General features: G+C 63.9%; 91 protein-coding genes and 4 tRNA genes (2 of these 95 only partly in view). 61 read left to right on the top strand and 34 right to left on the bottom strand.

Annotation, left to right across the window (positions count from 1 at the left end):
- Positions 1–3,132 carry the 3' portion of an FAD/NAD(P)-binding protein gene (locus tag O3297_RS11870; RefSeq protein WP_305048792.1) on the top strand. 6 nt of this gene lie to the left of the window's left edge, so only the last 3,132 of its 3,138 coding nucleotides appear in the window; its start codon lies off the left edge, out of view; it ends in the stop codon at positions 3,130–3,132.
- Between the two features lie 46 nt (positions 3,133–3,178).
- Positions 3,179–4,090 carry an alpha/beta hydrolase gene (locus tag O3297_RS11865; protein WP_305048791.1) on the top strand — a complete coding sequence of 304 codons (912 nt, stop codon included), beginning with the start codon at positions 3,179–3,181 and terminating at the stop codon, positions 4,088–4,090.
- Here O3297_RS11865 and O3297_RS11860 read toward each other — a convergent pair.
- Positions 4,075–7,125 carry a hybrid sensor histidine kinase/response regulator gene (locus O3297_RS11860; RefSeq protein WP_305048790.1) on the bottom strand — a complete coding sequence of 1,017 codons (3,051 nt, stop codon included), beginning with the start codon at positions 7,123–7,125 and terminating at the stop codon, positions 4,075–4,077. The genes O3297_RS11865 and O3297_RS11860 overlap by 16 nt on opposite strands.
- Between O3297_RS11860 and O3297_RS11855 the strand changes: the two genes are divergently transcribed.
- Positions 7,124–7,753, top strand: coding sequence for a LysE family translocator (locus tag O3297_RS11855; RefSeq protein ID WP_151096411.1), 630 nt, complete (start codon positions 7,124–7,126; stop codon positions 7,751–7,753). The genes O3297_RS11860 and O3297_RS11855 overlap by 2 nt on opposite strands.
- Here O3297_RS11855 and O3297_RS11850 read toward each other — a convergent pair.
- Entirely contained in the window at positions 7,716–8,453 is a 738-nt protein-coding gene (locus tag O3297_RS11850) for a YceI family protein (protein ID WP_305048789.1), read from the bottom strand. The two genes, O3297_RS11855 and O3297_RS11850, sit on opposite strands and share 38 nt — an antisense overlap.
- 588 nt (positions 8,454–9,041) lie before the next feature.
- On the opposite strand from O3297_RS11850, the gene O3297_RS11845 reads away from it, so the two are divergent.
- The 3 genes from O3297_RS11845 to O3297_RS11835 are packed head-to-tail and all read left to right on the top strand — an operon-like array spanning position 9,042 to position 25,127.
- Entirely contained in the window at positions 9,042–20,675 is an 11,634-nt protein-coding gene (locus tag O3297_RS11845; RefSeq protein ID WP_305048788.1) for a hypothetical protein, read from the top strand.
- 52 nt (positions 20,676–20,727) lie between these two features.
- Entirely contained in the window at positions 20,728–24,033 is a 3,306-nt protein-coding gene (locus tag O3297_RS11840; protein ID WP_305048787.1) for a hypothetical protein, read from the top strand.
- 53 nt (positions 24,034–24,086) lie between these two features.
- Positions 24,087–25,127 (top strand): OmpA family protein, encoded by a 1,041-nt coding sequence (locus O3297_RS11835; protein ID WP_305048786.1) that lies wholly within the window; start codon positions 24,087–24,089, stop codon positions 25,125–25,127.
- A 479-nt stretch (positions 25,128–25,606) separates the two neighbouring features.
- On the opposite strand, the gene O3297_RS11830 is transcribed toward O3297_RS11835, so the two are convergent.
- Positions 25,607–28,324: a M1 family metallopeptidase gene (locus O3297_RS11830; RefSeq protein WP_305048785.1), complete on the bottom strand. Its 2,718-nt coding sequence runs from the start codon at positions 28,322–28,324 to the stop codon at positions 25,607–25,609.
- Positions 28,325–28,586: 262 nt separating this feature from the next.
- Here O3297_RS11830 and O3297_RS11825 point away from each other — a divergent pair, with 262 nt between their 5' ends.
- Positions 28,587–29,210 (top strand): glutathione S-transferase family protein, encoded by a 624-nt coding sequence (locus tag O3297_RS11825; RefSeq protein ID WP_305048784.1) that lies wholly within the window; start codon positions 28,587–28,589, stop codon positions 29,208–29,210.
- A 66-nt stretch (positions 29,211–29,276) separates the two neighbouring features.
- Here the strand turns inward: O3297_RS11825 and O3297_RS11820 are convergent, their stop codons facing one another.
- The 4 genes from O3297_RS11820 to O3297_RS11805 form a co-directional block, all read right to left on the bottom strand.
- Positions 29,277–31,382: a prolyl oligopeptidase family protein gene (locus tag O3297_RS11820; protein ID WP_305048783.1), complete on the bottom strand. Its 2,106-nt coding sequence runs from the start codon at positions 31,380–31,382 to the stop codon at positions 29,277–29,279.
- A 182-nt stretch (positions 31,383–31,564) separates the two neighbouring features.
- A complete protein-coding gene (locus O3297_RS11815) occupies positions 31,565–32,224 on the bottom strand; it encodes a hypothetical protein (protein WP_305048782.1) in 660 nt (219 codons plus the stop codon).
- Between the two features lie 3 nt (positions 32,225–32,227).
- Entirely contained in the window at positions 32,228–32,872 is a 645-nt protein-coding gene (locus tag O3297_RS11810) for a DUF4304 domain-containing protein (RefSeq protein WP_305048781.1), read from the bottom strand.
- A gap of 129 nt (positions 32,873–33,001) precedes the next feature.
- Positions 33,002–33,430, bottom strand: coding sequence for a RidA family protein (locus O3297_RS11805; RefSeq protein ID WP_099394675.1), 429 nt, complete (start codon positions 33,428–33,430; stop codon positions 33,002–33,004).
- A 128-nt stretch (positions 33,431–33,558) separates the two neighbouring features.
- Between O3297_RS11805 and O3297_RS11800 the strand changes: the two genes are divergently transcribed.
- On the top strand, positions 33,559–34,497 hold the full coding sequence (locus O3297_RS11800) for a LysR family transcriptional regulator (RefSeq protein WP_305048780.1): 939 nt from the start codon (positions 33,559–33,561) through the stop codon (positions 34,495–34,497).
- Here O3297_RS11800 and O3297_RS11795 read toward each other — a convergent pair.
- Complete coding sequence (locus tag O3297_RS11795) at positions 34,481–36,169, bottom strand: CehA/McbA family metallohydrolase (RefSeq protein ID WP_305048779.1); 1,689 nt, start codon at positions 36,167–36,169, stop codon at positions 34,481–34,483. The two genes, O3297_RS11800 and O3297_RS11795, sit on opposite strands and share 17 nt — an antisense overlap.
- A 324-nt stretch (positions 36,170–36,493) precedes the next feature.
- On the opposite strand from O3297_RS11795, the gene O3297_RS11790 reads away from it, so the two are divergent.
- The 7 genes from O3297_RS11790 to O3297_RS11760 are packed head-to-tail and all read left to right on the top strand — an operon-like array spanning position 36,494 to position 47,247.
- Positions 36,494–37,789: an MFS transporter gene (locus O3297_RS11790; RefSeq protein WP_034779126.1), complete on the top strand. Its 1,296-nt coding sequence runs from the start codon at positions 36,494–36,496 to the stop codon at positions 37,787–37,789.
- 10 nt (positions 37,790–37,799) lie between these two features.
- On the top strand, positions 37,800–40,352 hold the full coding sequence (nirB, locus tag O3297_RS11785; RefSeq protein WP_305048778.1) for a nitrite reductase large subunit NirB: 2,553 nt from the start codon (positions 37,800–37,802) through the stop codon (positions 40,350–40,352).
- Positions 40,353–40,364: 12 nt separating this feature from the next.
- Positions 40,365–40,718 carry a nitrite reductase small subunit NirD gene (gene nirD / locus O3297_RS11780; RefSeq protein WP_070256593.1) on the top strand — a complete coding sequence of 118 codons (354 nt, stop codon included), beginning with the start codon at positions 40,365–40,367 and terminating at the stop codon, positions 40,716–40,718.
- Positions 40,715–41,941, top strand: coding sequence for an NAD(P)/FAD-dependent oxidoreductase (locus O3297_RS11775; protein ID WP_071653678.1), 1,227 nt, complete (start codon positions 40,715–40,717; stop codon positions 41,939–41,941). The genes nirD and O3297_RS11775 overlap by 4 nt, the downstream gene beginning before the upstream one ends.
- Positions 41,942–41,963: 22 nt before the next feature.
- A complete protein-coding gene (locus O3297_RS11770) occupies positions 41,964–44,633 on the top strand; it encodes a nitrate reductase (protein WP_305048777.1) in 2,670 nt (889 codons plus the stop codon).
- 24 nt (positions 44,634–44,657) lie between these two features.
- On the top strand, positions 44,658–45,227 hold the full coding sequence (gene cysC / locus O3297_RS11765) for an adenylyl-sulfate kinase (protein WP_370385400.1): 570 nt from the start codon (positions 44,658–44,660) through the stop codon (positions 45,225–45,227).
- 4 nt (positions 45,228–45,231) lie between these two features.
- Entirely contained in the window at positions 45,232–47,247 is a 2,016-nt protein-coding gene (locus tag O3297_RS11760) for a diguanylate cyclase domain-containing protein (RefSeq protein ID WP_305048775.1), read from the top strand.
- A gap of 3 nt (positions 47,248–47,250) precedes the next feature.
- Here O3297_RS11760 and O3297_RS11755 read toward each other — a convergent pair whose 3' ends face one another.
- The 3 genes from O3297_RS11755 to O3297_RS11745 all read right to left on the bottom strand — a co-directional run bounded on the left by O3297_RS11755 (position 47,251) and on the right by O3297_RS11745 (position 49,872).
- A complete protein-coding gene (locus O3297_RS11755) occupies positions 47,251–48,168 on the bottom strand; it encodes a pyridoxal-phosphate dependent enzyme (protein ID WP_305048774.1) in 918 nt (305 codons plus the stop codon).
- Positions 48,169–48,253: 85 nt separating this feature from the next.
- Entirely contained in the window at positions 48,254–48,757 is a 504-nt protein-coding gene (locus tag O3297_RS11750) for a MarR family winged helix-turn-helix transcriptional regulator (RefSeq protein WP_052139937.1), read from the bottom strand.
- 356 nt (positions 48,758–49,113) lie between these two features.
- A complete protein-coding gene (locus O3297_RS11745) occupies positions 49,114–49,872 on the bottom strand; it encodes a DeoR/GlpR family DNA-binding transcription regulator (RefSeq protein ID WP_170846299.1) in 759 nt (252 codons plus the stop codon).
- 192 nt (positions 49,873–50,064) lie between these two features.
- Here O3297_RS11745 and glpD point away from each other — a divergent pair, with 192 nt between their 5' ends.
- From glpD to glpK, 8 genes are all read left to right on the top strand, one after another.
- On the top strand, positions 50,065–51,633 hold the full coding sequence (gene glpD / locus O3297_RS11740) for a glycerol-3-phosphate dehydrogenase (RefSeq protein ID WP_305048773.1): 1,569 nt from the start codon (positions 50,065–50,067) through the stop codon (positions 51,631–51,633).
- A gap of 74 nt (positions 51,634–51,707) precedes the next feature.
- The gene (locus tag O3297_RS11735; protein WP_305048772.1) at positions 51,708–52,796 is read left to right on the top strand and encodes an ABC transporter ATP-binding protein; all 1,089 of its coding nucleotides are present in this window, start codon (positions 51,708–51,710) and stop codon (positions 52,794–52,796) included.
- Position 52,797: 1 nt separating this feature from the next.
- On the top strand, positions 52,798–53,898 hold the full coding sequence (locus O3297_RS11730; RefSeq protein WP_305048771.1) for an ABC transporter ATP-binding protein: 1,101 nt from the start codon (positions 52,798–52,800) through the stop codon (positions 53,896–53,898).
- Positions 53,898–54,782 (top strand): carbohydrate ABC transporter permease, encoded by an 885-nt coding sequence (locus O3297_RS11725; RefSeq protein ID WP_034754965.1) that lies wholly within the window; start codon positions 53,898–53,900, stop codon positions 54,780–54,782. Before O3297_RS11730 ends, O3297_RS11725 begins: the two co-directional genes overlap by 1 nt.
- Positions 54,779–55,585 (top strand): carbohydrate ABC transporter permease, encoded by an 807-nt coding sequence (locus O3297_RS11720; protein ID WP_099400550.1) that lies wholly within the window; start codon positions 54,779–54,781, stop codon positions 55,583–55,585. Before O3297_RS11725 ends, O3297_RS11720 begins: the two co-directional genes overlap by 4 nt.
- A 28-nt stretch (positions 55,586–55,613) precedes the next feature.
- Entirely contained in the window at positions 55,614–55,889 is a 276-nt protein-coding gene (locus O3297_RS11715) for a DUF2160 domain-containing protein (RefSeq protein ID WP_034779613.1), read from the top strand.
- Positions 55,890–55,961: 72 nt separating this feature from the next.
- Positions 55,962–57,689 (top strand): ABC transporter substrate-binding protein, encoded by a 1,728-nt coding sequence (locus O3297_RS11710; protein ID WP_034779106.1) that lies wholly within the window; start codon positions 55,962–55,964, stop codon positions 57,687–57,689.
- A gap of 77 nt (positions 57,690–57,766) precedes the next feature.
- A complete protein-coding gene (gene glpK / locus O3297_RS11705; protein ID WP_305048770.1) occupies positions 57,767–59,260 on the top strand; it encodes a glycerol kinase GlpK in 1,494 nt (497 codons plus the stop codon).
- 4 nt (positions 59,261–59,264) lie between these two features.
- Here the strand turns inward: glpK and O3297_RS11700 are convergent, their stop codons facing one another.
- Genes O3297_RS11700 through O3297_RS11690 form a run of 3 tightly spaced genes read right to left on the bottom strand, consistent with a single transcriptional unit; the run spans position 59,265 to position 60,907 of the window.
- Positions 59,265–59,645 (bottom strand): hypothetical protein, encoded by a 381-nt coding sequence (locus O3297_RS11700; protein ID WP_305048769.1) that lies wholly within the window; start codon positions 59,643–59,645, stop codon positions 59,265–59,267.
- Between the two features lie 2 nt (positions 59,646–59,647).
- Positions 59,648–60,208, bottom strand: coding sequence for a YdcF family protein (locus O3297_RS11695; protein ID WP_305048768.1), 561 nt, complete (start codon positions 60,206–60,208; stop codon positions 59,648–59,650).
- Positions 60,209–60,262: 54 nt separating this feature from the next.
- Positions 60,263–60,907, bottom strand: coding sequence for a cysteine hydrolase family protein (locus O3297_RS11690; RefSeq protein WP_305048767.1), 645 nt, complete (start codon positions 60,905–60,907; stop codon positions 60,263–60,265).
- A 113-nt stretch (positions 60,908–61,020) separates the two neighbouring features.
- On the opposite strand from O3297_RS11690, the gene O3297_RS11685 reads away from it, so the two are divergent.
- Positions 61,021–62,019: a GlxA family transcriptional regulator gene (locus tag O3297_RS11685; protein ID WP_305048766.1), complete on the top strand. Its 999-nt coding sequence runs from the start codon at positions 61,021–61,023 to the stop codon at positions 62,017–62,019.
- Here the strand turns inward: O3297_RS11685 and O3297_RS11680 are convergent.
- The 3 genes from O3297_RS11680 to O3297_RS11670 form a co-directional block, all read right to left on the bottom strand.
- Positions 61,996–62,856 (bottom strand): tetratricopeptide repeat protein, encoded by an 861-nt coding sequence (locus O3297_RS11680; RefSeq protein WP_305048765.1) that lies wholly within the window; start codon positions 62,854–62,856, stop codon positions 61,996–61,998. The two genes, O3297_RS11685 and O3297_RS11680, sit on opposite strands and share 24 nt — an antisense overlap.
- A gap of 100 nt (positions 62,857–62,956) precedes the next feature.
- On the bottom strand, positions 62,957–63,601 hold the full coding sequence (locus O3297_RS11675) for a response regulator transcription factor (protein WP_305048764.1): 645 nt from the start codon (positions 63,599–63,601) through the stop codon (positions 62,957–62,959).
- The gene (locus tag O3297_RS11670; RefSeq protein WP_305048763.1) at positions 63,594–65,696 is read right to left on the bottom strand and encodes a sensor histidine kinase; all 2,103 of its coding nucleotides are present in this window, start codon (positions 65,694–65,696) and stop codon (positions 63,594–63,596) included. The genes O3297_RS11675 and O3297_RS11670 overlap by 8 nt, the downstream gene beginning before the upstream one ends.
- A 173-nt stretch (positions 65,697–65,869) precedes the next feature.
- Here O3297_RS11670 and O3297_RS11665 point away from each other — a divergent pair, with 173 nt between their 5' ends.
- A complete protein-coding gene (locus O3297_RS11665; protein ID WP_305048762.1) occupies positions 65,870–66,946 on the top strand; it encodes a GGDEF domain-containing protein in 1,077 nt (358 codons plus the stop codon).
- A gap of 86 nt (positions 66,947–67,032) precedes the next feature.
- Positions 67,033–68,685 carry a methyl-accepting chemotaxis protein gene (locus O3297_RS11660; protein ID WP_305048761.1) on the top strand — a complete coding sequence of 551 codons (1,653 nt, stop codon included), beginning with the start codon at positions 67,033–67,035 and terminating at the stop codon, positions 68,683–68,685.
- Positions 68,686–68,710: 25 nt separating this feature from the next.
- Here O3297_RS11660 and O3297_RS11655 read toward each other — a convergent pair whose 3' ends face one another.
- Positions 68,711–69,058: a hypothetical protein gene (locus tag O3297_RS11655; RefSeq protein ID WP_305048760.1), complete on the bottom strand. Its 348-nt coding sequence runs from the start codon at positions 69,056–69,058 to the stop codon at positions 68,711–68,713.
- A gap of 148 nt (positions 69,059–69,206) precedes the next feature.
- On the bottom strand, positions 69,207–69,707 hold the full coding sequence (locus tag O3297_RS11650) for an Lrp/AsnC ligand binding domain-containing protein (protein WP_070222192.1): 501 nt from the start codon (positions 69,705–69,707) through the stop codon (positions 69,207–69,209).
- A 105-nt stretch (positions 69,708–69,812) separates the two neighbouring features.
- Between O3297_RS11650 and O3297_RS11645 the strand changes: the two genes are divergently transcribed.
- From O3297_RS11645 to O3297_RS11585, 13 genes are all read left to right on the top strand, one after another.
- Positions 69,813–71,102 carry a D-amino acid dehydrogenase gene (locus O3297_RS11645; protein ID WP_305048759.1) on the top strand — a complete coding sequence of 430 codons (1,290 nt, stop codon included), beginning with the start codon at positions 69,813–69,815 and terminating at the stop codon, positions 71,100–71,102.
- Positions 71,103–71,115: 13 nt separating this feature from the next.
- A complete protein-coding gene (gene alr / locus O3297_RS11640; protein ID WP_305048758.1) occupies positions 71,116–72,234 on the top strand; it encodes an alanine racemase in 1,119 nt (372 codons plus the stop codon).
- A gap of 88 nt (positions 72,235–72,322) precedes the next feature.
- Entirely contained in the window at positions 72,323–72,880 is a 558-nt protein-coding gene (locus O3297_RS11635) for an NADPH-dependent FMN reductase (RefSeq protein WP_305048757.1), read from the top strand.
- A 166-nt stretch (positions 72,881–73,046) separates the two neighbouring features.
- A complete protein-coding gene (locus tag O3297_RS11630) occupies positions 73,047–74,597 on the top strand; it encodes a sensor domain-containing diguanylate cyclase (RefSeq protein WP_244965258.1) in 1,551 nt (516 codons plus the stop codon).
- Between the two features lie 135 nt (positions 74,598–74,732).
- Complete coding sequence (locus tag O3297_RS11625) at positions 74,733–75,269, top strand: hypothetical protein (protein WP_305048756.1); 537 nt, start codon at positions 74,733–74,735, stop codon at positions 75,267–75,269.
- 41 nt (positions 75,270–75,310) lie between these two features.
- Positions 75,311–75,736 carry a hypothetical protein gene (locus O3297_RS11620; RefSeq protein WP_305048755.1) on the top strand — a complete coding sequence of 142 codons (426 nt, stop codon included), beginning with the start codon at positions 75,311–75,313 and terminating at the stop codon, positions 75,734–75,736.
- 120 nt (positions 75,737–75,856) lie between these two features.
- The gene (locus O3297_RS11615) at positions 75,857–76,198 is read left to right on the top strand and encodes a hypothetical protein (protein ID WP_070280286.1); all 342 of its coding nucleotides are present in this window, start codon (positions 75,857–75,859) and stop codon (positions 76,196–76,198) included.
- Position 76,199: 1 nt separating this feature from the next.
- Positions 76,200–77,558: a TolC family protein gene (locus O3297_RS11610; RefSeq protein ID WP_305048754.1), complete on the top strand. Its 1,359-nt coding sequence runs from the start codon at positions 76,200–76,202 to the stop codon at positions 77,556–77,558.
- A 2-nt stretch (positions 77,559–77,560) separates the two neighbouring features.
- Complete coding sequence (locus tag O3297_RS11605; RefSeq protein ID WP_305048753.1) at positions 77,561–78,943, top strand: multicopper oxidase family protein; 1,383 nt, start codon at positions 77,561–77,563, stop codon at positions 78,941–78,943.
- Between the two features lie 183 nt (positions 78,944–79,126).
- The gene (locus tag O3297_RS11600; protein ID WP_305048752.1) at positions 79,127–80,782 is read left to right on the top strand and encodes a methyl-accepting chemotaxis protein; all 1,656 of its coding nucleotides are present in this window, start codon (positions 79,127–79,129) and stop codon (positions 80,780–80,782) included.
- 77 nt (positions 80,783–80,859) lie between these two features.
- Positions 80,860–81,627 (top strand): transporter, encoded by a 768-nt coding sequence (locus O3297_RS11595; protein WP_305048751.1) that lies wholly within the window; start codon positions 80,860–80,862, stop codon positions 81,625–81,627.
- 92 nt (positions 81,628–81,719) lie between these two features.
- Positions 81,720–82,223, top strand: a complete 504-nt coding sequence (locus tag O3297_RS11590; protein WP_176376052.1) for a hypothetical protein — start codon at positions 81,720–81,722, stop codon at positions 82,221–82,223.
- A 15-nt stretch (positions 82,224–82,238) separates the two neighbouring features.
- The gene (locus O3297_RS11585; protein WP_305048750.1) at positions 82,239–83,537 is read left to right on the top strand and encodes an NAD(P)/FAD-dependent oxidoreductase; all 1,299 of its coding nucleotides are present in this window, start codon (positions 82,239–82,241) and stop codon (positions 83,535–83,537) included.
- A 41-nt stretch (positions 83,538–83,578) separates the two neighbouring features.
- On the opposite strand, the gene O3297_RS11580 is transcribed toward O3297_RS11585, so the two are convergent.
- Complete coding sequence (locus tag O3297_RS11580) at positions 83,579–84,094, bottom strand: DUF6265 family protein (RefSeq protein WP_305048749.1); 516 nt, start codon at positions 84,092–84,094, stop codon at positions 83,579–83,581.
- Between the two features lie 147 nt (positions 84,095–84,241).
- Here O3297_RS11580 and O3297_RS11575 point away from each other — a divergent pair, with 147 nt between their 5' ends.
- Positions 84,242–84,841, top strand: a complete 600-nt coding sequence (locus O3297_RS11575; RefSeq protein ID WP_305048748.1) for a hypothetical protein — start codon at positions 84,242–84,244, stop codon at positions 84,839–84,841.
- A 27-nt stretch (positions 84,842–84,868) separates the two neighbouring features.
- On the opposite strand, the gene O3297_RS11570 is transcribed toward O3297_RS11575, so the two are convergent.
- Positions 84,869–85,582, bottom strand: a complete 714-nt coding sequence (locus tag O3297_RS11570; RefSeq protein WP_034783087.1) for a sensor histidine kinase — start codon at positions 85,580–85,582, stop codon at positions 84,869–84,871.
- 309 nt (positions 85,583–85,891) lie between these two features.
- Between O3297_RS11570 and O3297_RS11565 the strand changes: the two genes are divergently transcribed.
- Positions 85,892–86,287, top strand: coding sequence for a hypothetical protein (locus O3297_RS11565; RefSeq protein ID WP_034783088.1), 396 nt, complete (start codon positions 85,892–85,894; stop codon positions 86,285–86,287).
- A gap of 89 nt (positions 86,288–86,376) precedes the next feature.
- On the opposite strand, the gene O3297_RS11560 is transcribed toward O3297_RS11565, so the two are convergent.
- Entirely contained in the window at positions 86,377–87,360 is a 984-nt protein-coding gene (locus O3297_RS11560; RefSeq protein ID WP_070256637.1) for a diguanylate cyclase domain-containing protein, read from the bottom strand.
- A gap of 350 nt (positions 87,361–87,710) precedes the next feature.
- Positions 87,711–90,194 carry an ATP-binding protein gene (locus O3297_RS11555; protein WP_305048747.1) on the bottom strand — a complete coding sequence of 828 codons (2,484 nt, stop codon included), beginning with the start codon at positions 90,192–90,194 and terminating at the stop codon, positions 87,711–87,713.
- 427 nt (positions 90,195–90,621) lie between these two features.
- On the opposite strand from O3297_RS11555, the gene O3297_RS11550 reads away from it, so the two are divergent.
- The 4 genes from O3297_RS11550 (at position 90,622) to O3297_RS11535 (ending at position 91,251) form a co-directional block, all read left to right on the top strand.
- A tRNA-Arg gene (locus O3297_RS11550) sits at positions 90,622–90,698 on the top strand.
- Between the two features lie 82 nt (positions 90,699–90,780).
- Positions 90,781–90,857, top strand: a tRNA-Arg gene (locus O3297_RS11545).
- Between the two features lie 78 nt (positions 90,858–90,935).
- Positions 90,936–91,012 (top strand) — tRNA-Arg (locus tag O3297_RS11540).
- Positions 91,013–91,174: 162 nt separating this feature from the next.
- Positions 91,175–91,251, top strand: a tRNA-Arg gene (locus tag O3297_RS11535).
- Positions 91,252–91,306: 55 nt separating this feature from the next.
- On the opposite strand, the gene O3297_RS11530 is transcribed toward O3297_RS11535, so the two are convergent.
- Positions 91,307–92,179, bottom strand: coding sequence for an AraC family transcriptional regulator (locus O3297_RS11530; RefSeq protein ID WP_099394119.1), 873 nt, complete (start codon positions 92,177–92,179; stop codon positions 91,307–91,309).
- A gap of 115 nt (positions 92,180–92,294) precedes the next feature.
- On the opposite strand from O3297_RS11530, the gene O3297_RS11525 reads away from it, so the two are divergent.
- Together O3297_RS11525 and O3297_RS11520 are read left to right on the top strand one after the other, a co-directional pair.
- Complete coding sequence (locus O3297_RS11525; RefSeq protein ID WP_230521099.1) at positions 92,295–93,254, top strand: phytanoyl-CoA dioxygenase family protein; 960 nt, start codon at positions 92,295–92,297, stop codon at positions 93,252–93,254.
- A gap of 94 nt (positions 93,255–93,348) precedes the next feature.
- Positions 93,349–94,494 (top strand): alpha-hydroxy acid oxidase, encoded by a 1,146-nt coding sequence (locus O3297_RS11520; protein ID WP_211550535.1) that lies wholly within the window; start codon positions 93,349–93,351, stop codon positions 94,492–94,494.
- Here O3297_RS11520 and O3297_RS11515 read toward each other — a convergent pair.
- From O3297_RS11515 to O3297_RS11500, 4 genes are all read right to left on the bottom strand, one after another.
- The gene (locus tag O3297_RS11515; RefSeq protein ID WP_305048746.1) at positions 94,491–94,997 is read right to left on the bottom strand and encodes an ATP-binding protein; all 507 of its coding nucleotides are present in this window, start codon (positions 94,995–94,997) and stop codon (positions 94,491–94,493) included. The genes O3297_RS11520 and O3297_RS11515 overlap by 4 nt on opposite strands.
- 208 nt (positions 94,998–95,205) lie before the next feature.
- On the bottom strand, positions 95,206–96,003 hold the full coding sequence (locus O3297_RS11510; RefSeq protein ID WP_305048745.1) for a DUF6624 domain-containing protein: 798 nt from the start codon (positions 96,001–96,003) through the stop codon (positions 95,206–95,208).
- Positions 96,004–96,013: 10 nt separating this feature from the next.
- Entirely contained in the window at positions 96,014–96,679 is a 666-nt protein-coding gene (locus tag O3297_RS11505; protein WP_305048744.1) for a hypothetical protein, read from the bottom strand.
- Positions 96,680–96,722: 43 nt separating this feature from the next.
- Positions 96,723–97,490 (bottom strand): CPBP family intramembrane glutamic endopeptidase, encoded by a 768-nt coding sequence (locus O3297_RS11500; protein WP_305048743.1) that lies wholly within the window; start codon positions 97,488–97,490, stop codon positions 96,723–96,725.
- A 178-nt stretch (positions 97,491–97,668) separates the two neighbouring features.
- Between O3297_RS11500 and O3297_RS11495 the strand changes: the two genes are divergently transcribed.
- The 8 genes from O3297_RS11495 (at position 97,669) to O3297_RS11460 (ending at position 103,347) form a co-directional block, all read left to right on the top strand.
- Positions 97,669–98,232 (top strand): GNAT family N-acetyltransferase, encoded by a 564-nt coding sequence (locus O3297_RS11495; RefSeq protein WP_305048742.1) that lies wholly within the window; start codon positions 97,669–97,671, stop codon positions 98,230–98,232.
- A 264-nt stretch (positions 98,233–98,496) separates the two neighbouring features.
- The gene (locus O3297_RS11490; protein ID WP_305048741.1) at positions 98,497–98,850 is read left to right on the top strand and encodes an SMI1/KNR4 family protein; all 354 of its coding nucleotides are present in this window, start codon (positions 98,497–98,499) and stop codon (positions 98,848–98,850) included.
- A 15-nt stretch (positions 98,851–98,865) separates the two neighbouring features.
- Positions 98,866–99,405, top strand: a complete 540-nt coding sequence (locus O3297_RS11485; protein ID WP_305048740.1) for a GNAT family N-acetyltransferase — start codon at positions 98,866–98,868, stop codon at positions 99,403–99,405.
- Between the two features lie 11 nt (positions 99,406–99,416).
- Positions 99,417–100,112: a response regulator transcription factor gene (locus tag O3297_RS11480; protein WP_305048739.1), complete on the top strand. Its 696-nt coding sequence runs from the start codon at positions 99,417–99,419 to the stop codon at positions 100,110–100,112.
- Positions 100,109–101,332: a HAMP domain-containing sensor histidine kinase gene (locus O3297_RS11475; RefSeq protein WP_305048738.1), complete on the top strand. Its 1,224-nt coding sequence runs from the start codon at positions 100,109–100,111 to the stop codon at positions 101,330–101,332. The genes O3297_RS11480 and O3297_RS11475 overlap by 4 nt, the downstream gene beginning before the upstream one ends.
- Positions 101,333–101,408: 76 nt before the next feature.
- Positions 101,409–102,284, top strand: a complete 876-nt coding sequence (locus O3297_RS11470; protein ID WP_305048737.1) for a PHB depolymerase family esterase — start codon at positions 101,409–101,411, stop codon at positions 102,282–102,284.
- A gap of 65 nt (positions 102,285–102,349) precedes the next feature.
- Complete coding sequence (locus tag O3297_RS11465; RefSeq protein ID WP_305048736.1) at positions 102,350–102,838, top strand: hypothetical protein; 489 nt, start codon at positions 102,350–102,352, stop codon at positions 102,836–102,838.
- The gene (locus O3297_RS11460) at positions 102,835–103,347 is read left to right on the top strand and encodes a DUF1993 domain-containing protein (protein ID WP_305048735.1); all 513 of its coding nucleotides are present in this window, start codon (positions 102,835–102,837) and stop codon (positions 103,345–103,347) included. The genes O3297_RS11465 and O3297_RS11460 overlap by 4 nt, the downstream gene beginning before the upstream one ends.
- A gap of 3 nt (positions 103,348–103,350) precedes the next feature.
- On the opposite strand, the gene O3297_RS11455 is transcribed toward O3297_RS11460, so the two are convergent.
- From O3297_RS11455 to O3297_RS11445, 3 genes are read right to left on the bottom strand one after another with little or no spacing between them, the layout of a single operon-like run.
- The gene (locus tag O3297_RS11455) at positions 103,351–103,809 is read right to left on the bottom strand and encodes a hypothetical protein (RefSeq protein WP_305048734.1); all 459 of its coding nucleotides are present in this window, start codon (positions 103,807–103,809) and stop codon (positions 103,351–103,353) included.
- Positions 103,806–104,783: a D-2-hydroxyacid dehydrogenase gene (locus tag O3297_RS11450; RefSeq protein WP_305048733.1), complete on the bottom strand. Its 978-nt coding sequence runs from the start codon at positions 104,781–104,783 to the stop codon at positions 103,806–103,808. The genes O3297_RS11455 and O3297_RS11450 overlap by 4 nt, the downstream gene beginning before the upstream one ends.
- Positions 104,780–105,742 carry a LysR family transcriptional regulator gene (locus tag O3297_RS11445; RefSeq protein WP_034783117.1) on the bottom strand — a complete coding sequence of 321 codons (963 nt, stop codon included), beginning with the start codon at positions 105,740–105,742 and terminating at the stop codon, positions 104,780–104,782. The genes O3297_RS11450 and O3297_RS11445 overlap by 4 nt, the downstream gene beginning before the upstream one ends.
- A gap of 189 nt (positions 105,743–105,931) precedes the next feature.
- Between O3297_RS11445 and O3297_RS11440 the strand changes: the two genes are divergently transcribed.
- The 6 genes from O3297_RS11440 to O3297_RS11415 all read left to right on the top strand — a co-directional run bounded on the left by O3297_RS11440 (position 105,932) and on the right by O3297_RS11415 (position 113,901).
- On the top strand, positions 105,932–106,102 hold the full coding sequence (locus O3297_RS11440) for a hypothetical protein (RefSeq protein ID WP_305048732.1): 171 nt from the start codon (positions 105,932–105,934) through the stop codon (positions 106,100–106,102).
- Positions 106,099–106,959 carry an alpha/beta hydrolase gene (locus O3297_RS11435; RefSeq protein ID WP_052140188.1) on the top strand — a complete coding sequence of 287 codons (861 nt, stop codon included), beginning with the start codon at positions 106,099–106,101 and terminating at the stop codon, positions 106,957–106,959. Before O3297_RS11440 ends, O3297_RS11435 begins: the two co-directional genes overlap by 4 nt.
- Before the next feature lie 271 nt (positions 106,960–107,230).
- Positions 107,231–108,475 (top strand): efflux RND transporter periplasmic adaptor subunit, encoded by a 1,245-nt coding sequence (locus tag O3297_RS11430; RefSeq protein ID WP_070258022.1) that lies wholly within the window; start codon positions 107,231–107,233, stop codon positions 108,473–108,475.
- Between the two features lie 2 nt (positions 108,476–108,477).
- Positions 108,478–111,678 (top strand): efflux RND transporter permease subunit, encoded by a 3,201-nt coding sequence (locus O3297_RS11425; protein ID WP_034783119.1) that lies wholly within the window; start codon positions 108,478–108,480, stop codon positions 111,676–111,678.
- Positions 111,679–111,722: 44 nt separating this feature from the next.
- Positions 111,723–113,168 (top strand): efflux transporter outer membrane subunit, encoded by a 1,446-nt coding sequence (locus O3297_RS11420; RefSeq protein ID WP_305049661.1) that lies wholly within the window; start codon positions 111,723–111,725, stop codon positions 113,166–113,168.
- Positions 113,169–113,343: 175 nt separating this feature from the next.
- Complete coding sequence (locus O3297_RS11415) at positions 113,344–113,901, top strand: fasciclin domain-containing protein (protein ID WP_370385399.1); 558 nt, start codon at positions 113,344–113,346, stop codon at positions 113,899–113,901.
- 67 nt (positions 113,902–113,968) lie between these two features.
- On the opposite strand, the gene O3297_RS11410 is transcribed toward O3297_RS11415, so the two are convergent.
- The 3 genes from O3297_RS11410 to O3297_RS11400 form a co-directional block, all read right to left on the bottom strand.
- Positions 113,969–114,232 carry a hypothetical protein gene (locus O3297_RS11410; protein ID WP_211550511.1) on the bottom strand — a complete coding sequence of 88 codons (264 nt, stop codon included), beginning with the start codon at positions 114,230–114,232 and terminating at the stop codon, positions 113,969–113,971.
- 42 nt (positions 114,233–114,274) lie between these two features.
- A complete protein-coding gene (locus tag O3297_RS11405) occupies positions 114,275–114,613 on the bottom strand; it encodes a hypothetical protein (RefSeq protein ID WP_070258028.1) in 339 nt (112 codons plus the stop codon).
- A 115-nt stretch (positions 114,614–114,728) separates the two neighbouring features.
- Positions 114,729–115,343: the 3' portion of a serine hydrolase gene (locus O3297_RS11400; protein WP_305048730.1), read on the bottom strand. 405 nt of this gene lie beyond the right edge of the window; the window shows 615 of its 1,020 coding nt (coding positions 406–1,020); its start codon lies beyond the right edge, outside the window — the gene reads right to left on this strand; its stop codon occupies positions 114,729–114,731.

Below are 115,343 nucleotides of genomic sequence, written 5' to 3'. Positions count from 1 at the left end.
GCGACACCTTCGGCAAGACCTTCGTATATCTATCAGGGCGGTTCGGTGATGATGCACTCGCCGCTGCAATTGAAACAGTCGGAAATGTACGGTTATTTCGTCAGGGGCGAACTGGCGAAACTGCAAGCGACCGTGAATACCACCCTGAACCAGGTGGCGGGCAGCAAGATGACCCTGAAAGCCCTGTCGCCGTATGTCATGCTGACGTTTACGCGCGTCAACCATGCGGACTCCGCCAACCCCGTCGACCAGGCCAAGGGCTGGATCACGGAAGTCGACATCGTCACCTGGATCATGGTGGGCCAGATGGATGCCCAGGGCAAGCTTGCGCATATCTACTGGTATCCGTGCCACATTTTCGTCGATGACGCGATGGCCCTGATCAACGGGCGCGAGCTGTTCGGCTATCCGAAATACCTGTGCGACTACGAGATTCCCGCCGCCGGCAGCGAGCCGCTGCGCTGTTCCGTGGCTGCCAAGGGCTTCCAGCATTTTTTGCCGGAAACGAAACTGGCCCTGCATCCGTTGCTGGAAGTCAACGCCACCGTGCAGACAGGGCAGCACAAGAGCGTCAACAGTTTCCTGGAACTCATCGAGCAGGCGTTCCAGATTTTCCTCTCCATCCCCGATTTCTTCGACATGGACCAGGCCGGCTGGGCCGATATCTTGTCCTTGCTGCGCAACCCCCGCATCGACCAGATATTCCTCAAGCAATTCCCCGACAGCGCGGGCGTGAAAGCCGTGTACCAGGCCCTGGTGGCCGCGCCCGCCGAGATCAACCGCCTGCACAGCGCGCGCCTGCTCGGCTATGAGTATGAATGCACGCTGCACGCGTTCGACAGCTTCCCGCTGGACCAGACCCTGGGTCTCAAACTGGGGCCGCAGGCGGCGATATTGCCGTTCCAGGTGAATTTCGATTTCACGGCCATGCCGGGCGAGGAGCTGGTCGACAATTCCCGCATCGCGCCGGAAAAGATCGCCATCCTCGGTGGCGGCGTGGCGGCCATGACCACGGCGTATTATCTGACGAACCAGCCGGGCTGGCAAAACCGGCATGCCATCACCGTCTACCAGCTGGGCTGGCGCCTGGGCGGCAAGGGGGCCAGCGGGCGAAATGCACAGGTGGGCCAGCGCATCGAGGAACACGGCCTTCACATCTGGTTCGGCTTCTACGCGAATGCCTTCAAGATGATCAAGGAAGCGTACGCGAGCCTGGAGCGTCCGCCCGGCGCGCCGCTGGCCACCTGGCGCGACGCTTTCAAACAGCACGATTACGTGGCCCTGTCGGAAGACGTCAAGGGCAAGTGGCGCAACTGGTCCATCGTCTTTCCCACCTTGCCGGGCGAACCGGGCGAGGGCGGTGAAGACATCACCCTGTGGCAGATGGCCATCGCCATGGTGGGCTGGATCGAGCAGTGGATCCGCCAGATCCGGCAAGTGGCAGACGCCGACGCGCGCATCGTGCGCGCCAGCGCGTCGCAAGGCGAAGGCGTGTGGCCGGGCTGGCTGCGCCGGCTGGCCGACGAAGTGGTGGGGCAGGCCGATGAACTGGGCCTGGACGTGGGCCTGTCCGTGGGCGCGCTGGTGGCGCTGGTAGCCGACCTGGCGCCCGATTCCACGCGCCACGACCAGGCGCGCCACCAGCTGCTGGCCAGTACCCTGAACGGCATCCGCGCGTGGCTGCGCCTGCGCTACCGCGCCCTGATCGATGGCGACGATGAATTGCGCCGCCTGTTCATTTGCCTGGACCTGGGCATAACGGTCATGAAGGGCATGTTCGAGGATGGCGTGTTCAAGAACGGCTTCGACGTCATCAACGATATCGACTTCCGCGCCTGGCTGAAAAAACATGGCGGCGACGAGCAGTTCAGCGTCAATTCGGCGCCCGTGCGCGGCTTCTATGACCTGGTGTTCGCCTACGAGGGCGGCGATTTTGCGAAGCCGAATATCGAGGCGGGAACGCTCTTGCGGGCGATGGCGCGCATCGGCCTGGCCTACAAGGGCGGCATCATGTTCAAGATGCAGGCCGGCATGGGCGACACGATTTTCACGCCGCTGTACGAAGTGCTGCGCAAGCGCGGCGTGGAATTCAAATTCTTCCAGCGCGTGGAAGAGCTGGTGCCGGGCGCGGGCGACATCGACAGCATCCGCATCACGCAGCAGGTGCAATTGAAGGACCCCGCCGCCGGCTACGCGCCGCTGGTGGACGTCAAGGGACTGGCTTGCTGGCCCAGCGCGCCCGATTATGCGCAGCTTGATCCAGCGCAAGCGGCCCTGCTGCAAGCGCAGGAAGTCAACCTGGAGTCGTACTGGAGCGACTGGCCGCAGCAGTACCAGCAAGCGTTCGGCCGGCAGCTGCCCGCCACGGTATTGAAGAAGGGCGTCGACTTCGACAAGGTGGTGTTCGGCATTTCCATCGGTTCGCTGCAGGCCCTGTGCCCGCAACTGCTGGCGCAAAGCCCGGCCCTGCAACTGGCGGCCGACAAGGTACAAACCGTGGCCACGCAGGCCTATCAGGTGTGGCTCAACAAGGATTTGCGTCAGATGGGCTGGACCACGCAGCCGAAAGGCCAGCAGCCGGTGCTGTCGGCCTTCACGGAGCCGTACGACACATGGGCGCCGATGGATCAATTATTGGCGCACGAAGACTGGCCGGCGGGGCATGAACCGAAAAATGTCTCGTATTTTTGCAGCGCCTTCCCCGTCGACAGCTACCCGCCCGTCACCGACACGGATTTCCCGGCCCGCTGCGCGGCCAGGGCGAAGCAGGGCGCGCTGCATCAGCTGGAGCGCGAGATCGGCGCGCTGTGGCCCGAAGCGGGCGGGCCGGGCGCGTTTCCGTGGCAATGGCTGGTCGATGCGAAGGAGGGGGCGGGGCCGGCGCGCTTCGACAGCCAGTACTGGCGCGCGAATGTCGACCCGTCCGAGCGCTACGTGATGTCGGTGGTGGGCAGCACGCAGTACCGGCTGGCCACCGACCAGTCGGGCTTCAGCAACCTGTTCCTCACGGGCGACTGGATCAAGACGGGCCTCAATGCGGGCTGCGTGGAGGCGGCCGTGATGGCCGGCATGCAGACCTCGCGTGCCATGACGGGCTATCCGGCCGTGATCCAGGGGGAGACGGATTTTTAGTTATTTCGCTATGATGGCGTTTCATTGTTCCCTGCGCGAGCGAGCCATGCAACGCCTGATGCTGTTGAGTCTTTTCCTTGTCCACCTGCACGCGGGCGCCGCGCCGCCCGGCGCGATTGTGCTATGGCCCGGCGCGCCGCCCGGCGGAGCGGCGCCGGGCCCGCAGCGCGACAGCGCCAAGGGCTCCATCACGCAGGTCGAACAACCGTATCTGATCGCGCACCGCCCGGCGCAGCCGAACGGCATGGCCATCCTGCTGGTCAGCGGCGGCGGCTATGCGCATATCGAGGCGGGCAAGGAGAGCGGCCCGGCCGCCAACTGGCTGCAGGCGCAGGGCATCACGGCGTTTGAGCTTGTGTACCGCTTGCCACGCGAAGGCGGTGGGGTGGCCGCGCCATTCCAGGATGGCCAGCGCGCCATGCGCGTGATCCGCGCGCGGGCGGCCGAGTGGGGCATCGATCCGGCGCGCATCGGCATGCTCGGTTTTTCCGCCGGCGCGCACCTGGCCGGCATGACGGCCGTGCAGCCTGACGCTTCCCGCTACGCGCCCGTCGACGCCATGGATGGCGTCTCCGCGCGGCCCGACTTTGCCGTGCTGATGTACCCCGTGCTGACCATGCAAGCGCCATTCGACACGACGCACGCGAAGAAACAGTTGCTGGGCGCCCATCCCACGCAGGCGGCGCGCGACGCCTTGTCGGTGGAACTGCAGATCGATGCGCGTACGCGGCCCGCTTTCATCGCGCAGGCGCTGGACGATCCCATTTCCCCGCCCGAGAACAGCCGGCTGATGGCAGCAGCCCTGCGCCGCGCAGGCGTGCCCGTCGAGCTGCATTTGTTCCAGCACGGCGGCCATGGCTGGGGCCTGGGCAAGCCGGGCAGCGAGCCAGCCGCCTGGCCGCAGCTGCTGCTGGCGTGGCTGCGGGCGCATGGCTGGATGGCTCAGCCGGCAGGCTGAGCTTCCAGGTCGCGCCGCGCCGCATCCAGCGCAGCCTGGAGCTGCGGCAGGAACTGCTCCACGTTATCGAGCTGGCCGTTCGATGCCAGGGTTTCCATCTGGTGGCACAGGCCGTGCAGGGTGGGGCGGCTCAGGTAGCCGGCGCTGCCCTTCAAGGCGTGGAAGGCGGCAGCGGCAGCGCTGGCGTTGCCGTCGCGCACGGCGTGGCAGGCCAGGTCCAGGCGCCGCGGCGCCTCCGTCAGGAACGCTTGCGCGATGCGCTGCAAGTGCTGCGGCGACAGGCCTGCCAGCGGCAGGATGTGTACGGGCGCCGTCATGGGATCGGCAGGCACGGGTGGCTCGTCGGCGGCGCCTTCCAGGCCGAACTGGCGCGCCAGGGCGTCGTCTTCGGTGGGCGTGGCAGGCGGCAGCGCGTGGCCGCGCGCCAGCAGCAGGTCGATGATGGCGTCGATTTTCTCGAACAGCAGCGCTTCGTCGACCGGCTTGCTGAGGAAGTCGTCCATGCCGGCGGCCAGGTAGCGTTGCCGGTCATGTTCGCTGGCGTTGGCCGTCAGCGCGAGGATGGGAATGTGCGCGTCGGGAATGGGGAATTGGGCGTTGCCGCCGTCGCGGATCAGGCGCGCGGCCTGTTCGCCATCCATCTGCGGCATGCGGCCATCCATCAGCACGCAATCGTAGGCGCCGGATCCCAGCGCGCGCAGCGCCTGCTCGCCGTTTTCCACGATGGTCACGTCATGTCCCATGCCTTCCAGAAGGGTGCCGATGATGATCTGGTTGGTGCGCACGTCTTCGGCGCACAGGATGCGCAGGCGGCAGGCGTGGCGCGCGTGGCGTGCGGGCCGGCGCGCGTCGGCCGCCGGCGCGCTGCCGTCTTGCAGCGGCAAGGTGAAATGGAAGCGCGAGCCGATGCCGACGCGGCTTTCCACGCCGATCGTGCCCCCCATCAGTTCAACCAGTTCCTTGCAGATGGCCAGGCCCAGGCCCGTGCCGCCGTAGCGGCGCGTGGTGGAATGGTCGGCCTGCTCGAATTTCTGGAACAAGCGCGGCAAGGTGTCCGCGTCGATGCCGGGACCCGTATCGCTGATGATGAATTCGATGGCGCTGCGGCCATCGTGGCGCGGCGGCGTGCGGGCGCGCCGCACTTCCAGCAGCACTTCGCCATTGGCCGTGAATTTCAGCGCGTTCCCCAGCAGGTTGATGAGGATTTGCCGCAGGCGCGTGGGGTCCGCGCGCACGTAGCGCGGCAGGTCCAGCGCCAGTTCGCGGCGCAGCAGCAGGCTCTTGGCGTCGGCCTGGCCCTGCACGATGCCGGCCGCGTCGCTGATCAGAGCCAGCAGGTCGAAGTCCACGGTTTCCAGGGTCAGCTTGCCCGCGTCGATCTTCGAGAAATCGAGGATGTCGTTGAGGATGGTCAGCAGCGATACGCCATTGTGCAGGCCGATGCGCAGGTATTCCTGCGTACGGCCACGTACAGACTGGTCGCGCAGGGCGAATTTCAGCATGCCGATGACCCCGGCCAGCGGCGTGCGGATGTCGTGGCTCATGGCGGACAGAAAATCGATGCGGTGGCGGCTGACCACTTCCGCGTGTTCCTTGGCCTTCAGCAGGGCGTCGTTGCTGAGGGTGAGCGCCAAAGTCCGTTCCTGCACGCGCTGTTCCAGGTTGTTGCGCAGCAGGCGGATCTGGTCGGCCAGGGCAAACGCCAGCAGCAAGCCGTCGAAAGTGCCGCCGAGCAGGGTCACCAGCTGGGCGTTGGCCACCATGGCGGGCATCAGGCCCAGGTTGGCCGGCAGGATCAGAAAGCCGGGCAGCATCAGGGCGACGAAGGCCAGCACGAAGAAGCGCGCCGGCTGGTAGCCGCGGCACCAGACGACGATGCCGCAGATGAGCGCCATCAGCATCCAGATGCTGATGGTGATGGTGGCCAGGGTGTGGGCATACGACAGGGCGAAGAAGCAGCTGGGCAAGAGCAGCAAGGGCAGCACCAGGTTGACCTTGCTGATCCGGTACAGCAGGGGCGAGTAGTCGCGCAGGCGCAGGAAATGCGTGTAGAACAAGGTGCTGAAGACGGGCAGCAGGAAAAACGGCACGTAATGCAGCTGCAGCATGTGCCAGTCGAACAGGTCGGCAAAGACGTGGAAGGTCATGGCCCAGGCCAGGCCATAGGTCAGCACGTACAGCGCGTAATAGGCCGAGGCTTTTTCCAGGGTGATGGAAAAGATGAAGAAATTGAACAGGCCCAGCGCCAGCAGGGCGCCGATGGACGCCACCATCAGGAAGTTTTCCTTGCCCACCAGCTTGCGGTAATCCTGCTGCGTCTTCACGCCGAACATGGGCGCGCGCGCATAATAGGGGCTGGAAAAGCGGATCAGGATGTCATATGTGGCGCCCGGCGCCAGCTGCACGTTCCTGCCGTAGTGCAGCAGATATTCGTGCGGACGCTGGTAGCCCGTCAGCAGGGTCTGCGGCGCCGTCTGTGGCCCGGGGCCATACACGTGCAGATCGACCAGGTCGATCAGGGTATCGTTCGGGTCGATGACCCAGGCCGCTACGCTGCTGTCGTTGCGCACTTGCGCATGCAGCCAGTAGGCGCCGCCGAACAGGTCGACCTGTTCGGCCGGGCGCTGGCGCGCCAGCCAGGCGGGCAGGGCGGCCGCATCGGCAGGTGCGGCCTCACTTCCGGCGAGAAACAGTTGCCCACCGTTGCCCAGGTGCTGGATGCCTTGTTTGTTCAGGGGCAAGGGTGTCGCCTGCGCCGCACCCGCCAGGCCCAGCAGGCTGATCAGCAAGCTGAACAGAAGCGGCCAGCCGCATAGCCAGGCGCTGACGCGGGAGCTGGAAGCGCGGTGGCTGGATGGGGGCGGGTGGGCTGGCATCGATGGGTTTGGTGATGGTCGCGCGGGAAATGGCGGCAAAGCCGTTTGCTGTGGAGTACCCATTTTAATCGACTCTCGGTGGCACACGGGCAATTTCATGTCCTGCCGGCATGGCGAGCGCTCCGGTATCATGGCGCCTTTTGCTTGCGAGATATTCATGCTCAGTCCTGACCAGTTCCTGGCCTTCCTGGCCGCCGCCGTCGTCATTACCGCCAGTCCCGGCCCCGACAACCTGATGGTGCTGGGCGTGGGCATGTCGCGCGGGCGCCGCCAGGGCATGGCGTTCGGCCTCGGTTGCGCCCTCGGCTGCCTCACGCACACCGTGCTGGCGACCATCGGCGTGTCGGCCCTGCTGGCCGCCTCGCCCACCGCATTTACCCTGCTGAAAGTGGCTGGCGGCCTGTACCTGGTGTGGCTGGGCATCGGCGCCTTGCGCAGCCGTGGCGGCGCAAAGGTCGATGGCGCGGCGGCCTTGCCCGACGAGTCCTTGCTGCGCCTGTTCGGCAAGGGATTGTTTGCCAACAGTATCAATCCGAAAGTCGTGCTGTTTTTCCTCTCGTTCCTGCCGCAGTTCATCGTTGCTGGCCAGGGCAATGCCAGCTGGCAGACGGCGCAGCTGGGCCTGGTCTTCACGGCGCAGGCTTGCGTGCTGTTCGGCCTGCTCGGCTATTTTTCCGGCGCCGTCGGCAAGTGGCTCAACCGCCGCCCGCGCGCCGGCCTGTGGCTGGACCGCGTGGCCGGCACCATCTTCATCGGCCTGGGCTTGCGCCTGATCCTGGCGCGCTGATTTCCTGCCGGGCGGTGATGCGGAACGCCAGTTCCATCTGATCCTGCACGGCCATGGCCCCGCCCAGGACGGCGAAGGGCACGATGCCGAAGTCGCTCTGTTTCAGCAGCAGGCTGCCGCTGGCCTGCAGGCGGCGTCCATCGGCCGCTTGTTCGATCCGTACCGGCAGCTGCAGCGTGCGCGTCACGCCATGCAGGGTGATGTCGGCCTCGAGCACTTCCTTGTTGCCCGTGCGCCGGGCGTCGATGCGCACCCACGGATAGCGTTCCGCCTCGAGCACGCGCACCAGCATGTTGTGGCGCGTGCCGGCGATGGCGTCGGCCGACGGCGTCGTCGTCAAGCCGGCCGCCTGGCGCAGGCTTTCTTCATCCACACTCATCTCGTCTAGCCGGAACTGAAAGGCGGCGCGTCCCGGCGCGGGCGCCACCACGCCCTGCAGGTTGCGGCTGGCGATCACGTGGTCATGTCCGAGCCGCGCCAGCGCGCCGCCGCGGCGCACGGTGATGGTCAGCAGGGATTCTTGCGGGACGATGTGCAGCACCTGCACGCCCCGCTGTTGCCACGCTGGCGCTTGCATGGCTGGTGCCGGAACTGGCGCGGCTGGCAGCGAGGCGGCGGGCGGCGGCGCGAACGGGGTGCAGGCCGCGAGCAAGGCGCAGGCGCAGGCCAGCAGCGTGCGGCGGTAGGCATGTGGCGTCAATGAGGACTCCTGGCAGTGGATGGCAACGGTGTGGCGCAGGGCGCAATGGGGCGATAGTAAGCGATCCGGGCATCGGCGGGATAGTCGGTTCGCGAGCGCGCCCGTTTTTGCAAGACCAATTCGGCCTGCCGGATGTCCTGTTTCACAGGGCGGCATGCGTGAATAAAATGAAATTGGTATTAAAGCAGGTGTTTGAGAATGAATGGGAAACAGTGCAGGATCGAATTATGGGCGCTTGGCCGCGGAAGGAAAATACGCATTGAAATAATTGGTGATAATTGGCATTAATAATTTCTTTTGAAAAACAAACTATGCATTTGATAGTTTCACATGATTATGTAAATGATAATTTAAATATTATGTCGAGCTAATCAGTATGGGGTAGAAAATACAATCCCAGTATTACTACATGATTAATTTGATGATTGTGTTGCGAAATATCAACGAGATAATTTAATTTCTTTGTTGAAAACAAAAAAGTCACTGTTGTCGTACGCTTGAACTGTTACTTGTTCATATAATCATGACAATTAAATGTCATTTTTATATGCATCTGTGCTTGCCGCAGTACACTTCTTAGCGAACAACATGATCAAAACATCACAGGAAACGGCAGGCCGTTCCGGTCGCCATGCAGCTTTTTCGTCCTCCGGGCGCTACACGGGGATGCTGGCCGCGATAGTCCGCCGCACCCGCTTGCCCCAGTTTTCCAAGTGTCATGTCGTTCCGCTGGCCCTGGCTTCCCTGCTGCTGGGTGCCGCCGCGCCCGCCAGTGCGCAAGTGCTGTGGGAGGATTACCGGGGCATCGAGCGGGTGCCGGCCAATCCGCTCGCGCCCAATTACAACAATGGCTTCAACGCGGGCAGCGCTGGCCGGCTCGCCAGTCTGGCGGCGCTGGCCACCAATCCTCCCGCCAACGCGGCGCGCATGGGCACCTCGCCGCAGCTGGACTGGGCCAATGGCACGGCCGGCAATCCTGCGCAGTTATGCAACCTCGACACGCAGCAAACGTCGGCTGCCTGCCGGGCCTGGATCATGGGCCGGGTGATGTACACGCTGGTGGTCTTTCCACAGGCAGGAAATTACAAATTCAGCGTTGCGCATGATGATGACGTGAAAGTCGATTTCTCGACCCAGTATTCGACGAATTACCGCAATACCGTGTACAACGTGCCCGTGGGCAGCGTGGCCGAATATTCGAATAATGAAACGGATTTCCAGAATTTGGCCGGCAATTTCAATAGCGCCACGCCGGGCGGCTGTTATCTGGCTCGCGTCCTGTGGAATAACGTGGGCGGCATCAATTATTTGCACATGCGTTGGACGCGTCCTGACAATGTGACGGAAATTATTCCCGCAGCGCAATTGCGCGATCCCAGCCTGGCCAGTTCCTATGCCAATTGCACCAATAGCAAGACCGACCTGGCCGTCGGCAAGGTGGGCCCGGCGCAGTTCTCTGTCGGCAAGCCCTTGAGCTATACCGTGAAAATCTGGAACCGCGGCCCGGCCCTTAGCACGGGCGCTGCCTTCAACGATATATTGCCAGCCAGCTTGAGCAATGTCAGCTGGACTTGCGCCGCCAGCGGCAGCGCTTCCTGCGGCACGAAAACCTCGGGTTCGGGCAGCAACAGCGTCGGTATTACCTTGGGTAATTTGCCCGTGAATGCGGCCGTCAGCGACCCCACCACGGGTTCTTATCTGACCGTGACGATCACGGCCACGCCGGGCGACGCCGCCAGCATCGTGAATACGGCCAATGTGATCGTCTCGCCCAATGAAACGGATAGCGATCTCAGCAACAACAGCAGCAGCACCACGGCCACGGTCAGGACGAATACCTTGACGGTGCTCAAGGTGCTGGCGCCCGCCGGCGACAGCGGCCTGTTCATCATGAATGCCAACGGCACGGCTGGCGCGCAGGGCGGCAACGGCGCCACGGCCAGCGCCGTAGTGCGAGTAGGCAACCTCGCGACGTTCGCGGAAAGCGCGGGCACGGCCACCATCCTGGCCCAGTACCAGAGCAGCTACAGCTGCGCGCGCACGGATACGGCCGCCATCATTTCCAGCGGCGCGGCTAGCGCGGGCAACCTCACCATGCCGGAAGCCCCCGTCACGTGTACCATCAGCAATCGCCGCCTGCAGGCGGACATGCAGGCGGTCACCACCGTGCCGCCCGGCCCCTACAATGCGGGCAGCGCCATCACCGTCACGGGCGTGTGCACGAATAACGGCCCCGACAACGCGGCCGCGCCCACCTGCGTGATGAGCGGCTTGCCGGCCGGCGCCACGCCCAGCTGCAGCGCGCCCGTGTCGCCCTTCATTCCCGGCTCGCGCATCAATTGCAGTTCGACCTTCAACCTGCCCGCCAGCGGCAGCCTGACTATCACCACGACGGCCGGCTCGACTACGCTGGACCCGATCCCAGCGAATAACGTCGACAGCGAGCCGCTGGGCGTCGTCAGCCCGCTCGTGCGCGTGCAGAAAACCGTCGACAAGGCGGCCGCCACGGTGGGCGACACCGTGCAGTGGACCTTGAGCGCCGCTAACACGGGCACGGGCGCCACCACGGCGGCCCTGACCCTTGCCGATACCCTGCCGGCCAACCTGGCCAGCATCGTCGTCACGCCCACGGCGCCCACCACCTGCGCGGCGCTGGCCGGCAACACGCTCACCTGCACGGTGCCGTCCGGCCTGGCGCCGGGCGCCAGCGCCCAGGTGATCGTCAGCGCCAGCCCCACGGCGGCTGGCAATTTCATCAACAGCGTGCTGCCGTCGGGAGGCAACGGCGCCGGCTGCGTCACGCCGGCCGCCTGCCAGACGACGACCGTCGTCAGCAAGCCGCTGGTCGACGTGACCACGACACTGAACGGTTTCCCCGGCACCTCGAACGCGGGCGATGTCATCGCTGGCGTCGTGACCTATGCCAACCTGGGACCGGGCGCGGCCGAAGGCGTGACGTACAGCCTGCAACTGGCCACAGGCCTGGCCGGCGTGTCGGTCACTGGCGTGAGCGGCACGTATGACGCGGGCACCGGCCTGATCACGTTCACGGGCTTGCCCGCGACCCTGGCGCCGGGACAGAGCGTCAGTTTCAACCTGTCGTACACCCAGCCGGGCAGCAATATTTCCTCGGTAACCAGCATCATCGCCACCACTTCCACCGAGGTGGCGAACGATTATCCGAACACGGCCACGGTGACGGTGCCGGGACCGAACGTGCGCGTCACCAAGACGGCCGACAAGGCCACGGCCAACGTGGGTGAGAATATCGTCTGGACGATCACGGCCAGCAATACGGGCAATGTCGCCAACCAGGGCGTCGTCAGCCTCGCCGATTTGCTGCCGCCGAACCTGGTGGTGACCAGCGTGGTGGCCGCACCGGGCGTGACGTGCCCGCCGCTGGCCAGCTGGGTGGCGTCGAGCACGCAGACGTGTACGGTCGCTGCCGGCCAGCTGGCCGCCCTGAACGGCAGCCGCACGGTCATCATCACCGCACACGCCACGGCCGCTGGCAGCCTGTCGAACCGCATCATGCCCAGCGGTCCGGACAACCCGGCTTGCAGCTCGGCCAGCGTATGCCAGACGACGAGCACCATCACCAGTCCGAAAGTAGCGGTGAAGAAAACCGTCGACCATGCCAGCGTGAATATCGGCGCGTCCCTGAGCTGGAGCGTCGTGGCGACGAACAGCGGCGATGGGGTGAGTACCGCGCCCATCACCCTGACCGATACCTTGCCGGCCAATCTGGCGAGCCTGAACGTGGCGCTGGTCGGCAGCGCCACCTGCGCCGTACCAGCGGGTAATATCCTCACCTGCACGGTGCCAGCCGGCCTGGCCGCGAACGGCGGCATTGGCGGCTTTACCGTCACGGCCCAGCCCACGGCTGCCGGCACCTATGCCAATACCGTCGTGCCGTCCGGTTCCGACAACCCGACGTGCGCCACGGCCGGCGATTGCGCCACCACCAGCACGGTGACCAGCCCCAGCGTGGCCGTGACGAAAAGCGTCGACAAGACCACCGTCAACCTGGGCGACACCATCACCTGGACCTTGAAAGCGCGCAATAACGGCAGCGGTCCGACGAACGCGGTCATTACCTTGACGGACAGCTTGCCCGCCAATGTGGGCGCACTGCAAATATTGCCCGTTGCGCCAGCATCATGCGGCGTGCCGGTCGGCACCACGCTCACGTGCAGCGTGCCGGCTGGCCTGGCCGCCAACACGGAAGCGAGCATCGTCGTGAAAGCCGTGGCCAATGCGCCGGGCACGGTGGCCAACAGCCTCGCGCCTTCCGGCCCCGACAATCCTGCCTGCGCCACGCCGGGCGTGTGCCAGACAACGACGACCGTCACCAGCCCGAACGTGAGCGTGAAGAAAACCGTCGACAAGGCCACGGTCAACGTGGGCGAGACGATCACCTGGACCTTGACTGTCAGCAATAGCGGCACGGGCGCCAGCACGGGCGCGGTGACCTTGAACGATACCTTGCCGGCCGGCTTGACGAATGTCGTCGTCAGCCCGCAGTCGCCCGCCACCTGCACCCCGCTGGCCGGCGCTACCCTGGCGTGCAGCGTGCCAGCCGGCCTGGCCGCGGGCGCTTCCGCCAAGGTGTTCGTGAGCGCCACGGCCACACTGGCCGGCGCCGCCGTCAACGGCGTGGTGCCAGGCGGTCCCGATAACCCGGCCTGCGTGCAGCCCGGCGATTGCGGCACCACCACCACGGTGGTCAAGCTGCTGGTCGACGTCACCACCACCCTGAATAATTTCCCGCCGAATACGCTGGCGGGCGACACGATTTCCGGCACCGTCACCTACGCCAACGTGGGACCGGGCCCGGCCGAAGGCGTGACGTACACCCTGCAGCTGACGCCGGGCCTGGCCAACGTCACCTTGACGGGCGCCGTGGGCAGCTACAATCCCGCCACGGGCGTCGTGACCCTCAGCGGCTTGCCTGCGACCCTGGCGAATGGCCAGAGCACGAGCTTCAATGTCGGCTATACGCAGCCGGCCGACAACCTGTCGACGGTGACATCGACGATCGCCACCACCTCGGTGGAAGTGGCGAACGACTTGCCGAACACGGCCATGGCGACCGTGCCCGGTCCCATTATCCGCGTGACGAAACTGGCCGACAAGACGACGGCCAACGTGGGCGAGACGGTGACGTGGACCATCACGGCGACGAACACGGGCAGCCTGGGCAACCTGGGCGTGGTGACCCTGACGGATATCCTGCCGGCCAACGTGACGGTACTGGCCGTGACGCCGGGCGCTGGCGTGACGTGTCCGCCGCTGGCCAGCTGGCTGGCCAACAGCGCGCAAGCGTGCACCATCGCCCCCGGCCAATTGGCCGCCGTGAATGGCAGCCGCAGCATCACCATCAGCGCCACGGGAACGGCAGGCGGCAGCCTGGGCAATAAAGTGCTGCCGAGCGGACCGGACAATCCCGCCTGCGCGCAGGCCGCCTCGTGCCAGACCACGACTACCATCCTCAGTCCGCAAGTGGCCGTGCGCAAGACCGTCGACAAGAGCAGCATCAATGTCGGCGACGCGCTGACGTGGACCATTGCCGTGGCGAACACGGGCACGGGTGCGACACGCGGCGTCATCACCCTGACCGATACCTTGCCGGCTAATCTGACCGTATGGCAAGTCCTGCCATCGGCGCCGGCCACTTGCGCCGTGCCGAATGGCAACCAGCTGGTGTGCGCGATTCCCGCCGGCATGGCCGCAGGTTCCACCTTGAATATCATCGTCAAGGGCCTGGCCACGGCGGCTGGCGCCTTCGTCAATACGGTGGTGCCGAGCGGCCCGGACAACCCGGCCTGTCTGCAGCCCGGCGATTGCAGCACCACCAGCACGGCCGTGAAACTGCTGGTCGACGTGACCACCACCCTGAACGGCTTCCCCGGCAGCACGCACGCCGGCGACACGATTGCCGGCACGGTGACCTTCAGCAATATCGGCCCCGGCGCGGCCGAAGGCGTGAGCTACAGCCTGCAGCTGGCGCCCGGCCTTGCCGGCGTCACCTTGAATGGCGTGACGGGCAACTATAATGCAGGGTCGGGCCTGGTGACGTTCACCGGCGTACCCGCGACCCTGGCGCTGGGGCAGGGCTTCAGCTTCCAGCTTGGCTACACCCAGCCGGCCAGCAATCTGTCGACCGTGGTCAGCCGCATCGCCACGACGTCGACGGAAGTGGCGAACGACCAGCCAAACGTGGCGACCGTCACCATGCCTGGTTCCATCATCCGCGTCAGCAAGACGGCCAACAAGGCCGTGGCGAACGTGAACGAGGAAATCATCTGGACGATTACGGCCAGCAACACGGGCAGCCTGGCAAACCAGGGCGCCGTGGTGCTGACGGACTTGCTGCCGCCAAATATTGTCATCACGGCAGTGACGCCTGACAGCGGCGTGACGTGTCCGCCGCTGGCCAGCTGGGTCGCCAACAGCAGCCAGAGCTGCAGCGTGGCTATCGGCCAGCTGGCGGCGGGCAATGGCCAACGCCAGATCGTGCTGACCGGCAAGGCCAGCGCGGGCGGCAGCCTGGCCAACCAGCTGATGCCGAGCGGACCGGACAATCCGGCCTGCTTCCAGGCCAGCAGTTGCCAGACCAATACCACCATCACCAGCCCGGCTCTGGCGCTGAAGAAGACCGTCGACAAGATTGCGCTGAATATCGGCGATAGCCTGAGCTGGAGCATCACCCTGGCCAACACGGGCACGGGTGCCAGCACGGCCGTTGCCACCGTAACGGACACCTTGCCGGCCGGCCTGGCGGATATCGTCGTCACGCCCGCCGCGCCCGTCACCTGCGCGCCGCTGGCCGGCAATATCCTGACGTGCAGCGTGCCGGCCGGCCTGGCCGCAGGCAGTGCCGCCACGCTGCAAGTGACGGCGCGCGCCGTCGCCGCCGGCAGTCTGGCCAATAGCGTCAGCGTCAGCGGCCCGGATACCCCCGTTTGCCTGCAGGCGGGCGATTGCGGCACCACCAGCACGGTCAGTTCGCCCCTGTTGACGGCGAGTAAAACCGTCGACAAGACGGTGGCCAACGTGGGCGACAACCTGATATGGAGCCTGAGCTTGCGCAATACCGGCACGGGGCCCAGCACGGCCATCGCTACCCTCAGCGATACCTTGCCTGCGGGCCTGGCGAACGTGCTGGTCACGCCGGTGGCGCCCGTCACTTGCGCCGTACCGGTGGGCAATGTCGTCACGTGCAGCGTGCCGGCCGGCCTGGCCGCAGGCAGCGCCGCCAGCGTCAAGCTGAGCGCCACGGCCACCGCATCGGGCAGCCTTGTCAACGCGCTGGTACCCGGCGGGCCGGACAATCCCGCCTGCGCCGTTCCCGGCGATTGCCAGACCACCACGGTGGTGTCGAAACTGCTGGTCGACGTGACCACGACCTTGAACGGCTTCCCCGCCAGCAGCAATGCGGGCGACGCCATCCGTGGCGTGGTGACCTTTGCCAATACGGGGCCGGGCGTGGCGGAAAATGTCACTTACAGCCTGCAGCTGGAAACGGGCCTGGCCGCCGTATCGCTCAGCGCCATCAGCGGCGCGCCCGGCATCAACGGCGCCTACAACAGCAGCACGGGCCTGTTCGTGCTGAGCGGCTTGCCGGCCACCCTGATCGCGGGGCAGAGCGCCAGTTTCAACCTGTTCTACACCCAGCCGGCCAGCAACAGTTCGCGCATCAGCAGCGTGGTGGGCACCAGTTCCACGGAAATCGTCAATGACTTGCCGAACACGGCGACGACGAACTTGCCAGGCCCCGTGATCCGCGCCAGCAAGACGGTCGACAAAGCGAACGCAGCCGTGGGCGATATCCTGACCTGGACCATCACGGCGGTCAACACGGGCAACTTGCCGAATCAAAACCCGGTCGTCGTCAGCGATGTGCTGCCCGCCAATATCGTCATCGTCAGCGTGACGCCCGATGCGGGCGTCACGTGTCCGCCGGCGGCCAGCTGGACGCCAGGCAGCGTGCAGGCATGCACGGTGGCGGCAGGTCAATTGGCCGCCAGCAATGGCAGCCGCAAGATCGTCGTCACGGGCCGGGGATCGGTGGGCGGCAACCTGTCGAACCGCGTCGTGCCCTCCGGCGGCGACAATCCCGCCTGCGACACTGCCAGCGCCTGCCAAGCCACGAGCACCCTGGTGGCGCCGCAAGTCGCGGTGCGCAAGAGCGTCGACAAGAGCAGCGCCAACGTGGGCGACTTGCTGACCTGGACCATTACCGCCAGCAATGGCGGCACGGGCGCGACCAAGTCCGCCATCGTGCTGACTGACAACTTGCCAGCCGGCGTCAGCGGCGTACAGGTGTTGTCGACGCAACTGGCCACTTGCGCGCCAGTGGCCGGCAATATCGTCACCTGCAGCGTGACGGCTGGGCTGGCGCCAGGCGGACAGGCGCAAGTGGTGCTGCGCGCCACGGTAAGCGCCGCCGGCGTGCTGCAAAACACGGTGTTGCCTGCCGGTCCCGACAACCCCGTGTGTATCCAGGCGGCCGATTGCACTACCAGCACCACGGCCATCAAACTGCTGGTCGATGTGACGACCACCTTGAACGGTTTCCCCGGCACCACCAATGCGGGCGACCAGATCAACGGCATCGTGACCTTCAGCAATGCGGGCCCTGGGACCGCCGAGAACGTGACGTACAACCTGAAACTGGCGCAGGGCCTGATGGGTGTGACCTTGAGCGGCGCCGTGGGCAACTATGACGCCGTCAGCGGCATGCTGACGGTACAGGGTTTGCCGTCCAGCCTGGCGCTGAACGACGTGCACAGCTTTGGCTTGTCCTATATCCAGCCGGCCAGCAATGTGTCGACCATCGTCAGCATCATCGCCACCAGTTCCACGGAAGTGGCGAACGACTTGCCGAATACGGCAACGGTGACCATGCCGGGTCCCGTGATCCGCGTCACGAAGAGCACCAGCACGGTCAACGCCAACGTGGGCGACAGCATCGTCTGGACCATCACGGCCGTCAACAGCGGCGGCGTGGCCAACGCGGGCATCGTGACCCTGGCCGATATCCTGCCGGCGAATATCTCCGTGCTGGCAGTCAATGCCGACGCCGGCGTGACGTGTCCGCCGCTGGCCAGCTGGGTCGCGAACAGCGTGCAAAGCTGCCGCATTGCGGCAGGTCAATTGGCAGCCGTGAATGGCGCGCGCAGCGTGCGCGTGACGGCCACCGGCACCCTGGAAGGCAATCTGTCGAACCGTGTCATGCCGAGCGGTCCGGACAATCCGGCCTGCGCGCAGGCCAGCAGCTGCGAATCGAGCGTGGTGCTGACGGGGCCGAAAGTGGCGGTCAAGAAAATCGCCAACCGCGCGGCCGCCAACGTGGGCGAGACCGTGGTGTGGACGATCAGCGCCACCAATTCGGGCAGTGGTCCCACGCGCGCCGCCATGATCCTGGTCGATACCTTGCCGGCTGGCTTGACGAATGTGGTGGTGACGCCGCTGCGCGCCACCTGCGCGCCCGTGGCCGGCAATGTGCTGACCTGCAGCGTTCCTGCCGGCCTGATCGGCAATGGCGGCGAAGCCAGCGTGGAAGTGTCGGCCACCGTCACCCAGGCAGGCAGCGCGCGCAACAGCGTCGTGCCATCGGGGCCCGATGCGCCGTTGTGCCTGACCCCAAGCGATTGCCAGACCAGCACCAATGTCACCAGCCCCAGCGTAATGGTGAAGAAAGTGGCGGACAAGGCCAACGCCAGCATCGGCGACACCGTCAGCTGGACGATCACGGCCGCCAACGGTGGCAGCGGCGCCACCACGGCGGCCATCGTCCTGACCGATGACCTGGCTACCAGCCTGACGGACATCGCCGTCACGCCAGCGGCCCCCACCGTGTGCGCACCGCTGGCGGCAAATAAACTGGTCTGCACGGTGCCGGCCGGCCTGGCGCCCAATGCCGTGGCCGCCGTCACCGTCAGCGCGAAAGTGGCCGCCAGCGGCAGCTTGAGCAATACCATCGTGCCGACCGGCACGGACTTGCCGCGTTGCGCGCAAGCATCCGATTGCACGGCCGTCACGGAAGTGGCGAATCCGGCCATCGGCGCGGCGCTGGGCGTGGGCAAGGTGACACAGCTGTCGGCCAAGGTCTTCAATGTGCCGTACACGGTGGTCGTCAAGAATGTGGGCAAGGGCACGGCATCGAACGTGCAGGCGCTCGACAGCCTGCGCGCCGCCTTCCCCGAGCCGGTGGCGTGCCGCATCGTCACGCCGCCTGCCGCTCCGGCCATCGGCGGCAGCAGGCAGCTGGCCGTCAACCCGGGCTTCACGGGCGGTTGCGGCGGCAGCGATCTGCGTTTGCTCAGCGGTGATGCGGCTCTGGCCGAAGGCGAACTGAGCGTCATTACTTTCACTGTGGAAATCACCGTGCAAGACAGCAGCGCGCCGCAGTACAACAACAGCGTGTTTGCCAGCGCCCTGGGCGGGAACATCGCCAACGGTGGCGGCAGCATCAGCGTGCCGCCGGCGCCGGCGGCAGGTGTCATCGCCGCCAATCCGGGTTACACGCCGCCGGCGGGCAGCCTGGTGTTTGACGCTTCCAACAATGGCGGCGGCCATGCGGGTGCCGTGGCCACGGCCGCCGACGTGGCCGCACTGGTGGAAAAGGTCGACCCGAACCGCAACGGCAATGCGTCGGAAACCGTGGGCGGCGTGCCGTTCACGGGTGAAGACACGCCCACGCCCGTGGTCTTGCTGCGCCAGGTGGTCGATGTCATCAAGGCGGTTTCGGCCCAGCAGCAAGTCGATGCCAGCAAGTTCGAGATCAGCTACACGGTGCAGGCGGCCAACCGCTATCCTGCCGGTTACCCGACCTCGACCATGGTGCAGGTGGCGGAAAACCTGAGGGCCGTCTTCCCCACAGCCACCAGCGTCACCCTCAAGCCGGGCAGCCTGGCCGTCACGGCGCGGCCCGCCAGCGCCACGGCCTGCGTCGCCAATCCCGACTTCAACGGTGCCACCGTGTTTGGCTTGTTGAATGGCAAGGGTGACTTGCAGCCGCAGGAAAGCTGCAGCATCGGCTTCACGGTGCTGGTCGACTTCGGCAGCGTGGCGGCGATTCCCACGGTGCCGCAATTGAACCAGGTGTATGCGAGCACCATGTTCGGCACGGATGGCGGTGGCATGAACATCGGCCACAGCTACAGCGGCACGGGTACGTCGACGACGCCGGTGGCCCCGGCCAGCGTGCTGGCCCTGGCCAGTTCGGCCGATACCTTGCTGCTGCCGGCCACGCCCGGCGCGACGCCGCCGAGCTTCACGCCCGTGGTGTTCAACACGACGGACAAGCCGATGTTGTTGATCAGCAAGAGCGTCAACAAGACGCAAGCCGAGATCGGCGACAGCCTGCAATATACGATCGAGGTGAAGAACACGGGCGTGGCGACGGCATTCGGCGTCAGCGTGCTCGATAAACTGCCGGCCGGTTTCCGCTATATCGATGGCACCACCACGCGCAACAATGTGGTGCAGCCGGATCCGTCCGGCAAGCCGGGGCCGCAGCTGAGCTTCAAGCTGGAATCCCTGGCGCCGAACGCCAGCGCCAGCTTCCGCTACCGCCTGCGCGTGGGCGTCGGTTCGCTGCAGGGCGACGGCGTCAACCGCGCCCAGGCAACGACCACCAACGGCCCGCCGTCGAACGAAGCGCGCGCGAAAGTGAAAGTCACGGGCGGCGTGTTCACCACGGATGCCTGCCTCGCCGGCAAGGTGTTTGTGGACTGCAACAATAACCACGTGCAGGACGGCGAGGAGCTGGGCATTCCGGGCGTGCGCCTGTACATGGAAGATGGCACGAACTTCACCACGGACGTGGAAGGCAAGTACAGCTATTGCGGCATCACGCCGAACAGCCATGTGATCAAGGTCGATGGCGCGACCCTGCCACGTCTGAGCCGCATGATGGAAGCGTCGAACCGCAACCTCGGCGACCCGCACAGCCTGTTCCTTGATACCAAGAACGGCGAACTGCTGCGCGCCGACTTTATCGAGGGCTCGTGCTCGAATCCCGTGCTCGAGCAAGTCAAGGCGCGCCGTGCCCAGGGCGAAGTGCGCAGCGTGGAAAGGGAGGGCAGGGGACCGGGACTGAGTTTCAGCAGCCAGCCGGCCGCCGCACCGGCCCAGGCGACGGATAGCGCCAACCAGCCTGTCGTCGCGCCCCGCCTGGCCACGCCAGCCGATGGAGGCAGCCATGCGCAATAAGCCTCTTTTACCCTACTTGCCGCCTGCCAATGCCGCCAAAGAGAAACAAGCCATGAAGAGAACGCTCCCCGCGCCCCGGCGCATGGCCGCCGCGCTGGCCCTGCTGGCATTCCCGGCCGCCAGTCTGGCGCAACTGCCCTTGCCGGAGCATGCGGCAGGCTCCGTCGTGGCGGCGCCGTCCTTCCTCGCCGGCAAGGTCGGCGGCACCGATTACGCCATCAACCGGGGCGTGGCGCGCATCGCCGTCGAGACGGATCACGGCGAGGCACCGGCCGATGGCCAGAGCCCCGTCAAGGTGACGGTCAGGCTGTATGACGCGCAGGACAAGCCCTTGACGGGCACGGCCTTGCTGACCATCGAGGCCAGCGGCGGGCGTATCCTGCTGCCCGGCGCCCGCACGGATGAACTGGGCCCGGAGCGGCGCGACGCCGACAAGGTCACGCCCGGCACGCAATTGACGGTGGAGGATGGTGTAGCGAGCTTCAGCCTGCTGGCTCCGGCCACGCCGCAGGACGTGCTGCTGCGCGTGTCGGCCGGTGCCGTGGCGGCGCAGGGCACGATCAGTTTCTTGCCGGAACTGCGTGACATGCTGGCCGTGGGCTTGATCGACGGCATCATCAGCAAGCGCAGCCTGTCGAGCAGCGACATTTCGCCGTCGCGCTTCAATGACGGTTTTGAACGCGACATCGTGCGCTGGAGCCGCGCCTTCAACAATGGCAAGGCCAACGTGGCGGGCCGCGCGGCGATGTTTTTAAAAGGGACGATCCGTGGCGACGCCTTGCTGACGGCCGCCTACGACTCGGACAAGGATACGCGCGCGCGTCTCATGCGCGACGTCAGTCCGGAAGAGTTTTATCCCGTCTACGGCGACAGTTCCGTGCGCAATTTCGACGCCCGCTCCAGCGACCGCCTGTACGTGCGCATCGACCAGCAGAAAAGCTATGTGCTGTACGGCGACTTTGCCACCGGCGACGGCTTCAGCCAGATGACGGGCGGCGGCGCCGTGGTCAACTTGCAGCAGAGAAAATTGGGCCAGTACAACCGCACGGCCACGGGCGGGCGCGGCCATTACGAGCGGGATGGCATCGTCGCGAATGCCTTCGCCATCAACGATAGCCTCAAGCAGGTCGTCGAGGAATACCGGGCGAACGGCACGTCGGGACCGTTTGCCGTGCGCAACAACAACGCCATCGAAAACTCGGAAAAGATCGAGATCGTGGTGCGCGACAAGAACCAGAACGGCAATATCGTGCAAGTGACGCAGCTGCGCCGTTTCGAGGATTACAGCTTCGAGCCGTTCAGCGGACGCATCCTGTTCAAGCAGGCGATTCCCGCGCTGACGCCGAATGGCGACCCGCAATCGATCCGCATCAGCTATGAGGTGGACCAGGGCGGCGAAAAATTCTGGACCCTGGGCGTGGATGGGCAGGCGCAACTGGGCAAGATGGTGTCGCTCGGCGGCTCGGCCGTGGAAGATAAAAACCCCTTGTCGCCGTATAAATTGCACAGCGTCAATGCGGGCTTGCGCTTCGGCGAGCACAGCCTGCTGGTGCTCGAAGTGGCGCGCACCACGTCCACCAGCTACAGCGCGGGCGGCAGCATCTACACGACGCCGTCCGGCCAGGCGGGCGAGCTGCGCGATGAAGTCAGCGGCAATGCGGCCCGGGTCGAGTTGCAGCACAAGGATGACAAGCTGGAAGCGAAAGCCTACTGGAACCGTTCCGACAGGGATTTCAACAATACGGCGGCCGGCATCACGGGCGGACGGGGCGAGGCGGGCGTGAAGGCGGGCTACAAGCTCAGTCCCGCCGTCACCGTGTATGGCGAGGCCATCCGCAGCGACGAGCGCAGCACGGATGCGCGCCGCGATGCGCAGCGCCTGGGCGTGGCGTGGAACGCCAGCGAACGCTGGCTGCTCGACGTGTCCGTCCAGCACATGAAGGAGAGCGGCGGCATGCCGTCGACGGCCGGCATCGCGCCGAATACCTCGCCGCTGGGCACGGGCCTCAATCCCACGGGCGGCTTCTTCGGCAACGGCACGGCCAATACGGCCATCGATCCTGTCACGGGCGGCAGCATCACCACGTTTGCGCCGATCAATCCCGGCGCTGCCACGGGCACGACGGCGCCGCTGGACGCCACCACCGTGCGCCTGGGGGCGCAATACAAGGCCACGGAGCGCTGGACGCTGAATGGCGACGTGGAAAAAAGCGTCTCCGATGCGGACCAGCACCGCTATGGCCTGGGCGCGCAATACCAGCTGGCCGAACGCAGCCGCCTGTACGCGCGCTATGAAAACCAGACGGGGCTGGCATCCGCCTACTCGCTCAATCCGGCCGACCGCAGCACCAGTTTCATCGCCGGCGCGGATACGGGCTACATGCCGGGCGGCACCGTGTTTGGCGAGTACCGCATGCGCGACGCCATGGATTACAGCCTGAGCAACCAGCGCGACCTGCAGCTGGCGTCCGGCTTGCGCAACACGTGGAACCTGGGCGAGGGGCTGGCGGCGAACACGAATATCGAATACCTGAAAGTCATGAACGGTCAGCAACAGCAAGCCGTGGCCGTGGCGGCGGGATTCGACTATGCCGTCAATCCCCTGTGGCGTGGCTCCGTCAAGCTCGAGTACCGGCGATTGTTCGACAGCGAGATCGCGCCGGGCAACCAGCGCCAGGATCAATGGCTCAATACCATCGCCTGGGCGCGCAAGCTGAGCCGCGACTGGACTTTGCTTGCGCGTAATTACCTGCTGTACACGCGCAACAACGACGACGCCAGCGGCGCGCCTGTCGGCAACGTGCTGCAGGATAGGGCGCAGCTGGGCTTTGCCTGGCGCCCCGTGGACGACAACCGTTTCAACGGCCTGGCCCGCTACGAGTACAAGACTGTGCGCGACCAGTCGCAGATCGATGGCGACAATTACCGCGCGCATATCGTTTCCACGCACCTCGATTACCACCCCAGCCGTCCGTGGTGGTTCACGGGCCGGGTCGCCGCCAAACACAACAACGACAAGAACCTGCCTGCCGGGCAAGAGAAATACACGGCATGGCTGTTTTCCGGGCGCACCGTGTACGACATCAGCAAGCACTGGGATATCGGCGTGCTGGCGGCCGTGATGGGCAGCCCGCAAGGGGGCAGCCGCCAGTGGGCCAATGGCGTCGAAGTGGGCTATCTGCTGGCGCAGAACCTGTGGCTGTCGGCCGGACACAACTGGTCGGGCTTTTCCGACCGCGACCTGACGGGCGCCGACTACACGGCGCGCGGCCCCTACCTGCGCCTGCGCTTCAAGTTCGATGAAAACCTGTTCAAAGGCAAAGACGCCACCATCAACCGTACCCTGGCCCGGCCATGAAAACCACCATGACTCCGAAAATGACACCGACGATGACACCGACGAAGATAACAATGAACGCACTGATACCGCTCGCCAGCCTGCTGGCCATGGGACTGGCCCAGGCGGCCACGCCCACCCTGCCGACGGCGCCGCTGGCCATGCCCCAGCTGCGCATCAGCGACCAGGCCGTCTCCGCGGACCAGCAGGCTTACCGCGTGCTGCAGGAGCGCATCAAGAAGCTCAACGACGGCGGCGTGCGCGTGGGCGATTATTACCTGTCCAAGGCGCAATGCTGGCTCGACGTGTCCTTCCATGAGTACACGCGCAACGACCGCTCGGCCTTTCCCCTGCAAGCCTTGCAGGAATCGGCAAAGATCGTCGCCGCGCTGGAAGACGGCAGCACGCCCAATCCTGGCGACGCCACGCCGCTGCTGAACGATGCCACGCGCCTGCGCGACGATCTGTGGTCCGGCTTTGGAACGTTGCGCGAGTCGCCCGGCTTCGCCTGCGCGGCGCAGAAGGTGGCGTGCGGCGAAGTGGAGCTGGTGCATGCGGGCAATGAGTACAAGCAGCAGGGCTGGCGCCACGCGAATCCCTACGTGCAGCTGGCCGAGGATGCGCAGGCCGCCGCCCAGTCCGCCGCTTCGGCTTGTCCGGCCGACAAGCCGAAGCCGCCGGAAATCCTGCCGCCGCGCATCGAGCATGAGCGCATCACGCTGGACATGGATGCCTTGTTCCGCTTCGACAAGGCGGGTGCGGCCGACGTGCTGCCGCAGGGCGTCGAGAAAATCCGGGAACTGGCGGCGCGCCTGAAGCAGGGCTATGTGCAGATCGATACGCTTTCCGTAACGGGCCACACGGACCGCCTGGGTTCGGACAGCTACAACCAGGCCCTGTCCGAACGGCGCGCGCTGACGGTGAAGCAGTTGCTGCGCGAGCAAGGCATCGCCAATGTCATCAGCGCGTATGGCAAGGGCAAGGCGGAACCCGTCGCCGCCTGCGACAAGGTGGCGCCGCGCGCCGCCCTGATCGCCTGTCTGCAGCCGAACCGCCGCGTGGAAATAGAGTTGACGGGTATCAAAAGTTCCGCGAAGGAGGGCGGCGCACCATAGCGCTACGTCATAAGGCGGTCATATGGCGCTGTTATGATGCTTTTGTTGGCACACAGCATGCAATGCGCAAATCACTACGCTCCGGGAGCGATAGGATGCAGGCATGACTCAACAGCTTAGCCGGTGAGCTCAACCATCGGCACCAGATATGTAAAACTTGTTTTATAGTAATGATTGCAGGGTGGGACAGGGGAAATGCGGGGATCGGGCGGGGATTTAATGAAGTCCTAAGCCTGTTTCCGGCAAGGGCTGGCATAGTGGATACATGGCGCACGGAAACCCCGGGCGCAAGGTTGCCGGACACCTCAATGACCGGCACGATTTCCACTTTTTCATGTGTTTTCCGTTTTATCCCTGCGCTCTGAAACAGCGTTTCAACCGGCTACCGCACCTTGCGAAGCCGGTTTTTTTTGCCCGGATTTTCGTACAGGGCTGGAAAATGCCCGGCGCCGCCTTACTGCGGCGCCGGGCGCGGGCGCTTAGCCCGTTTGCTTGGCCAGCCACGCATCGACGGCCGGCAGGCGCTCGGCACGCACCTTGATGCGGTATTTGATGCCGGCCACGGAACTGTCGGCGTCGCCGCGCGCGCTGGCCGGCAGGTTGGCCTGCGCATACGCTTCCAGCTTGGCGATCATTTCCGGTTGCGCCGAACCGGCCGCCAGGCGCGGGAAGTAGCGGCTGCGCGAACTGGCGTCGATGCGCGCATTGACTTGCTCCAGGTGCGCCAGCGCGAAGTCGAAGGCCATCTCAGGATGCCTGCGCGACACGCGCGAGATCATGGCCGGGCTGTTGGTCACGCCAGGTTCATCCGTCAATGCCAGCGCCAGCGCCCGCTGCGCCAGGGCCGCATCGTCGGTCGAGGCCAGCAAGTCGTACAGCTGGTTCTTGACCAGCGGCGTCTTTTCCCGCTGCGCCTTGGCGTGCAGCTGCTCCCAGGTGGCGGCGTCCGCATGCTGCGCCACCACGCCCAGGATGGTGCGGCGCAACGGCGCAGGCATGGCGGCCGCATTTTGCTCACCGGCCTGTTCGCTGGCCGCGTAGCGGCGGCGCGCTTCGGCGATCACCCCCGGCTCGCCCATGTCGCCGAGGATGGAAATCAGGCGTCCGCGCAGGGTCGCCACGCTCGATGCTTCGCCCGCGCGCGCTTCCCAGCCCGTCTGCGCCATCATCGGCGCCAGGCGCGCCATGGCAAAGCGGCCGAAAGCCTGCTGGCGCGCCTTGCTTTCCGCGCTATCGCCCGCATACTGCTCATACAGGCTGTTCAGCGAGCCGGCCACCCGGCCCAGCACTTGCGGGTCGGCCGACAGCGGCGTGGCCTTCACCAGTTCCAGGAAAGCCGCCGGGTCTTGCAAGCCCGCCATGCCCAGCGACTGGCTGTCCGCCAGCAAGCCCAGCTGGTCGATCGGCGCCAGGCGCGCGAAGCTGCCCGCCAGCGCGTGCGTGCCGGCTGGCGCGTACAGGGTGCGGTAGTAGCCGCTCTGGCCCGCGTTCACCAGCAGGGCGCCGCAACCGGGCACGTTCAGGGTCGCCTTGCCATTCTTGATCACTACCTTGGCCAGCTTGCCGTTGCCGACCGTCGAAGCGATCACCGGCACTTTCCACGACAGCGGCTTCTTGTCCGGCTGATCCTTGGAAAATTCCGTCTGCGTCAAGGTCACGCGCGTACTGCCCTTCCTGCACACGGCTGCGCCGACGGTGATCATCGGCACGCCCGGCTGCAGGGTGAAGTCATGGGCGATGGCGCTGACGGGCTTGCCCGCGGCCGCATCGACTTCGCGCCACAGGTCGTCCGACACCGTATTGCCATATGCATGCTTGCGCATGTAGCTGCGCACGGCCGTGCGCCACGTGTCGGCGCCCACGTACGCTTCGAGCATGCGGATCACCGCTTCACCCTTCTGGTAGGTGATGCCGTCGAAGGCCTGGCTGGCCTGTTCCACGGTGGCGATGCGCTGCACCACCGGGTGCGTGGTGCGCAGCGCATCCTGGCTCATCGCCGATTCGCGTCCGCCCACGTTGGACAGGGCCGTGTTCCATTCCGGGTGCAGACGCTCCGTGGTGCGGCTTTCCATCCACGACGCAAAACCTTCGTTGAGCCACAGGTCGTCCCACCAGCGCATGGTGACCAGGTCGCCGAACCACTGGTGCGCCATTTCATGCGACAGGGTGGTGTAGATGTTTTCCTTGTCGGTCTGCGTCGAGATGGTCGGGTCGAGCAGCAGGCCGTATTCGAAGGTGAAGACGGCGCCCCAGTTTTCCATGGCGCCGAAGAACTGGCTGCGGCCCGGCGCGGCGATGTTGTCGAGCTTGGGCAGCGGATAGCGCACGCCGAAATAATCGTTGTATTCGCGCAGCAGGGCGGCCGATTCGTCGAGCGCGAAGCGGCTTTGCGCCAGCGCGCCCTTCTTCGTGATGACGCCTATTTCCGTGCCGTCGCTCATGGCCGTGGCGCGCTCGAAGTCGCCCAGGCCGAAGAACAGCAGATAGGTCGACATGCGCGGCGTGGTGGCGAAATACACGTGCTTCTTGCCATTGCCCAGCTCTTCGCTGCGGGCGATCGGCATGTTGCCGACGGCCATCTGGTTGCTCGGCACGACCACGTCCAGCGCGAAGGTGGCCTTGTAGTCCGGTTCATCCCACGATGGCAGCATGCTGCGCGCATCCGAATTCTCGAACTGCGTGTACAGGGCGCGCTGGCGTCCTTGCGGCGTATCGTAGTCGAGCGAGAACAGGCCCGTCGCCTGCGTGCCGATCTTGCCGGTGTAGTCGATGCGCAACAGGTACTCGCCCTTGGCCAGCGGCTCGGCAAAATGCACGGTGGCCGTCTGCTTGTCCGCATCGATATCGATCTTGCGCGTCACCTGCTTGCTGCCGCCCGCGCCTTCGATGGCGGCGGCGGCAAACGCCAGGTTCAAGGCATTGAAGGTGATGCTGGCCGTTGGCGTGTCGACGGCCACCTTGATGGCGGCTTCGCCCTTGAAGGTCGAGGCGGCGGCATCCGGCGTGATCGACAGGATGTAGTGCAAAGGCGTGACGCCGCGCGGCAGCTGCGTGGTGGTGCCAAGGGCGTGGCTGGCCGACGCGTATTTGGCGGCGGGCGCGGCGTGGCCCGGGGTGAAGCCGGTGACGGCGGTCAGCGCCAGGACGGCGGCGGCCAGATGGCTGCGGCGGAAACGCGGAGTCGGTGTGCGATGCATGGTATGCCCTTCGTTCATGGGTAAAACGCCCGCCGGCCGGGTAGGCTGCGAGCGTTGATGGCGGTTGGGGGACATCGCTGGAACTGGAAGCCAGCGTTCCCGTACAGCAATCTAAGTGGAAATGGGGGCAAAGTCAACGCGCCAGGAGCGCCGCACCACGACGGTGCGCTGGTATGATGGGCGCCTGACTGCATTGCCACAGGCTGGTGCCGCACCTGATTGTCAACCACCATCCACCACTACAACGAGACGAGACCTGCACATGAAACTGACTATCAGCCCCCGCACGCCCAATCCACGCCGCGTCACCATGTTCATCGCCGAGAAGGGCATCACCGGCATCGAGGAAGTGGCGCTCGACCTGATGGCGGGGCAGCACCGCGATCCCGCCTTCCTGGCGAAAAACCCGCTGGGCCGCGTACCCGTGCTGGAATTGGCGGACGGGCGCGTGCTGACCGAGACGCGCGCCATCTGCACCTACCTGGAAGGCTTGCAGCCGCAGCCGAACCTGATGGGCGAAGGCTTCGAGGAACGCGCCTTCATCGAAATGGCCGACCGCCGCGTGGAACTGCATTTGTTCAGCGCCACCGCCAACTGGGTGCGCCACGGCCATCCGGCCCTGGTGGCGCTGGAAAACCCGCAGTTTCCCGATTTCGCCGCGGCGCAGGCGGGCAAGCTGCGCGAAACGGCGCAATGGCTGGACCAGGTGCTGGGCAGCCAGCCGTACATCGCCGGCGAACGGTTCACGATTGCCGACATCACGGCTTTTTGTGCGCTGGAATTTGCGCGTGGCCTGATGAAGTACCGTCCCGGCGCGGAAGGCTTGGCCAACCTGCAGGCTTACCGCGACCGCATCGCCGAACGCCCCAGCGCGCAGGCGAAGTAGGCAATCCTGCAGCGGGGCAGGCCGGGCAGGTCGGATTAGCGGGATGCGTAATCCGACACCAGCCCATTACTTCAGCTGCTCCAGCAGGAAGGTGTAGGTCAGCGCCCACATCAGCGCCTGCTGGTCGTTGTTGGCGGCACCCGCATGGCCGCCTTCCGTGTTTTCCCAGTACAGCACGTCGTGGCCTTGCTCTACCATCTTCGCCACCATCTTGCGCGCATGGCCAGGGTGGACCCGGTCGTCGCGCGTCGAAGTGGTAAACAGCACGCGCGGATATTTCTTGTCCTTGAAGACGTTCTGGTACGGCGAGTACTTGCTGATATAAGCCCATTGTTCCGGCACGTCCGGGTCGCCGTACTCTCCCATCCACGAGGCGCCCGCCAGCATCTTGTTGTAGCGGCGCATGTCGAGCAGCGGCACCTGGCTGACGACGGCGTTGAACAGGTCGGGACGCTGCACCAGCACGGCGCCCGTCAGCAGGCCGCCATTGCTGCCGCCCATGATGCCCAGGTGGCGCGGGCTGGTGACCTTGCGCTTGATCAGATCCTGCGCCACCGAGATAAAGTCGTCATACGCGCGCTGGCGGTTTTCCTTCAATGCCGCCTGATGCCAGCGGGGACCGAATTCGCCGCCGCCGCGGATATTCGCCAGCACGTACACGCCGCCCTTTTCCAGCCACGCCACGCCCGTGGTGCCGCTGTAGCTGGGTTTCAGCGACACTTCGAAGCCGCCATAGCCATACAGCACGGTGGGGTTGCTGCCGTCGAACTTCGTCTTCTTGGCCATGATGGCGAAATACGGCACCCTGGTGCCATCCTTCGATGTCGATTCGAACTGCTCCACCTTGTACGGCGCCGCGTCGTAGTAGGCGGGCAGCGACTTGATTTTCGTGCGCTTGTCGCTCTGCGCCGTGGCCAGGTACAGGGTGGTCGGATTGAGGAAGTCGGTCACCGTCAGGAAGTATTGGTCCGAATCGACGGGATCGAGCGCGCTGACGGCCAGGGTACCCAGCTTGGGCGCATCGACGGCGCGGCGCTGCCACTTGCCGTTCACGTGGCGCAGTTCCGTCAGGCGGTTCTTGACCTTGTCCAGGGTCGTCACGAGGATGGCCGATTTCGTCGCCGTGACATTGTCCAGCGAAGACGTGGCCGTTGGCGCGTACAGCACTTCCAGTTCCTGCTTGCCCTGCATGAAAGACTTGAAGTCGGTCGCCAGCAGCGAACCTTGCGCATAGGTCTTGCCGTTGACTTTCCAGTCCGAGCGCAGAGTGATGACCAGCTGGTCGCGCACGGTGAATGCCGTCGCGTCGTCCGGTTTCGGCACTTTCTTCAACTCGGCGCCGTCGCGCAGGAACATTTCACCGCTGTAGAAATCGATTTGCCGCTCGATGAACTGGTGTTCGTGGCCGGGCGTGAAATCCTTGTAGGCGCCCGCGCTCAGGTCGTCGGCTTTGGCTTCATACAGCGTTTGCGCCTGCGCCAGCGGCGTGCCGCGCTGCCACTGCTTGATGATGCGCGGGTAGCCGGAGCTGGTCATCGAGCCGGGGCCGAAATCCGTGGAGACGAACAGGGTATCCTGGTCGATCCAGCTGGCGCTGCCCTTCGCTTCGGGCAGGGTAAAGCCGCCGTCGACAAAGGCGCGCCTGGCCACGTCGTATTCGCGCACCACCTTGGCGTCGCCGCCGCCGCGCGACAGGGAAATGAGGCAGCGTTCGCCCTTCGGATACAGGCAGGTGGCGCCGCCCCAGACCCAGTTTTCACTTTCGCCGGCGGCCAGCTGGTCGAGGTCGATCACGGTTTCCCAATTTGGCTCGGCCAGCTGGTATTGCGCCAGGGTGGTGCGGCGCCAGATGCCGCGCACGTGCTGGGCGTCGCGCCAGAAGTTGTAGTAATACTCGCCTTCCTTGCTGACGTAGGGAATGCGTTCCTTGGAATTGAGAATGGTTTTCAGGCGCGCCTGCAGGGCGGGGAAGCCGGGCTGGCTTTCCAGTTCCCTGGTGGCGACGGCATTGTGCTGCCTGACCCAGGCCAGCGGCTTGTCGCCGAGGACTTCTTCCAGCCAAAGGTGGGGATCGGTAGGGGCGGTGGCGGGCGCCGTGGCTTGGGCATGGGCGACGCCCGCCGTGGCCAGGCCCAGCAGCATGCTGCCGGCAAACTTGCGATAAAAAGACATGGACAGGGTTCCTTGACGATGGTCGGTTGTGCCGTGTTGCTGTCAAAACGGCGCACCCATGGTGCCATGGATTGCTGCGGGGAACCAGTGTCTATAAACGACTATTTAAGAATTAACATGCTTTTCCAATATTGTTTGCTGGAACGGAAGCAGGCCGCAGAATCTGCGGCGTGATGCGCCCTTCAGGGGGCGCCAGGCCCAATCAGGGAGGTCACGGTGAGCCGTGTCTTGTCGACATCGCCGCCGTCGGGGTGATAAATCCACAATGCCTCGTTGTCGCGGCTGTCGATGAACAGGATGCGCGTATTTTCCTCGCCGATGGCCAGGCAAGCCGCCAGCTCGGCAGGACTGAACGGTGCTGCCTGCTTCGAGCCGGCTCCCGCCGCTTGCGCCAGGGTCTGGGCAAAGCCTGCCAGTTGCCTGACTGCCAGATAGCTTGTTCCATCCACATCGACCTCCTTGCACAACTCGTCCAGGCTGTACAGTGTGAAAGGATCTTCATCGCTGCAGATCGCCACCTCGCGACGCGACTTTCCGCTGTGGAGGTAATCGAGATAGGCCGGGGGCAGGGCCACTTTTTCCCTGGCCAGCAATTTGTCCAGCTGCTTGCCGCTTTTCTTCGCTACCCTGGCAGCCTTGGGCGCGGCAGCTTCGCAAGCCTGCGCTGTCCAGGCGACCGGATTGAACTGGAACATCCTTGTACATGCGGGGCAGTGCAGGAACATGAACGTCATCTTTTTGGCGATGGCCGTCGTTAAGAACGCGCCATCCGACGCTGCCATTGCGCTGGGGGCGAATGAGTGCCCGCAGTCGCCATCGTAGGGGCAAGTGATCTCTGTCATGGTTCAGATTGGTGTCGCATTGAAGTAGTGTTCCATACGCAAAGCGATCTCCTCTTTTTCTTGCGGATAAGATGCCTTGGGGTTTCTTTCCCAGTAGGCAATGCCTTCGTGCAAGGCCCACAAGGCTTTTTCCTGCTTGCCGGCCATCAGATAAAAATCGCAGGCCCTGGCATGCGAGCCTTGCGCTTCGACCAGGGCCAGGGCCGCCTTTTCCCAGTTGGACCGTTGGTCGAGCCAGGGAATGGCCAACTCCAGCAGATTGTCCCGCAGGCAGGCCATGACTGTTGTCCGATGGGACGGATCGACGAGCTGGTGTTCCTTGTCCTCCTTGCCATCGATGACAGGAAATTGCCAGTTTCTGATATTCCAGTCGGCCACATCGCCAACGATATTGTTGGCAGGTTCGTGAGCGTAACGCGCCTTGTGCCACGATGTATAGGATCTGGACGAAACCTGATAGTGGCTCCAGAATGCCACGCAGACATGCTCTTCGTTATGGCGGTTGGCCTGGAAATGGATGGCCTGGACGAATTCGTTCTGCGTGCGCTTGAACGTCAGCTGGCTTGGCGAGAACTTGAAGCCTGCTGCGCTCAGCGGCTCCAGCAAGAACGCTTCGATATGGGCGATGATCAGCGCTTTTGGCTTCATTGGGTTTCCTGGCATGGGTTGCTTGCGCCGCCTTGCTGTCAACATGCTGTCCAAACGGCGCTGCCATGTTGCCACAGATCAGTGCCAGCACACCTTGCGGCGGGCAATCGTGCGAGGGACAACCTGCCGCTATTTTTCCTGCACGCTTCCAGGGTCTGCGTGGTGGCCAGGCAGCCTGGCCACCACCTTGATCTCGAACTGGAAACCATACAGCCACGTCACGCCCACGGCCGTCACCGTCGGGTGCGGCGCCTGGCCCCAATATCCGGCCTGCACGATATCCCAGATGCGCTGGAAGTTGGCCTGCGGGTCGACGATGAAGATGGTTACGTCCTGCACATCGTCGAAGGTACAGCCGGCCGCTTGCAAGATGGCGTTCAGGTTGTCGAACGCACGCCGGACCTGGGCGTCGAGCCCGGGTTCGGGCGTGCCGTCTTCGCGGCTGCCAACCTGGCCGGAGACGAACAGCAGGCCGTTGGCGCGCACGGCCGGGGAATAGCGGTTCTGTTCATACAGGGCTTGGCGGCCCGGAGGGAATACGACGTCGCGTTTCATCAGCTTTCCTTTGTTGATGCAGCGAAGTTGCTGCCTGGAGAACACTTTATCTGCTGCCAGCCGGCTGATAAAGCGGCCAGAATCGCCTGCACTGTTTGTATAATCCAAACAATCGAATGGCGGAGGTGTAGATGGACAGGTTTGATGCGATGAAGGCTTTCGTGCGGGTGGTCGAGACGGGCAGTTTTACGCGGGCGGCCGCGACCTTGCACATGAGCCGCACCACGGTGACGCAGCTGGTGCAGCAGCTCGAGGCGCGGCTGCGCCTGAAGCTGCTGAACCGCACCACGCGCAAGGTCAATGTAACGGCCGATGGCGCCGCCTACTACGAGCGCATCGTGCAGGTGCTCGACACCCTGGAAGAAATCGAAACGAGCTTGCCGCACGCCGCCGCCTTGCCGCGGGGCCAGTTGCGGGTGGACGTGCCCAGTCCGCTCGCCGCTTTGCTGCTGGTGCCGGCGCTGCCCGGGTTTCATGCGCGGTATCCCGATATCGTGCTCGACATGGGCGCCAGCGACCGCATGGTCGACGTGATCGGCGAGAATGTCGATTGCGTGATACGCGGCGGTGACATCACCGACCAGTCGCTGATGGCGCGCAAGCTCGCCGACTTGCCGCTGGGCGTGTATGCGGCGCCCGCCTATCTGCAGCGGGTGGGCACGCCCTTGCATCCGCTGGACTTGCAGGACAGCGCGCACCGCATCGTGCGCTTTCGCTGGGCCAGCAGCGGCAACGGCTTTCCGTACGTGATGCACCGCGAGGGCCAGAGCGTGAAGATCCATGGCCAGTACGTGCTGTCGATCGACGACGGCAACGCCTACCTGGCGGCCGGGGTGGCGGGGCTGGGCGTGCTGTGGCTGCCCGACTACATGGCGCGGCCGCACGTGGCCAGGGGCGAGCTGCTGCCGCTGTTCCCCGCATGGACGGTTGATGCCATGCCGCTCTATCTTGCCTATCCACCGAACCGCCATGTCAGCAAGAAACTGCGCGTCTTCATCGACTGGGTGGCCGAGCTGATGGCCCGGCATTCCGCCCCCGCTGCCACTGTCACCGTCACGGCAACTGATTGATCCACACGGGCGCCGACCAGACGATGTTGCCATCGTCCTGCACCAGCCGCGCGTAATAGAAGTGGGGGCCGGGCGCGGGCGTGAGGGTGAGTTCGGCCTGGTCAGACACTTGTGTGACGGAGCCATTGCTTCCCGGCACGCCGTGGAAGATGGCAATGGCGGCCGCTTGCCGCCCCGCGCTGTTGCTGAAATGCGTGGCCAGGTGCAAGGGGCCATGGTTGTCGAAACGCTCGCCCATCAGCTTGCCGTTGGCCGTGAACAGCAGCTGCGCATGCTTGTCCATGGTGGCGAACACGCGGCGCGCGCGCAGCGCTTCGAGGAAGCTGTCGCGTGAAACAGGCATGCCGGCGGCCGGGCTGGTCACCAGCACGGCCGTGCGGTTGCCATACGACGCGCCCCAGTTGGCGCAGTGGTTGTCCTGGTTGCTGCTGAAGGCCAGGTGGTAGCCGGCTGACAGGGCGCGGTTGCAGGCTGCCTCGTAATTGCTGCGCCGCGTCTCCGTTTCCTGGTCGTTGGTGGAAAACGCGGACGTGTTCATGACTTCGCACAGCACCATGGCCGCGTCGCCATCCGGCGTGTAGCCCAGCGGCTGGCCATTGACGAGAAACTGGCCCGTTTGGGCGGGGTGGTTGAACTGGCCGACCCAGCCCCGTTCGCGCATCAGCGCGTACAGGCCCGCGTAATCGCCCTTCGGCGTTTCCACCTCGGCCAGCAGCTCGCCCAGGGCGTTCCGTTCCCAGCCCAGCAGCTGCTCGCTATTGAAGATGTTCAGGTGGCCGCCCTTGTTGATGACGCCCCATTCCATGCCGTACAGGGCCAGGAAACCGGGGTGGGCGGCCGAATACGCGGCCGCTTCGGCCAGCCCCGTCTGGTACAGGGCTGTCGCTTCGGCAGCGGTGGCGGCTGGGTTGGTGCCGTCGGAACCGTCATACATATGGTTGTGCTCGGATGTCAGCAGGGCGTCGAGCCCATGTTGCTGCGCATACTTGTAGGCATCTATGGGGCCGAAGGGCGCCGTTTGCGGATCCTGCGCGCCATGGCAGGCGTCGAGCGCCGCGCCGCCGTCGCTGTGGCGCGTCTGGCTGTGCAGGTTGGCGTAGACGATGCGGTAGCCGGGCTGGCCTTCCAGGCTGGGCAGTTGTTGCAAGCCGGCCTGGAAGGCGGGCACCGTGGGCGCCGTGCTGCTGCGCCGCAGCACCTGGATCGGCCATTGCTGCTCCACCTGCGTTTCCTGTGGCGTGCCCGCATCGGCCACGGCAAGCAGGCGCAACTGGTACAAGCCGTCTGGCGCCAGCCCCCGCCGTTTGGGCGCATCGGCGCCGGCGCGGCCATCCCAGGGCAAGGTGACACTCATGCCGCCGGCACCTACCTGTTGCGTGCCCGACCAGCGCCGCAGCACGGCGCCTTGCGGCCCCGGGCCGGACAAGGTCAATGTCCAGCGCACCGCATGGGTGCGGCCTTCGCCCGGATAGGCGAGGCGCACGACAAATGCACGCGCCTGCGTTGCCCGCTCGCCGCGCGCGGCGTGAAAGGGCGCGGCGACGGTGGCATCGAGTTCGCTGTGTTCCTTCGGCTCTTGCGCGGCGGCAGTGTTACTCCACGTAATGAGCAGCAGCCCCGCACACACCCCAGCCAGCCATGGCGGCCGTAGCCAACGCAGTGTCTTGACCATCGTGGCCTCCCGTACTGCTTCAGATGGCAGTTAGACAAGATATGCCATTTGCTGGTTCCCGCATGCACCAGCAAGTGGCATGCTTGCACCGTGATTGGCCATGATCTGGCGCAAAGCCGGTGTGAATGATGCTGCGTGCCCGTCAGGCAAGCTGGCACGGCACTTGCTAAACAGAAGGTACGGATCAACGGCGATCCCCTGAATAAACGCACAACGGTCCAACGACGGACCACATGGACAACGGCGTCCGCCCAGGCTGATTTTTCTCATCGGCGGGGGCGGGCGCCGTTTTGTTTTATCAACGGGATATTTCGGGAACCTATCATGGCCAGCCAAAAAGCAACGAGCATCGCGCTCTTCTCCCTCGCCACGCCACCCATGCGCGCATTCCACCTGACGTGGATGGCATTTTTCGTGTGTTTCTTCGCATGGTTCGCCTGCGCCCCCTTGATGCCGGTCATCAAGGGCGAGTTCGGCCTTTCCTTGGCACAAGTGGCGAACATCAATATCGCGGCCGTCGCCATCACTATCCTCGTGCGCCTGATCGTGGGGCCATTGTGCGACCGCTACGGCCCACGCAAGACCTACACGGGCTTGCTGCTGCTGGGTGCCATTCCCGTGCTGGGCGTGGCCGCTTCGCAAAGCTATGAAAGCTTTCTGTTCTTCCGCCTGGGCATCGGCGCCGTTGGCGCCAGCTTTGTCATCACGCAATATCACACCTCCGTGATGTTCGCGCCCCGCGTAGTGGGGACGGCGAATGCGGCGGCAGCCGGCTGGGGCAATGCGGGCGGCGGCGCGGCGCAGGCGCTGATGCCCTTGCTGCTCGGTGCCGTGCTGATGCTGGGCGTGTCCGAATCGATGGGCTGGCGCGTGGCCCTGCTGGTGCCGGGCGTGCTGATGCTGGTGATGGCCGCCCTCTACTGGCGCTATACGCAGGATTGCCCGGAAGGTAATTACGCGGACTTGCGCGCCGCCGGCGTGCCTATCGAGGGTGGCAAGAAGGGGGGCTGGGACAGCTTCAAGGCCGCCAGCAGCAATTATCGCGTGTGGCTGCTGTTCGTCACCTACGGTGCCTGCTTCGGCATCGAAATCTTCATCCACAACATCGCCGCCGTGTACTACGTCGACCATTTCGGCCTGTCGCTGAAATCGGCCGGCCTGGCCGCCGGCAGCTTCGGCTTGCTGGCCCTGTTTGCCCGCGCTTTGGGCGGCTGGATGTCGGATAAATTGGCCCTGCGCGGCAACCTGAACAGCCGCGTCACCCTGCTGTTCATGCTGATGATCGGCGAAGGCGTGGGCCTGCTGTGGTTTGCCAAGGTCGACAGCGTCACGTACGCCGTCATCGCCATGCTGGTCTTCGGCCTGTTCACCCACATGGCGTGCGGCGCGACCTACGCGCTGGTGCCCTTCATCGACAGCCGTGCCCTGGGCGGCGTGGCCGGCATCATCGGCGCCGGCGGCAACGTGGGCGCCGTGGCGGCCGGCTTCCTGATGAAGGGCACGGGCGACATCCGCCAGACCCTGATCATCCTCAGCGCGCTGGTGGTGATCTCGGCCCTGTGCGCCATCGCAGTGCGCTTTACCCGCGAAGCGGCCGAACCAAACATGGCCGCGGCCTGAGGAGAGAACAATGAACCACCCCTTGAACATCGTCGTCCTTGGCCATGGCATGGTCGGACACAAATTCCTCGAACGCCTGGCGCTGGAGAACAACACGCGCCTGTCCGTGATGGTCTTGTGCGAAGAGCCGCGCCCCGCCTACGACAGGGTGCACCTGTCCGAATTTTTCAGCGGAAAATCGGCCGAGGACCTGTCGCTGGTGGCGCCCGGCTTCTTCGACAAGGGCAACGTCGTCCTGAAGCTCAATGCGCGCGCCGTGTCCATCGACCGCGCGGCAAAAACCGTCACCGCCAGCACGGGTGAAGTGCTGGGCTACGACAAGCTGGTGTTCGCCACCGGCTCCACGCCGTTCGTGCCGCCGCTGCCGGGCAAGGAGCGCGATGGCTGCTTCGTCTACCGCACCATCGAAGACCTGGAAGCCATGCTGGCCTGGGGCGGAAAGTCAAAAACAGGCGTGGTGATCGGCGGGGGATTGCTGGGTCTCGAATGCGCGAAGGCCTTGAGGGATCTGAAGCTGGACACCCACGTGGTGGAATTCGCGCCGCGCCTGATGGCCGTGCAGGTCGATGAAGGCGGCGCGCGCGTCCTGCGCCGCAAGATCGAGGAACTGGGTGTGACCGTGCACACGCAAAAGAATACCCTGGCCATCGTCGACGGCGAAGCGGCCACGCACCGCATGCAGTTTGCCGACGGCAGCCACCTGGAAGCGGACATGATCGTCTTCTCGGCCGGCATCCGCCCGCGCGACGAACTGGCGCGCGCCTGCGGCCTGGACGTGGGACCACGCGGCGGCATCGCCATCGACGACAGCTGCGTCACGTCCGATCCGGACATCTACGCGATCGGCGAATGCGCGCTGTGGGGCGGCCTGGTGTTTGGCCTGGTGGCGCCCGGCTATGAAATGGCGCGCATCGCGGCGCGCCACGTGCTGCAGGAAGAGGGCGAAGCCTCGTTCAAGGGCGCCGACATGAGCACCAAGCTCAAACTGATGGGCGTGGACGTGGCCAGCCTGGGCGACCCGCACGGCAATGCGCCGGGCAGCCGCTCCTACCAGTTCATGGATGAACGCAAGCAGATCTACAAGAAGATCGTCGTTTCCGATTGCGGCAAATACCTGCTGGGCGGCGTGATGGTGGGCGACGCCAGCGAGTACGGCACCTTGCTGCAGATGATGCTCAATAAAATCGAGCTGCCGGCATCCCCCGAGTTTCTGATCCTGCCCCAGGCAGACGGCCAGCAAAAGGCGGGCCTGGGCGTGGATGCCTTGCCCGAGTCGGCGCAAATCTGCTCGTGCAATGACGTGTCCAAAGGCGCGCTGTGCGCGGCCGTCGCCGATGGCGCCACCACCATCGGCGCATTAAAATCCTGCACGAAAGCGGGCACCGCGTGCGGCGGCTGCGTGCCGCTGGTGACGCAGATCATGAAGGCGGAAATGCAGAAGCAGGGCCTGGCCGTCAACAACCACGTGTGCGAACACTTTGCGTACTCGCGCCAGGAATTGCACCACTTGGTCCGCGTGGGAAAAATCCGCAGCTTCGGCGCGCTGCTGTCCGCGCATGGCCAGGGTTTGGGTTGCGACGTGTGCAAGCCCGTGGCGGCGAACATCCTGGCATCGTGCTGGAACGATTTCGTCCTGTCTCCCGTGCACGCCAGCCTGCAGGACAGCAACGATTATTTTCTCGGCAATATCCAGAAGGATGGCACGTATTCCGTCGTGCCGCGCATGCCGGGCGGCGAAGTGACGGCCGACGGCCTGATCGCCGTGGGCATGGTGGCGAAAAAATACGGTCTCTACACGAAAATCACCGGCGGCCAGCGGGTCGACCTGTTCGGCGCGCGCGTCGAACAGCTGCCGGCCATCTGGGAAGAACTGATCGCGGCCGGCTTCGAGTCGGGCCACGCCTACGGCAAATCGCTGCGCACGGTGAAATCGTGCGTCGGCTCCACCTGGTGCCGCTATGGCGTGGCCGACAGCGTGGGGTTTGCGATCCAGCTGGAAAATCGCTACAAGGGCTTGCGCACGCCGCACAAGATCAAGTTCGGCGTCTCCGGCTGCACGCGCGAATGCGCCGAGGCGCAGGGCAAGGACATCGGCCTGATCGCCACGGAAAAGGGCTGGAACCTGTACGTGTGCGGCAATGGCGGCATGAAGCCGCGCCATGCGGAGTTGCTGGCGTCCGACCTCGATGAAGCCACCCTGGTGCGCTACGTCGACCGCTTCCTGATGTTCTACGTGCGCACGGCCGACCGCCTGCAGCGCACCAGCGTGTGGCGCGACAATCTGGAAGGGGGCCTCGATTACCTGAAAGCCGTCGTCGTGGCCGACCGCCTGGGCATCGCCCACGAGCTGGAAGCGGACATGCAGCACGTGGTCGACACGTATGCCTGCGAGTGGAGGGAGGCCGTTTCCAACCCCGCCGTGCGCCAGCGCTTCCGCCATTTCGTCAACAGCGACAAAGGCGATGAAAACGTGGTGTTCGTCGAAGAGCGGGGCCAGATCCGGCCCGCCACGCCAGATGAACGCCGCAGCACCGTGATCCCCATCCTTGCCGTGGAGGCTTGAGCCATGAATGCGATGAATGAACTGTCCGGCGCCACCGCCGATAACTGGGTAGCCATCTGTCCCTTGACCGACATCGTGCCCGACACGGGCGTGTGCGCGCTGCTCGGTGGCCGCCACGTGGCCGTGTTCCGCGTCGGCGATGCCGCGCCGCGCGTGTACGCCATCGACAATGTCGACCCGAATGCGGGCGCTTCCGTGCTGTCGCGGGGCCTGGTGGGCAGCATCGGCGAGCGCGTCGTGGTGGCGTCGCCCATCTACAAGCAGCACTTCGACCTGGCCAGCGGCGAGTGCATCGAAGCGCCCGAGCATTCGGTGGCCACCTGGCCGGCGCGCGTGTTCGCGGACATGGTGTGGGTGGCCCTGTGAACCCGCCCCGGCGTCCCGCGCTCGTGGTGGTCGGCAACGGCATGGCCGGCATGCGCACGGTCGAGGAGCTGTTGAAACTCGCGCCGGACCTGTACGACATCACCGTGTTCGGCGCCGAGCCGCACGGCAATTACAACCGCATCCTGCTCTCTCCCGTGCTGGCCGGCGAAAAGTCGGTGGATGACATCATGCTGCATACGCGCGACTGGTATGCGCAAAACGGCATCACCCTGCACGCGGGCGACCCCGTCGTGCGCATCGACCGCAAGGCGCGCACCGTGCAGTCGCTGTCCGGCATCACGGTTGCCTATGACCGCCTGCTGCTGGCCACCGGTTCCACGCCCTTCATCGTACCCGTGCCGGGCCATGCGCTGCCGGGCGTGATCGGCTTTCGCGACATCAGCGACGTCGACACCATGCTGCAGGCGGCGCGCACGCACCGCCACGCGGTGGTCATCGGCGGCGGCTTGCTGGGGCTGGAAGCGGCCAACGGCTTGCAGCGCCAGGGCATGGACGTCACGGTCGTGCACATGAGCGGCGCCCTGATGAACCAGCAGCTCGATGCGCCCGCATCGATGCTGTTGAAATCGGCGCTGGAAGCGCGCGGCCTGCGTTTTCTGATGCACGCGCAAACGTCCGCCATCATGGGCAGCGCCCGCGTGGAAGGCGTGCAGTTTGCGGACGGCAGCAGCATCCCCGCCGACCTGGTGGTGATGACGGCCGGCGTGCGCCCCAACATCGCCCTGGCGCAAGCGGCCGGCCTGCACTGCGAACGGGCCATCGTCGTCGACGACTGCCTGCAAAGCTACGACCCGCGCGTGTACGCCGTGGGCGAATGCGTGCAGCACCGGCGCGCCACCTTCGGCCTGGTCGCGCCCATCTGGGAACAGGCGCGCGTGTGCGGCGCGCACCTGGCCGGCGCGGGACACCGCCGCTACGTGCAGCAGGCCAGCGCCACCAAACTGAAAGTGACGGGCATCGACCTGTACTCGGCCGGTGACATCATCGGCGGCGAGGGCAGCGAAGACCTGGTGCTGCGCGACCCGCGCCGCGGCGTCTACAAGCGGCTGGTGGTGCAGGGCAGCCGCCTGGCCGGCGCCGTGCTGTATGGCGACGTGCAGGACGGTCCCTGGTATTTCGACCTGATCCAGCAGCGCCGCGACATCAGCAAACTGCGCACCCATTTATTGTTTGGCCAGGCGCTGTGCGCCCAGGCCGCCTGACAGCGACCAACAGGATACTTTCATGACTAGCTGCATGCCCGTGAAAACCACTTGCCCGTACTGCGGCGTCGGCTGCGGCGTGGAAGCGACACGCCTTCCCGACGGCGCCATCCGCATCGCCGGCGATAGCGGCCACCCGGCCAACCTGGGCAAGCTGTGCGTGAAAGGCTCGGCCCTGGGCGACACCCTGGACCTCGACAAGCGCCTGCTGCATCCGCAGGTGCGTGTCGATGGCGTGCTGCAGCGCGCTTCCTGGGATGCCGCGCTGGACCAGGTGGCTGGCGGCTTGCGCGCCATCATCGCCGAGCACGGCCCCGACGCCGTCGCCCTGTATGTCTCGGGCCAGCTGCTGACGGAAGACTATTACATCGCCAACAAATTCATGAAGGGCTATGTGGGCAGCGCGAATATCGACACCAATTCGCGCCTGTGCATGTCGTCGGCCGTGGCGGGCCACAAGCGCGCGTTCGGCGAGGATATCGTGCCGGGCTGCTATGAAGACCTGGAACTGGCCGACATGGTGGTGCTGGTGGGCTCGAACACGGCCTGGTGCCACCCGATCCTGTTCCAGCGCATCACACGTATCAAGGAAAGCCGGCCGCACATGAAACTGGTGGTGATCGACCCGCGCCGCACGGCCACCTGCGAGCTGGCCGATTTGCACCTGCCCTTGAAGCCGGGCACCGACGTGTGGCTGTTCAACGGCTTGCTGTGCTACCTGGCACGCGAAGGCGTGATCGATGACGATTTCGTCACGCGGCACAGTGCGGGACTGGACGAAGCGCTGGCAGCCGCCCACGTGGATTGCGGCGACCCCTTGCAGGTGGCGGCCATCTGCAAGGTCGACCCGCACGCCTTGCTGGCGTTTTACCAGGCGTTTGCCGCCACGCGCAATGTCGTCACGGCGTTTTCGCAGGGCGTGAACCAGTCGTCCTCCGGCACGGACAAAGTCAACAGCATCATCAACTGCCATCTGGCGACGGGGCGCATCGGCCAGCCTGGCATGGGGCCGTTCTCGCTTACGGGCCAGCCAAACGCCATGGGCGGGCGCGAAGTGGGCGGCCTGGCCAACATGCTGGCGGCGCACCTGGAGCTGGACAAGCCGCTGCACCGCGAAGCCGTGCAAACCTTCTGGGGCTCCCCGCGCATGGCAAGCAAGCCTGGCCTGAAGGCGGTGGACCTGTTCCAGGCCATCGAGGCGGGCAAGGTCAAGGCCGTGTGGGTCATCGCCACCAATCCGCTGGTCAGCATGCCGGACGCCGACCAGGTACGCCGCGCGCTGGCCAAATGCGAACTGGTGGTGGTGTCGGACATCAGCGCCGGGTCGGACACGAATGCCCATGCCGACGTGCTGCTGCCGGCCCTGGGCTGGGGAGAGAAGGATGGCACGGTGACCAATTCCGAGCGCCGCATCTCGCGCCAGCGGGCGTTTTTGCCGGCGCCCGGCGAGGCGCGCGCCGACTGGGACGTGCTGTGCGACGTGGCACGGCGCATGGGCCATGCCGGCTTCGATTTCACGTCGCCGCAGGCCATCTTCGACGAACACGCGCGCCTGTCCGCCTTCCGCAACGCGGGAGACACGGTGCGCCTGTTCAACCTGGGCCACCTGGCCGGCCTGGATGCGGCGCGCTATGACGCCCTGGCGCCGCAGCAGTGGCCGCAGGGCCAGGCGAGGTTGTTCGGCGACGGCCGTTTCGCGCATGCGGACGGGCGCGCGCGCTTCATTCCCACGGCGCCGCGCGCGCCGCGCAACATGCCCGACGAAGACTATCCGCTGATCCTCAACACGGGCCGGGTGCGCGACCAGTGGCACACGATGACGCGCACGGGCAAGGCGGCGAAACTGTCGGGCCACATCGCCGAAGCCTTCATCGACATCCACCCGCAGGATGCGCTGCTGTACAGCGTGCGCGAAGGCGAGCTGGCGCGCATTTCCAGCGCCTGGGGCGCGATGGTGGCGCGGGTCGTGCATGGCGGCGGCATCGCGCGCGGCCAGGTCTTCGTGCCGATACACTGGAGCGACGCCAATGCGTCCGATGCGCGCGTGGGCGCCGTCGTCAATCCCGTCGTCGATCCTGTCTCGGGCGAGCCGGAATTCAAGCACACGCCCGTGCGCATCGAGCAGTTCCGCGTGCACTGGCATGCGTTTGTCCTGAGCCGCACGCCCTTGAACCTCGACGGCGTGGCGCACTGGACGCGCATCCAGGGCGAGCAGTTCCTGCGCTATGAGCTGGCCGGCCGCCAGCGCATCGAAGACCTGGGCGCCTGGGCGCGCGCGCTGCTGGGCGTCACGGACGACAATGCCGACTGGCTCGATTATGCGGACGCCAGTGCCGGCGTGTACCGGGCCGTGCACCTGGACGAGGGCCGCATCGCGCAATGCGTGTATGTCTCGCCGCGTCCCGACCTGCCGTCGCGCAGCTGGCTGGCGGGCCTGTTTGCGCACGCGCAAATGGATGCGGCCGACCGCGCCGGCGTGCTGCTGGGGCAACCCATCGGCAAGGGCGTGGACGCGGGGCCCACCGTGTGTTCGTGCTTTGGCGTGGGACGCAACACCATTTGCGCCGCCATCCGGGAGCAAAAACTGACGACGACGGCGCAGGTGACGGCCTGCGTCAAGGCGGGCGGCAATTGCGGCTCCTGCGTGCCGGAGATACGACAATTGCTGCTTGAGGCGCGCAGCGCTGCCTGATAATCTGTCCTTTCCTGCGCGGCTTTGTTATATTGCCAGCTCTACAAGAGGAGAGGCAGTGTGATGACAGCAGGACAACACGACACGGTCTGGCTGACGGGCTTGAGCGGCGCCGGCAAGTCCAGCATCGCCGATGCGCTGGCGCGCCGGCTCAAGGCGCAGGGCCGCGCCGTGGCGGTGCTCGACGGCGACCAGCTGCGCCATGGCTTGAACCGCGACCTGGGTTTTACGCCCGAGGACCGGCATGAAAACATCCGCCGCACGGCCGAAGTGGCGCGCCTGATGAACGGGGCGGGCCTGACCGTCATCGCCGCCCTCATTTCGCCGTACCGCGCCGACCGGGCCATGGCCGCCGCCATCATCGGCACGGCGCATTTCATCGAAGTCCACGTCAGCACGCCGCTGGCCGTGTGCGAGGCGCGCGATCCGAAAGGCCTGTATGAAAAGGCGCGCGCGGGGCAGTTGGCGCAATTCACGGGCATTTCCGCCCCTTACGAAGCGCCGCTGGCGGCCTCGCTGACCCTGGACACGGGCACCCTGGCGCTGGACGAGTCGGTCGAGCGCCTGTACCGGTATTTGCAGCGGCGGACGTGACGGCATGACGGCGACAAGAGGGACATTGCGCAAATGGCTGCGCCGGCGCCTGCCCGCCAGCCTGAAGGCGCGCATGAGCGTGGTCGTCTTCCTGCTCGTGCTGGGCGCGGTGGCTTCGCTGGCGCTGGCCACCCTGGCCGTGGCCGAACGTGGCATGCGCGACGTGACGGGGCGCCAGCAGTACGTATCGCTGGCCAGCGCCGCCGTCTTCATCGATGAGGAACTCGACGCGAAGCGCAATGTGCTGCGCGCGATGGCGGACAGCCTGGCGGCCAGCGGCGCGCACGACGGCGCCAGCCTGCAGCGTTTCCTGGCCGCGCAAACGGTGCTGGGGACGGAGTTCTATTCGGCCGGCGTGGTCGGCATCGACGGCGACGTCCTGGCCAGCGTGAGTCCCTTCAAGCCGCAGGCGGGGCTGAACGTGAAGGGCCGTCCTTACTTTGAACAGACGCTGGCGACCCGGCGCTCGGTGATTTCCGCGCCGCTGAACGGCAGTATTTCCGGCATGCCCATCGTGGTGGTGACGCAGCCCGTGTTCGACGCGCAGGGCGGCGTGCGCTATGTGCTGGCGGCCAGCGTCAACCTGCGCCAGCCCGATTTCCTGGGCCGTCTGGGCGCCCTCAAGCCGGGGCAGGGCGGCTATCTGTACATCATGACCAGCGAAGGCGTCATCGTCGAGCATCCCGACAAGTCGCGCATCATGCAGCATATCGAAGCCCATGGCCCCGTGAGCGTGCCCACGCGGCGCGCCATGCAGGGCTACGAGGGCTGGCTGACCGGCACCACCACGCAAGGCGTCGATGCCCTGTTCGCCTACCACCGCATCGCCTCGACGGGCTGGATACTGGCGTCCGTGTATCCCATGAGCGAGGCCTTCGCGCCGCTGCACGCCATCCGCAGCAAGATCCTGCTGGCCGCCGTGCTGCTGGCGGCGCTGGCGGGCCTGGCCGGCTGGCGCGTGGTGCTGCGCCTGCTGCTGCCGCTTGAGCGCTTGCGCCGCCAGGTGCACCAGATCCGCCGCCAGCGCCTGGGCATCGAGGCGCTGCAGATCGAGCGGCGCGACGAGATCGGCGACTTGAGCCGCGACTTTTACTCGCTGGTGGCCGAGCGCGAAATCGCCGAGGCGCAGACGCGCGACAGCGAGCGGCGCCTGAAGCTGCTGACGGACCACGTGCCCGTGGTGATCGTCTATATCGACCGCGAGCACCGCTACCAGTTCATCAACGCCACGTTTGAAAAATGGTTCGGCAGGTCGCAGCAGGAAAGCCTGATGCAGTCGATCCGCGACGTGCTGGGCGAGGAAGCGTACCAGCTGCGCGAGCAATACCTGCGGCGCGCCTTCGCGGGCGAGGAGGTCGAATATGAATTCACCATCGGCGGCGAGGGGGACGCCGGCCGGCGCGCCTTCCAGACCAGCTACGTGCCTGACGTGGGCGAGAGCGGCACGGTGGAAGGCGTGTATGGCCTGATCCACGAAATCACCAAGACCAAGGCGATGCACACGGCGCTGCAGTTTGCCGCCGCCACCGACACCCTGACGGGCATCGCCAACCGCCGCCGCTTCGACGAGCAACTGGCGCAAAGCATGCAGCGCACGCGGGCTGCGCGCGCGCCGATGGCGCTGGCCTATCTCGATATCGACCGATTCAAGGCCATCAACGACAGCCTGGGACACAAGGCGGGCGACGAGGTGCTGAAGGAATTCGCTTCGCGCCTGGTGCGCAGCGTGCGCGCCAGTGACCTGGTGGCGCGCCTGGCCGGCGATGAATTCGTGATCATTCTCGAAGGCGTGAACGGCGCGGCCGAAGTGCGCCACGTGGGCGCCAAGATTATCGACGCCATCCGCCAGCCCTTCGAACTGGCCAGCGGCCCGCTGCCGGTGACGACCAGCATCGGCATCGCCATCTTCCGCGAGGGCGCGCTGACGGCGGCGCAGTTGCTGGACCTGGCCGACCAGGCCCTGTATGCAGCCAAGGGGCAGGGCCGCGATGGCGTGGCGCTGCTCGAGGCGGCGCCCTGAGTATTACAGGGTGGCAGTCCAGTGGTCGAGCTGCTGCGTGGTGGCCGTCACGCCGCCGCACACGATGACCAGCACATTGCGGTAGGGCGCCAGTTCCTGCACCTTGCCGTAGACGGCCGCCAGCGCCGCGCCGCAGGCCGGCTCCACTACCAGGCGCTGGTCGGTGATGAAGCGCTGGCAGGCATCGACGGCGGCCTGGTCCGACACCACCACGCTGTGCAGCAGGCGCGTCTGGCTGATGGCGAATGCCTGCGCGCAGACCTGGCGCGCGGCCAGCGACGTGGCGATGCTCGTCACAGCCGGCAGGGTCACGTGTTCGCGCGCGGCCACGGCCGCCGCCAGCGAGGCCGCGCCTTGCGTTTCCACGGCCACCAGGGCCACGTCATCCCAGCCGTTGCGCTGCAAGCCTTCGGCCACGCCGGCCAGCAGGCCGCCGCCGCCCACCGACAGCACCACCGCGTCCGGTTTCAGGCCCGCGCGCGCCACTTCATCGATCATGCCGGCGTGGCCCTGCCACAGCAGCGGGTCGTCGAACGGATGCAAGAAGGCGTCCTGCGGCGTGAGCATCGACTGCGCCAGCGCGTTCGCTTCCTGCCACGCGGCGCCGTGCACGATGACTTCGGCGCCTTCCTGCGCGATCAGGGCCCTGGCCCGTTGGCTGGTCGTTTCCGGCACGACGACGATGACGGGAATGCCCAGCTGGCGACCCGCATAGGCGACGGCGATGCCGGCATTGCCGCCGGAAGAGGAGATGAAACGGCTGGTGCCGCGCCGCGCATATTCTTCGCAGGCGAGGCCGATGCCGCGGATCTTGAAGGAGCCTGGCGGTTGCAGGGCTTCGAGCTTGAGCCAGATGGCGCGTTCGCTGTGCAGGCTCAGGGCGCGTGAGTTGAGCAAGGGAGTTTCGATGTGCAGGGCCATGCGTGTTCCTGGTAGACAGTCAGGCCAGCATCATAGCCGAAGCGCCCGCGCCACCGTGTCACCCTTGCAGGGAGTGTTACTGCTGTTAATTCAGCGGGGCGCTCTTGAGCTGATGCGTGCGCGCCACTTCCTTCATCGCTTCGAGCAGGTCGTCGCGCAGCTGGCGCGGCAGCTTGCCAAAGAATTCCTCGTCGTTCTGGTCGGCCATCTCGGCCAGCACGGGCACCAGCGCCTCGCCTTCCGTGGTCAGTTCGATCGAGTGCTGGCGGCGGTCGGCCAGCAGGATGGACTTGCTGACCATGCCCTTGCTTTCCAGGCGGTCGATCAGTTTCGATACGGCGCCCTTGCTCATGCCGGACACTTGCGCCAGCACCGTGGGCGAGGTGCAGCCCAGGCGGAACATTTCGCGCAGCACCACCCATTCGGAGACCGTCACGCCATTGGCTTCGGCTTTTTTCTGGAAGCTGTGGGAAACGTGGTTGGAAACGAAACGCAGCCAGTAACCGAGGTGGGCTTCCAGCTCGCTGACGGGGACGCTGTTGGGATGGGCGGATTGCGGCATGGCGGCCGCTTCAAAATTATGGCTCATTTCTTTTCCTTCACTGGGCGGCGTTGCCGGCATGGTTAAGGCCTTCACGCTTGCTGTCGAGTGGTTTGTTTGGGAACAATCATCGTGCTTGAGATAGTTTTAACACTGTTTTCACAGGAAATCACTTACCGGCAAAGAGTTTTTCCTTTTTTCTTGCTCTGGAGAGATAAAAAAACAATATCAAGCAAATAATCGTATTGCCAGAGAGGAAGATTAAAAAAATAACTCATGTTGCATCAATGGTAACAGCATTTTTGCCGAATTGATAAATATTTCATATCATTCGGTGCGCTTGCCCACACACGGCGTATTGCCCACGCGACAGTGCGGGGTTTTCTTGCAGAAATGCGGCCCGCTCAGGCCAGCACCACCTTCACGCCCGCGTCGCGCAATACTTCGGCAAAGCGGGGCGGTGGCGGCGCATCTGTAAACAAGATGTCGATTTGCGCCAGGTCGGCCAGGCGCACCAGCGCCTTGCGGCCGAATTTATGCTGGTCGGCCACCAGCCACACTTCGCGCGACTGCTCGATGATGGCTTGCGCCACCTTCACTTCGCGCGCGTCGAAGTCGCGCAGGCTGCCGTCTTCGTCGATGCTGGAAATGCCGATGATGCCGATGTCGACCTTGAACTGGCGGATGAAGTCGATGGTGGCTTCGCCGACGATGCCGCGGTCGCGCCCGCGCACCACGCCGCCGGCCACGATGACTTCGCAGGCGGCGTTGTCGGCCAGGATGGCGGCCACGTTCAGGTTGTTCGTCACCACGTGCAAGCCCGTGTGCCGGCCCAGCGCGCGCGCCACTTCCTCGGTGGTCGTGCCGATATTGATCAGCAGCGAACAGCCGTGCGGCACCTGCGTGGCGACGGCGGCGGCGATGCGCCGCTTGGCGTCGCTGTTGAACACCTGCCGCTGGCTGTAATCGATATTCTCCACGGACGAGGGCAAGCCGACGCCGCCGTGGTAGCGGGCCAGCAGGCGCGCTTCTTCCATCTGCTTGACGTCGCGGCGCACGGTTTGCGGCGTCACGCCCAGCTGCTGGGCCAGCTCTTCGACGGACATGGTGACCTTCTGGCGCACCACTTCGAGCAGGCGGCGCTGGCGGGGATTCAAAATCATGGATTTGTCTCTTTAAAAATCATAAACGAACAGAAACGAACAAATAGTGATGAAAATATGTTGCTATGAGTTCGCATTCTGGCGTATCTTATTCATATTGCATGCGTATTACCAGATGGTGATCTTAACGACAGTCGCCGGCGATGCCTAGTCTTTCCTCGCCAGCGTGTCCCCGACATACACGGAGTCCCGATGACCGCAGCACAGCAAGGTGTGGAGACAGCGATGGCATGCGATGTGCTGGTGGTGGGCGGCGGCATCAATGGCGCCGGCATCGCGCGCGATGCGGCCGGGCGGGGCTTGTCCGTGGTGCTGTGCGAAAAGGACGACCTGGCCGCGCACACCTCATCCGCATCGACCAAGCTGATACACGGCGGCCTGCGCTACCTCGAATACTATGAATTCGGCCTCGTGCGCAAGGCGCTGATCGAGCGTGAAGTGCTGCTGCGCTCGGCGCCGCACATCATGTGGCCGCTGCGCTTCGTCATGCCGCATGCGCAGGGCCAGCGTCCCGCCTGGCTGATACGCGCCGGCCTGTTCCTCTACGACATGCTGGCGAAGCGGGAAATCCTGCCGGGCTCCAGCGGCATCGACCTGATGCGCCACGCGGCCGGCAAACCGTTAAAACCCGAGTTCAAGCGCGGCTTCGTGTATTCCGACGGCTGGGTCGACGATGCGCGCCTGGTGGTGCTGAACGCCATCGATGCGGCGGACAACGGTGCACATGTGCTGACGCAGACGCGCTGCACGGCCCTGTGGCGCGACGGCGCGGGTGCGGACGCTTCCTGGCAGGCGACTCTGCTGCGGAGCGACGGGCGTGAGCTGTCCGTGCGTGCGCGCAGCGTCGTCAATGCGGCCGGGCCGTGGACGGCCGAATTCCTGCAGCAGGCGGCGCCCGGCGGACAGGGCCGGCATTTGCGCCTGATCAAGGGCAGCCATATCGTCGTCAAGCGCCTGTTCGAGCATGATCACGCGTATATCTTCCAGCATCCGGACGGGCGCATCGTGTTTGCCATTCCGTATGAACACGATTTCACCCTGATCGGCACCACCGACCTCGACTATCACGGCGACAGCGGCAAGGTGGAAATCGACGACGAGGAAATTCGTTACTTGTGCGAGCTTTCCAGTTACTATTTCAGCAAGCCCATTGTGCCTGCCGATGTGGTGTGGACGTATGCGGGCGTGCGCCCGCTGGTGGAAGACGCGGCGGCCGATGCCAAGGCCGTCACGCGCGATTACCGCTTCGAACTGGACCAGGAAGGTGCGCCGCTGCTCAGTGTTTTCGGCGGCAAGATCACCACCTTCCGCAAGCTGGCCGAGGAAGCGCTCGATGTGCTGGAGCCGTTGCTGGTGCCAGAGCAGAGCAAGCGGCGGCGGGCCTGGACGGAGCAGGCTTGCCTGCCCGGCGGCGATGTGTATGGCGCCGTGCCGCAGAATAGGGCCGTGCGCGAGTTCGGCCAGTTCGTGCAAGGCTTGCAGCGCGAGTATGCGTGGCTGCCGGCGGCGCTGGTGGCGCGCTATGCGCGCGCCTACGGCACGCGCATCCACGTACTGCTCGATGGCAGGGCGGACGTGGCGGCCATGGGCGAAGAAATCGCCGCCGGCCTGTACGCGGCGGAAGTCGACTATTTGCGGCGCCATGAATGGGCCGTCAGCGCGGCCGACATCCTGTGGCGGCGCTCCAAGCTGGGTCTGCACCTGCCGCGCGAGACGGCGGATAGGCTCGATGCCTGGCTGTTGCAGCACCCTTTGCCGTAAGCACAACACGTTGGCGACCGCGCTCCACAGAGGGTGCGGCGAAGAATAAGAAACCATCACTGGAGGAGAAGCGCGTGCAACTGGTACTGGACAAGATCAGCAGGAAGCAGGGGGCTGACGACTTTTTATATCCGATGTCGCTGGCCTTGGTGCCGGGCGCCATCAACGTCTTGCTGGGCACCACGCGTGCCGGCAAGACGACCCTGATGCGCGTGATGGCGGGCTTGGACAAGCCCAGCGGGGGCACCGTGACGGCCGATGGTGTCGATGTGACGGGCGTGCCCGTCAGCCGTCGCAACCTGGCCATGGTGTACCAGCAATTCATCAACTATCCGGCCTTCACCGTCTACGACAATATCGCCTCGCCCTTGCGCTTGCGCAAGGTGCCCGAGGAACAGATACGGGCGAAAGTGCTGGCGCTGGCCGAGCGCCTGCATATCACGCCGTATCTGCAGCGCACGCCCGGGGAACTGTCGGGCGGGCAGCAGCAGCGCACGGCGCTGGGGCGCGCGCTGATCAAGGATGCATCGTTGCTGCTGCTCGACGAGCCGCTCGTCAACCTCGACTATAAGCTGCGCGAGGAATTGCGCCGCGAATTGACGGAACTGTTTTCCAGCGGTAGCACGACGGTCGTATACGCGACCACGGAGCCGTTGGAAGCGCTGCAGCTGGGCGGCCACGTGGCCGTGCTGCACGAGGGACGCCTGCTGCAGCAGGGGCCGACCCTGGACGTTTTCAATGCCCCCAATTCCATCGATGTGGCGCGCACCTTCAGCGACCCGCCCATCAACCTGATCCCCGCGCGCGTGGATGCGCACGGCGTGGCGCAGGCGGCGGACGGCCTGTCGATACACCTGAGCGGCGAACAGCGCGCCCGCCTGGGCGACAGTACGGAGGTGATCCTCGGGGTGCGCGCGCACAGCCTGCATCTGTCTCCCCAGTCCGATGGCGACGTGCCCATCGCGGCGCAGGTGGACCTGGCGGAAATCAGCGGCTCGGAAACCTATGTGCATGCGCGCCGCGGCGAGCTGGCCCTGGTGGCGCAGCTGGGCGGCGTGCACAACCTGGAGATCGGCAGCGCCTGCACCGTGTATTGCCAGCCGCATGCCTTGCTGATCTTCGCGCAAGACGGCGGGTTGCTGTTTGCACCGGGAGGAGCTTGACATGGCGCGCATCGAACTGGTCGACCTGGCCCACGCCTACAAACCGAACCCGACGGCGCCAAGCGACTACGCGCTGCGGCCCATGAGCATGGAGTGGCATGACGGCGGCGCGTATGCCTTGCTGGGACCGTCCGGCTGCGGCAAGACGACCTTGCTCAATATCATTTCCGGCCTGGTGAAACCGTCGCATGGCAAGGTGCTGTTCGACGGCAAGGACGTGACGCAGCTGCCGACTGAGGCGCGGAATATCGCGCAAGTGTTCCAGTTTCCCGTCATCTACGACACCATGACCGTGCACGACAATCTGGCGTTTCCGTTGCGCAATCGCGGCTGGAAAGAGATCGAGGTGAAAAAGCGCGTGCAGCAAGTGGCGCAGATGCTGGAATTGACGGGCGACCTGAAATTGCGCGCCAGCGGCTTGTCCGTGGATGCCAAGCAAAAGATTTCGCTGGGACGGGGCCTCGTGCGTCCCGACGTGGCGGCCGTGCTGTTCGACGAACCGCTGACGGTGATCGACCCGCATTTGAAATGGCTGTTGCGCAGAAAATTGAAGGAAATCCACCACGAACTGAAATTGTCATTGATCTACGTCACGCACGACCAGGTGGAAGCGCTGACCTTTGCCGACCAGGTGGTCGTCATGACGCAGGGCGAAGTGGTGCAGACGGGCAGCGCGCAAGCCCTGTTCGAGGAACCCGAGCACACGTTTGTCGGTTATTTCATCGGCAATCCGGGCATGAACTTGCTCGATTGCACCTTGGACGATGGCGGCGTGCGCGTGGCGGGGCAGCTACTCGCCGTGTCCGCCGCCGCGCGTGCGGCGCTGTCCGGCGCACAAGGAAAAATCACGGTGGGCGTGCGGCCCGAATTCGTCGAGTGCGTCAAGGCGTACCCGGGAGAAGAGGGGGGCGACCACTGCCTGGATGCCACGGTCACGGCCGTGCGCAACATGGGTACGCATTACCTGGCGGAATTCCAGCTGGGTGGCGCGACGGTGGCGGCCAAGCTGCGCGCCATCGATGCCGTCGCGGGAGATGCCGTGCGGCTGCGCTTTCCGCCGCAACGCACCTTGTTCTATGTCAACGATAAGCGGGTGGCCTGATGATACATAACGGTAAAACCGATAACAACCGCCGCGCCTGGCTATTGATCCTGCCCGTGTTGCTGTGCGTGGCCTTTTCCGCCATCCTGCCGCTGATGACGGTGGTGAACTATTCCGTGCAGGATATTCTGAGCCCCACGCAAAAGGTCTTCGTGGGCACGGAGTGGTTCCGCATGGTCATGCTGGACGGCGACCTGCACAGCGCCTTGCTGCGCCAGCTGCTGTTTTCCGGCTCCGTGCTGGCGATCCAGATTCCGCTGGGCATTTTGATTGCCCTGTGTATGCCGGCCGACGGCTGGAAGGCGTCGCTGGCGCTGGTGCTGATCGCGCTGCCCTTGCTGATTCCCTGGAACGTGGTGGGCACCATCTGGCAAATCTTTGGCCGCGGTGATATCGGCCTGATGGGCTATACCCTGAACCAGCTGGGCTTTGACTACAATTACAACGGCAATTCGCTCGACGCCTGGCTGACGGTGATGGTGATGGATATCTGGCACTGGACGCCCCTGGTCGTGCTGTTGTGCTATGCGGGCTTGCGCGCCATTCCCGACGCGTATTACCAGGCGGCCCGCATCGACGGCGCCTCGCGCCTGGCCGTGTTTCGCTACATCCAGCTGCCGAAACTGCGCAATGTGCTGATGATCGCCGTGTTGCTGCGCTTCATGGACAGTTTCATGATCTACACGGAACCGTTCGTGCTGACGGGCGGCGGACCGGGCAATGCGACCACCTTTTTGTCGCAGTACCTGACGCAAAAGGCCGTGGGCCAGTTCGACCTGGGGCCGGCGTCCGCTTTTTCCCTGATCTATTTCCTCATCATCCTGCTGTTCTGCTTTGTGCTATACACGTGGATGCAGCGCGTCGGCACGGGAGACCAGAAATGATGCACAAGAAAATGAGCAGTGCCATCCTCGTCGTCTTTTTGCTGGCGTCATTGTTGCCCATCTACTGGATGCTCAACATGTCGCTCAAGACCAACGAGGAAATCGTCGGCGTACTGAGCCTGTGGCCCCAGCAACTGACGTTCGCCAACTACCACACGATTTTTACCGACCGGTCGTGGTACAGCGGCTACATCAATTCCATGATTTACGTGGCCTTGAACATGGTGATGTCGGTCACGGTCGCCTTGCCGGCCGCGTATGCCTTCTCCCGCTACAACTTCGTGGGTGACAAGCATTTGTTCTTCTGGCTGCTGACCAACCGCATGACGCCGCCCGCCGTCTTCCTCGTGCCATTCTTCCAGCTGTATTCGACGGTGGGCCTGATGGATACGCACCTGGCAGTGGCGCTGGCGCACATGGTCTTCAACGTGCCGCTGGCCGTGTGGATACTGGAAGGTTTCATGTCCGGCGTGCCGAAGGAAATCGACGAGACGGCGTATATCGACGGCTACAGCTTTCCCCGCTTCTTCATCCGCATTTTCTTGCCAATGATCAAGTCGGGCGTGGGCGTGACGGCCTTCTTCTGCTTCATGTTCAGCTGGGTGGAACTGTTATTGGCCCGCACCTTGACGTCCGTCAATGCTAAGCCGATTGCCGCCACCATGACGCGCACCGTGTCGGCGGCCGGCATGGACTGGGGCGTGCTGGCGGCGGCCGGCGTGCTGACCATCGTGCCCGGCGCGCTGGTGATCTGGTTCGTGCGGCATTACATTGCCAAGGGTTTCGCGATGGGGAGGGTGTGACATGGAAAATACCGATAGCACAGCCAGCCTGTTCGGCTGGATGGCGTGGACGCCGGAAGTGGCCATCTTCTTTATTTGCATCGGCCTGATGCTGGCCGGCATGACGGTGTGGCAAATCCGTTCGCCCAGCATCGAACGAAAAGGTTTCCTGCCCATGCCGACCACGCGCGGCGACCGTTTGTTCATCGGGCTGTTGACGGCCGCGTATGTCAATCTGGCGTGGGCGGGGTTCACGGAAATGCAGCAAGCCATTGGGGCTGCGATCAGTTTTGTCTTGTTGTTGGTTGTAATGCGTTGGGGATGACCGGCTTGCCGGTGTTGATGGATGCCGTACCGCCAGCAGGCGGCCGGTAAAAACTATAAAAGGAGATTCACGATGAAATTGAAGTTCACGGTCTTCGCGGCTGCGGCCATGCTCGTGTCGAATGCGGCCCTGGCGGACGCCAAGCAGGCGCAAACCTGGATCGACAAGGAATTCCAGCCATCCAGCCTGAGCAAGCAACAACAGCTTGCTGAAATGAAATGGTTCATCGATGCGGCGGCCAAGCTGAAAGCCAAGGGCATCAAGGAAATTTCCGTGGTCTCGGAAACCATCGACACCCACGTCTACGAATCGAAGACCCTGGCCAAGGCCTTCGAGGAAATCACGGGCATCAAGGTGCGCCACGACATCATCCAGGAAGGCGACGTGGTGGAAAAGCTGCAGACCTCCATGCAGTCCGGCAAGAGCATCTATGACGGCTGGATTTCCGATTCCGACCTGATCGGCACGCATTACCGCTATGGCGCCGTCGAGCCGCTGTCCGACTACATGGCCGCCAAGGGCAAGGAATTCACGAATCCGGGCCTGGACCTGAAGGATTTCATCGGCATCAGCTTTACGACGGCGCCCGATGGCAAGGTGTACCAGTTGCCCGACCAGCAATTCGCCAACCTGTACTGGTTCCGCGCCGACTGGTTCGCGCGCAAGGATTTGCAAGCCAAGTTCAAGGCCAAGTATGGCTACGAGCTGGGCGTGCCGCAGAACTGGTCCGCGTATGAAGACATCGCCGACTTCTTCACGAATGACGTGAAGGAACTGGACGGCAAAAAAGTCTATGGCCACATGGATTACGGCAAGAAAGACCCATCCCTGGGCTGGCGCTTCACGGATGCGTGGCTGTCGATGGCTGGCGCGGCTGACAAGGGCATTCCGAACGGCATGCCTGTCGACGAATGGGGTATCAAGGTGGCGGCCGACAAGTGCACGCCCGTGGGTGCATCGATGTCGCGCGGCGGCGCCACCAATTCGCCGGCGGCCGTCTTTGCGCTGACGAAATACATCGACTGGATGAAGAAATACGCGCCGCCGCAGGCGAACGGCATGAATTTCTCGGAATCGGGTCCCGTGCCGGCACAGGGCGAAATCGCCCAGCAAATCTTCTGGTACACGGCATTTACGGCTGGCATGACGAAACCGGGCTTGCCGGTGGTGAACAAGGACGGCACGCCGAAATGGCGCATGGCGCCGTCGCCGCACGGTCCGTACTGGAAAGAGGGCATGCAGAACGGCTACCAGGACGTCGGTTCCTGGTTCCTGTTCAAGTCCACGCCGGATGACCGCAAGGCCGCCGCCTGGCTGTATGCGCAATTCGTCACGTCGAAAACCGTGTCGCTGAAGAAATCCATCGTCGGCCTGACCTTCATCCGCGATTCCGACATCCGCCACGATTATTTTACGAAACACGCGAACGAGTACGGCGGCTTGATCGAGTTCTACCGCAGCCCCGCCCGCGTGGCGTGGACGCCGACGGGCAACAACGTGCCCGACTATCCGAAGCTGGCGCAGCTGTGGTGGAAGAACGTGGCCACGGCCATCACGGCGGAAAAAACGCCGCAAGCCGCCATGGATAACCTGGCCGAGGAAATGGACCAGGTCATGGCGCGATTGCAACGTGCCGGCATGAAGGCGTGCGCGCCCAAGCTCAATCCCAAGGTCGATCCGAACCAGTATCTGTCGGACCAGCACGCCCCATGGAAAAAGCTGGCGAATGAAAAGCCGAAGGGTGAAACGATTGCCTACGACAAGCTGCTGCAAGCCTGGAAAGAAGGCAAGGTAAGGTAAACTGCCTGCACTGTCCTGAGGGCACGGAGTGAACACCCTCCGTGCCTGTTTTTACCCGCTTTTCGCACCACCAGACAATGACCAAATACATACTTGCTTTAGATCAGGGCACCACCAGTTCGCGCGCCATCCTGTTCGACCATGCGGGACGGCCGCACGCCAGCGCGCAGCGGGAATTTCGTCAGATTTTCCCCCAGCCGGGCTGGGTCGAGCATGACGCGGGCGAAATCTGGGCGTCGCAAGAGGGCGTGCTGCAGCAGGTCTTGCGCGACAGCGGCGTGGCCGCTTCCGACGTGGCCGCCATCGGCGTGACCAACCAGCGCGAAACGACGGTGCTGTGGGAGCGCGCCACGGGCGAGCCCGTCGCCAATGCCATCGTCTGGCAAGACCGCAGAAATGCGGCTTACTGCGAGCAACTGGTCGAGCAGGGCAAGGCGGACTTGATCCAGCAAAAAACGGGTCTCGTGCTGGACGCCTATTTTTCCGCCACCAAACTCAAATGGCTGCTCGACAACGTTCCCGGCGCCCGCGCGCGCGCCGAGCGGGGAGAGCTGGCCTTCGGCACCGTCGACAGCTGGCTGATTTACAAAATGAGCGGCGCCCATTTGACGGACACGAGCAACGCGGCGCGCACCATGCTGTTCAATATCCACACCCTGCAGTGGGACACGGATCTGCTGGCGCTGCTGGACATTCCCGCCTCCTTGCTGCCCGACGTCGTGCCATCGAGCGGCGTGGCGGCGCACACTTACACAGAATTGCTGGGCGTGTCCGTGCCGATCGCCGGCATCGCAGGCGACCAGCAGGCGGCCACGTTCGGCCAGGCCTGTCTGAAACCGGGCATGGCGAAGAATACCTACGGCACGGGCTGCTTCATGCTGATGAACGTGGGCAAGCGCCCCTTGCCATCGAAAAACCGTCTGCTGACGACGGTGGGCTGGAGCCTGGGCGCGGGCAGCGACAAGACCGACTATTTGCTCGAAGGCAGCGCCTTCATCGCCGGCGCGGCCGTGCAATGGATGCGCGACGGCATCGGCATCATCCGCGACTCGTCCGAAGTGGAGGCGCTGGCCACCAGCGTGCCCGATTCGGGCGGCCTCGTCTTCGTGCCCGCGTTCGCGGGCCTGGGCGCGCCGTACTGGGACCCGTATGCGCGCGGCACCCTGATCGGCATCACGCGCGGCACGGGCAAGGCGCATATCGCGCGCGCGGCATTGGAGGGCGTGGCTTACCAGAACGTGGACGTGCTGTCGGCCATGCAGGATGACGCGGGCATCGCCTTGAGCGAGCTGCGCGTGGACGGCGGCGCGGCCCGCAACGACATGCTGATGCAGTTTCAGGCCGACATCTTGAATGTGCCCGTGGTGCGCCCCGTGGTGACGGAAACGACGGCCCTGGGCGCCGCCTACCTGGCGGGCCTGGCCGTGGGCTTCTGGGAATCGCAGGAAGAAATCGCCGCCCAGTGGCAGGTGGGACGCCGTTTCGAACCGGCCATGGCGGCCGACGAACGCCTGACGCGGCTGCACAAATGGCAGCGGGCGGTGGAGCGCTCGCGCGACTGGAGCGAGTGACTGCTTACTGGCCTGGCCTTGCCATCAGCTTTGTCGCCCGCTTCAGCAGGCCCGGCAGCAACAGGGCCGCACCGGCGGCGCACAGGGCGCTGGCGGCATAGGCTAGGCCCGCCGTGATCGATTGCGTTGCAAATGCCAGCGCGAAACTGCCATATAGCACCGCGCCGCACAGCGCGCCCGCGCAGGCCGACAGCCAGTGGCCATGGGCCACGTCCACACGCCGCGCCAGCGCGCCAAAGGCGGCGATGCACAGCCCCAGCATCAGCACGCCAAACAGAGAGAGGCTTGCAGCAGCGCCAATCGGCTCCGCATCGGCGGCGGCCATCGACGGCACTGCGCATGCGGCCACCAGGCCAAAACCGGCGGCAAAGGCAAGTATCTTCATGGTCAGGATTTCACGTAATACACAAGGTAGCCCACGGTTTCCCTGGGAACGGAATACAGGTCGCGCAGCTCGAAATAGGGCGCGTGCACGTTGCCGCTGACGGCGATGCCGCTGCGCTCCAGCGCCAGCCGGAAGCGGGGCACGTGAAAATATTGCGTGGCAACCATGGCCGTGCGCCAGCCATGCTGGCGCATCAGGGCCGCCGCATTGCGGGCCGTGGCGTCCGTGGTCCAGCCTTGATTATCCTCAAGGATGGCGTTGGCGGGCACCCCGCGCGACTGCAGGTAGCGGGCCATGGAAGCGGCCTCGTCGAAACCTTCCTTGCCCGTGGCCCCGCTGACGAGGATGTGCGGCGCCCGGTGTTCCTGGAATTGCTTGAGCGCCACGTCGAGGCGCGCCTGCAGGCGGGGGCTGGGCGTGCCGTCGGGCGCAATCGTATTGCCCGGCACGACGATCACGTCGGCGGGGGCCAGCTTGTCGTTGAGTCCTGCCAGCACCAGGGCGGCGGTGGCCAGCAGGAAAACACCGGCAGTGCTTGAACCGAGCAGTATTATTTTTCGCATTGCGCATCATCAAGTTGGGAATGGACGCATGATACCCGTCCATTCCCGCCGGCGTCAGTTCGCCTGCGCCTTGCGCGCGCGCTGGTTCGACAAGTAGATATTGTCCTTTTCCAGCGGCTTGCCCTCGCGCACGGCAGCGAGCCAGTCCTGCGTGCTGGCGACGGCGGCGAAATTCGAGTGGAAGACGGCGCTGAAGACGCGGTGGATTTCCTCGGCGCTGGCCGTGCCGCCCGCGTTGGCGTAGGGCAGGGTGCCAGTGGCATCCTGCAGGAATTCGACGTGCAAGCCATCGTGCGCGGCGTGGTAGATGGTAGCGGCGTCGCAATTGTGCGTCATGTAGCCGACCACCGTCAGGGTGTCGATGCCGTGGCCCTCCAGCCAGGCGCGCAGGTCCGTGCCCGCAAAGGCGCTGCCCATGACCTTGTTGATGCGGTGGTCAGCGGCAAACGCGGCCACTTGCGGATGCAGCTGCCAGCCGTCGCTGCCCCTGGCGAAGATGGGCGAGGCTTCCGGCGCATCGTGCTGGACGACGATCACGGGCACGCCGGCGGCGCGGGCGGCGGCCATGGCAGTGACGATGTTCGGCAGGGAAATATCGATGGACGGATATTCGATGGGCATGTCGCCCGTGAAGTATTCATTTTGTACGTCTATGACGAGCAGGGCGCGGCGCGGGTTGGTGGATGTTGCGGCAGACATGGATAACTCCTGGCATGGTTGAACGGGGAAGGGCTTCCCCGATACCGTCATTGTCTGCCCGTATGCTGTCAATAAAAAGTGGCCCGAAGGCATATCTACGATAAAATCGGGCCATGACTACTATTCCCGCTTCTGCCTCTCCCTTGAGCGTGGCCGTGATCGCCTTCGACGGCATGACGCCGTTTCACCTGTCCGTGCCTTGCCTCGTGTTCGGCGCCCAGACGGACGAGGCCGATCTGCCGCCTTTCCACGTGCGCGTGTGCGCCGCCGATCCCGCACCCCTGCGCACGGCGGCCGGCTTCGGCATCACGCCCGAGTTCGGCCTGGAAGGACTGGAGGGGGCCGATATCGTCATCATGCCCGCCTGGCACGACGATTGCCGCGATGCGGCGACGCCCCTGGTCGCGGCGCTGCAGGCGGCCAGCCGGCGCGGGGCGCGCATGGTGGGCCTGTGCCTGGGCGCGTTTCCCCTGGCACAGGCAGGCTTGTTGGATGGCAAGAGCGCAGCCACGCACTGGGGCATGGCGGACCGGCTGGCGGCCCGTTATCCCAAGGTCAGGGTGGACCGGGAAGTGCTGTACGTGGATGATGGCGGCGTGCTGACGTCGGCCGGCGTGGCGGCCGGCCTCGATTGCTGCCTGTATCTGCTGCGCCAGCTGGCGGGCGCCGAGGTGGCCAACCGGGTGGCGCGCCGGCTGCTGGTGGCGCCGCACCGCCAGGGCGGGCAGGCGCAATTTATCGCGCGTCCGCTGCCCGTGTCCGGCAGCGAAGGGCGTTTTGCCGAGGTATTGGCCAGCGTGACAGGCGATTTGGGGAAGGCGCACAGCATCGATGCGCTGGCCGAACAGGCCGCCATGAGCCGGCGCAATTTTACGCGTCACTTCCGCCAGGCCATGGGCACCTCGTTCAAGCAGTGGCTGCTGAATCAGCGCCTGGCGCATGCGCAAGGCTTGCTGGAGAAAAGCGCGGCATCGATCGATATTGTGGCGCAAGAGGCCGGCTTCGGCACGGCCTTGTCGCTGCGCCAGCATTTCCGGGCCAGCTTGCAGACGTCGCCATCGGCGTATCGCAAGCTGTTCCGGCAGCAGCTAATTCCTGCCGGACGACCATAGCGCCGCCGGGTCGCGGCTGCCCTGCGGCAGCTTCGCGCTGACGGCGATTTGCCGCGCAAGGAAGGCGGCAGGCTCGAAGGCGTAGCGCTCCTGGAAGGAGACGGTTTCCGCGCTCATCAGTTCGGCGTAGGTCTGCATCAGGGTCGAGGCGGAAACATGGTTGCCTTGCTCCAGGTAGGTGGCGATGGCGGCCAGCAGCACGGGGTAATCGGCATTTTCCTTGCTGCCGCCAAAGTTGAACGACAGCTGCCCGCAGGCGCGCCAGATGGGGTCAAGTTCCCCCTCCGGCACCGCCTGCGTGCGCAGCCATTGCAAGGCCTTGAATGGCGGGCCGCCAAATGACGGCGGCGAAATGATCGCCTGGATGGCCACCTTGACGGCTTCACCAATTCTTCCTGCGCGCACATACTGGCCATGCAGCAGCACCAGCGCATCCGTGTATTCGGGCACGATGGCGAGCGCCGCTTCCAGCAGCGCGATGGCCGCGTCCGGGTTGCGCTGCGCAATCAATTCCTTGGCCTCCAGATAGGCGGCGCGCGGCGAAGCTGGGTCGTCGGCCAGCGATGGCGCGCCGACATATTCGTCCTCCGCTGCCGCGCAGGCTTGCAAGAACGTCGTCAGGCTGGAAAAGTGCGGCTGGATGCGCCACTCGTCGTGCCACGTCTCGACGACGATAGGTTCGGATGCTTCGCGGCCGATGGGCCAGTACAGGCCGAAGGTGTCGCCATTGCCCAGTGCGCCTTCGGAAAAGGGGGTGAAGCCGAGGGGCGGGTAAGGCGTGTCGTGTTGCCAGTCCTTGTCTGTCGAGATATGGGCGAGGCGTGCGGGTAATAGCATGGGGGCACCGGAGAATAAAACGCCAGTGTAGAACAAGACGACGCCGCCGGGCGTCCGCCAGGGCGGGCTTGGCAGGGCAGGCCCATCTGACTCGCCCCGATCAGCGTCCGCTGGCTTGCGGCTTGAGCAGGCGCAGGGTATTGATCGTTGTCATCAGGTCGGAGAAAGAGTCGGCCTGCATCTTGCGCATGACGCTGGCGCGGTGCAATTTGACCGTATGTTCCACCGTTCCCAGTTCCGCCGCGATTTGCTTGTTCAGCCGGCCAGCGACCACCAGCTCCATGACCTGGTGTTCGCGTTTCGTCAGCCTGCCCAGGCGCAGCTCGATGGAACGCAGCAGCGCCCGGTCCGCGGTGAGCCTGCCATTCAGCTTGAGCGCCAGTGTCACGGCATCGAACAGGCGCAGGGCGTCGACGGGCTTGGTCAGGAAATCAACCGCCCCCAGCTTCATGGCCTTGACGCTGCTGGCCACGTCGCCATTGCCTGTTAGAAAAATCACCGACAGCAGCGATTCGCAGTGCAGCAGGTGTTCCTGGAGCAGGGGACCGGACATGGCGGGCATGGACAGGTCCAGGACGAGGCAGCCCGCCTGCTGCAGGTCGGCCTCGGCCAGAAACGCTTCAGCGGAAGAGAAGGACTGTACCTGGTGGCTGGTACAGGAAAGAATTCTTTCCAGTGCGCGCAGGATGAACGGGTCATCGTCGACGAGGAAAACGCAGGGCGCTGCGGCACTGGTGTTATTCATCAATGGGTATGGTGAATTCAATGGTGGAACCGAAGGGATAGGCGGAGCGGGCCCAGATTTCGCCATAGTGGGCAGCGATAATTTTCTTGCAAATATTCATGCCCAGGCCCATGCCGCCTTCCTTGGTGCTATAGAAAGCATCGAATATCCTGTCGTGATGGTCGGGCGGCAAGCCGACCCCCGTATCGCTGACGGTAAACAAGGCATATTTGCCCAGATAGTGGCGCACCGACAGGTAGATGCACTTGCGCTCGTCGGGCAAGTCCTTGACCGCGTCGATTGCATTGGCCAACAGATTGATGAGGACTTGCTGAATCTGCACCAGGTCTCCGCTGACATGCATTTCGTGGTCGCAATATTCCGTCAAGCGAATATTTTTGAGCGCCAGGTCGTGCCGCATGAATTGTCGTACGCTGGCCAGTACGTCATTGACGCGTATACGTTCCGTGCACTTCTTGCCGGGATACAGCAGTTTCCTGATTTTCGTGAGCACCGTGGCAGCCCGCTTGGTCTGATCGATGATGTCGCGGATGATCGCCAGTTGTGCGGGTTCATTGAAGTGCCGGTTCCTGATCATGAATTCCGCGGCCTGGGCATTGCCCAGGATGGAAGTGAGCGGCTGGCTCAGTTCATGGGCGATGGCGCCGCTCAATTCGCCGGCCAGGGTGACGCGCGACAGGTGCATCAGTTTGAGCTCGTTGTCTTGCAGCGCGATCGTGGATGTCATTTCGCGCGAGCTAGCCTCCTGCATCGCCTGCCGCATGATTTTCATGGAGTAAGCGATGGAAAAACTTAAGGCGATCACGGAAAAAATCGTGCTTTCCGCCATATGGAAATTATGTTCAAACAGATGCTGGGAGGTAATGAAGTTATCCAGGCTAAGTAGTTTTAAGGAAAGTGTTGTTCCAAGCGGAAAGAAAGCAATCAATAGAAAAATGGCATTCATATTTTTGTTCAGGCATAGAGGAATAAGCAGAATCAGAAGGACAAGTATATTGGTCTGCACGAGTATCGTATTGATGGTATAGCTGGCTGCATAGCCAATCAGGAATGCCAGCGGCGACGCCAGTAAAATGGCGACAGTGATGATGTTGTAGATTGTGATGAAACTGTTGGATGGAAGATCCGGCATTTTAAGATAGGATCTGGCGAAAATGAAAAAAAAGAACATGCACAGTGAAAAGAGGAATGGCAGTAGTGAATTGTTGAATTCGGGATTGCTATAGAAGAGAAATTCAGCGCTGGCGCCATAATAGAAGAATGTGGTTGAACTCAGCAGGGCGAGAAATGCCGCGTAGATGATATGAATATTGTCTTTGGTGGAGATAAAAAGAAAGATGCTGTAAATGCAGAAGGCCAGCAGGCAGCCAAAATACATTCCCATCAAGAGTTTTTCCTTGGATTTCTGCAGGAAAAACGTATCGCTGGCCTGCACGGTAAGGGCAAGCGGTTCCTGAAAACCGTCCAGGCTGGCAAGCCTGGCATACACTGCCAGCTGTTGTCCGGCAGCGATGGCCAGCGGTAAGGACAAGGTCCAGGACTGTTGGTAGCGGAAATTGAAATTGCGCCGGTCGCCGCTATGGATGCTCGTCATGAGGCGTCCATCGGCCCTGTCAAGCACATGCCAGTCTACAAAATCCTGCAAGGGCGTGCCCAGGTCAACCGTCACCTGCGCCGGCTGCGGGCCAGAATTGTCGAGGTTGAACCTGATCCACCGGCAAGCGCCAGCGGGGCCGACGTTGGGCGGCTCCCCCGTCACGGAGATCCAGTGCGGGCTATGCCTGACGGCATCGACTGGCTGTTCACAGCTGCTGTCTTCCAGTGCCTGGTAGTGCCGGAGCAAACCTAAGCTCGTCGGCTGCGCGGCATCTATCGTCTCCCTCCCTTGCGCTCCGACATGCGCCGCAAATCCCAAGACACTGATTGCTATTGAAAAGACAATGTAGGTAATGAGAAGCCAGTAATTTATTTTGAAAATAATTCCCCCATATTCCCTAAATAGCAACATTGCTGTTATCTCCATCAGTGAGACGATTTGGTTGAAGTTGCCGAGCGAGATGCTACGGATTTCGGGTGCCGCTATCAATAGAACCAAAGTGTAGTATCGCTTGCTTAAGGATAAATGTACCGTGTCGTGGTTAGATTTCCAAGTGGAAATATCATGAATGCATGGCGAATAAGGAAATATTAGTAAAATAAAATTTACAAAAAACGCACCCTTGCTTAAGCGGTAAGTATTTTTTAAATAATGGCGATGTGGGAGCGGAGATGCGTGCATTACACAAAAAAATGGCGGAAATATGCAGGGTGCCTCATGCCGGTGCGTATGATTTATCGCAGCAGCGATACTTTTATCTGGAATTGAAGACGCCGAGTCTGGCATTGCAATGCATGGCCTTTATTGGCATGCTCGCGTCATATTTCCTGGCTGGCAGATTATCTTATGCGGTGGGTCAGGAATATTTTATTTGTGTAGCCGGAGTCTTGCTTGGAATTGTGATCAGCTGCAGGGCAGGAAATTTACGGTATCTGAATATTGGCGGCCTGGTGACCGCCATTTTTTCCTGTGCCGGCTTTCGCGTGCTCATGTCGGCAAGCGGCATTAGCGGGTACTGGATGTTTCCACTCGGAGTCTTGATGACGGTTTCCATTTCGGCCATCGCCAGTGATCCATTGACGTATCTGGTGCTGATACTGGTTGTGTGGTTTTTACTGGGGCTGGGCGGTTTCGAGCAGGCGTTGCTGGCCAGCGGCGAATGGTCGGTAATGTATGCGGCGGCGGGGGTGTTGATAGGCCTGCTTTTCAGCAGCTGTTTTTTTCGCCTGCGCTATATGCACCATGTCGCCACGGCGCGCCTGGAAGACATGGCTTACCGCGATTATTTGACTGGCATACCCAATCGCCGCTGTTTTCTCGATGCGCTGCATGCGGCAATGAGAGATGGCAAGTCGTCGCCTGCTTACCTGTTAATGGCCGATGTCGATGATTTCAAGATGATTAACGATGAATTTGGACATGATACCGGCGATATCGTCCTGCGGGAGCTGGGCCAGATTATTGCCGCGTCGGCGGCAGGTTGTCCGCACGGGCGGATCGGCGGCGAGGAATTCGCCATGCTGATCGATGCCGACCTGGCGTGCGTGGCCTACATTGCGGATCAGCTGCTGGATAGGGTGCGGCGCTCGACGGCAGTCAGGCGGGGCGTGACGATCAGTGTCGGTATCGCGCGCATGCAGGGAAATGCCGTGGCGGACGGTTTCCGCAGGGCCGATGAGGCGCTGTACAGCGCGAAACTGTCCGGCAAGGATTGCGTGGTCTTTTTTCCCGACGCAGCGCCAGCTTAGGCGCCGTACCTCAAGAAATGCAAGCAAGAAGATGCGCGTGCAAGTGCGCAGGCCGCCGTGGCTATACCATTCACAGGGGAAATGATATGAATATCCGTACGATCAAGGGCAAATTGGCCATCGCCTTTGCCGGACTGGCGCTGATGGTGCTGGCCGTTTCCGGCATTTCCATCACCTCGCTGCTGGATGCGAATGCGCGTTTCGATTCCTATTTGTCCGAAACGAATGCCCGTTCCGTCCTGGTTGCCAAACTGCAGGAGGCGGTTGATAGCCGGGCCATCGCCGCACGCAACTTGCTGCTGTTTGTGAATGCACAAGATATCGCGCAGGAAAAGGAGCGTGTCGCCGAAGCCCACGCCCGGGTGCAGGCGCAGTTGCGGCAATTGCAGCGCAGCGCTGCGCAATCGGCCCAGATCACCGAGACAGCGACCAGACTGATACGGGAAATGGAAGCGGTGGAAGCCCTGTATGGGCCGGTGGCGTTGTCCATCGTCGATTTGGCGCTGACTGGTCAGAAGTCTGCCGCCATCGACAAGTTGAACCGCGAATGCCAGCCATTGCTGATGCGCCTGGAAAGGACGACCAATGAGTACGCGCGTTATGCCGCGGCCAGAGCCGAGGCGCGCTTGCTGACGGGTAAGCAGGCGTTTGCCGCCCAGCGCAATCTGCTCGTCGGCGTTTGCCTGCTCGCTTTCATGGCGGCTGGCGGCGCCGGGCTGTGGATCGTGCGCACCTTGTTCCGTTCCTTGGGTAGCGAACCGGCGCTGCTGGGCGCGGCGGCTCAAAAAGTTGCTGGAGGGGATTTGAGCCATGCAGGCGAGCAAGTGCAGGCGCCGGGCGGCAGTGTCATGGCCTCGCTGGTGGCCATGCAAACAGCCCTGGCGACGATGGTGGGCCAGGTGCGCGAAGCGTCGCAGGCGATGTCCACGGGGGCAGTGGAAATCGCCATGGCCAATACCAGCCTGAGCATGCGTACGGAGGAGCAGGCGTCCAGCCTGGAGCAAACGTCGGCCTCGATGGAGGAATTGACTGGTGCTGTCAGCAATACGGCCAACGCGGCCAGGAAAGCTACCGAGCTGGCCAACTCCGCCTCGCGGGTCGCCAGCCGGGGTGCCGACGTCGTTGCCCGGGTGGTGCAGACCATGAATGCGATCAATGCGGGTTCCCAGCGCATTGCCGATATTCTTGGCACCATTGACGGCATTGCCTTCCAGACCAATATCCTGGCCTTGAACGCGGCCGTCGAGGCGGCGCGCGCGGGGGAGGAGGGACGGGGCTTTGCCGTAGTGGCCAGCGAGGTGCGTAACCTGGCGCAGCGCAGTGCCGTCGCGGCCAAGGAAATCAAGGTGCTGATCGACGCCTCCGTGGCCAGCGTGGCGTCGGGCAGCCGCCTGGTGCAGGATGCCGGCGTGACGATGGATGAAATCGTCGACAGTGTCGGCCATGTCATGGCCATGATAGGCGAAATCAGCACTTCGGCCAGGGAGCAGAGTGATGGGATCGGCCAGGTCAATGTGGTGGTGAGCCAGCTTGATCGCATGACACAGGAGAATGCGGCAATGGTGGAGCAGACGGCGGCGGCCGCCGAGCAGTTGAAGGAGCAGGCCATCCAGATGGCGGCGCTGGTCGGTACGTTCAGGCTCGGCGACGAGTGCGATGGGGCGGGCAGTCCACAGGCAATCGATGCCGGCGCGCGCAGGCTTGCCCTGGGCGCCGTTGCCGCACCATGCCCGGCCTGAGCCGTGTATTCACGGGAGCAGGTGTTTACTTGCGCGGCTCGTGTATCCGGAATTTCTTGACGATGCCCGCCTGGTCGAACATGACGGCCACCTCGCGCGTGCCCTTTTCGCCCAGCAGGGGGATCAGGCGCGTCATCTTGGGTGCTTGCAGCTGGTTCTTGTAGACCCAGACTTCATAGCCGGGATCGAAGCTGACGACGGTGGCGTTGCCCAGGGCAGCGTCGAGGTCGAGGCGGGTGGTCTTGCCCACCTTGATGTTTTGATAGATCGCGCCATTGTCCGGCGCGCGGTTGACCTTGTATTCACTGGCGGTGCACATGGCCACGGCCAGGCCCGCGAGGCAGGAAGCTGCCAGTTTTATCAATGTGTTCATACGGACTCCCAGTGTGCATCACTGCTTCCAATCTCAGAGGGGACGGGCGTGATGTCAGGACAGGAGTGTGCTTGTGTCGCCGCGAATGTGCTACAAGATTATACAAAGGTGCAAAATTTGATGCTGTCGGTACCGGTAGGCGGTACCTTCACCGATTTTGCAGCACGTCGGTCGACAGCGCCAGGGTTTCCTTGATTTCTTCCATCACCACATAGCTTTTCGATTGCGCGGCGCCGGGCAGCTGCAGCAGCATGTCGCCCAGCAGCTTGCGGTACTCGGCCATTTCATGGATGCGCGCCTTGATCAGGTAATCGAAGTCGCCCGACACCAGGTGGCATTCCTGTACCTCGGGAATTTGCAGCACTTCGCGGCGGAATTGCTCGAAGGCGGACGCGGATTTTTGATTCAGCGTAATCTCCACAAAGACGAGCAGCTTGGCGCCCAGCGCGGCCGGGTTCACCTTGGCATGGTAGCCCGTGATGACGCCGTCGCGCTCCATGCGCTTGACCCGCTCGATGCAGGGCGTGATGGACAATCCCACCTGTTCGCCCAGGTCTTTCATCGAGATGCGGCCATCCTGTTGCAGGATGCGCAGGATGTGGCGATCCAGCTTGTCGAGGCCACGTGCCGATTCTTTAAGGATTCTCATGATTTATTGCTGAATATCTCGATTTATACGTGAACAAATACTGGCTCTTTCCCAATATGATAGCGGTTAATCTGGCGTCAGCCTAAAAAATATAATGAGGAAACTATGCGTATCGTGATTCTGGGTAGCGGCGTCATCGGCGTCACCAGTGCTTACTATCTGGCCAAGGCAGGACATGAGGTGACCGTCATCGACCGCCAGCCGGGCCCGGCACTGGAAACCAGCTTCGCGAATGCGGGGCAAATCTCGCCCGGCTACGCTTCGCCATGGGCTGCGCCCGGCATTCCCCTGAAAGCCGTGAAGTGGATGATGCAGCGCCACGCACCGCTGGCCATCTCGCTCGACGGCAGCGCCGCCCAGCTCAAATGGATGTGGCAGATGTTGCGTAATTGCACACCGGAAGCGTATGCGGTGAACAAGGAACGCATGGTACGCCTGGCCGAATACAGCCGCGATTGCTTCAAGGTGCTGCGCGCCGAGGCCGGCATCACGTATGAAGGCCGCCAGCAAGGCACGATGCAATTGTTCCGCACCGAAAAGCAATACAACGACGCCGCCAAGGATATCGAAGTGCTGAAAGACGCGGGCGTGCCGTATGAAGTGCTGCAGCGCAACGAATTGTCGCGCGCCGAACCGGCCCTGGAAGCGGTCAAGGATAAACTGTTCGGAGGCTTGCGCCTGCCCAACGATGAAACGGGCGATTGCCAGCTGTTTACCACGCGCCTGTCCGAAATGGCCGTGGCGCTGGGCGTGAAGTTCCGCTATGGCGTCGCCATCGATGCATTGCTGACGCAGGGCGATGAAATCGCTGGCGTGCAATGTGGCTCGGAAATCGTCAAGGCCGACTCCTACGTCGTGGCGCTCGGTTCCTATTCGACGGGCTTCATGAAGCCGCTGCTCGACATCCCCGTGTATCCGCTGAAGGGCTATTCGATCACCGTGCCTATCGTCAACGCGGCCAAGGCGCCCGTGTCGACCATCCTCGATGAAACCTACAAGATCGCCGTGACGCGTTTCGACGACCGCATCCGCGTGGGCGGCATGGCGGAAATCGCCGGCTACAACCTGAACCTGAACCCGCGCCGCCGCGAAACCCTGGAAATGGTCGTCAACGACCTGTTCCCCGGCGGCGGCAACACGGCCGAAGCCACCTTCTGGACGGGCTTGCGCCCGATGACGCCGGACGGCACGCCGATCGTCGGCCGCACGCCGCTGCGCAACCTGTTCCTCAATACGGGCCACGGCACCCTGGGCTGGACCATGTCCTGCGGCTCGGCGCAATTGCTGGCCGACCTGATGTCGTCGAAAAAGCCGGCCATCCTGGCCGACGACCTGTCCGTCAGCCGCTACAGCGGCGCACAGGGCAATGGCAAACTGCAACACGCGGTGGCCTGAGATGGGGGCCAGCATGCCTCCAAAGGAACGTAGCGGCGCCATCTTGACGGTGGACCTCGACGCCGTGCGCGCCAACTACCGCTTGTTGCGCGACAAGGCGCATCCTGCCGCCTGCTCGGCCGTCGTGAAGTCCGACGCGTATGGCCTCGGCGCCGCGCAAGTGGGCGCGGCCCTGTATGAAGAAGGTTGCCGCCATTTCTTCGTGGCCCACCTGGAAGAGGGTATCAGCCTGCGCCCGCACGTGGCGCCGGACGCCTCCATCTTCGTGCTGCACGGCCCGCCCGTCGGCACGGAAGGAGAATTCACGGCCCATGGCTTGACGCCAGTGCTCAACAGCGAGCCCCAGGTGGCCGGCTGGCGCGCGCATGCGAAGGCGCTGGGCACCACACTGGACGCCATCGTGCAGGTCGACACGGGTATGTCGCGCATGGGCCTGTCGCCGCAGGAAATCGACGCCTGGCTGCTGGACCCGCATTTTCTCGACGGCATCAAGGTGCGCTACATCATGAGCCACCTGGCTTGCGCCGACGAGCGCAGCAACCCCATGAATGGCGAGCAGCTGGCCCGTTTCACCGCCATCCGCGCCCGTCTGCCGCAGTACCGCGCCAGCCTGGCCAATTCCTCGGGCATCTTTTTATCCCCCGATTTCCACTTTGACCTGGTGCGTCCCGGTGCGGCCCTGTATGGCATCGGGCCGCAGGGCGGCGAACCGAATCCCCTGCGCTCCGTGGTGCGCCTGCAAGGCAAGGTCATGCAGACGCGCACGATTGCCGCCGGCGACCACGTGGGCTACAGCCGCCGCTACACGGCCAGCGAGCCGCGCCAGGTGGCCACTGTTTCCGTCGGCTACGCTGATGGCTGGCTGCGCAGCATGAGCAACCAGGGCCTGGCCATCGTCGACGGCGTGAAAGTGCCGCAGATCGGCGCCATCTCGATGGATTCCATCACGCTCGACGTGAGTGCCATCGCCGGCGACCGCGTCGCGCCGGGCAGCCTGGTCGACCTGATCTGCGCCGAACATCCGGTCGACGCGGTGGCAGCCATGGCCAATACCATCGGCTATGAGGTGCTGACCAACCTGGGCGGACGCTATTACCGCGAGTATCGAGGCTTGGCTGGCGGCGCACGCTAAGCAGCGCAAAACCGATGATTGTGTGGCAAGATAGCCCCGGTGTGAACTCCACTCCGGGGCTTCTTTTTAATCATCATCGGGGATTTATATGAGTCAATATAACGTTGCTATCATCGTCGGCAGCCTGCGCAAGGATTCCTTCAACCGCAAGCTGGCCGAGGCCATCATCAAGCTGGCGCCGCCCGAGTTTTCCTTCAAGCACATCGAAATTGGCGACTTGCCGCTGTACAACCAGGATGACGATGGCGCGCAGTCCGAGCAGGTGCTGCGTCTGAAGTCGGATATTTCTGCTTCGCAAGCTTTGCTCTTCCTCACCCCCGAATACAACCGCTCGATCCCCGGCGTGCTGAAAAACGCCCTCGACCACGGCTCGCGTCCGTATGGTCAGAGCGTGTGGGGCGGCAAGCCGGGCGCAGTGCTCGGCGTTTCCGTGGGCGCCACGGGCACGGCGCTGGCGCAGCAGCATTTGCGCAATGTGCTCGCTTACCTGGACGTGCCGCTGCTGGGACAACCGGAAATGTTCATCCAGGCCAAGGAAGGCTTGTTCGACGAGCATGGCGGCATCGGCCCGGGCAGCCTCGGTTTCTTCCAGGGCTGGATGCAGCGCTACACGGACTGGGTCCGCAAGCACGTCATCCACGCTTGACGCATATCAAGGCGGCAGCGCTCTGCGTTGCCGCTTGTACACATTCTTTGATCATGGATGCCAACATTTCAATATTGGCACGGGTGTCTCGGTATAATGCGCCCTTTCTTTAGCGCAATACTTTCCGATTTTTTGCCGACCCATGTGGACTAAACCTGTTCTGCGCATGAATTTGCGCCGTTTGATCGTGCTCGTGGCCTTCGCCAGCGCCCTGGTGTCCCTGGCCAATACCTTCTATGCCAGCTACAGCGTGCAGCGCCAGTTGCTGATCGATACCACGCTGGAAGCGAACCATGCCTACGCCAGCAAACTGGCCAGCACGGCCGAGGATTTCCTGCAGTCGGCGCGCCAGCAACTGGCCTACAGCGCCGGCAGCCTGCCATCGCGCATGGGCGACGAGCACTGGCTGACGGACGAGGCGCAGCGCCTGCGCCTGCAAACGAACAGCTTCAATTCCGTGCTCATCGTCGATGCCCAGGGCAAGGTGCTGGGCGTGTCGCCGGAAACCCTGGCCTTGAAGAACCGCACGCTCGATTCGGCCGGTGCCGTGCAGGCGCTGCGCGAACGGCGCCCGCTGGTGACGCAGCCGTACGTGTCCTCGGCCGGCAACCTGGTGGTCTTCATTTCGCATCCCATCCTGGGCAAGGATGGCCGCTACCTCGGCTATGTGGGCGGCAGCATCTACCTGAAACAGAAAAATATCCTGTACACCATGCTGGGTCAGCATTACTACCGCGACGGTTCCTACCTGTACGTGGTCGACCAGAGCCGGCGCCTGCTGTACCACCCGGACCCCGAGCGCCTGGGCGACGTGGCCGGCAGCAATGAAGTCATCGATGCCATCATCGCGCAGCAGGGCGGCGGCAACCGGCGCATGCACAACAGCCTGGGCGTGGACATGCTGGCCGGCTACGCCATCATGCCGTCGACGGGCTGGGGCATCGTGGCGCAGCGCCCCACGGCCATGACCCTGGCCCCGCTGAACCAGCTGATGGCCAACACGGTATGGCATTCCCTGCCGATTGCCTTGCTGAGCCTGCCATTCATCTGGTGGCTGGCCAGCCTGATTTCGCGGCCCCTGGTGCAGCTGGCCGAAGGCGCGCGGCGCATGGATGCGCCCGGCACTGCCGAGCACATCGCCGCCATCCGCTCCTGGTATGTGGAGGCGGCGCAAATCAAGAAAGCCCTGCTGAAGGGCCTGGCGCTGTTGCAGAACAAGATCGGCAAGTTGAAGACCGACGTGCAGACGGACCCGCTGACGGGGCTGTCGAACCGGCGCGGCATGGCGGCGGCGCTGGATGCGTGGCAGGCACAGGCGCGGCCGTTTTCCGTCATCGCCATCGATATCGACCATTTCAAGCAAGTCAACGACCAGTGGGGCCATGCCGTGGGCGACGAAGTCATCCTGCGCCTGGCGCAGCTGATGCGCGCCTGTTCGCGCGATGCCGACGTGCTGTGCCGCAATGGCGGCGATGAATTCATCATGCTGCTGCCCGATGCCGACCTCGACGTGGCCATGCAGGTGGCCGAGCGCTTGCGCGCCAAGGTAGCCGCCGCCGTGATTCCCGGCGCGGGCTTTGTCACGGTATCGCTGGGCGTCGTGTCCTCGGAACAGGAGGCGGGCAATACGGACGCCGTGCTGCGCGCCGCCGATGCGGCCCTGTACGTGGCCAAGGAAAATGGGCGCAATTGCGTGGGCATCACGGAGCCCGCCTGACAGGCGGGCCGTGCGGCATGAACTGATACGCTGTTTTCTGTTGCATCTGAGCCTGTTTCGTTTGCCTGCCAGCGCTTACCATATAGCCCTGATGAGGTACAACGAGGATAACGGACATGGCAGGGTTGGATGTTGATGACGTTTGAGCAAGAACTTGGTATCCGCTGCGACGTCAATGGGCGACCACACCCGCTGGCCTTCCTCGGATGCCGCGGACTCAACTATGGCCAGCACAGCGTGCTGCCGTTGCACCCATTTCGCCTGAGCGTGCCGGAAACGGCGCTGGCGGGCCTGCTCGACGAGCCGTTCAACAGTTTTATCCAGACTTGCCGCGAAGACGACCTGCAGGACGAGGAAAGCGACTTGCCCGAGCTGATGCAGGCCGGCTATCCCGACATCACGGCCATGCTGGCGGGCCACCGGCCGCTGCTGGCCGAAATGCTGTACGACTTCATGATCAATGATTTGATGGACGCGATCGGGCGCGCCAGCGGCTACCGGCCCCTGCGCGCACGCTACTGGGGCGATGTCGAGGCGGCAGATGCCCGCGCGTATTTCACCGTCAATGAAGTGCAAAAAGTGTCTTTTGCCGATGGCCAGGCCATCTTCGAAGGGCAGGGCTACTACGGCATCTATGTCATCTGGCTGACGCACGGCTACCGGCGCCAATAGGGGCTTGACCTTCCTCGTGTGGGAAGGTTTATAGTGGCGCCATGAATCGTGCCTTTTTCCGCTTTCTCGCCCGCTCGCTGCTCTGGCTGCTGGCCGTCACGCTGCCCATGCAGGGCTTTGCGTCGGCCATGCGCAGCTGCTGCGTGGACGAGCTGGCGGTCGCCGTCACGGTCGCCGTCGAGGCCATGCAGGCACCCCAGTGCCATGACATGGGCGACATGGCCGGCATGCACATGCAGGACCAGCCGATGAAAATGGCCATGGACGATGGCGGCGCCACGCACCACGGCCACGATTGCAGCAACCATGGCGCGTGTATGGTGGGCGCCACGGCGCCGCCCGGCATGCCCGCCTTGCACGCCTTGACCCTGCGCGCGCCGCGTCCCGCGCTGGCGCCCGACTCCCTGTTCGCCGGGCATATCCCGCCTGGTCCCGAACGTCCCCCGAGAAGCACGCGCTCCGCCTGACCGCCCGTTGAACCTGGCGGTGCCGCCGTCGCACGTCCCAGCATCTTGAGCCTTGCACCGGCCGCGCCAGCGTTCCAGTCGCGCGCCCGCCGCGCAACACCCTGTCATTCAAGGAATACCATGAAACACCTGTTCAGCCTCGCGCTGGCTGTACTGCCGCTGGCCGCCGCAGCGCAATCTCCGTCCGCCCCGCAAGAGGCGCAGGCATCCGTGCCTGCCACCACTTACCGCTCCGCCTTCCTCGGCTACCGTCCCGCCGCCGAGGACGACGCCACGCCCGACCAGGCCTGGCGCGCCGTCAACGAGAAAGTCGGCAAGGCCGGCGGCCACATGGGCATGATGAAGATGGACGGCCACAAGATGGATGGCCACAAGATGGAGGGGCACAAGATGCCGATGGATAAGCCGGGTCCCAAGCCGGATGCCCAGCCCGCCCCGCAACACCAGCATGAAGGACACTGACATGGCCCGCTTCACAAAATCAACTTGCCTGACGCCGCTGGCGCTGGCGGCAATCTTGCTGCTGAGCGGCTGCGCCAGCTTCAGCCAGGATGGCGGCATGCAGGCGGTGTCCGCGCTGGCCGACGCCCGCACGGGCGCTCCCGCAGCGCTGGCCGACAAGGGCGGCGAGGAAAAATTGGCTGCCCTGCTGGCCCAGCCCCTGGATGCCGACAGCGCCGTGCGCATCGCCCTGATGAACAACCACGGCATGAGGGTGGCGCTGGCCGAACTGGGCGCGTCCGAAGCGGACCTGGTGCAGGCGGGGCGCTTGCGCAATCCCGGCCTGTCGTTCGGCCGCTCGCATGGCAGTCACGGCAATGAAATCGACCGCGGTGTCAGCTTCGACCTGGCCGGCCTGCTGACCATGCCGATGCGCGTCAACATCGAGAAGGGCCGTTTCGAGCAAGCCAAGCTGCAGGCCGTCAATAGCGCCGTGCAACTGGCGTCGGACACGCGCCGCGCCTACTTCAATGCCGTGGCCGCCGTGCAGACGGAAGCTTTCATGCAGCGGGCGCTGCTGTCGGCCGAGGCGGGCGCCGAACTGGCCACGCGCTTGCAGCAGGCGGGCAACTGGAGCCGCCTCGACCAGGCGCGCCAGCAAGTGTTTTATGCGGACGCCGTCGGCGACCTGGCCCGCGCGCGCCACCAGGCCACGGCCACGCGCGAGCACCTGACGCGCTTGCTGGGCCTGTGGGGCAAGCAAACGGCCTTCACCTTGCCGTCGCGCTTGCCCGATTTGCCGGCCAAGCCAGCCGAGGCGGGCAATATCGAGGCGCAGGCGATGGAGCAGCGCCTCGACGTGCAGATGAGCAAACTCGACGCGCATGCCACGGCCGACGCGCTGGGCCTGGCCAAGGTGACGGGATTCGTCAACGTGCTCGACGTGGGCTATAGCAACAAGAGCAGCAGCGAGGCGCCGCGCGAAAATGGCTATGAAGTCTCGCTGGAATTGCCCCTGTTCGACTGGGGCTCGGCGCGCAATGCCAAGGCGCAAGCGTTGTATGAGCAGTCGCTGCAGCGCACGGCGGGCACGGCTGTACGGGCCCGCTCGGAAGTGCGCGAGGCTTATTCGAGCTACCGCACGGCCTATGACCTGGCGCGCCACTACCGCGATGAAGTTGTGCCGCTGCGCAAGACGATCTCGCATGAAGTATTGCTGCGTTACAACGGCATGCTGGCCAGCGTGTTCGAACTGCTGGCCGATGCGCGCGAACAGGTTGCCAGCGTCAACAGTGCCATCGAGACCCAGCGCGATTTCTGGATTGCGCAAACCGAACTGCAAGGCGCCATCAATGGCAGCGGCCCAGCCAACAAGGAATAATGATGATTACACGTAGAAACTTTTTCATGAACGCGGGCGCTGTCGCCCTGAGTGCCGCCGCTGTCAGCAGAGTCGGTGCGGCATCGTTGCCGGAAGCCGTCAGCATGGCTGGCGCCGACACCAAGGCGCCGCCACCGCCGCCAAACGGGCGTCCATACAACCCCGTCGTCACCCTGAATGGCTGGTCCTTGCCTTGGCGCATGAACAACAACGTCAAGGAATTCCATCTGGTAGCCGAACCCGTCGTGCGCGAACTGGCGCCCGGCATGATGGCGAATCTATGGGGCTACAACGGCCAGTCGCCAGGGCCCACCATCGAAGTGGTGGAGGGCGACCGCGTGCGTATCTTTGTCACCAATAAATTGCCGGAGCACACCAGTGTGCACTGGCATGGCCAGCGCTTGCCCAACGGCATGGACGGCGTCACGGGCCTGACTCAGCCCGGCATCGCTCCGGGCAAGACCTTCGTCTATGAATTCGTCGCCAAGCGGCCCGGCACCTTCATGTACCACCCGCATGCCGATGAAATGACGCAGATGGCCATGGGCATGATGGGTTTCTGGGTGACGCACCCGAAAGACCCGAACTTCATGAAGGTGGACCGCGATTTCGTCTTCTTGCTCAGTAACTACGACATCGATCCGGGCAGCTACACGCCGAAGATCATGACCATGACGGATTTCAACCTGTTCACGTTCAACAGCCGTGTCTTCCCCGGCATCGACCCCATGGTCGTGCGCCAGGGCGACAAGGTGCGCGTGCGCGTGGGCAATCTGACCATGACGAACCACCCGATCCACATGCATGGCCATGAATTCGAGGTGACGGGCACGGATGGCGGCTGGACGCGCCCCGAATCGCGCTGGCCCGAAGTGACGACGGACGTGGCCGTGGGCCAGATGCGCGCCGTGGAATTCACGGCCACGGACCTGGGCGACTGGGCCTTCCACTGCCACAAGTCGCACCACACGATGAATGCCATGGGGCATGACGTGCCCACCATGATCGGCGTCGACCACCAGGGCGTGGCCGCAAAGATCAACCAGCTCGTGCCCGGCTACATGGTGATGGGTGAGCGGGGCATGGCCGATATGGGCGAGATGCAGATGCCGATCCCCGACAATACCTTGCCGATGATGGCGGGCGACGGCCCGTTCGGCGCCATCGGCATGGGCGGCATGTTTACCACAGTCAAGGTGCGCAAGGACCAGAAACCGGGCGACTACCGCGACCCGGGCTGGTACAAGCACCCGGCCGGCAGCGTGGTCTATGAATGGACGGGCGCCTTGCCGGAACCCGTGCGCGGCCAGGGGGCGGGCAAGCAAGTGGTGAAAGGCGGCGTCGAGATGACGGTGCGTAAACCTGGCGCTCACACGGGCCATTAACGCGGGCAATCAGGTACCGTCCTGAACGGCTTGCCTAGCATGGCAAGCCGTTTCGTGTGTTGCTATAAATCAATGAATTGTTGTTTGGTGACAATCCGAGCATTTTTTTCCGTGTTTTTTCTTTATATTCAAGCCAGTACGCTCCAGTTACATCGAGTATCGGCCAGTCTTATGGGAGAAATCATGTTGAACCGGATGAAGGTGGGAACGCGTTTGCTGACGGCTTTTTTTTGCGTTGCGCTAATGGGGGCCATCGTGGCCGGCATCGGTATCTTCAACATGGGCAAGATCGATACCATGGCGGGGCAGATGTACAACCATGAATTGCTGGGCTTGTCGTACATCAAGGAAGCCAATATCGCCTTGATCAAGGTGGGCCGCGCGCGCAGCAATTTCTTGCTGGCGACGACGGCCGAGGAGCGCGCCACGCGCCAGGCCGACATCGCCAAATTTCTCGATTCAAACAGGGCCTATCTTGCCAAGGCCCAGCCGCTGTTCGTCACGCCGGCCGCCAAGGAACTGTTTGCCCGCTTTGCCGCCGTCGAAGCCGAGTACGTCGTCACCATGCAGCAGGCGCTCACGCTGGCCGCGGCCGAACCGCTGGCCCAGCGCAGCGTGCAGCTGATCGAACTGCTCAACAAGACGCGACTGCATGCCGATGAGCTCGACGGTGTGCTCGACAAATTATCATTGCAGAAAGAAGAGCGCGCCAAAGCCGCTTCCGAGCAAGCCTCGGGCGTGTACCAGGCCAGCCGCAGTTTCATGATCGCGCTGGTGCTGGGCAGCGTGGCCGCCGGCCTGGCGCTGGGTGCGCTGATCACGCGCGGACTGACGCGCCAGCTGGGCGGCGAACCGGCGTATGCCGTCAAGATCGCCGGCGCCATCGCCGAGGGCGACCTCACCGTCGATATCCGCACGGCCAGCCACGACAGCGCCAGCCTGTTGTTTGCCATGAAAACCATGCGCGACAAGCTGGTGGGCATCGTCAGCCAGGTGCGCTCGGGAACGGACACCATCAACACGGCCTCGGGCGAAATCGCCCAGGGCAACCTCGACCTGTCGTCGCGCACGGAAGAGCAGGCCAGTTCGCTGGAAGAAACGGCGTCATCGATGGAACAGCTGACGTCGGCCGTGCGGCAGAACGCGGACAATGCGCGCCAGGCGAATGCTCTGGCCGGTGCCGCCTCGGAGGTGGCCGGCAAGGGCGGCGCCGTGGTGGGGCAGGTGGTGCAGACGATGGAATCGATCAATGCGTCTTCGCGCAAGATCGTCGACATCATCAGCGTCATCGACAGCATCGCTTTCCAGACGAATATCCTGGCCTTGAACGCGGCCGTGGAAGCGGCCAGGGCGGGCGAGGAGGGGCGCGGATTTGCCGTCGTGGCATCCGAAGTGCGCAACCTGGCGCAGCGCTCGGCCAGTGCCGCCAAGGAAATCAAGACCCTGATCGGCGACTCCGTCGAGCAGGTGGAGATCGGTTCCAAACTCGTGCATGACGCGGGCAAGACGATGGATGAAGTGGTCGCCAGCGTGCGCCAGGTGGCCGACATCATGCAGGAAATCACGGCCGCCAGCGCCGAGCAAAGCGCCGGCATCGAGCAAGTCAACGAGGCCGTGCTGCAGATGGACCAGGTGACGCAGCAAAACGCGGCCCTGGTGGAGGAGGCGGCGGCCGCCGCCGAATCGCTGCAAGACCAGGCGCACTCCCTGACGGAACTGGTGGGCGTGTTCCGCCTGCATGCCCAGGCCGAGCACATCGCCGTGGCGCCGGCCAGCAACGTCACGCCGCTGCGCCGGCCAGTGCCGGCCGCCAGGCAGCGGGTGCGGCGCCTGGCCTGACGGCGGCGGGATCGGGCGCAATCGGCGCGGCGGTGGTAGGCTGTCGCTATTGCGCGTTTACCACTTCCGGGTCTTTCATGCCGTCTTCCTGCTTGCTGTGCTTACCTCTGCTGTTGCTGTCCCTGGCGCCCCTGGCGCAGGCGCAGGACAGCGATCCCGTCCTGCCTTACCGTCCTTCGGTGGCCAGTCCCGCCCAGCTGCCCGTGCCGGGCCAGCTGGAATTCGAGGCCGGGGGCCTGCTGTCGAAAACGGACGACACGCGCCGCGCCAGCCTGCCGTACACGTTCAAACTGGCGTTTACGCCCGAATGGGGCGTGCTGCTGGAAGGCGAGGGCTTCGTGCGCGCGCGCGACGCAACGGGCCGGCGCGAAACGGGCGTGGGCGACACGACGGTCGTGCTCAAGCGGGCCTTTTTGCTCGACAGCGCTACGGCCCTGGGCCTGGAGCTGGGCTGGAAGTTGCCTACAGCCAAGGACAGCATCGGCAGCGGCAAGAGCGACGTGTCGCTGAACGGCATTCTCAGCCGCGACCTGGGCGCCGTGCACGTGGATGCCAACCTGAACGCCACGCGCCTGGGGGCATCGGACCCTGGCGCGGGCAGGGTGCAAACGGGCTGGGCGACCTCCTTTTCCACGCCCGTCAGCGACCGCTGGGGCGCCACGGCGGAAGTGTCGGGCACGCGCTTGCGCGGCGCGCCTGCCACGGCCCAGCTCTTGTTGGCCGCCACCTACAGTCCCACGCCGCGGCTGGCCATCGATATCGGCTTGGCGCGCGGTTTGACGGCGGCGTCGCCGGACTGGTCGCTGTTCAGCGGCCTGGTCGTGCCTTTGGGTAAGCTGTGGTGAGATTGCCACGGCTTTCCTTATGTGTCCTTGCGAACAAACAGTTGGTTGTACAAGGTCTACAATTGCGGCATAACTGATAAAAGGAGTGCCCCATGAAAACCCTCATTCTCGCCGCCGTCCTGCTGTCGGCCGCTACCGCTGCCGTCGCCCAGGTTGGCGTCTCCGTCACCGTCGGCCAGCCGGGCTTTTACGGACGCATCGACATAGGCGATTATCCAGCGCCGCAATTGATCTATGCCCAGCCCATCATCGTGCAGCGCCCGCAATACTATTCGGCGCGCCCCATTTATCTGCGCGTGCCGCCCGGCCATGCGAAAAACTGGTCGAAGCACTGCCGCAAGTATAATGCCTGTAACCAAGAGGTATATTTCGTCCAGGATAGTTGGTATAACAACCAATATGTGCCCCGTTACCGCCAGCAGCATGGCGACCATGGCCGTCCCGATTATGGTGACCGCGGCCGTCATGACAACAAGCATGACAAGCACTTTGACAAGCATGATGACAAGCGCGACAAGCATGACAACAAGCATGACAACAAGCCGGGCAAGGGCCATGGCAATGGTCACGGCAATGGCAACGGGCACAGGGATTAACACGCAGGAGGATCTTTGCACAGTAAAATCGTTATCGTAGGGGGAGGAGCAGGCGGCCTGGAGCTGGCCTGCAAACTCAGCCGCAAGCTCGGCGCCGGCCAGGTCACCCTGGTCGACAGCCGGCTGTACCATATCTGGAAGCCTTCGCTGCATGAAGTGGCGGCCGGTACCCTGGACATTCATCAAGAGGGCCTGTCGTACCAGATGCTGGCGCATGACAATGGTTTTACCTATGTCTATGGTCCTTTGATCGGGCTCGACGCCGCGTCGAACAGCCTCACCGTGGGCGCCATCGCCACCGACAAGGATGAGCAGCTGCTGCCGCAGCGCACTGTCAGCTACGACCAGCTGGTGCTGGCCGTGGGCAGCACGTCGAATTACTTCGGCGTGCCCGGCGCCCAGGAAAACACGATTTCCCTGAATGCCACGGAAGATGCCGAACGTTTCCGGTTGACCCTGCTGAAACTGCTGGCGATGGCCGAGCAGCGCCAGGGCGACGCGGGCCACCCCGGTGTCGACATCGTCATCATCGGCGGCGGCGCCACGGGCGTGGAACTGGCGGCCGAATTGCGCGAAGCGAGCGGCGTGTATGCGGCGTATGGCTTCCAGAATCTCAACGCCATCAAGGATGTGCGCATCACCCTGCTCGAAGGGGCGCCGCGCATCCTGGCGCCGCTGCCCGAGCGCGTGTCCATCGCCGCCTCGAAACTGCTGCATAAACATGGCATCACGGTGGTGACCGACACGCGCGTCACCACGATCGAAGCCGACAAGGTGACGGTGGCCAGCGGCACAAGCTATGCGGCCGACATCTGCGTGTGGGCCGCCGGCATCCGCGCGCCGGAATTCCTGTCCACCCTGGGACTGCCGACCAACCGCGCCGGCCAGCTGGAAGTGACGGGCATGCTCAATGTGCAGGGCCACGCGAATATTTTCGCGCTCGGCGACTGCGCCGCCTGCACGGGGCCCGATGGCAAGCTGGTTCCCCCGCGCGCCCAGGCGGCCCACCAGCAAGCCGATTACCTGCTGAAAACGTTCCTGCTGCAAGCCAAGGGCAAGCCGCCGCAAACGAAGCCGTACGAATACCTGGACTACGGTTCGCTCGTGTCGTTTGGCCGCACCACCTCGGTCGGCACCCTGATGGGTTCCCTGAAGGGCCTGAGCTGGTTCGTCGAAGGGTTTGTCGCGCGCGTGATGTATGTCAGCCTGCACCTGATGCACCACAATGCCGTGCTGGGCAGCGTGCGCACGGCAGTCATGGCCATGGGCCGTTTCCTGATCAAGCGCAGTACGCCGCAGGTCAAGCTGCACTAAGCCGTTGCTATCCCATCAAAAAGGGGCCTTGCGGCCCCTTTTTATTTGCCGCGCGCGATGGGCGCCGCTTCGCAGCGTCCCCGCGTCATGGGGAAATCGATGGTGGTGAGCTTGCCCTTCAAGGTGCCGCTGATGCTGGCATGCAGGATGCGCTCGCTGTCGCGGCGGTAGATGATGCGGCTCGGGAAGTCATTGTCCAGGTTGGCGAAGATGAATTCATTCGGCTTGTCCTGGCGCAGCAGATTGAAGATCACGGGCGGCTGGCCCGACGGCTGCACGATGTAGGCCAGCTGGCCCGGCTCGGTGAGGCGGATCTGCACGAATTCAAAGGCCGTCGTCTTGCCGCCCTTGACGGTGCGGCTGGTGCCGAGGATGGTGCCGCCGGCGGCCGTGCTCCATTGTTCGCCGGAGCCGGGCTCGGCGCCATCGACGTTCCAGCAGCCGGCCAGCCAGGCCAGCTTGTCCACGGTTTCCGGCGGCGGCACGGTGTTGTCGGCGGCCTGGGCGGCACCCATGGCCAGCAGCGCTGCCAGCAAGGTCGTTGCGAGTCGTTGCATGCCATCTCCTGTCGTTGCGATGTTAGCGGTCACTAGGGCACGCCGGCGGCGCGCCTGACCAGTGTAGCCGATGCTGGGCTGCACACGGCAAACACTTTATACTCGGGAAAGATCTCGACCGTCACTATCATCACGCCAAGGACAATCATGCACGATACTTCCACGCAGCCGCGCGGCGCCGCCAGGCCGGGCCAGTTCGACGACCGCTACATCAGCCTGAAAAGCCTGGGCCTGGACCCGGAGCAGCTCGATTTTTACCAGCTGCTGCTGGCCTGCAGGGCGAAGGGGGAAGCCGGGGAAAGCCTGCGGCAGGTCGCGCGTTTCCGCACGGATGGCTATGGCAAGTCCCGCTTCATCAGCAGCCTGGATGCGTTGCCGGCGCCGTTGGCCACGTTTCCCCTGTGGCGCGCCGAGCTTGACGGCTGGCCCGGCGAACTGGCGCGCGAGGACTTGCTGGCGCGGGCCTGTGTAGCGCTGGAGCAGCCGGTCGGCGTCTTCCTCGCCTCGACCGGCTGGCGCACGGCATTGCCCGACATTTGGCAAACCCTGCTGGCGCTGGGATGGCGGCAGGCGGGTTCTCCGGCCGATGCCGCCCTGGCGGCGCAATTGACGGATGTGTTGCGTGTTGGACATTTCTTGCAGGTGCTGGAAGGCGATCGCGCCAGCCTGGCCGGGCATGGCGCGCGCTGCGATGTGCTGGGGGCGCAACTGCTGTTGCCGGAAGAGGGGATGCCGCTACCCCGTTGAGGCGGGCAGGGCGCCCGTTGCGGGAAGTTATTCTTTTGGCGTAACGCGCGGCAAGACGACGGTCAGGGCCGTGCCGCCTTGCGGATTGGCCGTCAGGCTCAGGCTGCCGCCCAGGTAATGCACGCGCTCGCGCACGGAGCGCAGGCCGTGCTTGCTCATTTCGACGGGCTCGCTCTTCGGCAGCCCCACGCCGTCATCCTTGACGGTCATCATCAGCGCGTCCTCATTGTCGTCGATGATGATATCCACTTGCGTGGCGTGGGCGTGCGCGGCGATGTTGCCTAGCGCTTCTTCCAGGGTGCGCAGCAGGGCCACGCCCACGTTGCGCGGGCAAATCAGTTCATCTTCGGGCAGGCTGCAGCGCACGGTGATCTTGTGCTGCTCGGCAAATTGCGCGGCCAGCTCGCCCAGCGCGACATTTACGCCGAGAAACTCGAGCTTGTCGTTCCACAACTTCATCTGCATCTGGCGGTTGGTCTCGATCACATTCAGCAGCAATTGCTTCATGGTCGCCGCGCGGTCGAGCAAGGCGGCTTCCTGCGGCATCTTTTGCGTCAGCAGCGACAGGTGCATGGTCAGCGCCGTCAGCGAGGAGCCGAGGCTGTCGTGCAACTGGCGCGACAGGGCGCGCCGTTCATTGTCCCAGCTGGTGTTGACATGACCCAGCAACTCGCTGAGATCGGCGGCGCGTTCCGCATCGGCCTGGGCCGCTTCCTTGTTCGGATCTGTTTGTGCGGACATAGCGCCCCGTGAATGGTGAAAGGTGAGGACCAAATTCAAGTTGTGGATCATACATGAGGATTTCATCGCGGGGCGCATGGATGGAAAATTTCTGTCTTTTCGGCAATTTTGATCTCCTTCCATCATTTTTATATGATAGGCAATATTGTCGCTTTCGCCAGCGGGCAAAGTTCCCGTCGTTACGTACGGCTGCGCACATACCGGGACGCTGCGCGCTGCCATAGTGGGGCTGTGCATCCCCATGCAGCATAGCCGCCCTGCGGCGCAGGGCGCGATACAGGCCCGCTTACCGAAACGAAAGGACATGCCATGAATATCGATACCATCGTCGACAAGGAATACCTCGACAAAAGCTTCCGCGACATCGTCAATGCGCCCATCAGCGCCCTGCGCGGCGTCAGCGCGAAGGATGCCAAGGCCTTGCAGCAAGCGTTTGGCGTGAACACCGTGCGCGAACTGTCCAACCTCAATTTCGTCAAATGGGCCAGCGCGCTGGCCATCCTGGCCGATGAGGAGGGCATGAGCGGCGAAGAGCGGGCCAAGGAAGAATTGCTCGATGACGCCGTGGAAATGACGTTCCCTGCCAGCGACCCGATTTCCGTCGATGCCGGCATCACGCGCATCGAAGTGCCGCCGGAAACCGTCAATGCGCAAACGGATCACCAGCATGCGGGCCAGCATGAAGTGAGCGCTGGCAAGAAATAAAGCGTCCAAAGCAAAAAAACCGGCTGGCCGTGAGGCTTGCCGGTTTTTTTTACGTGCCGCTCAGTAAAGAACTTCAGGCGATCGGAACTTCAGGCGATCGATGGGATGCTGCTTTTCTGCATGTTGACCTGCGAGGCGATCACTTCGTGCGGCGTGCAGCAAAAGCGGTTCTTGCCGGCGCGCTTGGCTTCATACAGGGCCGTGTCGGCCGCGCCCAGCAGGGATTCGACGGTGCTGGCGTCGTCCGGGTAGATGGCGATGCCGATGCTGGTCGACAGGCGCAGAGTCAGGTCGTTGATGAAATACGGTTCGGAAATGACTTCGATCAGCTTGGCGGCCGGTTCGCGCGCGTCGCCCTTGCCGGCCAGGTTGCCCAGCACGATGACGAATTCATCGCCGCCGATGCGCGCCACCGTGTCTTCTTTGCGCGATGCGCCCACCAGACGGCCCGCCACCATTTTCAGGATATCGTCGCCATAGCCGTGGCCGTAGCTGTCGTTGATGGCCTTGAAGCCGTCCAGGTCCAGGTACAGGATGGCGGACTTGCCGCGGTTGCGGGCCGATTGCTGCAAGGTATGCTCGATGCGGTCTTCCAGCAGGCGCCGGTTCGGCAAGCCTGTCAGCGGATCGTGCAGCGCCAGTTCCTGCTGCTGCTTGCTGTATTGCGCCAGTTCCTTGTACAGCAGGCGCACTTCCAACATGTTGTGGATGCGTTTGTGCACTTCCATCAGGTCGAAGGGCTTGCTGATGAAGTCGCGCGCGCCCGCTTCCAGGGCGGCGATCTTGAAACTCGGCTGCGCCGTCAGGGCCAGCACGGGCAGGTAGCCGCCATGCTCAATTTCCTTCAAGCCTTTCATGACCTGGAAACCATTGAGTTCCGGCATTTGCAGATCCAGCAAGATCAGGTCGTAGCAATGCTCCTGGTGCAGGGGGCAGACCTGCGCCGGACGCATGGTGGCCGTGACATTGGTGTAGCCGGCATCGCGCAGGATTTCCAGCATCAGGTCGACATTGTCGGGTGAATCGTCAACGACCAAAATTTTGGCTTTCAAAATCTCATCTTGGCTGGGCATGTAGGGTCTCGGTTATACGGTCTATGCAACACTGGCTTCTACCGCAGCGAATAGGCTGGCGGCGCGGCTGACGGCGGTCGGATGATAGTAGCGCCTTGCAACAAGATAGGGCGCACAACAGCGCTTGAACTCGCTTCTGCCAATGACGGCAGCCAAGGTCGACGGTCTCCAGCCTGCCATGCAGGTGTGCTTCTGCATTTCAGTGTAGCAAACTTCAGCTTAGTTGCTTGTAGGACAGTGCCGCGTCTGAAAGTAGGAAGGCTAAACCACAAAATAGTTATTTTGTTCTGCACTATGTATTTCTTTGCATCATCTTTTTGCGGGCTATCTTGCCGCCCTGGCGGCGCTGTTCAAGGCGGCGAGCCGGTCACGCGCGCCGCGGCCAGTTGCGCCACTGCCGCCACCAGTTCGGCCGGGTCGAGCGGTTTCGACACCCAGTCCTGGAAGCCGCTGGCCAGCGCCCGCTGGCGATCCTGCGGTTGCGCAAACGCCGTCAGCGCCAGCGCGGGCAGCCGGGCCGCCTCAGGGGAGGCGTGCGCGCGGACTTGCGCCAGCAAGTCGAAACCGTCGGCATCGGGCATGCCGATGTCGCTGACCAGCACATCCGGGCGCACCTGGTCCAGCAGTTGCAGCGCTTGCGCCACGCTGCCGGCGCTATGCACTTCGGCGTTGTTGTCGCGCAAGATACGCTCCGTCAGCTCGCGCGCATCGGCTTCGTCATCGACCAGCAGCACCGTGACGCCGCGCAAGTCATGGCTGGCGGACGGGGCGCTGCCCGCCTGGCGCGCGGCAACGGCCGGCGTCCCCAGGGGCAGGCGCACGGTAAAGCTGGCGCCCTGCATGTCGCCGGCGCTGCTGACGGTGACCGTGCCGCCGTGCTGCTCCACCAGGTGCTTGACGATGGCCAGCCCCAGCCCCAGGCCGCCATGCCGGCGCGTGGTCGAGGCGTCGGCCTGGCGGAAGCGGTCGAATACGTGGGGCAGGAAATCTTTCTTGATGCCGACGCCGTTGTCGGCCACCGTGATGGCCAGGCGGGTCGCTTCGCGATGCACGCCGATATCGACCCGCCCTCCTTGTGGCGTGAACTTCAAGGCATTCGACAGCAGGTTCCAGATCACTTGCTGGATGCGGCTGGGGTCACCCGTGATGCGGCCCGCATCGCTGGCGATATTGCTGTGGATGGCGATGTGCTTGGCGTCGGCCGCCGGGCGCAGGGTTTCGATGGCCGAGGCGATGATGCTGGCGGGCACGATGGTTTGCAGGTCGAGCAGCACCTTGTCGGAGGTGATGCGGCTCATGTCGAGCAAGTCTTCGATCAACTGCGCCTGTGCGCGCGCATTGCGTTCGATGCTTTGCAAGCCGCGGTGCAGGTCGGCCTCGTCGCGCGTGCCGCGCCGCAGCACCTGGGCCCAGCCCAGGATGGCCGACAAGGGCGTGCGCAGTTCATGCGACAGGGTGGTGAGAAAATCGTCTTTCAGCTGGTTCGTGCGCTCGGCCTCGGCGCGCGCCTCGCGTTCGCTGTCGAGCAGCACCTTGCGCTCTTCCGCGGCGCGCGTGGCGGCCGCGTACAAGCGCGTATTGTCGAGCGCGACGGCGGCCTGGGCCGCGATGGCCGAAACGATGCGTTCGCTGCGCGCACTGAACATGCCCGCCTGCGGATGACCGAGCAGCAAGCGCCCCAGCAACAGGCCCGAGCGCGAGCTGACGGGCAGGCTCAGGCAGCTGCGCAGCGGCGGTGCGCCGCCGGCGCTGGCGTCGGGCGCGGCCAGCAAGTCGTTCTGGCGCATGGCTGGTCCTTGGCGCAGTTCCGTGGCAATGGCATCGGCTTCGCACAGGCTGATGCCGTTGACGGCGCGCGCCGCGGGCAGCGGGGCGGCGCTGTCGTGGAGCTCGCCCGCATCGTCATAATACAAGGCGCCGAAGTGCGCGCCGCTGATGCGCGTGGCCGCATCGACGGTTTCCTGCAGCAGGGCCGGCAAGTCCAGGGTGCCGGCCAGGGCCGCGCCCGTATTGTTGAGCAACTCCAGCACGCGCGTTTCATCGCGCAGGGCTTCCTGCGCGCGCTTGACCTGGTCGACATCGGTGCTCGTGCCAAACCAGCGCAGCAGCTGGCCGCCCCGGTCGCGCACGGGATTGGCGCGCGTCAGGAACCAGCGGAACTGGCCGTCGGCGCCACGGATGGGGAACTCCATTTCGAAGGGCGTGCCATCGCGCAAGGCAGCCTTCCAGGCATGCAGCATGGGCGGCAGGTGCTGCGCGTGATAGGCGATGCTCCAGCCATCGCCCGCCATCTGTTCGGCGCTGGTGCCCGTATAGTCGTGCCAGCGCTGGTTGTACCACGCAATGGTGCCGTCGAAGCCGGCGATCCAGGCCAGTTGCGGGATGGAATTGGCCAGCGCGCGCAAGTCTTCTTCGCTGTGGCGCAAGCTTTCTTCGCTGGCCTTGCGCTGGCTGATGTCCTGGATATACGTGGTCAAGCCATCGCTGGAAGGGAAGATGCGCACTTCCAGCCAGCGCCCCAGCGGCGTGTACAGCAGTTCGAAGCTGCCGCCGTGCTGTTGCGCCATGGCGCGCCGATACTGCGTTTCCAGTTCCGTGCCCAGCAGTTCCGGGCAGGCTTGCCACAGGCTGCTGCCGGCCAGGCTGGCGCCAGGCGGACGCTGCGGCGCGAGCATGTCGGTGCCGCGCGTATTGATGTAGCGGATGCGCCAGTCGCGGTCGAGCAGGCAAAAGCCATCGGTGATGCCCTCCAGCAGGTTGGCCAGGCGCTCGTCGGATAGGCTCAGCGGCGCTGATGGGGGAAGCAGATCTTGCTCGCGGTCATGCTTGGCCATCGGAAATCCTGCAACAGTGAGTCTGCCGCACGGGCGCTTGCCCCGCCGGGCCGCCGCCGCTAAGCTCAGTTAAATGGGGCATGATGGAATTACCCGCCGTCATGAATTAGGGGAGGCACAAGCGCCCCTGCCTGAGTGGTATTGTAGCCCCAAGCGCCGCGCCGCCACCGCACGCTTGCGCGCCGCCTGCAGATAGCACTGGACAGGCTGGAAAGCAGTCCCTATAATCCCGCTTCTTTCGAGACAGCAACTTCTCGATTCGCTGGAAGCTCCTGTGAAAGCAGAAGTATCCATCGATAAAAAGGCGTGAGCTTTTTGGCAGTGAAAAGGTAGTCGATCATGCGGGGCGGTATTCTGCAAAATCAGCTAAGCGATTGAAAAATCGAACTTTTCAAAGCGAAATGAATACGCTATAATGTTTGCCTGCGCGGCTGTAGCTCAGCTGGATAGAGTACTTGGCTACGAACCAAGGGGTCGTGGGTTCAATTCCTGCCAGCCGCACCAGAATACTGAAAATCAGACTTTGCCTGGTTTTGTTGTAACAAGTTTCACCTCCATGCTGTTGATGGAATGTTGTAGAAGTTTTGCGGCTGTAGCTCAGCTGGATAGAGTACTTGGCTACGAACCAAGGGGTCGTGGGTTCAATTCCTGCCAGCCGCACCAGTATTGCCAAGATGAAGTTCGCTTCATGTTGATGAAAGTTTCAAGCTTCGCGCCGTCCGGCGAAGTGTGTCAGAGTTTGCGGCTGTAGCTCAGCTGGATAGAGTACTTGGCTACGAACCAAGGGGTCGTGGGTTCAATTCCTGCCAGCCGCACCAGTATTTGCAGTAGTGAAAAAAACCCGGAAAGTTCGCTTTCCGGGTTTTTTTTTCGTCCTGACGGGACGCGGGCAGGGTGCATGTTGGCGGCCTGGGCAATTGTGAAATATCCGCACGGCGCCCTTTGCCATTCTGCAAAGCCCTGCTATAATCTTGTCTTAGGCGGCTGTAGCTCAGCTGGATAGAGTACTTGGCTACGAACCAAGGGGTCGTGGGTTCAATTCCTGCCAGCCGCACCAGAATATCGGGGGTCAGATTGTAAAATCTGATCCCCTTTTTCGTTTCTGAATGGATTTACGCTGCGCCAGTGGCGCCACGCCGGTATTGCAGGCGAAACGCGCGTGGCGTGACTTGCCTGGCGGCGCGGAACTGGCGGTTAAAATGCGCGAGGTTGCGGTAGCCAGCCTCTTGCGCGATGACGGCGATGGCGAGATTGCTTTCGATCAGCTGTTGGCAGGCGCGGCCGATACGCAGCCGCGCCAGGTATTCGCCCGGCGTGCAATGCGCGTGGCGCTTGAAACAGCGGTGAAAGGCGCCCAGCGACAGGGCCGCCCGCTGCGCCAGCGTTTCCAGTGCAATCTCTTCCCGGAAATGCGCGTGCATGAAGTCAAACACGATTGCCATGCGCTTTTGCTGCCCATCGGGCATCGGCGCCTGCGCTGTTGACGCCAGCGGCTGCGCACCACCGTCGCCCGCCAGATCCAGCAGCACGTCGAGCAGCAGCGGCAAGCGCTGCGGTACGGGCAGCGCATTCAATTGCAGCAGTCTGGATGCGTTGCGCGCGCTCGTTGCCGGTGAAAAATGCAGGGCAGGGCCGGCGCGGCGCGCCAGTTGCCGGACGCTGTGCAACTCCGGAAAACAGGCCGCCAGCTGTTCCACCCATTCGAGGGAAAACCATACGACGACGGCCAGCATGGGCTGCGTGCCGTCGATGCGTTCGCTGGCCGACCACGTGTGCGGCAAATTTGGCCCCAGCAGCACCAGGTCGCCCGGCTCGAAATCGCCCAGGTGGTCGCCGATGTAGCGTTGCCCCCGCGCATTGACCGTCAAGGTCAGCTCGAACTGCGGGTGGTAGTGCCAGATGAAGGGAATGGCATCGAGTTCGCGCCACAGCAAGCCCCAGGAGTGGCCTGTCGGGATCGTGACTTGTTCGAATAAAGGCGTCATCGTGACGTTTTAAGGTAGCAGATAGTCAGGATAGTATCAGTATTGGTTGCTGCGCACGCATTTTACACGGCACTGCCGAAGCACAATCTGTCTCACACCAACACAGGAGACAGCGATGCAAGAAGACCGATATCAATACGGCGAAGACCGTCCCGGCAACCCGTCCGTGGCCTACACGGAACAAACCCAGTTGCGCGACATCCGGAAACAGCTGCCCCTGCGCGTGCTGTCCGACAGCGACTTTTTGCACTGGCAAACCTACGGTTACGTCATCGTCAAGGATGCCGTGCCGCCGGAACAGGTGCGCCGCACAACCGATTTCCTGTGGGAATTCCAGGGACTCGACCAGCATGACCCCGCCACCTGGAACCGGGACCAGTTGCGCGACCACGCCATGAAAGAGCTCAACGGTTCCGGCATGGTCGAGGCTTACCACAACCAGACCCTGTGGGATAACCGCCAGACCCAGCGCGTGTATGACGCCTTTGTCGACATCTGGGACCGTCAGGATTTGTGGGTGACCATCGACCGCGCCAACCTGAACACGCCGAACAACGGCAAGCGCAAGTTTGGCGGCTTCATCCACTGGGATGCCGACACCACACTCGACCCGTTGCCCGTCAACGTGCAAGGCGTGCTGGCCCTGTCCGACACCTCGCCCGAGAGCGGCGGTTTCCAGTGTTATCCAGAATTGTTCAACAACTTGCTCGCGTGGCGCAAGACGGTGCCGCTCGATCGCAACCCGTGGCAGCCAGACCTGGCGACGGTGCCGTATCCGATGGAATTCATCGCCATGAAGAAAGGAGAGCTGCTGATCTTCAACAGCCTGCTGGCGCACGGCATCCGCCCGAACACGTCGGCGGACCAGGTGCGCCTGGCGCAATACATTTCCTTCACGCCAGCGCAGGAAGACAATCAAGCCTTGCGCGACTGGCGCGTGCAAAGCTGGCGCGAGCGCAGCGCGCCGCAGGGCTATGCGTTTCCCGGCGACCCCGAGGAAAAGGAAAAGCTGCGTTATCCGCAGGCACGGTTGACGGCGCTGGGCGAGCAGATCCTCGGCGCGCGCGACTGGTAAGTGTGGCGCCAGGTCCGGTGGCATTGCCTGCCGGATAGACAATTGCAGGCAAATGCACGATCATGGTTCGACTTGCCATCGACCGAGGAAACGCATGAGTATCATCACCTGCATCGAAGACTTGCGCGTGCTGGCCCAGAAACGGGTGCCGCGCATGTTTTACGACTACGCCGATTCCGGCTCCTGGACGGAGTCGACGTACCGCGCCAACAACAGCGATTTCGCGAAGATCAAATTCCGCCAGCGCGTGGCCGTCAACCTGGAAAACCGCAGCCTGGCTTCGACCATGGTGGGGCAGCACGTATCGATGCCGGTAGCCCTGTCGCCCACGGGCTTGACAGGCATGCAGCATGCGGATGGCGAAATCCTCGCGGCCCAGGCGGCCGAGCGTTTCGGCGTGCCATTCACGCTGTCGACCATGAGCATCTGCTCGATCGAAGACGTGGCGGCGAACACGACGAAACCGTTCTGGTTCCAGCTGTATGTGATGAAGGACCGCGAATTCATCAACCGCCTGATCGACCGTGCCAAGGCGGCGAAATGCGGCGCGCTGGTGCTGACCCTGGACTTGCAGGTGCTGGGGCAGCGCCACAAGGACTTGCGCAACGGCCTGTCGGCGCCACCGAAATTGACGATTCCCAACATCATCAACATGGCCACCAAGCCGCGCTGGGTGGCGGGCATGCTGGGCACGAAGCGGCGCGGCTTCGGCAACATCGTCGGCCATGCCACGTCCGTGTCGGACATGTCGTCCCTGTCGGCCTGGACGCAGCAGCAGTTCGACCTGAGCCTGTCGTGGGCGGACGTGGAATGGATCAAGCAGCGCTGGGGCGGGAAATTGATCATCAAGGGCATCATGGACCCGGAAGACGCGCGCCTGGCCGTGGAAAGCGGCGCCGACGCGCTGATCGTCTCGAACCACGGCGGGCGCCAGCTCGATGGCGCGCAATCGTCGATCGAAGCCTTGCCCGCCATCGTCGACGCCGTCGGCAGCCAGATCGAAGTGCACATGGACGGCGGCATCCGCTCGGGCCAGGACGTGCTCAAGGCCGTGGCCCTGGGCGCGAAAGGCGTGTACATCGGCCGCCCCTTCCTGTATGGCCTGGGTGCCATGGGCGGCCCGGGCGTCACCAAATGCCTGGACATCATCCGCAATGAACTCGATTTGACGATGGCATTTTGCGGCTTGCGCGACCTGCAGCAGGTGGACAAGAAGATCCTGCTGCCGGGCACGTTTTAAGCGGCAATCCGCACAATATCAAAGCCTTCCGAGGCCTGGGGCGGCACGAAGTGGCGCGTGATGGCGTCAAAATCAGCGTCGCTGGTGGAGAACGGGTGCAGCCCGCTGGCATTGCGCTGGCGCAAGCGCGCCTTGCATTCCTCGTCCGACACGTCCAGGTAATGTAGCATGTGCGGCGTGCCTGCCTGCTGGAACAGTTCGCGCATCCAGGCGCGGCTGGCGGGCGTATTCGCGGGGAAATCGAGGACGACGGACACGCCCGCCTGCAGCATCTGCAGGGCCAAAGGGGCGATGGCTGCGCGCAGCCGCGCAGCGCAGGCCGCGTAGTCGGCCAGGCTGGCGATCTGGCCCGGATACAGCTGCGCCAGCAAGCTGTCTTCGCTGATGCGCACGGTGTGTGGCGCGCTGGCCAGCCGGGTGGTCAGGGTGGATTTGCCCGAGGCAATTTTGCCGCACACGAGGTGCAGGGTGGGGGCAGCGGTGGTGCTGGAGGTAGGGGACATGGTCGCTCGCTAGAAAGAAATAATGCCTGCGAGACGTCTTGATCTATTACTGCAAATCAAAGCCGCCTCTCAGGCGGCTTTGGCAATCACTGTCCTGCTAAGCCACCATCGGTCGAATGGCGGCAATAATCGATGGCAGGGGAGGAAATGGCGATTGCATGGGGTAACGATGCCATGCGGACATGGCCTTGTCAATGCCGGCGCGTCCCTACTCGAAGGATTGCCAGTACTGCGCATAGGGCTCCATGCCCATGCTGGCGCGGCGCTGCTCCAGGTGCTGCGGGTCTGCGATGGGAAATGCGGTGCTCTTGCCATCGCTGCCAGTCTGGAATTGGCTGCCGTACAGCTGCGGCAGCTTGTCATTGGTCAAGTCACGGTCGATCGCCAGTGCCAGCTTCGAAGGCGTGATTTCCCCTTGCTCTGCCGCCGTTCGCATCAGGGCCAGGCTGCTTTTGAGGAAGGCATTGGATCCATGCTGGGCGATCAGCCACGCGCTGCCCGCCGCCTTGTAGCCGACCATCGTTTGCGTGGGCCAGCCCTTGCTGGCGATGATTTGCCGCAAGCGTTGTTCGCGTGCTTCATCCGTGGCCAGCATGCGCTGGCGTGTGGCCAGGTCCGGCCCCGTTGGCGGGAATCCCGCGCGCAGGGCCTGGTCTTCCTGTTCCATGGTCCGCAATTCGGCTGCCAGCGCCGCTTCGGGCAGCGCGGCCGGATACAGCAGGAAGTCCAGCGCGCCCGCCGTGGCAGCGCTGAAGATGAGCTTGGGTTCCGCTTCCCAGCCGGGCGATTGCAGGAGCAGTGCCAGTGTGCTGCCTTCCGGTACGTCAATGCGGTAGCGGCCATTTTCGACCGTGCCATGTATCTGCGGCTCGCCGTGCATGCGCTCGGCAACGATGCTGATGGCTTGCGGCAGCGGTGGGCCGTTGCTGCGGATGGTGCCGCTCAGTTCGAAGGCGCCCGCATGGACGCTGCAGCATAGCAGGATGGCGAAGGTCAGGCGTGGCATGGGAGTCCGTTCATGAATGGGGGAGGTCGAGCAAGGTCCACTTTTCGCGGAACGTGGCGTCATCGAGCGGCCGCGCATGCGGGTCGTCTTGCCGGAACAGCCCGCCGATCAGCATCTCCTGGATGGCATCCGTGAAACCGCCGTAGGGCGAGGCGCTGCCCCACTGGCGGCGCGTGCGGGCGAAGACGACGGCGTCTTGCTGCACGGCCAGCTGCGCCAGCGCTGCCTGCAAGGTGGCAGCGGCGTCCGCTCCCATGTCCGTGGCGATGGCGCACACCAGGCGCTGGCCGAATTGCAGGGGCTTGCCTGCCAAGCCCAGCAGCGATTCATTGGCCAGGGCGAGGAACACGTCGGGCGCCTGGCCGTCTTTTTCGCAGGCGGTCCAGGCGGGCGCCCACGTTTCCAGACTCATGAACCGTGCCTCGGTCGTTTGCGCCGTGTGCGTCCACTTCGCGTGCGATTTGGCATCCCAGCCCAGGCGGCCAAAGGCAATCGGCTTGCCCTTGGGATTGTATTGATGACTGCGCACGCCGGCCTTGCCCCGCGCGCTTGCCTGCGCCATGAGGCCGTCGAGGCTGTCGGCAAACGGCGCCCATTGCGCGGCATCCCACAGGGGCGCGGCACCGGGCGCGGCCAGCAGCAGGAACACTTCGTAATCACGTGAAAAAAACGCCATGCACTTTTTCCTTGGCAAATGGATGGAAAATCTTGTCGCAATATTATAGTTGTGGTTGCGATATGGCCGTCCGCTGGCTGGGGCGCAGCAGGTAGACGCCGTACAGGCACAAGGGCAGCACGGCCAGCAGGGCGATGTACGGCAGGATCGACGCGCCGTCTTCGGCCGGGTTCGGCAGGGTGGCCGTCACCAGCGCGTAGTCCCACAGTCCATGTACGAGCACCATCGGCCAGACGGAGCGGGTGCGCAGGCGGATGGCCGCATAGCCGACGCCTTGCAGGGTGGCGGCGACGGCTTGCCACAAGGCGCCGCTGACGTCGCCCGTGGCCAGGCCGTTGACCGTGTGGGCCAGGCCGAACAGCGCCGAGGACATCAGGACGGCCGGCCAGACGGCGTAGCGGTCCAGCATGCCTTGCAGCAAGATGGCGCGGAACATCAGCTCTTCCGAGACGGCCACCAGCGCCGCATTGCAAGCGACGATCAGCAGCACGCGCGGCTGCGGCCAGCCGCCGGCCCAGGCCAGCAACAGCATCAGCAGCGCATACAGCAGGGGCGGCGAGACGAGCCACAGCGTTTTCCATGGCTGCGGCGCGCACAGGCCCGCCGCGCGGCGCTGGCTTGAGGCCAGCAGAAGCGCCAGCGCGAACAGGGCGGCCAGCGCCCACGACAGGCCGATGCGGCCGGTGACGGCGGCGCCCGGCAAGGCGTAGCCGGCCGCTTCCAGCCAGCGGCCGCCCAGGCTCAAGCCCAGCCAGATGGCCAGTGCGATGAGGGTGACGGGCATGGTGAAGGCGATTCTAGGGAAGGGCATGGTTGGCTTCGGTGTTGGCCGCGTCGGCTACTGCGTACATGGGCGAATCATGAAGTTGCATCAATGATATGGTGGAAATATTGCCATACTACATTAAAAGCAGGCGTACAAATTGCCACATCGTTATAGTTGCATGGAATAATAAGCATTCGTCCGTTTGCCGCCAGACTGGAGCGCCATGACCTACAGCAAGACCATCACCACTGAACGATTGATCCTGCGCAAGCCGCAACCATCGGATGAGGCGGCGCAATTCGCCATGCATTCCGACCCCGAAGTGATGCGCTATTTCAGCGAACCACCATGGACCGATGCCAGCCGCGCCGCGCGCCAGATTGCCGAGGACATCGCCGCTTTCGAGAAAGAGGAATTCTTCCGCTTCGCCGTCGAGCTGAAGGCGACGGGCGAATACTTGGGCAGCTGCAGCCTGTTTTCCGAGCACCGCCAGAACCGCCGCGCCGAGATCGGCTACGCGCTGGGCCGCCCATACTGGGGCAACGGCTATATGCACGAAGCGCTGTCGGCGCTGATCGAGTATGCGTTTGTCGAGCGCGACCTGAACCGCCTGGAAGCCGATATCGACCCGCACAACGCCGGTTCGGCCAGCGCCCTGGAACGCCAGGGTTTCAACAAGGAAGGGTTTCTGCCCGAACGCTGGATCGTCGGAGGCCAGGTCAGCGATTCGGCCTTGTACGGCTTGCTGCGGCGCGAGTGGGAAGCGCGGCGCCTGCTGGAAGAATAAACATGCGAGAGCACAGGACTGCGCGCTGGTCGTCCCCTGCGATCGTGGCGCTGGCCATCATTGCGACGATCAGCGTATATGTGCTGGCCGCTTACCTGTCGCGCTTTTTCCCCTCGGAGCAGGAGATGTGCACCGCCACGTGCGCGAAGGAGAACCAGGTCGGCTATCTGGAGTATCTCCATAGCGCGCAGCAAACGGCGGGAATGAGAGATAAGGGGCCGACACAATGCAAGTGCCGCTGACGCACAGACAGGATCAGGAGTCATGAGTAAGACGATGCAAGAAATCGAAGTCTTCCAGCAAGCGTTGGGCCACACCTTGCCAGCGTACTATTTGGCTTTTCTCAAGGACTGGCACGAAGACATGCGCGGCGAACAGGTATTGCTGTACGGCGCAGAGAGCTTGCGGGAGCGTAACGAGACCTATGACACGCAGCAATCCTGTCCTGGCTATATGACCATCGGCGACGACAGCGGCGGACGCGCCGTCATGCTGGCGCTCGATGACGCTGAGCGCGCCGTCTACCTGGTGGGGCATGGCTCGATGCAGCGCGATGATTTCGAGCTGGCCGCCGATGATTTCGTATCCTGGCTGGCCGCCGATTGCCCGCTTGACTAAAAAGGATGCAAGGCGATGAAAGCTGCTGATTTACCCGCTTCAGACCATCCGCTGGTGACTTTGCGCCAGCTGGAACGTAGCGACGCGCCCGCCTGGTATGCCTACCTGGCCGACCCTGCCGTCGTGGAGCACACGAGCTGGAACTTGCGTTGCGTCGACGATCTGCAGGCCAATTTCGATGACTACGCATCGGCAGAACCGTCTTCGTCCATACGGCTGGCTGTCGTGCTGCGCGAGGGTGGCCAATTGGTGGGCACGATCGGCTTCAACGCCATTTCTCCGCAGCACCGCACGGCGGAGATCGCCTACGATCTTGCTCCTGCCGTGTGGGGGCAGGGCGTGGCCACGTCCGTCTGCGCGTCGGTCGTGGACTGGGGTTTCCAGCGCCTCGGCTTTCTGCGCATCCAGGCCACTGTGCTGGAAAGCAATGAACGTTCGGTCCGCGTGCTCGAACGCTGCGCTTTCGAGCGGGAGGGCTATCTGCGCTGTTACCGGCAAGTTCGCGGAAGATCCGGCAATTTCTGGCTGTATGCGCGCATTGCCGGCGTGCGATGAACAAGCTACCCTTGAGTATCCTGTTGGTGGAAGACCACCTGGCCATCGCGCGCCAGGTGCTCGACTTTCTCGACGGCTTGCGCTGGCAGACGGACCATGCGGGCACGGGCGCGCTGGCCGTGCAATTGGCCACGTGCAACAGCTATGACGTGGTGCTGCTGGACCTGAACTTGCCCGACATGGATGGCTTGCAAGTGTGCCGCGCCATCAAGGCAGCCGCTCCCAGCAATGTGCCGATTTTGATGCTGACGGCGCGGGACGCGTATGAAGACAAGGCGCGCGGTTTTCGCAACGGCGCCGACGATTACCTGACCAAGCCGTTCGACCTGCGCGAGGTGGCTTTGCGCTGCGAAGCGCTGGCGCGCCGGCAGCAGTTGCACGTGCACCAGGAAATACGCGTGGGGCCATTCACCTTGCAGACGCGCGCAGGGCGCGCCCTGTATGGCGACGCACCGCTGCCGCTGACGCAGACGGGTTTTAAAATCTTGCTGCTGCTGTGCCGCGAACATCCGCATGCCGTCTCGCGCTCGGCCTTGCTGCAGCAACTGTGGGGCAGCCAGCCGCCCGACAGCGATGCGCTCAAATCGCACATCTATGCGCTGCGCAAGCAGCTGGAGTTGCTTGGCGGGGCTGGTGCGGCGGGCATGCTGGTGACCATACCGCAGCTGGGCTACCGCCTGGCCTTCGATGCTGCGGCGTCTGCATGAGCAAGTCGATCCGGCAGCGCCTGTTCGCCGCCCTGGCCGGCTTCGCCGTCCTGCTGTGCCTGTGCTACACGGGCCTGGCGCTGGTGATCGCCTACGTGACGGAAGACATGCTGGTGCAGCGCCTGCTCGAGCGCGAAGCGGCGGCCGTCAGCATGCGCTGGCAGCAGCACGGCAAGCTTACGCCTTCCGGCAGCGACCTCATCACGGTTTATGGCAGTTACCTTGACTTGCCTCAAGCGGTGCGCGCGCAAGTGCCGCCGTCCGCGCCGCGCGGGGAAGTGTTTACGAAGACGGGCCAGCATTATCACGTGCTGGCGCTCGATGTCGTTGCCGGCGGCAAGCCGGCCCGCTGCTATCTGCTGGCCGACGTGGCCCCCGTGCTGGTGGTGTCGCGCCTGGCGCGGGAAGTAGGCGGCGTTGTGCTGGGCGTGGCGCTGGCGCTGATCGCCCTGGCCTTGCTGCTGGCATACTGGCTTGCGCGGCGCCTCGTGCTGCCCTTGCAGCGTCTGGCCCAGGAAGCGCGCCAGCTGGCGCCCGGCAGCGCCGTCCATTTCAGCGAGCGCGACCGCCCCGACGAGATCGGTTTCCTGGCGCGCCGCCTGGAAACCACTTTTGCCGAACTGCAGTCGGTCTTGCGGCGCGAACAGGCATTCACCCGCGACGTCAGCCATGAATTGCGCACGCCGCTCACCCTGATGCATAACACCCTGGCGCTGGCGAATGCGCAGCCCTTAAGCGGGCAGGAACAGGCGCAGCTGCGGCAATCCATGGACGAGATGCGCGCCACCATCGACGTGCTGTTCGCGCTGGCGCGGGCCGAACAGCTATCGGGCGTAGTGGTGGAGTTGCGCGGCTGCATCGAGCAATGCCTGCTGCGCCTGCTCGACGAACATCGCTGGGATGCCAGCCTGCTGACCCTGGACTTGCCCGAGCGGCTGGAGGTGCTTGGCAACCCGCCACTGCTCATGTTGCTCATCAATAATTGCCTGGCGAATGCCCTGTTCCATGGCGGCCCCGACTGCCGCATCAGCATTGCGTTCGCGCAAGGCCGCCTGAACATCGTCAATACCGTGCAGGCGGGGCATCCACGGCGCATCCACGGTTTCGCGCATGGCCAGAACCTGCTGCTGCGCCTGGCACAAGCCATGCAATGGGACATTGTTTTCCACCCCGGCGCGACGCAGTACCGTGTCGCCATCCTTCCCGCCCAGGCGCGATAAAAGAAGTCGCCGGATTTCACCGTGATTTCACCTCGTCTTGCTTATGCTGGCTGCTCTTTTATTTGAAGGGAAGCCCATGAAAATCACCATCAGCCTGTTCGTCCTGTCCTGTCTGTGTACGCCAGTGCTGGCGCAGGTGCAATCGCTGCAGCACAAGGAAGACAAGCGCCGCTACATCGTCTATACGCCCGCCGCCTACGACAGTGCGCCGCAGCAAGCCTTTCCCGTCGTCTTCAATTTCCATGGCGGCGGCATGAGCATGGCCGAGCAGATGCTGTACACGCAGATGAACAAGACGGCCGAACGGCACCAGTTCATCGTTGTGTACCCGCAAGGTATCAAGCAGGACTGGAACGTGGGCTTCGGCATGGATTACCTGGCGGGCACGGATGATGTCGGCTTTACGCAAGCCATGCTGGCCAAGCTCAAGCAGACTCACCGCATCGATGACAAGCGCGTGTATGCCACGGGCTTGTCGCGTGGCGGATTCTTTGCCCTGCGCCTGGCGGCCGAGCTGCCGCAGCAGTTCGCCGCCGTCGCCTCGGTGGGGGCGCCGATGCCGGAACCGGTGCTGCAGCAGCATAAAAAGACGGACAAGGTCGGCATGCTGTTGATACAGGGGACGGCCGACAAGGTCGTGCTGCATGAAGGCAAGGCTGCCAGCTACCTGTCGGCAGCAGGCACGTTCGATTACTGGCGCAGGCACAACGGCATCGAAGGCGCCACGCCACCGGCGCGCCTGCTACCCACCGTGGCAGGTGACGATACGCAAGTGACGCATGTGGCGCAGGGCAATGGCGCGCAGCAGGTGGCCTTGCTCACCGTCAAGGACGGCGGCCATACCTGGCCGGGCGCCGATGCCTTCAATATCGGCCTGCCCATCGGCAAGACCACGCGCGCCATCGATGCGAATGAAGTCATGTGGGACTTTTTCAGCCGCCATCACCGCTGACGCCATGCTAGGATGGCGGCCATCGCTGCAGTGCTATGCGGCAACTTGAGGGGAGCATGGTGGCAATGTCAGAAGCAGGTATCGCGGCCATGGCCGAGGCGATCTTCGCCAAGCCCGGCGCGGCCGTGGCGCAGGCGTATTCGGAGGCGGAACAGGAAACGCTGCACTTTCATTCGCCTGCCGAGCTGTGCGCGTATGCGGCCAGGCTGGAGGCCGAAGGCGCCAGCGAGGTGCTCCTGGCCGTGCATTACCCGGACATGGGCGGGCAGTTTTCCCCGCGCCGTATCGCGCTCGACCCGGCCAAGTGCGCTGGCCTCACCTACCGCTACGTGTGCGAAGGCTGGGGCCTCATCCGCGTGTACCTGCGCTTGTCCAGCGGCAAGGGACTGGCGTCGCATGTGGGCGCCAATTCGCAGAAGCGGGCGGAAAAATGGCAGCCGCATTACCCTGAATTCGGTCCGACCGACGCCTGGCACTGGGATGCCGTGGGCCGCCATGAACGCCGGCTGATCCGCGTGCTGAAGAAGGTCGCCGCGCAGGAAGGCTTGTCATGACGGACGCGATGCACATCAATCCCGCCACCATCTTTTGCCGCTCGCTGGCGCAGCTCTCCGCCATGCTCGACAAGACCGGCACCGCGCCGCACATGATGGCGGCGCGTTTGCACCCGGACATGCTGCCGTTCGCCCAGCAAGTGCGCGCGGCCGTGAGCTTTTCCCTGCGCGGCTGTTGCCCGCTGGCGGGGCTGGAAGTGGCCGATTTCAGCGCCGCCGCCAGTCTGCAGGAGCAGATCGCGCACACCATGCGCTACCTCAAGGACATTCCCCCGGAACGCTTTGACGGGCCGCCCGGGCGCATCTGCCGCGACCGCGCCGGCTTTGCCGATATCGCCTTGCCCGCCGACGAATATTTGAATTTGTACATCCTGCCGAATTTCTATTTTCACTTCAGCATGGCGTATGCGATCGCGCGCAGCGGCGGCGCGGCCATCGGCAAGGGCGATTTCGATGGTTATCACGCGTATGCGCCGGGTTTCAGCTTTGAGCGGCCTGCCGCGCCGTAGTTCCTACAAGCCCGCATCCTTCCACGATGCCAGTCCCAGCCGCTTCAGCAGCCGGCCCGACAGCCCGCAGCTCCAGCAGCTCATCTGGATTTGCCGGTGCCGGGCCGGCCCATGCGCATGCCAGGCTTGCTCGGCGTAATCGAGCAAGGCTTCGCTGAGCGGAGAGGCGTCGGCCACGGGCGGCAGGCGCGTCATCAGTTCAAACACGCCGTGGGTGGTTTCCTTGATCTGCAGCAAACCTGCCAGCAGGGCGCGCAGCACGGCGGCGTCGATGCTGGTGCTCGCTTGCGTGCAGCGCTGCTGCCAGGATAGCGGGCGCGCCTGCCACAGGGCCAGCAGCGCCGGCACGTCGGCGGGCTGCAGTTGCCCGATCAGCTCAGCCGCCTCCTGAAACAGGTCGAGGCGGTCATACTCGCCGCTGTCCAGGACCAGCAGCTCATCGAGTTCGTGCAATACGCTCATGCCACCACGTTCGTGGGCGCGCCGCGCTCGAACGCTTCCACGTTGCCGATCAAGATGTCGGCCAGCTTCTGCATGGCTTCCCCGCTGGCCCAGGCCGTGTGCGGCGTGAGGATGAAGTTGGGCAGGCGCAAATTGAGCAGCGGGTTGTCCGGCAGCGGCGGCTCCTTGGATAACACGTCGAAGCCGGCGCCGGCGATCACGCCGTTCGTCAATGCCTCGGCCAGCGCCGCTTCATCGACGAGGCCGCCCCGCGCCGTGTTGATCAGGAGGGATGTGGGCTGCATGCGCGCCAGCTCTGCCGCGCCGATGATGTTGCGCGTCTTGTCCGTCAAGGGCAGGTGCAGGCTGAGCACGTCGGAGGTGGCCAGCAATTCGTCGAACGTCACTTGCGTCACGCCGTCCTCATCGATAGGGGAGCGGTTGTGTACCTGCACCTGCATGCCGAAGGCGCGTCCCAGTTGCGCCACGGACTTGCCCAGCGCGCCATAACCGAGCAAACCCAGGCGGCTGCCGGCCAGGTCGCGGATCGGGTGGCCGAACAGGCAGAAGCGGTCCGATGCCTGCCACAGGCCCGCTTCCACATCGGCGCGGTAGGCAAACAGCTGGCGGCGCAGGGCCAGTATCAGGGCCAGGGTATGCTCGGGCACGGTGGCGCGCGCATAGTCGCGGATATTCGCCACGACAATGCCCCGCTCGCGGCAGGCGGCCAGGTCGAGGATGTCCGTGCCAGTGGCGGCCACGGCGATCATCTTCAGGTCCGGCAGCTGCGCCAGCTCGGCCGCGCGCAGCGGCACCTTGTTCGTGATGGCGATGCTGGCGCCTTGCAGGCGAGACACCGTCTGTTCGCTGCCCTTGGTATGCGGATACTCTTCCCAGCCGTGCGCAAAGGCGGGCGGGCGCACGGTGGCGACCAGGCTGTCGCGGTCGAGAAAGACGATGCGGTGCGGCTGCGGCGATGTGCTTGCTGTTGTCATGGCTGGACCTCGGTCAGGTTGGCGCGCGCGCTCGCGGGACTGCTCTTGCCCTTGAGCTGCGTGGCCGGGTGGTTGGTAAACATGTCGGCGACCCATTCGACAAACACGCGCACCTTGGCGGACAGATGGCGGTTGGGCGGATAGATCACGTGGATGGGCAACGGGTCGGATTCCCATTCGCCGAGCAATTCCACCATTTTTCCCTGTTCTATCAGGGGCGCAAGCATGAAATGCGTCATTTGCACGATGCCCAGGCCCGCCAGGCCGGCGGCCGTATAGGCGTTCGAATCGTTCAGGGCGATATGGCTGGGCATGGCGATTTGGATGCGTTCGCCGGCGCGCGTGAAATCCCAATCAAACGTTTTGCCTGTCTTGGCGGAGAAAAAATTCACGCCCCGGTGCTGCGCCAGGTCGTCCGGATGCAGCGGCGTGCCGTGCTGCGCCAGGTAGCCGGGCGAGGCGCAGGTCATGAAATGCAGCACGCCGACCCGGCGCGCGATCAGGTTCAGGTCGCCCAATTCGCCGCCGCGCACGGCGCAATCGACGCCTTCCTCGATCAGGTCGACGGGACGGTCGCTGCAGCCCAGTTCCAGCGAGATGTCCGGGTAGCGGGCAAAGAAGTCGGGCAGGGCGGGAATGATCAGTTCGCTGGCCAGGGCCGTGGGCGCATCCACGCGCAGGCGCCCGCTGGGGCTCAGGCGCGTGCGCGACAGCGATTCTTCCGCCTCGCGCACGTCCGACAGGATGCGCACGCAGCGTTCGTAATAGGCGGCGCCGTCGGACGTGATGCTGACATGGCGCGTAGTGCGGTTGAGCAACTTAACCGACAGGCTTGCTTCCAGCGACTGGATCAGGGTCGACACGGTGGCTTTCGGCAGCTGCATGTTTTCCGCCGCGCGCGTAAAGCCGCCCGCATCGACGACTTGGATGAAAACTTCCATGGCTTGCAGCTTGTTCACTTGAATTCCTATCACTTTATGCGTGATTATTCAGAATCCTGAACAATCAATTCGTCATTGCACTCTTTATCAGATTGTAGATCAAGTCTATAGTTGTTGTACTGCAGCATAAGATGATTGCCGCAGGAAGTTCACAGGAGAAAAATCATGGGTCATCGGAATGGAATCTTTGCAGTGCTCGCTCTCGCTATGAGCTCGCTCGCTCTGGCCGCGATGGTATCGTCGGATGCATACTCGATGGCGGCGCAAAGCGAAGCCAGCGGTTATAGCGCCCTGACCCATGAAGTGGGCGGTGCCGCCCTGTTGTGCCTGAACGACACGGTGCTCGATGTTGCGGTGCAGCCGGTGGTGGCGCAATGAGCTTTGCCGACACCGCGGCCGAACTGGCGCCTGGCCAGGCGCTGAAGATACGCGACATCCAGGTGCAGGGCGCGCAGGATGCGCTCGGCGCGCGCGTCTACACGGCCGGCGTGCCGGGCGCCAGGCAGCCGAACCTGATGGTTTTCTTCCATGGCGGCGGCTTTGTCGACGGCGACCTGGACGATGCGGACGACTTCCTGCGCTGCCTCGTGCTGAGCAACCCCGACCACGTGGTGCTGGCCGCGAACTACACCCTGGCCCGTGTGCGGCCATTTCCCGCCGCCGTGGAAGACGCGCATGCCGTGCTGCTGTGGGCAAAAAAGAACAAGTCCAAGCTGGGCTGGACGGGCAAGCAGATGGTGGTGTCGGGCATCGAAGCGGGCGCCAACCTGGCTGCCGTATGCGCCATGATGTCGCGCGACCGGGGCGGACCGCCCCTCGCGGGCCAGGTGCTGATCATGCCCATGCTCGATCCCGGCCTGTCGACCTGCTCGATGCGCAACTTGCCGACCTGTCCTGACCTGGCGGAAGTGGCCGATCAATGCGCCGCCGCCTACCGCGGCTATCTGCCGAATGCCGCTGACCGTACCCATCCGTATGCGTCGCCATTGCAGTCGAGCCGCCTGAAGAACCTGCCGCCAGCGCTCATCCTGTCCAGCGAAGACGACCCATTGCGCGACGAGGCTGAACAATACGGCAGCAAACTGATCGCCTGCGGCATCAAGACCACCGTGCGGCGCATGGCCGCCGCGCCGCTGCAGGACGCCACCGCCCGCAATGAGTGCGCTTGCAAGGTGCAGGTATTGAGCGAAATTAGCAGTTTCGTCGCCGGACTGGGGCAGGAGCCCGAGTCATGACGCCGCCATCCGCGGCACCGCAAAAAAACTTACACTAATCAGTTTACTTTTTGAGTTTTGGTTGCTACACTACGCAGTGTAGTTCCCTTCCTGCCTGAGTTGTGCGTTCGCACAGCCAGCTTCGTCGTCCCCGTCCGCTTTTAAGCAGCTGGCGGCCTGTTTACCTTTGATCGAGCGCCGTCGGGCGCCATGGCACCACCATTCACTTTTTCAGTTGGGTTGCTTCCTGCCGCCCATACCATTAGAAATTTTCATAAAACAGGGAAATAAAATGAAAAACGTTCAACAATTTTCCACTCTGCTCAAGCCCCTGGCTGCCTCGCTCGCGCTGGCAGGACTGGTGGCCGTGAGCCTGGCTGGCTGCGATTCGGCCAATAGCAAGGTGCCCGACGCGCCAGCGGCCGGCGGCCCGCCCATCTCGGCCGCCGCCGTCGTTGAAAAACAGATCACGGAAACACAGGAATTCTCGGGCCGCCTGGAAGCGATCGAGCGCGTGGAAATCCGCTCGCGGGTCGGCGGCTTCATCACCGCCGTCAATTTCAAGCCGGGCAGCGAAGTGAAAAAGGGCGACGTGCTGTTCGTCATCGATCCGCGCCCATTCCAGGCTGAAGTCTCGCGCGCCGAAGGCACGGCCGCTTCGGCCCGCGCCAAGGCGGAACTGGCCAAGCTGGAACTGTCGCGCGCTGAAAAGTTGCTGGCCGAAAAAGCCATCGCCCAGCGCGAATTCGACGAAAAGGCGTCGGGCTTGAAAGAGCTGGACGCGAACGCCCGCTCGGCGCAAGCCGCGTATGAAGCGGCCAGGTTGAACCTGTCGTACACGCAGGTGCAGGCGCCGATCAGCGGCCGCGTCAGCAAGGCGGAAATCACCGTCGGCAACCTGATCGACGCTTCCGCCATCCTCACGTCGGTGGTGTCGACGGACCGCATCTACGCCAGCTTCGACGGCGATGAAGATACGTATCTGCGCGTGGCCGGCACGGCGCAAAAGGGCACGCCCGTCACCGTCAAGGTAGGCTTGGCCAACGAAACGGGCTTCCCGCACGAAGGCAAGCTGGAATTCGTCGACAACCAGCTCGATCCGGCCACGGGCAGCGTGCGCATGCGCGCCACCTTCGCCAACGCCGAGCGCCAGCTGGTGCCGGGCCTGTTCGCGCGCATCCAGCTCGACGGCGGCAACGGCCCGCAGGCGCAAAGCACGGCGCTGTTGATCTCCGACCGCGCCGTCGGCACGGACCAGAGCCGCAAATACGTGTACGTGGTGGGCGCCGACAACAAGGCCGAATACCGCGCCGTCAAGCTGGGCCCGGCCTCGGATGGCTTGCGCGTGGTGCGCGAAGGCTTGAAGGCGGGCGAAAAGATCGTCGTCAACGGCTTGCAGCGCGTGCGCCCCGGCGCCCCGGTGACGCCGCAGATGGTGGCCATGGATTTCGATCCGACCGCGCCTGTCGCTCCCGCAAAACCTGAAGTAAAAGACGCCAAGATCGCCGCGAAAGCAGCATCGACTTCCAAGGAATAAACATGAATTTTTCCCGCTTTTTCATCGACAAGCCGATTTTCGCGGCGGTGCTGTCGATCGTCATATTCGTGGCCGGGCTGCTGTCGATTTTCGGCCTGCCCATCTCCGAATATCCCGACGTCGTGCCGCCATCCGTGGTGGTGCGCGCGCAATACCCGGGCGCCAACCCGAAAGTGATCGCCGAAACCGTGGCCGCGCCGCTCGAAGAGCAGATCAACGGCGTCGAGAACATGCTCTACATGTCCTCGCAAAACACGTCCGATGGCGCGATGATGCTGACCGTGACCTTCAAGATCGGCACCAACGTCGAGCAGGCCGAGACGCAGGTGCAGAACCGCGTGCAGCGCGCCTTGCCGCGCCTGCCCGAGGAAGTGCGCCAGATCGGCGTGACGACCGTCAAATCGTCGCCTAACCTGACCATGGTGGTGCATCTGGTTTCGCCGAACAAGCGCTATGACGACATGTATCTGCGTAACTACGCGGTGCTGAACGTCAAGGACCAACTGGCACGTCTGCCCGGCATGGGCGACATCCAGATCTTCGGCGCCGGCGACTACGCCATGCGCATCTGGCTCGACCCGCAAAAGGTGGCGGCGCGCGGCATGACGGCGAACGACGTCGTCGACGCCATCCGCGAGCAGAACGTGCAGGTGGCTGCAGGTGTCATCGGCGCTTCGCCGGCGAAAAACTCGGACTTCCAGCTGACCGTCAATACCCAGGGCCGTCTGCAGACGCCCGAGGAATTCGGCGCCATCATCGTGCGCACCAATGCCGACGGCGCCGTGACGCACCTGAAGGACGTGGCGCGCGTGGAAATGGGCGCCAACAGCTACTCGCTGCGTTCGCTGCTGAACAATAATCCGGCCGTCGGCATGGGTATTTTCGAAGCGCCGAATGCCAACGCGCTGCAGCTGTCTTCCGACGTGCGCGCCAAGATGGACGAACTGAAAAAAGACTTCCCGCAAGGCGTGGAATACCGCATCGAGTACGACCCGACGCAGTTCGTGCGCTCGTCCATCGAAGCCGTGATCCATACCCTGCTGGAAGCCATCGCCCTGGTGGTGCTGGTGGTGATCATCTTCCTGCAAACCTGGCGCGCATCGATCATTCCGCTGCTGGCCGTACCCGTCTCCATCGTCGGCACCTTTGCCGTGATGCTGGGCTTTGGCTTCTCGATCAACACGCTGTCGCTGTTCGGCCTCGTGCTGGCCATCGGTATCGTCGTCGATGATGCCATCGTGGTGGTGGAAAACGTCGAGCGCAACATCGAGGAAGGCTTGTCGCCGCGCGACGCCACCATCCAGGCCATGAAAGAGGTCAGCGGTCCTATCGTCGCCATCGCCCTGGTGCTGTGCGCCGTGTTTGTGCCGATCGCCTTCGTGCCTGGCCTGTCGGGCGAGTTCTATCGCCAGTTCGCGCTGACCATCGCCATTTCGACCGTGATCTCCGCTTTCAGCTCGCTGACCCTGGCGCCAGCCCTGTCGGCCGCGCTGCTGAAACCGCACGATGCGCCGAAAGACGCGCTGACGCGCGGCATGGACATGGTCTTCGGCCGCTTCTTCGCCTGGTTCAACCGCTTCTTCGGCCGCGCTTCGCACCGCTATGAAGCGGGCGTGAAAGGCGTGTTGGGCCGCAAGAGCGCTTCGCTGGGCGTGTATGCGCTGCTGGTTGTTGCCGCCATCTTCACCTTCAAGTCCGTGCCGGCCGGCTTCGTGCCGGCGCAGGACAAGCAATACCTGGTGGGCTTTGCGCAATTGCCTGACGCCGCTTCGCTGGACCGCACGGAAGATGTCGTGCGCCGCATGTCCGACGTCATCAAGTCGGTGCCTGGCGTCGAATCGACCATCGCCTTCCCCGGCCTGTCGATCAACGACTTCACCAATGCGCCGAACGCCGGTATCGTCTTCGCCACCCTGAAACCGTTCGACGAACGCAGCAGCAAGGAATTGTCGGGCGGCGCCATCGCGGCCGAGATCAACAAGCGCCTGGGCGGCATCCAGGACGCTTTCATCATGGTCTTCCCGCCACCGCCGGTCAACGGCCTCGGCACCATCGGCGGCTTCAAGATGATGATCGAAGACCGCGGCAATCTCGGTTACGACGCGCTGTACAACGCCACCCAGGCACTGGCCGCGAAAGCGTACCAGACGCCGGAACTGGCGGGCGTCTTCTCGGGCTACCAGATCAACGTGCCGCAGCTGTTTGCCGACGTCGACCGCGTGAAAGCCAAGCAGATGGGCGTGCAGCTGCAAACGATTTACCAGACCTTGCAGATCAACCTCGGTTCGCTGTATGTGAACGACTTCAACCAGTTTGGTCGCACCTACCAGGTGCGCGTGCAAGCCGATGCGGCGTTCCGTTCGCATGCGCAGGATATCGCGCAGCTGAAGGTGCGCAATGACAAGGGCGAAATGATCCCGCTGTCGTCGTTGATGCGCGTGAAGGATAGCTATGGTCCGGACCGCGTGCAGCGCTACAACGCGTATGCCGCAGCCGACTTCAATGGCGGCGCCGCACCTGGCGTATCGAGCGGCCAGGCGCAAGCCGCGCTGGAACGCATCGCCAAGGAAGTGCTGCCGCAGGGGATCGCGTATGAATGGACGGAGCTGACCTACCAGGACATCTTGTCCGGCAATACGATGATCTATGTCTTCCCGCTGTGCGTGCTGCTGGTATTCCTGGTGCTGGCCGCCCAATACGAAAGCTGGACCCTGCCGCTGGCCGTGATTTTGATCGTGCCGATGTCCATCCTGTGCGCCTTGCTGGGCGTCAAATTGACCGGTGGCGACAATAACGTGTTTACCCAGATCGCGCTGTTCGTGCTGGTGGGGCTGGCGTCGAAGAATGCGATTCTGATCGTGGAATTTGCCCGCGAACTGGAAGAGCATGGCCGCACCGTCGTGCAAGCGGCGCTGGAAGCGTGCCGCCTGCGTCTGCGTCCGATCCTGATGACGTCGATCGCCTTCATCATGGGCGTGGTGCCCCTGGTGTTCTCGCACGGCGCCGGTTCGGAAATGCGACATGCGATGGGCGTGGCGGTCTTCGCCGGCATGCTGGGCGTGACCTTCTTCGGCCTGTTCCTGACGCCCGTGTTCTATGTACTGCTGCGCACCCTGGCGCAGCGTTTTGAGAAAAAACCAGCCGATGCTGCCGCCAAGCCTGCCGCCGCGCCAGCATTGAACCTGGAAGGAGATATATATTGAAAACCAAGGAAATCATCTGGCGCGTCAAGCCCGTGCTGACCGCCATGGCAGCAGCCGTGCTGCTGGCGGCCTGCGCGGCGCCGGAGTTCAAGCAGCCGCAGATCGAGACGCCGACGGCGTTCAAGGAAGCGCAAGCCTTGTCCGCCGTGCAGACGGCAGCCGATGGCACGCGCTGGAAACAGGGCGTCCCCGCCGAGCGCCAGGCGCGCGGCGAATGGTGGCTGGCCTTCAATGATCCGGCCCTCACAAGCCTGATCAACGAAGCCACGCAGGCCAACGCCAACCTGGCCGTCGCCGCCGCCCGCGTCAAGCAGGCGAGGGCGATTGCCGGCATCGCCGAAGCGGACCGCATCCCGCAAGTGGGCGTGAACGTGGGTGGCCAGCGCAACCGCGCTTCCGCCGTGTCGCTCGGCTTGCCGAACGGCGCGCCGGTGGCTGCCACGAATGTCTACCAGGCCAACCTGACGGCCAGCTACGAAGTCGATCTGTTCGGCAGGGTCGCCTCGAACGTCAGCGCCTCGCGCAGCGATGCGCTGGCCGTGGAAGCGACATACCGTTCCGTGCTGCTGTCCTTGCAGGCCGACGTGGCGCAGACCTATTTCCAGCTGCGCGCCACGGATGCCGAACTGGCGACCCTGGAACAGACGGTGCGCCTGCGCGAGGAAAGCGTGCATGTGAACCAGCGCCGCTACGACCTGGGCGACATCGGCGAATTCGACCTGTCCCGTGCCCGCACGGAGCTGTCGACGACGCGCGCCGAAGCCATCGGCCTGCAGCGCCAGCGCGCCACCAGCGAACATGCGCTGGCCGTCCTGCTGGGTAAACCTGCCGCCAGTTTCACGGCGACCGTCAACCCGCTGCAGGACAGCGGCTTCCTGCCCGTGATCCCGGCCGGCATGCCGTCGTCCCTGCTGGAGCGCCGTCCCGACATCGCGTCGGCGCAGCGCACCATGGAAGCGTCGAATGCGCGCATCGGCGTGGCGAAATCGGCCATGTTCCCCGCCTTGACCCTGAACGCCTCCGGCGGCGGCGCGTCCGATACCTTCTCGGACATCTTCAAGTGGAGCAGCCGCTCCTGGCTGCTGGGCGCCCTGATGTCGATGCCGATCATCGACGGTGGCCGCAACAAGGCGGCCGTGAGCCGCAGCGAAGCGCAGCTGGAAGAGTCGGTGGCGACGTATCGCCAGAGCGTGCTGGTGGCCTTCGCCGAGGTGGAAGACAACCTGGCCGGCTTGCGCATCCTGTCGGGCCAGACGCAGCAGATCGACGAAGCCGTTGTTTCGGCACGCCGCTCGGCCGACCTGGCGCAAAAGCTGTATGACGCGGGCCGTTCCAGCTACCTCGATCTGCTGGACGCGCAGCGCAACCTGGCCACCATCGAGCGCAATGCCGTGCAACTGCGCGGCAACCGCGCCGTCACCACGGTGGCGCTGATCCGCGCCCTGGGCGGCGGCTGGGGCGAAACGGAGCCGCAGGTCGCGGCCAACTAGTTTCCCGGCACCGCGGGCTGGATCAATCCGGCCCGCGACGCGGGAGCCTGCCAAGAACGGCGTCGTGCACTGCACGGCGCCGTTTTTCTGTTTTCAGCGAGTTGAATCCGTTTGCGGAAAAGCGGCGTAAGTACTCCTGCAATCATGCAAACGCAGTCATCCAGGAGATATCATCATGCGCACCTTCGTTCCCGCAGCATTGTTCATTACGTCCATGCTGGCCGCCAGCGCTCCGTTTGCCGCCGACATGACGACCATGGTGGGTGGCCAGAGCATGTATCCGTCCAAGGACATCGTCGATAACGCCGTCAATTCGGCCGACCACACGACCCTGGTCGCTGCCGTCAAGGCGGCCGGCCTGGTCGACACGCTGAAAGGCAAGGGTCCATTTACCGTGTTCGCGCCGACGAATGCGGCCTTCGGCAAGCTGCCCGCAGACACCGTCGAGACCCTGGTGAAGCCGGAAAACAAGGCGACCCTGACGAAGATCCTCACCTACCACGTGGTGCCCGGCAAATACGACTTCAAGGCGCTGGCGAAGGAAATCAAGATGCACGACGGTAAAGCCACCTTGCCCACGGCCAGCGGCGGCAAGCTGATGTTCGCCATGAACGGCATGCACAACATCGTCGTGATGGACGAGAGCGGCAACAGCGCCAATATCAGCACCTATGACGTGTACCAGTCGAATGGCGTGATCAATGTGATCGACACGGTGCTGATGCCGAAATAAGCGCACAAAAAAGCGGACGAAAAAAAAGACAGGGAAAACCCTGTCTTTTTTGATGGTGCCGCCGCGATTACTTGGCTGGCGCTGCTGGCGTTGCCGGTACTGCTGGTTCCGCAGGCGCTGCCTTGTCGGCTGGCGCGGCTTTCTTTGCCTTGTGATGCTTGGCTTTCTTGTGCGCCGCTGGTTTGACGGCGGCTGCCGGCGCTTCGGCCTTGGCGACAGGGGCGACGACAGGAATCGGTGCCACTGGAGCGACTGGCGCGACGGCTGGCGTCTGGGCGAAAGCGGCGGTGGCGAACAGGCTGGCGATCAGGGTGGCGATAACTTTTTTCATTTTAGGATCCTTGGTATGCGTGGTCAGTAAAGTGTGTCGGAATTACTTGGCTGGAGCCGCTTCGGCGGTGGCCGATGCCAGCTTTTCGTCAGCCTTGGCCTTGGTTTTCTTGGCTTTGTGGTGTGCCTTGGCTTTGGTGGTGGCCGCTTCCGCTTTGGCGCTGGCGACGTCCGTTTTTGCGGCGACGACGGCTTTCGCTTCCTTGGCATCCGCCTTCACGACGGCTTGCGCTTCCTTGGCGTCCGCTTTCACGACGGCCTTGGTGTGGGCCGCTTCCACTTTGGCGGGCGCTGCCGGAGCGGCCGCAGGTGCTGCCGGGGTTTGGGCGAAGGCTGCAGTTGCGAACAGGCCGGCGATCAGGGTAGCGATTACTTTTTTCATGGTGCAGTCCTCAGTGGTGGTTTGTCTGGTATGTCTGTTGGTGTCGGGATGATTCCCGTGTCACTGAGCATAAAACGCGCCCCCGGACGCTTGCGTTGACGGTCATTACAAACGCTTACATCTGAGTTGCATCCGCTTTCAGGATGGCCTTCAGGATGTCTTCCGACCGGCGCTGCCCATACCCCTTGCCATACGCGCTCGATGCGATGCTGACCACCATGCGACGGGCGGGTATCACATAGATCTTGTTGCCGCCATTGCCCGAGGCGAAATGCACGGCAATCTTCCGTCCTCCGACGTCCTGCGTCTTCGCGTACCAGAAATAGCCGTAGCTGTCGGCGTAGCGGTCCACGGCGCCGATGGCCACGCGCGGCGCCAGCGCGGCTTGCAGCCAGGCGGCATCGATAATCCTCTTGCCGTCAAATACGCCTTCGTCGAGCACCATCTGGCCGATCCTTGCCGTGTCGCGCGCGCGCAGCGACAGATTGCCCTGGCCTTTCGGGTGACGTGCCACGTCGCGGCCCCAGCTCCAGCGGGTGATGCCCAGTGGCGCGAACAGCACCTTGGCGGCGTAGTCTTCCAAGTCGGCGCCGCTGGCGTTTTCCACCACTCTGCCCGCGACATATGATCCCAGCGAGTTGTAGCGATACATGCTGCCCGGCGCCGTGGCAGCCGGTATCGCACGCACGAAGGCGGCCGGGTCGGGCGACGCATCGAGCTTGTCTTCATT

It is taken from the genome of Janthinobacterium sp. SUN128 (genome assembly GCF_030587275.1).
Taxonomy (GTDB): domain Bacteria; phylum Pseudomonadota; class Gammaproteobacteria; order Burkholderiales; family Burkholderiaceae_D; genus Janthinobacterium; species Janthinobacterium lividum.
Note: the sequence above shows the minus strand (reverse complement) of the source record. Positions and strands in the feature narration are given on the sequence as shown.

Excerpts from the sequence above, each read along its gene's own strand:
- O3297_RS11420 (WP_305049661.1), top strand. The coding sequence starts at position 111,723 with ATGGCAGCAGCCGTGCTGCTGGCGGCCTGCGCGGCGCCGGAGTTCAAG.
- O3297_RS11840 (WP_305048787.1), top strand. The coding sequence starts at position 20,728 with ATGAAGAGAACGCTCCCCGCGCCCCGGCGCATGGCCGCCGCGCTGGCC.
- O3297_RS11860 (WP_305048790.1), bottom strand. The coding sequence starts at position 7,125 with ATGAATATCTCGCAAGCAAAAGGCGCCATGATACCGGAGCGCTCGCCA.
- O3297_RS11630 (WP_244965258.1), top strand. The coding sequence starts at position 73,047 with ATGAATTTGCGCCGTTTGATCGTGCTCGTGGCCTTCGCCAGCGCCCTG.
- O3297_RS11440 (WP_305048732.1), top strand. The coding sequence starts at position 105,932 with ATGAGCTCGCTCGCTCTGGCCGCGATGGTATCGTCGGATGCATACTCG.
- O3297_RS11505 (WP_305048744.1), bottom strand. The coding sequence starts at position 96,679 with ATGGCGTTTTTTTCACGTGATTACGAAGTGTTCCTGCTGCTGGCCGCG.
- O3297_RS11600 (WP_305048752.1), top strand. The coding sequence starts at position 79,127 with ATGTTGAACCGGATGAAGGTGGGAACGCGTTTGCTGACGGCTTTTTTT.
- O3297_RS11415 (WP_370385399.1), top strand. The coding sequence starts at position 113,344 with ATGCGCACCTTCGTTCCCGCAGCATTGTTCATTACGTCCATGCTGGCC.
- O3297_RS11570 (WP_034783087.1), bottom strand. The coding sequence starts at position 85,582 with ATGTCCGCACAAACAGATCCGAACAAGGAAGCGGCCCAGGCCGATGCG.
- O3297_RS11835 (WP_305048786.1), top strand. The coding sequence starts at position 24,087 with ATGAACGCACTGATACCGCTCGCCAGCCTGCTGGCCATGGGACTGGCC.
- O3297_RS11645 (WP_305048759.1), top strand. The coding sequence starts at position 69,813 with ATGCGTATCGTGATTCTGGGTAGCGGCGTCATCGGCGTCACCAGTGCT.
- O3297_RS11405 (WP_070258028.1), bottom strand. The coding sequence starts at position 114,613 with ATGAAAAAAGTAATCGCTACCCTGATCGCCGGCCTGTTCGCAACTGCA.
- O3297_RS11725 (WP_034754965.1), top strand. The coding sequence starts at position 53,898 with ATGATACATAACGGTAAAACCGATAACAACCGCCGCGCCTGGCTATTG.
- O3297_RS11795 (WP_305048779.1), bottom strand. The coding sequence starts at position 36,169 with ATGGTCAAGACACTGCGTTGGCTACGGCCGCCATGGCTGGCTGGGGTG.
- O3297_RS11635 (WP_305048757.1), top strand. The coding sequence starts at position 72,323 with ATGAGTCAATATAACGTTGCTATCATCGTCGGCAGCCTGCGCAAGGAT.
- O3297_RS11455 (WP_305048734.1), bottom strand. The coding sequence starts at position 103,809 with ATGAGCGTATTGCACGAACTCGATGAGCTGCTGGTCCTGGACAGCGGC.
- O3297_RS11865 (WP_305048791.1), top strand. The coding sequence starts at position 3,179 with ATGCAACGCCTGATGCTGTTGAGTCTTTTCCTTGTCCACCTGCACGCG.
- O3297_RS11510 (WP_305048745.1), bottom strand. The coding sequence starts at position 96,003 with ATGCCACGCCTGACCTTCGCCATCCTGCTATGCTGCAGCGTCCATGCG.
- O3297_RS11845 (WP_305048788.1), top strand. The coding sequence starts at position 9,042 with ATGATCAAAACATCACAGGAAACGGCAGGCCGTTCCGGTCGCCATGCA.
- O3297_RS11650 (WP_070222192.1), bottom strand. The coding sequence starts at position 69,707 with ATGAGAATCCTTAAAGAATCGGCACGTGGCCTCGACAAGCTGGATCGC.
- O3297_RS11825 (WP_305048784.1), top strand. The coding sequence starts at position 28,587 with ATGAAACTGACTATCAGCCCCCGCACGCCCAATCCACGCCGCGTCACC.
- O3297_RS11470 (WP_305048737.1), top strand. The coding sequence starts at position 101,409 with ATGAAAATCACCATCAGCCTGTTCGTCCTGTCCTGTCTGTGTACGCCA.
- O3297_RS11745 (WP_170846299.1), bottom strand. The coding sequence starts at position 49,872 with ATGATTTTGAATCCCCGCCAGCGCCGCCTGCTCGAAGTGGTGCGCCAG.
- O3297_RS11490 (WP_305048741.1), top strand. The coding sequence starts at position 98,497 with ATGAGTAAGACGATGCAAGAAATCGAAGTCTTCCAGCAAGCGTTGGGC.
- O3297_RS11655 (WP_305048760.1), bottom strand. The coding sequence starts at position 69,058 with ATGAACACATTGATAAAACTGGCAGCTTCCTGCCTCGCGGGCCTGGCC.
- O3297_RS11430 (WP_070258022.1), top strand. The coding sequence starts at position 107,231 with ATGAAAAACGTTCAACAATTTTCCACTCTGCTCAAGCCCCTGGCTGCC.
- nirB (WP_305048778.1), top strand. The coding sequence starts at position 37,800 with ATGAACCACCCCTTGAACATCGTCGTCCTTGGCCATGGCATGGTCGGA.
- O3297_RS11695 (WP_305048768.1), bottom strand. The coding sequence starts at position 60,208 with ATGCGAAAAATAATACTGCTCGGTTCAAGCACTGCCGGTGTTTTCCTG.
- O3297_RS11760 (WP_305048775.1), top strand. The coding sequence starts at position 45,232 with ATGACGGCGACAAGAGGGACATTGCGCAAATGGCTGCGCCGGCGCCTG.
- O3297_RS11690 (WP_305048767.1), bottom strand. The coding sequence starts at position 60,907 with ATGTCTGCCGCAACATCCACCAACCCGCGCCGCGCCCTGCTCGTCATA.
- O3297_RS11565 (WP_034783088.1), top strand. The coding sequence starts at position 85,892 with ATGAATATCGATACCATCGTCGACAAGGAATACCTCGACAAAAGCTTC.
- O3297_RS11720 (WP_099400550.1), top strand. The coding sequence starts at position 54,779 with ATGATGCACAAGAAAATGAGCAGTGCCATCCTCGTCGTCTTTTTGCTG.
- O3297_RS11700 (WP_305048769.1), bottom strand. The coding sequence starts at position 59,645 with ATGAAGATACTTGCCTTTGCCGCCGGTTTTGGCCTGGTGGCCGCATGC.
- O3297_RS11520 (WP_211550535.1), top strand. The coding sequence starts at position 93,349 with ATGAGTATCATCACCTGCATCGAAGACTTGCGCGTGCTGGCCCAGAAA.
- O3297_RS11485 (WP_305048740.1), top strand. The coding sequence starts at position 98,866 with ATGAAAGCTGCTGATTTACCCGCTTCAGACCATCCGCTGGTGACTTTG.
- O3297_RS11610 (WP_305048754.1), top strand. The coding sequence starts at position 76,200 with ATGGCCCGCTTCACAAAATCAACTTGCCTGACGCCGCTGGCGCTGGCG.
- O3297_RS11575 (WP_305048748.1), top strand. The coding sequence starts at position 84,242 with ATGCACGATACTTCCACGCAGCCGCGCGGCGCCGCCAGGCCGGGCCAG.
- O3297_RS11530 (WP_099394119.1), bottom strand. The coding sequence starts at position 92,179 with ATGACGCCTTTATTCGAACAAGTCACGATCCCGACAGGCCACTCCTGG.
- O3297_RS11460 (WP_305048735.1), top strand. The coding sequence starts at position 102,835 with ATGACGGACGCGATGCACATCAATCCCGCCACCATCTTTTGCCGCTCG.
- O3297_RS11710 (WP_034779106.1), top strand. The coding sequence starts at position 55,962 with ATGAAATTGAAGTTCACGGTCTTCGCGGCTGCGGCCATGCTCGTGTCG.
- O3297_RS11815 (WP_305048782.1), bottom strand. The coding sequence starts at position 32,224 with ATGACAGAGATCACTTGCCCCTACGATGGCGACTGCGGGCACTCATTC.
- O3297_RS11680 (WP_305048765.1), bottom strand. The coding sequence starts at position 62,856 with ATGCTATTACCCGCACGCCTCGCCCATATCTCGACAGACAAGGACTGG.
- glpD (WP_305048773.1), top strand. The coding sequence starts at position 50,065 with ATGACCGCAGCACAGCAAGGTGTGGAGACAGCGATGGCATGCGATGTG.
- O3297_RS11555 (WP_305048747.1), bottom strand. The coding sequence starts at position 90,194 with ATGGCCAAGCATGACCGCGAGCAAGATCTGCTTCCCCCATCAGCGCCG.
- O3297_RS11665 (WP_305048762.1), top strand. The coding sequence starts at position 65,870 with ATGCGTGCATTACACAAAAAAATGGCGGAAATATGCAGGGTGCCTCAT.
- O3297_RS11800 (WP_305048780.1), top strand. The coding sequence starts at position 33,559 with ATGGACAGGTTTGATGCGATGAAGGCTTTCGTGCGGGTGGTCGAGACG.
- glpK (WP_305048770.1), top strand. The coding sequence starts at position 57,767 with ATGACCAAATACATACTTGCTTTAGATCAGGGCACCACCAGTTCGCGC.
- O3297_RS11675 (WP_305048764.1), bottom strand. The coding sequence starts at position 63,601 with ATGAATAACACCAGTGCCGCAGCGCCCTGCGTTTTCCTCGTCGACGAT.
- O3297_RS11855 (WP_151096411.1), top strand. The coding sequence starts at position 7,124 with ATGCTCAGTCCTGACCAGTTCCTGGCCTTCCTGGCCGCCGCCGTCGTC.
- O3297_RS11755 (WP_305048774.1), bottom strand. The coding sequence starts at position 48,168 with ATGGCCCTGCACATCGAAACTCCCTTGCTCAACTCACGCGCCCTGAGC.
- O3297_RS11410 (WP_211550511.1), bottom strand. The coding sequence starts at position 114,232 with ATGAAAAAAGTTATCGCCACCCTGATCGCCAGCCTGTTCGCCACCGCC.
- O3297_RS11580 (WP_305048749.1), bottom strand. The coding sequence starts at position 84,094 with ATGCAACGACTCGCAACGACCTTGCTGGCAGCGCTGCTGGCCATGGGT.
- nirD (WP_070256593.1), top strand. The coding sequence starts at position 40,365 with ATGAATGAACTGTCCGGCGCCACCGCCGATAACTGGGTAGCCATCTGT.
- O3297_RS11770 (WP_305048777.1), top strand. The coding sequence starts at position 41,964 with ATGACTAGCTGCATGCCCGTGAAAACCACTTGCCCGTACTGCGGCGTC.
- O3297_RS11750 (WP_052139937.1), bottom strand. The coding sequence starts at position 48,757 with ATGAGCCATAATTTTGAAGCGGCCGCCATGCCGCAATCCGCCCATCCC.
- O3297_RS11830 (WP_305048785.1), bottom strand. The coding sequence starts at position 28,324 with ATGCATCGCACACCGACTCCGCGTTTCCGCCGCAGCCATCTGGCCGCC.
- O3297_RS11495 (WP_305048742.1), top strand. The coding sequence starts at position 97,669 with ATGACCTACAGCAAGACCATCACCACTGAACGATTGATCCTGCGCAAG.
- O3297_RS11500 (WP_305048743.1), bottom strand. The coding sequence starts at position 97,490 with ATGCCCTTCCCTAGAATCGCCTTCACCATGCCCGTCACCCTCATCGCA.
- O3297_RS11660 (WP_305048761.1), top strand. The coding sequence starts at position 67,033 with ATGAATATCCGTACGATCAAGGGCAAATTGGCCATCGCCTTTGCCGGA.
- O3297_RS11475 (WP_305048738.1), top strand. The coding sequence starts at position 100,109 with ATGAGCAAGTCGATCCGGCAGCGCCTGTTCGCCGCCCTGGCCGGCTTC.
- O3297_RS11590 (WP_176376052.1), top strand. The coding sequence starts at position 81,720 with ATGAAAACCCTCATTCTCGCCGCCGTCCTGCTGTCGGCCGCTACCGCT.
- alr (WP_305048758.1), top strand. The coding sequence starts at position 71,116 with ATGCCTCCAAAGGAACGTAGCGGCGCCATCTTGACGGTGGACCTCGAC.
- O3297_RS11620 (WP_305048755.1), top strand. The coding sequence starts at position 75,311 with ATGAATCGTGCCTTTTTCCGCTTTCTCGCCCGCTCGCTGCTCTGGCTG.
- O3297_RS11730 (WP_305048771.1), top strand. The coding sequence starts at position 52,798 with ATGGCGCGCATCGAACTGGTCGACCTGGCCCACGCCTACAAACCGAAC.
- O3297_RS11810 (WP_305048781.1), bottom strand. The coding sequence starts at position 32,872 with ATGAAGCCAAAAGCGCTGATCATCGCCCATATCGAAGCGTTCTTGCTG.
- O3297_RS11685 (WP_305048766.1), top strand. The coding sequence starts at position 61,021 with ATGACTACTATTCCCGCTTCTGCCTCTCCCTTGAGCGTGGCCGTGATC.
- O3297_RS11450 (WP_305048733.1), bottom strand. The coding sequence starts at position 104,783 with ATGACAACAGCAAGCACATCGCCGCAGCCGCACCGCATCGTCTTTCTC.
- O3297_RS11425 (WP_034783119.1), top strand. The coding sequence starts at position 108,478 with ATGAATTTTTCCCGCTTTTTCATCGACAAGCCGATTTTCGCGGCGGTG.
- O3297_RS11515 (WP_305048746.1), bottom strand. The coding sequence starts at position 94,997 with ATGTCCCCTACCTCCAGCACCACCGCTGCCCCCACCCTGCACCTCGTG.
- O3297_RS11820 (WP_305048783.1), bottom strand. The coding sequence starts at position 31,382 with ATGTCTTTTTATCGCAAGTTTGCCGGCAGCATGCTGCTGGGCCTGGCC.
- O3297_RS11560 (WP_070256637.1), bottom strand. The coding sequence starts at position 87,360 with ATGCCCAGCCAAGATGAGATTTTGAAAGCCAAAATTTTGGTCGTTGAC.
- O3297_RS11525 (WP_230521099.1), top strand. The coding sequence starts at position 92,295 with ATGCAAGAAGACCGATATCAATACGGCGAAGACCGTCCCGGCAACCCG.
- O3297_RS11435 (WP_052140188.1), top strand. The coding sequence starts at position 106,099 with ATGAGCTTTGCCGACACCGCGGCCGAACTGGCGCCTGGCCAGGCGCTG.
- O3297_RS11790 (WP_034779126.1), top strand. The coding sequence starts at position 36,494 with ATGGCCAGCCAAAAAGCAACGAGCATCGCGCTCTTCTCCCTCGCCACG.
- O3297_RS11615 (WP_070280286.1), top strand. The coding sequence starts at position 75,857 with ATGAAACACCTGTTCAGCCTCGCGCTGGCTGTACTGCCGCTGGCCGCC.
- O3297_RS11625 (WP_305048756.1), top strand. The coding sequence starts at position 74,733 with ATGACGTTTGAGCAAGAACTTGGTATCCGCTGCGACGTCAATGGGCGA.
- O3297_RS11605 (WP_305048753.1), top strand. The coding sequence starts at position 77,561 with ATGATTACACGTAGAAACTTTTTCATGAACGCGGGCGCTGTCGCCCTG.
- O3297_RS11465 (WP_305048736.1), top strand. The coding sequence starts at position 102,350 with ATGTCAGAAGCAGGTATCGCGGCCATGGCCGAGGCGATCTTCGCCAAG.
- O3297_RS11595 (WP_305048751.1), top strand. The coding sequence starts at position 80,860 with ATGCCGTCTTCCTGCTTGCTGTGCTTACCTCTGCTGTTGCTGTCCCTG.